This is a genomic window from Achromobacter agilis (assembly GCF_900496965.1).
Classification (GTDB): Bacteria; Pseudomonadota; Gammaproteobacteria; order Burkholderiales; family Burkholderiaceae_B; genus Achromobacter; species Achromobacter agilis.
In genome coordinates this window covers 282,179-390,211 of the sequence record NZ_UFQB01000002.1, presented here as the reverse complement: position 1 = coordinate 390,211, position 108,033 = coordinate 282,179, and the positions used below count along the sequence as shown (strand labels likewise).

The 108,033-nt window shown below is 67.5% G+C and carries 114 protein-coding genes and 1 pseudogene (1 of these 115 running past the window's edge); 50 read left to right on the top strand and 65 right to left on the bottom strand.

Annotation, left to right across the window (positions count from 1 at the left end; translation table 11 throughout):
• Positions 1–134 precede the first annotated feature (134 nt).
• The 3 genes and pseudogenes from AGI3411_RS04050 to AGI3411_RS04040 form a co-directional block, all read right to left on the bottom strand.
• A pseudogene (locus AGI3411_RS04050) lies at positions 135–1,070 on the bottom strand (IS110 family RNA-guided transposase); the annotation flags it as partial.
• Positions 1,071–1,424: 354 nt separating this feature from the next.
• Positions 1,425–1,715: a hypothetical protein gene (locus AGI3411_RS04045; protein WP_129526118.1), complete on the bottom strand. Its 291-nt coding sequence runs from the start codon at positions 1,713–1,715 to the stop codon at positions 1,425–1,427.
• Between the two features lie 39 nt (positions 1,716–1,754).
• Positions 1,755–2,291: a hypothetical protein gene (locus AGI3411_RS04040; RefSeq protein ID WP_129526117.1), complete on the bottom strand. Its 537-nt coding sequence runs from the start codon at positions 2,289–2,291 to the stop codon at positions 1,755–1,757.
• A gap of 193 nt (positions 2,292–2,484) precedes the next feature.
• On the opposite strand from AGI3411_RS04040, the gene AGI3411_RS04035 reads away from it, so the two are divergent.
• Positions 2,485–3,177, top strand: coding sequence for a hypothetical protein (locus AGI3411_RS04035; RefSeq protein WP_208748011.1), 693 nt, complete (start codon positions 2,485–2,487; stop codon positions 3,175–3,177).
• On the opposite strand, the gene AGI3411_RS04030 is transcribed toward AGI3411_RS04035, so the two are convergent.
• A complete protein-coding gene (locus AGI3411_RS04030; protein ID WP_043542298.1) occupies positions 3,134–3,607 on the bottom strand; it encodes an Lrp/AsnC family transcriptional regulator in 474 nt (157 codons plus the stop codon). The genes AGI3411_RS04035 and AGI3411_RS04030 overlap by 44 nt on opposite strands.
• A gap of 108 nt (positions 3,608–3,715) precedes the next feature.
• Here AGI3411_RS04030 and AGI3411_RS04025 point away from each other — a divergent pair, with 108 nt between their 5' ends.
• A complete protein-coding gene (locus tag AGI3411_RS04025; RefSeq protein ID WP_129526116.1) occupies positions 3,716–5,203 on the top strand; it encodes an aminotransferase class V-fold PLP-dependent enzyme in 1,488 nt (495 codons plus the stop codon).
• Between the two features lie 44 nt (positions 5,204–5,247).
• On the opposite strand, the gene AGI3411_RS04020 is transcribed toward AGI3411_RS04025, so the two are convergent.
• Entirely contained in the window at positions 5,248–6,024 is a 777-nt protein-coding gene (locus AGI3411_RS04020; protein ID WP_129526115.1) for an SDR family NAD(P)-dependent oxidoreductase, read from the bottom strand.
• A complete protein-coding gene (locus tag AGI3411_RS04015) occupies positions 6,021–7,331 on the bottom strand; it encodes an MFS transporter (RefSeq protein WP_129526114.1) in 1,311 nt (436 codons plus the stop codon). The genes AGI3411_RS04020 and AGI3411_RS04015 overlap by 4 nt, the downstream gene beginning before the upstream one ends.
• Before the next feature lie 142 nt (positions 7,332–7,473).
• Here AGI3411_RS04015 and AGI3411_RS04010 point away from each other — a divergent pair, with 142 nt between their 5' ends.
• Positions 7,474–8,265: an SDR family NAD(P)-dependent oxidoreductase gene (locus AGI3411_RS04010; RefSeq protein ID WP_129526113.1), complete on the top strand. Its 792-nt coding sequence runs from the start codon at positions 7,474–7,476 to the stop codon at positions 8,263–8,265.
• Positions 8,266–8,268: 3 nt separating this feature from the next.
• Here the strand turns inward: AGI3411_RS04010 and AGI3411_RS04005 are convergent, their stop codons facing one another.
• Positions 8,269–8,754: a MarR family winged helix-turn-helix transcriptional regulator gene (locus tag AGI3411_RS04005; protein ID WP_043542292.1), complete on the bottom strand. Its 486-nt coding sequence runs from the start codon at positions 8,752–8,754 to the stop codon at positions 8,269–8,271.
• 149 nt (positions 8,755–8,903) lie between these two features.
• Here AGI3411_RS04005 and AGI3411_RS04000 point away from each other — a divergent pair, with 149 nt between their 5' ends.
• Positions 8,904–9,779, top strand: coding sequence for a cupin domain-containing protein (locus AGI3411_RS04000; protein WP_129526112.1), 876 nt, complete (start codon positions 8,904–8,906; stop codon positions 9,777–9,779).
• 46 nt (positions 9,780–9,825) lie between these two features.
• Here AGI3411_RS04000 and AGI3411_RS03995 read toward each other — a convergent pair whose 3' ends face one another.
• The 3 genes from AGI3411_RS03995 to AGI3411_RS03985 form a co-directional block, all read right to left on the bottom strand.
• Positions 9,826–10,191 (bottom strand): hypothetical protein, encoded by a 366-nt coding sequence (locus AGI3411_RS03995; protein WP_129526111.1) that lies wholly within the window; start codon positions 10,189–10,191, stop codon positions 9,826–9,828.
• Between the two features lie 145 nt (positions 10,192–10,336).
• Positions 10,337–10,576 (bottom strand): hypothetical protein, encoded by a 240-nt coding sequence (locus AGI3411_RS03990; RefSeq protein ID WP_129526110.1) that lies wholly within the window; start codon positions 10,574–10,576, stop codon positions 10,337–10,339.
• Positions 10,577–10,741: 165 nt separating this feature from the next.
• The gene (locus AGI3411_RS03985; protein ID WP_129526109.1) at positions 10,742–11,371 is read right to left on the bottom strand and encodes a LysE family translocator; all 630 of its coding nucleotides are present in this window, start codon (positions 11,369–11,371) and stop codon (positions 10,742–10,744) included.
• Positions 11,372–11,622: 251 nt separating this feature from the next.
• On the opposite strand from AGI3411_RS03985, the gene fmdA reads away from it, so the two are divergent.
• Together fmdA and AGI3411_RS03975 are read left to right on the top strand one after the other, a co-directional pair.
• Entirely contained in the window at positions 11,623–12,852 is a 1,230-nt protein-coding gene (fmdA, locus tag AGI3411_RS03980) for a formamidase (RefSeq protein ID WP_129526108.1), read from the top strand.
• An 11-nt stretch (positions 12,853–12,863) separates the two neighbouring features.
• Positions 12,864–13,196 (top strand): zinc ribbon domain-containing protein, encoded by a 333-nt coding sequence (locus AGI3411_RS03975; RefSeq protein WP_129526107.1) that lies wholly within the window; start codon positions 12,864–12,866, stop codon positions 13,194–13,196.
• 30 nt (positions 13,197–13,226) lie between these two features.
• Here the strand turns inward: AGI3411_RS03975 and AGI3411_RS03970 are convergent, their stop codons facing one another.
• Positions 13,227–13,730: a MarR family winged helix-turn-helix transcriptional regulator gene (locus AGI3411_RS03970; RefSeq protein WP_165359051.1), complete on the bottom strand. Its 504-nt coding sequence runs from the start codon at positions 13,728–13,730 to the stop codon at positions 13,227–13,229.
• A 138-nt stretch (positions 13,731–13,868) separates the two neighbouring features.
• Here AGI3411_RS03970 and badH point away from each other — a divergent pair, with 138 nt between their 5' ends.
• The 4 genes from badH to aliA are packed head-to-tail and all read left to right on the top strand — an operon-like array spanning position 13,869 to position 18,332.
• Positions 13,869–14,636, top strand: a complete 768-nt coding sequence (badH, locus tag AGI3411_RS03965) for a 2-hydroxycyclohexanecarboxyl-CoA dehydrogenase (RefSeq protein WP_129526105.1) — start codon at positions 13,869–13,871, stop codon at positions 14,634–14,636.
• Positions 14,637–14,671: 35 nt separating this feature from the next.
• A complete protein-coding gene (gene badI, locus AGI3411_RS03960) occupies positions 14,672–15,454 on the top strand; it encodes a 2-ketocyclohexanecarboxyl-CoA hydrolase (protein ID WP_129526104.1) in 783 nt (260 codons plus the stop codon).
• Between the two features lie 54 nt (positions 15,455–15,508).
• Positions 15,509–16,660, top strand: coding sequence for a cyclohexanecarboxyl-CoA dehydrogenase (aliB, locus tag AGI3411_RS03955; RefSeq protein ID WP_129526103.1), 1,152 nt, complete (start codon positions 15,509–15,511; stop codon positions 16,658–16,660).
• A gap of 31 nt (positions 16,661–16,691) precedes the next feature.
• Positions 16,692–18,332, top strand: a complete 1,641-nt coding sequence (gene aliA / locus AGI3411_RS03950; protein WP_129526102.1) for a cyclohexanecarboxylate-CoA ligase — start codon at positions 16,692–16,694, stop codon at positions 18,330–18,332.
• A gap of 16 nt (positions 18,333–18,348) precedes the next feature.
• On the opposite strand, the gene AGI3411_RS03945 is transcribed toward aliA, so the two are convergent.
• Both AGI3411_RS03945 and AGI3411_RS03940 read right to left on the bottom strand, forming a co-directional pair.
• Positions 18,349–19,098 carry an ABC transporter substrate-binding protein gene (locus AGI3411_RS03945; protein WP_129526101.1) on the bottom strand — a complete coding sequence of 250 codons (750 nt, stop codon included), beginning with the start codon at positions 19,096–19,098 and terminating at the stop codon, positions 18,349–18,351.
• A gap of 85 nt (positions 19,099–19,183) precedes the next feature.
• Positions 19,184–19,609 (bottom strand): copper resistance protein NlpE, encoded by a 426-nt coding sequence (locus AGI3411_RS03940; protein ID WP_129526100.1) that lies wholly within the window; start codon positions 19,607–19,609, stop codon positions 19,184–19,186.
• A gap of 167 nt (positions 19,610–19,776) precedes the next feature.
• Between AGI3411_RS03940 and AGI3411_RS03935 the strand changes: the two genes are divergently transcribed.
• The 11 genes from AGI3411_RS03935 (at position 19,777) to AGI3411_RS03880 (ending at position 29,185) form a co-directional block, all read left to right on the top strand.
• Positions 19,777–20,250, top strand: a complete 474-nt coding sequence (locus AGI3411_RS03935; protein WP_129526099.1) for an OsmC family protein — start codon at positions 19,777–19,779, stop codon at positions 20,248–20,250.
• 67 nt (positions 20,251–20,317) lie between these two features.
• Positions 20,318–20,893 carry a GNAT family N-acetyltransferase gene (locus tag AGI3411_RS03930; RefSeq protein WP_129526098.1) on the top strand — a complete coding sequence of 192 codons (576 nt, stop codon included), beginning with the start codon at positions 20,318–20,320 and terminating at the stop codon, positions 20,891–20,893.
• A 173-nt stretch (positions 20,894–21,066) separates the two neighbouring features.
• Positions 21,067–21,351 (top strand): DUF3820 family protein, encoded by a 285-nt coding sequence (locus tag AGI3411_RS03920; protein WP_129526097.1) that lies wholly within the window; start codon positions 21,067–21,069, stop codon positions 21,349–21,351.
• Between the two features lie 244 nt (positions 21,352–21,595).
• Positions 21,596–21,928, top strand: a complete 333-nt coding sequence (locus AGI3411_RS03915) for a hypothetical protein (RefSeq protein ID WP_129526136.1) — start codon at positions 21,596–21,598, stop codon at positions 21,926–21,928.
• A 92-nt stretch (positions 21,929–22,020) separates the two neighbouring features.
• Positions 22,021–22,899: a helix-turn-helix transcriptional regulator gene (locus AGI3411_RS03910; protein WP_244240242.1), complete on the top strand. Its 879-nt coding sequence runs from the start codon at positions 22,021–22,023 to the stop codon at positions 22,897–22,899.
• A 181-nt stretch (positions 22,900–23,080) separates the two neighbouring features.
• Entirely contained in the window at positions 23,081–25,153 is a 2,073-nt protein-coding gene (locus tag AGI3411_RS03905; protein ID WP_208748017.1) for a TonB-dependent siderophore receptor, read from the top strand.
• Positions 25,154–25,202: 49 nt separating this feature from the next.
• The gene (locus tag AGI3411_RS03900) at positions 25,203–25,622 is read left to right on the top strand and encodes a cupin domain-containing protein (protein ID WP_129526096.1); all 420 of its coding nucleotides are present in this window, start codon (positions 25,203–25,205) and stop codon (positions 25,620–25,622) included.
• A gap of 2 nt (positions 25,623–25,624) precedes the next feature.
• Complete coding sequence (locus AGI3411_RS03895; RefSeq protein WP_129526095.1) at positions 25,625–26,818, top strand: RhtX/FptX family siderophore transporter; 1,194 nt, start codon at positions 25,625–25,627, stop codon at positions 26,816–26,818.
• A gap of 83 nt (positions 26,819–26,901) precedes the next feature.
• The gene (locus AGI3411_RS03890; RefSeq protein WP_129526094.1) at positions 26,902–28,155 is read left to right on the top strand and encodes an Hsp70 family protein; all 1,254 of its coding nucleotides are present in this window, start codon (positions 26,902–26,904) and stop codon (positions 28,153–28,155) included.
• 84 nt (positions 28,156–28,239) lie between these two features.
• Positions 28,240–28,827: an NUDIX domain-containing protein gene (locus tag AGI3411_RS03885; protein WP_129526093.1), complete on the top strand. Its 588-nt coding sequence runs from the start codon at positions 28,240–28,242 to the stop codon at positions 28,825–28,827.
• A 22-nt stretch (positions 28,828–28,849) separates the two neighbouring features.
• On the top strand, positions 28,850–29,185 hold the full coding sequence (locus AGI3411_RS03880) for a 2Fe-2S iron-sulfur cluster-binding protein (RefSeq protein ID WP_129526092.1): 336 nt from the start codon (positions 28,850–28,852) through the stop codon (positions 29,183–29,185).
• A 12-nt stretch (positions 29,186–29,197) separates the two neighbouring features.
• Here AGI3411_RS03880 and AGI3411_RS03875 read toward each other — a convergent pair whose 3' ends face one another.
• From AGI3411_RS03875 to AGI3411_RS03845, 7 genes are all read right to left on the bottom strand, one after another.
• Positions 29,198–29,620, bottom strand: coding sequence for a hypothetical protein (locus AGI3411_RS03875; protein ID WP_244240241.1), 423 nt, complete (start codon positions 29,618–29,620; stop codon positions 29,198–29,200).
• Positions 29,598–30,296, bottom strand: coding sequence for a DUF899 domain-containing protein (locus AGI3411_RS03870; RefSeq protein WP_129526091.1), 699 nt, complete (start codon positions 30,294–30,296; stop codon positions 29,598–29,600). The genes AGI3411_RS03875 and AGI3411_RS03870 overlap by 23 nt, the downstream gene beginning before the upstream one ends.
• Positions 30,297–30,346: 50 nt before the next feature.
• Positions 30,347–30,811: an SRPBCC family protein gene (locus AGI3411_RS03865; RefSeq protein WP_129526090.1), complete on the bottom strand. Its 465-nt coding sequence runs from the start codon at positions 30,809–30,811 to the stop codon at positions 30,347–30,349.
• The gene (locus AGI3411_RS03860) at positions 30,697–31,149 is read right to left on the bottom strand and encodes an ArsR/SmtB family transcription factor (protein WP_129526089.1); all 453 of its coding nucleotides are present in this window, start codon (positions 31,147–31,149) and stop codon (positions 30,697–30,699) included. Before AGI3411_RS03860 ends, AGI3411_RS03865 begins: the two co-directional genes overlap by 115 nt.
• Before the next feature lie 76 nt (positions 31,150–31,225).
• On the bottom strand, positions 31,226–32,356 hold the full coding sequence (locus tag AGI3411_RS03855) for a hypothetical protein (protein ID WP_129526088.1): 1,131 nt from the start codon (positions 32,354–32,356) through the stop codon (positions 31,226–31,228).
• A gap of 104 nt (positions 32,357–32,460) precedes the next feature.
• The gene (locus AGI3411_RS03850; protein WP_129526087.1) at positions 32,461–33,189 is read right to left on the bottom strand and encodes a helix-turn-helix domain-containing protein; all 729 of its coding nucleotides are present in this window, start codon (positions 33,187–33,189) and stop codon (positions 32,461–32,463) included.
• Between the two features lie 97 nt (positions 33,190–33,286).
• A complete protein-coding gene (locus AGI3411_RS03845) occupies positions 33,287–33,739 on the bottom strand; it encodes a gamma-glutamylcyclotransferase family protein (RefSeq protein WP_129526086.1) in 453 nt (150 codons plus the stop codon).
• Between the two features lie 137 nt (positions 33,740–33,876).
• On the opposite strand from AGI3411_RS03845, the gene clpB reads away from it, so the two are divergent.
• On the top strand, positions 33,877–36,483 hold the full coding sequence (gene clpB / locus AGI3411_RS03840; protein ID WP_129526132.1) for an ATP-dependent chaperone ClpB: 2,607 nt from the start codon (positions 33,877–33,879) through the stop codon (positions 36,481–36,483).
• 60 nt (positions 36,484–36,543) lie between these two features.
• Here the strand turns inward: clpB and AGI3411_RS03835 are convergent, their stop codons facing one another.
• The 6 genes from AGI3411_RS03835 to AGI3411_RS03810 are packed head-to-tail and all read right to left on the bottom strand — an operon-like array spanning position 36,544 to position 43,394.
• Positions 36,544–37,518 (bottom strand): 2-hydroxyacid dehydrogenase, encoded by a 975-nt coding sequence (locus AGI3411_RS03835; RefSeq protein ID WP_129526085.1) that lies wholly within the window; start codon positions 37,516–37,518, stop codon positions 36,544–36,546.
• Complete coding sequence (locus tag AGI3411_RS03830) at positions 37,515–39,143, bottom strand: ABC transporter ATP-binding protein (RefSeq protein WP_129526084.1); 1,629 nt, start codon at positions 39,141–39,143, stop codon at positions 37,515–37,517. The genes AGI3411_RS03835 and AGI3411_RS03830 overlap by 4 nt, the downstream gene beginning before the upstream one ends.
• A complete protein-coding gene (locus AGI3411_RS03825; protein WP_129526083.1) occupies positions 39,140–39,985 on the bottom strand; it encodes an ABC transporter permease in 846 nt (281 codons plus the stop codon). The genes AGI3411_RS03830 and AGI3411_RS03825 overlap by 4 nt, the downstream gene beginning before the upstream one ends.
• Positions 39,982–40,956, bottom strand: a complete 975-nt coding sequence (locus tag AGI3411_RS03820) for an ABC transporter permease (protein WP_129526082.1) — start codon at positions 40,954–40,956, stop codon at positions 39,982–39,984. The genes AGI3411_RS03825 and AGI3411_RS03820 overlap by 4 nt, the downstream gene beginning before the upstream one ends.
• A gap of 28 nt (positions 40,957–40,984) precedes the next feature.
• Complete coding sequence (locus AGI3411_RS03815; protein WP_129526081.1) at positions 40,985–42,550, bottom strand: ABC transporter substrate-binding protein; 1,566 nt, start codon at positions 42,548–42,550, stop codon at positions 40,985–40,987.
• Between the two features lie 52 nt (positions 42,551–42,602).
• Complete coding sequence (locus AGI3411_RS03810; protein WP_244240240.1) at positions 42,603–43,394, bottom strand: class II aldolase/adducin family protein; 792 nt, start codon at positions 43,392–43,394, stop codon at positions 42,603–42,605.
• 171 nt (positions 43,395–43,565) lie between these two features.
• Between AGI3411_RS03810 and AGI3411_RS03805 the strand changes: the two genes are divergently transcribed.
• Positions 43,566–44,321, top strand: a complete 756-nt coding sequence (locus AGI3411_RS03805; RefSeq protein ID WP_129526080.1) for a GntR family transcriptional regulator — start codon at positions 43,566–43,568, stop codon at positions 44,319–44,321.
• On the opposite strand, the gene AGI3411_RS03800 is transcribed toward AGI3411_RS03805, so the two are convergent.
• The 7 genes from AGI3411_RS03800 to AGI3411_RS03770 form a co-directional block, all read right to left on the bottom strand.
• Complete coding sequence (locus AGI3411_RS03800) at positions 44,318–44,734, bottom strand: Rieske (2Fe-2S) protein (protein WP_129526079.1); 417 nt, start codon at positions 44,732–44,734, stop codon at positions 44,318–44,320. The genes AGI3411_RS03805 and AGI3411_RS03800 overlap by 4 nt on opposite strands.
• Positions 44,709–45,581: an intradiol ring-cleavage dioxygenase gene (locus AGI3411_RS03795; protein ID WP_129526078.1), complete on the bottom strand. Its 873-nt coding sequence runs from the start codon at positions 45,579–45,581 to the stop codon at positions 44,709–44,711. The genes AGI3411_RS03800 and AGI3411_RS03795 overlap by 26 nt, the downstream gene beginning before the upstream one ends.
• 9 nt (positions 45,582–45,590) lie before the next feature.
• Positions 45,591–47,051: an aldehyde dehydrogenase family protein gene (locus AGI3411_RS03790; protein ID WP_129526077.1), complete on the bottom strand. Its 1,461-nt coding sequence runs from the start codon at positions 47,049–47,051 to the stop codon at positions 45,591–45,593.
• A gap of 34 nt (positions 47,052–47,085) precedes the next feature.
• Positions 47,086–48,105 (bottom strand): hydroxyquinol 1,2-dioxygenase, encoded by a 1,020-nt coding sequence (locus AGI3411_RS03785; protein ID WP_129526076.1) that lies wholly within the window; start codon positions 48,103–48,105, stop codon positions 47,086–47,088.
• A gap of 45 nt (positions 48,106–48,150) precedes the next feature.
• Positions 48,151–48,645: a cupin domain-containing protein gene (locus AGI3411_RS03780; protein ID WP_129526075.1), complete on the bottom strand. Its 495-nt coding sequence runs from the start codon at positions 48,643–48,645 to the stop codon at positions 48,151–48,153.
• Positions 48,646–48,714: 69 nt separating this feature from the next.
• Positions 48,715–49,683 carry a tripartite tricarboxylate transporter substrate binding protein gene (locus AGI3411_RS03775; protein ID WP_129526074.1) on the bottom strand — a complete coding sequence of 323 codons (969 nt, stop codon included), beginning with the start codon at positions 49,681–49,683 and terminating at the stop codon, positions 48,715–48,717.
• A 47-nt stretch (positions 49,684–49,730) separates the two neighbouring features.
• Entirely contained in the window at positions 49,731–51,308 is a 1,578-nt protein-coding gene (locus AGI3411_RS03770; RefSeq protein ID WP_129526073.1) for an alkaline phosphatase family protein, read from the bottom strand.
• Between the two features lie 162 nt (positions 51,309–51,470).
• On the opposite strand from AGI3411_RS03770, the gene AGI3411_RS03765 reads away from it, so the two are divergent.
• Entirely contained in the window at positions 51,471–52,268 is a 798-nt protein-coding gene (locus AGI3411_RS03765; RefSeq protein ID WP_165359050.1) for an IclR family transcriptional regulator domain-containing protein, read from the top strand.
• Positions 52,269–52,303: 35 nt separating this feature from the next.
• Here AGI3411_RS03765 and AGI3411_RS03760 read toward each other — a convergent pair whose 3' ends face one another.
• Positions 52,304–52,885, bottom strand: coding sequence for a TetR/AcrR family transcriptional regulator (locus tag AGI3411_RS03760; RefSeq protein ID WP_129526071.1), 582 nt, complete (start codon positions 52,883–52,885; stop codon positions 52,304–52,306).
• Between the two features lie 228 nt (positions 52,886–53,113).
• Here AGI3411_RS03760 and AGI3411_RS03755 point away from each other — a divergent pair, with 228 nt between their 5' ends.
• From AGI3411_RS03755 to AGI3411_RS03745, 3 genes are read left to right on the top strand one after another with little or no spacing between them, the layout of a single operon-like run.
• The gene (locus AGI3411_RS03755) at positions 53,114–54,325 is read left to right on the top strand and encodes a Tm-1-like ATP-binding domain-containing protein (RefSeq protein WP_129526070.1); all 1,212 of its coding nucleotides are present in this window, start codon (positions 53,114–53,116) and stop codon (positions 54,323–54,325) included.
• Between the two features lie 11 nt (positions 54,326–54,336).
• Complete coding sequence (locus AGI3411_RS03750) at positions 54,337–55,167, top strand: phosphoenolpyruvate hydrolase family protein (RefSeq protein WP_129526069.1); 831 nt, start codon at positions 54,337–54,339, stop codon at positions 55,165–55,167.
• A 53-nt stretch (positions 55,168–55,220) separates the two neighbouring features.
• Positions 55,221–55,670, top strand: coding sequence for an SRPBCC family protein (locus AGI3411_RS03745; protein ID WP_129526068.1), 450 nt, complete (start codon positions 55,221–55,223; stop codon positions 55,668–55,670).
• A 263-nt stretch (positions 55,671–55,933) separates the two neighbouring features.
• Here AGI3411_RS03745 and AGI3411_RS03740 read toward each other — a convergent pair whose 3' ends face one another.
• Positions 55,934–56,905, bottom strand: coding sequence for a LysR family transcriptional regulator (locus AGI3411_RS03740; RefSeq protein ID WP_129526067.1), 972 nt, complete (start codon positions 56,903–56,905; stop codon positions 55,934–55,936).
• A gap of 128 nt (positions 56,906–57,033) precedes the next feature.
• Here AGI3411_RS03740 and AGI3411_RS03735 point away from each other — a divergent pair, with 128 nt between their 5' ends.
• Together AGI3411_RS03735 and AGI3411_RS03730 are read left to right on the top strand one after the other, a co-directional pair.
• Entirely contained in the window at positions 57,034–58,503 is a 1,470-nt protein-coding gene (locus AGI3411_RS03735; protein WP_129526066.1) for an N-acyl-D-amino-acid deacylase family protein, read from the top strand.
• A gap of 32 nt (positions 58,504–58,535) precedes the next feature.
• Positions 58,536–59,495, top strand: a complete 960-nt coding sequence (locus AGI3411_RS03730) for a tripartite tricarboxylate transporter substrate binding protein BugE (protein ID WP_165359049.1) — start codon at positions 58,536–58,538, stop codon at positions 59,493–59,495.
• A 41-nt stretch (positions 59,496–59,536) separates the two neighbouring features.
• Here the strand turns inward: AGI3411_RS03730 and AGI3411_RS03725 are convergent, their stop codons facing one another.
• The 5 genes from AGI3411_RS03725 to AGI3411_RS03705 are packed head-to-tail and all read right to left on the bottom strand — an operon-like array spanning position 59,537 to position 63,945.
• Entirely contained in the window at positions 59,537–60,931 is a 1,395-nt protein-coding gene (locus AGI3411_RS03725; protein ID WP_129526065.1) for a sulfite reductase subunit alpha, read from the bottom strand.
• Between the two features lie 4 nt (positions 60,932–60,935).
• Positions 60,936–61,946: an FAD:protein FMN transferase gene (locus tag AGI3411_RS03720; RefSeq protein WP_129526064.1), complete on the bottom strand. Its 1,011-nt coding sequence runs from the start codon at positions 61,944–61,946 to the stop codon at positions 60,936–60,938.
• Positions 61,947–61,960: 14 nt separating this feature from the next.
• Positions 61,961–62,761: a DUF4198 domain-containing protein gene (locus AGI3411_RS03715; protein ID WP_129526063.1), complete on the bottom strand. Its 801-nt coding sequence runs from the start codon at positions 62,759–62,761 to the stop codon at positions 61,961–61,963.
• A gap of 14 nt (positions 62,762–62,775) precedes the next feature.
• Positions 62,776–63,291 (bottom strand): DUF2271 domain-containing protein, encoded by a 516-nt coding sequence (locus AGI3411_RS03710; RefSeq protein ID WP_129526062.1) that lies wholly within the window; start codon positions 63,289–63,291, stop codon positions 62,776–62,778.
• 27 nt (positions 63,292–63,318) lie between these two features.
• Positions 63,319–63,945: a PepSY-associated TM helix domain-containing protein gene (locus AGI3411_RS03705; RefSeq protein WP_129526061.1), complete on the bottom strand. Its 627-nt coding sequence runs from the start codon at positions 63,943–63,945 to the stop codon at positions 63,319–63,321.
• 188 nt (positions 63,946–64,133) lie between these two features.
• On the opposite strand from AGI3411_RS03705, the gene AGI3411_RS03700 reads away from it, so the two are divergent.
• Positions 64,134–64,688 (top strand): HdeD family acid-resistance protein, encoded by a 555-nt coding sequence (locus tag AGI3411_RS03700; RefSeq protein WP_129526060.1) that lies wholly within the window; start codon positions 64,134–64,136, stop codon positions 64,686–64,688.
• Positions 64,689–64,694: 6 nt separating this feature from the next.
• Positions 64,695–65,087 (top strand): fluoride efflux transporter CrcB, encoded by a 393-nt coding sequence (crcB, locus tag AGI3411_RS03695; RefSeq protein ID WP_129526059.1) that lies wholly within the window; start codon positions 64,695–64,697, stop codon positions 65,085–65,087.
• Here crcB and hpnE read toward each other — a convergent pair.
• The 3 genes from hpnE to hpnC are packed head-to-tail and all read right to left on the bottom strand — an operon-like array spanning position 65,084 to position 68,098.
• Positions 65,084–66,406 carry a hydroxysqualene dehydroxylase HpnE gene (hpnE, locus tag AGI3411_RS03690; RefSeq protein WP_129526058.1) on the bottom strand — a complete coding sequence of 441 codons (1,323 nt, stop codon included), beginning with the start codon at positions 66,404–66,406 and terminating at the stop codon, positions 65,084–65,086. The two genes, crcB and hpnE, sit on opposite strands and share 4 nt — an antisense overlap.
• Positions 66,403–67,266: a presqualene diphosphate synthase HpnD gene (gene hpnD / locus AGI3411_RS03685; protein WP_129526057.1), complete on the bottom strand. Its 864-nt coding sequence runs from the start codon at positions 67,264–67,266 to the stop codon at positions 66,403–66,405. The genes hpnE and hpnD overlap by 4 nt, the downstream gene beginning before the upstream one ends.
• A 1-nt stretch (position 67,267) precedes the next feature.
• Positions 67,268–68,098, bottom strand: coding sequence for a squalene synthase HpnC (hpnC, locus tag AGI3411_RS03680; RefSeq protein WP_129526056.1), 831 nt, complete (start codon positions 68,096–68,098; stop codon positions 67,268–67,270).
• 141 nt (positions 68,099–68,239) lie between these two features.
• Between hpnC and alr the strand changes: the two genes are divergently transcribed.
• Together alr and AGI3411_RS03670 are read left to right on the top strand one after the other, a co-directional pair.
• Positions 68,240–69,367, top strand: a complete 1,128-nt coding sequence (gene alr, locus AGI3411_RS03675) for an alanine racemase (RefSeq protein WP_129526055.1) — start codon at positions 68,240–68,242, stop codon at positions 69,365–69,367.
• Positions 69,368–69,498: 131 nt separating this feature from the next.
• Positions 69,499–70,218: an SDR family oxidoreductase gene (locus AGI3411_RS03670; protein WP_043542208.1), complete on the top strand. Its 720-nt coding sequence runs from the start codon at positions 69,499–69,501 to the stop codon at positions 70,216–70,218.
• A 9-nt stretch (positions 70,219–70,227) separates the two neighbouring features.
• On the opposite strand, the gene AGI3411_RS03665 is transcribed toward AGI3411_RS03670, so the two are convergent.
• Positions 70,228–71,085, bottom strand: a complete 858-nt coding sequence (locus AGI3411_RS03665; protein ID WP_129526054.1) for a LysR family transcriptional regulator — start codon at positions 71,083–71,085, stop codon at positions 70,228–70,230.
• Between the two features lie 81 nt (positions 71,086–71,166).
• Between AGI3411_RS03665 and AGI3411_RS03660 the strand changes: the two genes are divergently transcribed.
• Complete coding sequence (locus AGI3411_RS03660) at positions 71,167–71,547, top strand: tautomerase family protein (RefSeq protein ID WP_129526053.1); 381 nt, start codon at positions 71,167–71,169, stop codon at positions 71,545–71,547.
• Between the two features lie 40 nt (positions 71,548–71,587).
• Here the strand turns inward: AGI3411_RS03660 and AGI3411_RS03655 are convergent, their stop codons facing one another.
• Positions 71,588–72,541, bottom strand: a complete 954-nt coding sequence (locus AGI3411_RS03655) for a LysR substrate-binding domain-containing protein (protein WP_129526052.1) — start codon at positions 72,539–72,541, stop codon at positions 71,588–71,590.
• Between the two features lie 112 nt (positions 72,542–72,653).
• On the opposite strand from AGI3411_RS03655, the gene AGI3411_RS03650 reads away from it, so the two are divergent.
• The 3 genes from AGI3411_RS03650 (at position 72,654) to AGI3411_RS03640 (ending at position 75,357) form a co-directional block, all read left to right on the top strand.
• Positions 72,654–73,547, top strand: a complete 894-nt coding sequence (locus tag AGI3411_RS03650) for an MBL fold metallo-hydrolase (protein ID WP_129526051.1) — start codon at positions 72,654–72,656, stop codon at positions 73,545–73,547.
• Between the two features lie 73 nt (positions 73,548–73,620).
• Positions 73,621–74,598: a Bug family tripartite tricarboxylate transporter substrate binding protein gene (locus AGI3411_RS03645; RefSeq protein WP_129526050.1), complete on the top strand. Its 978-nt coding sequence runs from the start codon at positions 73,621–73,623 to the stop codon at positions 74,596–74,598.
• Positions 74,599–74,607: 9 nt separating this feature from the next.
• Positions 74,608–75,357, top strand: a complete 750-nt coding sequence (locus AGI3411_RS03640; RefSeq protein WP_129526049.1) for an alpha/beta fold hydrolase — start codon at positions 74,608–74,610, stop codon at positions 75,355–75,357.
• A gap of 13 nt (positions 75,358–75,370) precedes the next feature.
• Here the strand turns inward: AGI3411_RS03640 and hpaI are convergent, their stop codons facing one another.
• Genes hpaI through AGI3411_RS30605 form a run of 4 tightly spaced genes read right to left on the bottom strand, consistent with a single transcriptional unit; the run spans position 75,371 to position 78,825 of the window.
• The gene (gene hpaI / locus AGI3411_RS03635; protein WP_129526048.1) at positions 75,371–76,171 is read right to left on the bottom strand and encodes a 4-hydroxy-2-oxoheptanedioate aldolase; all 801 of its coding nucleotides are present in this window, start codon (positions 76,169–76,171) and stop codon (positions 75,371–75,373) included.
• A 14-nt stretch (positions 76,172–76,185) separates the two neighbouring features.
• Positions 76,186–76,989, bottom strand: coding sequence for a 2-oxo-hept-4-ene-1,7-dioate hydratase (hpaH, locus tag AGI3411_RS03630; protein WP_129526047.1), 804 nt, complete (start codon positions 76,987–76,989; stop codon positions 76,186–76,188).
• A gap of 23 nt (positions 76,990–77,012) precedes the next feature.
• The gene (locus tag AGI3411_RS03625; RefSeq protein ID WP_129526046.1) at positions 77,013–77,762 is read right to left on the bottom strand and encodes a fumarylacetoacetate hydrolase family protein; all 750 of its coding nucleotides are present in this window, start codon (positions 77,760–77,762) and stop codon (positions 77,013–77,015) included.
• A 16-nt stretch (positions 77,763–77,778) separates the two neighbouring features.
• Complete coding sequence (locus tag AGI3411_RS30605) at positions 77,779–78,825, bottom strand: fumarylacetoacetate hydrolase family protein (protein ID WP_129526045.1); 1,047 nt, start codon at positions 78,823–78,825, stop codon at positions 77,779–77,781.
• A 189-nt stretch (positions 78,826–79,014) separates the two neighbouring features.
• Between AGI3411_RS30605 and hpaE the strand changes: the two genes are divergently transcribed.
• Complete coding sequence (gene hpaE, locus AGI3411_RS03615; protein ID WP_129526044.1) at positions 79,015–80,481, top strand: 5-carboxymethyl-2-hydroxymuconate semialdehyde dehydrogenase; 1,467 nt, start codon at positions 79,015–79,017, stop codon at positions 80,479–80,481.
• Between the two features lie 36 nt (positions 80,482–80,517).
• On the top strand, positions 80,518–81,369 hold the full coding sequence (gene hpaD / locus AGI3411_RS03610) for a 3,4-dihydroxyphenylacetate 2,3-dioxygenase (protein WP_129526043.1): 852 nt from the start codon (positions 80,518–80,520) through the stop codon (positions 81,367–81,369).
• Here hpaD and hpaR read toward each other — a convergent pair whose 3' ends face one another.
• Together hpaR and AGI3411_RS03600 are read right to left on the bottom strand one after the other, a co-directional pair.
• Complete coding sequence (hpaR, locus tag AGI3411_RS03605; RefSeq protein WP_129526042.1) at positions 81,370–81,834, bottom strand: homoprotocatechuate degradation operon regulator HpaR; 465 nt, start codon at positions 81,832–81,834, stop codon at positions 81,370–81,372. It abuts the gene before it with no gap.
• A 106-nt stretch (positions 81,835–81,940) separates the two neighbouring features.
• On the bottom strand, positions 81,941–82,579 hold the full coding sequence (locus tag AGI3411_RS03600) for a hypothetical protein (RefSeq protein WP_129526041.1): 639 nt from the start codon (positions 82,577–82,579) through the stop codon (positions 81,941–81,943).
• A 437-nt stretch (positions 82,580–83,016) separates the two neighbouring features.
• Between AGI3411_RS03600 and radA the strand changes: the two genes are divergently transcribed.
• The 3 genes from radA to AGI3411_RS03585 all read left to right on the top strand — a co-directional run bounded on the left by radA (position 83,017) and on the right by AGI3411_RS03585 (position 85,670).
• Positions 83,017–84,378, top strand: coding sequence for a DNA repair protein RadA (gene radA, locus AGI3411_RS03595; RefSeq protein ID WP_129526040.1), 1,362 nt, complete (start codon positions 83,017–83,019; stop codon positions 84,376–84,378).
• Between the two features lie 101 nt (positions 84,379–84,479).
• Positions 84,480–85,259 (top strand): sulfite exporter TauE/SafE family protein, encoded by a 780-nt coding sequence (locus AGI3411_RS03590; RefSeq protein ID WP_129526039.1) that lies wholly within the window; start codon positions 84,480–84,482, stop codon positions 85,257–85,259.
• Positions 85,260–85,430: 171 nt separating this feature from the next.
• Positions 85,431–85,670, top strand: coding sequence for a hypothetical protein (locus tag AGI3411_RS03585; RefSeq protein WP_043542180.1), 240 nt, complete (start codon positions 85,431–85,433; stop codon positions 85,668–85,670).
• A gap of 92 nt (positions 85,671–85,762) precedes the next feature.
• On the opposite strand, the gene AGI3411_RS03580 is transcribed toward AGI3411_RS03585, so the two are convergent.
• The 3 genes from AGI3411_RS03580 to AGI3411_RS03570 form a co-directional block, all read right to left on the bottom strand.
• Positions 85,763–86,725: a 2-hydroxyacid dehydrogenase gene (locus AGI3411_RS03580; protein WP_129526038.1), complete on the bottom strand. Its 963-nt coding sequence runs from the start codon at positions 86,723–86,725 to the stop codon at positions 85,763–85,765.
• Between the two features lie 102 nt (positions 86,726–86,827).
• Positions 86,828–87,814: a Bug family tripartite tricarboxylate transporter substrate binding protein gene (locus AGI3411_RS03575; protein WP_129526037.1), complete on the bottom strand. Its 987-nt coding sequence runs from the start codon at positions 87,812–87,814 to the stop codon at positions 86,828–86,830.
• Positions 87,815–87,890: 76 nt separating this feature from the next.
• Positions 87,891–88,898, bottom strand: coding sequence for a Bug family tripartite tricarboxylate transporter substrate binding protein (locus AGI3411_RS03570; RefSeq protein WP_129526036.1), 1,008 nt, complete (start codon positions 88,896–88,898; stop codon positions 87,891–87,893).
• Between the two features lie 223 nt (positions 88,899–89,121).
• Between AGI3411_RS03570 and AGI3411_RS03565 the strand changes: the two genes are divergently transcribed.
• The 6 genes from AGI3411_RS03565 (at position 89,122) to garL (ending at position 95,893) form a co-directional block, all read left to right on the top strand.
• Positions 89,122–90,051: a dihydrodipicolinate synthase family protein gene (locus AGI3411_RS03565; RefSeq protein WP_129526035.1), complete on the top strand. Its 930-nt coding sequence runs from the start codon at positions 89,122–89,124 to the stop codon at positions 90,049–90,051.
• A gap of 107 nt (positions 90,052–90,158) precedes the next feature.
• A complete protein-coding gene (locus AGI3411_RS03560; RefSeq protein WP_129526034.1) occupies positions 90,159–90,932 on the top strand; it encodes a FadR/GntR family transcriptional regulator in 774 nt (257 codons plus the stop codon).
• Positions 90,933–91,067: 135 nt separating this feature from the next.
• Positions 91,068–92,096 carry an Ldh family oxidoreductase gene (locus tag AGI3411_RS03555; protein WP_244240248.1) on the top strand — a complete coding sequence of 343 codons (1,029 nt, stop codon included), beginning with the start codon at positions 91,068–91,070 and terminating at the stop codon, positions 92,094–92,096.
• Between the two features lie 62 nt (positions 92,097–92,158).
• Positions 92,159–93,904: an L-arabinonate dehydratase gene (gene araD / locus AGI3411_RS03550; protein WP_129526032.1), complete on the top strand. Its 1,746-nt coding sequence runs from the start codon at positions 92,159–92,161 to the stop codon at positions 93,902–93,904.
• A 181-nt stretch (positions 93,905–94,085) separates the two neighbouring features.
• On the top strand, positions 94,086–95,036 hold the full coding sequence (locus AGI3411_RS03545; RefSeq protein ID WP_129526129.1) for a Bug family tripartite tricarboxylate transporter substrate binding protein: 951 nt from the start codon (positions 94,086–94,088) through the stop codon (positions 95,034–95,036).
• A gap of 89 nt (positions 95,037–95,125) precedes the next feature.
• The gene (gene garL / locus AGI3411_RS03540; protein WP_129526031.1) at positions 95,126–95,893 is read left to right on the top strand and encodes a 2-dehydro-3-deoxyglucarate aldolase; all 768 of its coding nucleotides are present in this window, start codon (positions 95,126–95,128) and stop codon (positions 95,891–95,893) included.
• A 209-nt stretch (positions 95,894–96,102) separates the two neighbouring features.
• On the opposite strand, the gene lysA is transcribed toward garL, so the two are convergent.
• Complete coding sequence (gene lysA / locus AGI3411_RS03535; protein WP_129526030.1) at positions 96,103–97,335, bottom strand: diaminopimelate decarboxylase; 1,233 nt, start codon at positions 97,333–97,335, stop codon at positions 96,103–96,105.
• A 111-nt stretch (positions 97,336–97,446) separates the two neighbouring features.
• Here lysA and AGI3411_RS03530 point away from each other — a divergent pair, with 111 nt between their 5' ends.
• Positions 97,447–98,361: a LysR family transcriptional regulator gene (locus AGI3411_RS03530; RefSeq protein ID WP_129526029.1), complete on the top strand. Its 915-nt coding sequence runs from the start codon at positions 97,447–97,449 to the stop codon at positions 98,359–98,361.
• Between the two features lie 108 nt (positions 98,362–98,469).
• Here AGI3411_RS03530 and rpsT read toward each other — a convergent pair whose 3' ends face one another.
• The 10 genes from rpsT to AGI3411_RS03480 all read right to left on the bottom strand — a co-directional run bounded on the left by rpsT (position 98,470) and on the right by AGI3411_RS03480 (position 107,061).
• Entirely contained in the window at positions 98,470–98,733 is a 264-nt protein-coding gene (rpsT, locus tag AGI3411_RS03525) for a 30S ribosomal protein S20 (protein WP_129526028.1), read from the bottom strand.
• A gap of 279 nt (positions 98,734–99,012) precedes the next feature.
• Positions 99,013–99,978, bottom strand: a complete 966-nt coding sequence (locus AGI3411_RS03520; protein ID WP_129526027.1) for a FecR domain-containing protein — start codon at positions 99,976–99,978, stop codon at positions 99,013–99,015.
• A 193-nt stretch (positions 99,979–100,171) separates the two neighbouring features.
• Complete coding sequence (murJ, locus tag AGI3411_RS03515; RefSeq protein ID WP_129526026.1) at positions 100,172–101,731, bottom strand: murein biosynthesis integral membrane protein MurJ; 1,560 nt, start codon at positions 101,729–101,731, stop codon at positions 100,172–100,174.
• Positions 101,732–102,223: 492 nt separating this feature from the next.
• Positions 102,224–102,982 carry a 3-hydroxyacyl-CoA dehydrogenase gene (locus AGI3411_RS03510; protein ID WP_129526025.1) on the bottom strand — a complete coding sequence of 253 codons (759 nt, stop codon included), beginning with the start codon at positions 102,980–102,982 and terminating at the stop codon, positions 102,224–102,226.
• Between the two features lie 206 nt (positions 102,983–103,188).
• Positions 103,189–103,845: an adenylate kinase gene (gene adk, locus AGI3411_RS03505; protein ID WP_129526024.1), complete on the bottom strand. Its 657-nt coding sequence runs from the start codon at positions 103,843–103,845 to the stop codon at positions 103,189–103,191.
• A gap of 91 nt (positions 103,846–103,936) precedes the next feature.
• Positions 103,937–104,701: a 3-deoxy-manno-octulosonate cytidylyltransferase gene (gene kdsB, locus AGI3411_RS03500; RefSeq protein ID WP_129526023.1), complete on the bottom strand. Its 765-nt coding sequence runs from the start codon at positions 104,699–104,701 to the stop codon at positions 103,937–103,939.
• A gap of 11 nt (positions 104,702–104,712) precedes the next feature.
• A complete protein-coding gene (locus tag AGI3411_RS03495; RefSeq protein ID WP_043542160.1) occupies positions 104,713–104,898 on the bottom strand; it encodes a Trm112 family protein in 186 nt (61 codons plus the stop codon).
• Positions 104,899–104,969: 71 nt separating this feature from the next.
• Positions 104,970–106,028, bottom strand: coding sequence for a tetraacyldisaccharide 4'-kinase (gene lpxK / locus AGI3411_RS03490; protein WP_129526022.1), 1,059 nt, complete (start codon positions 106,026–106,028; stop codon positions 104,970–104,972).
• A complete protein-coding gene (locus AGI3411_RS03485) occupies positions 106,025–106,438 on the bottom strand; it encodes an ExbD/TolR family protein (RefSeq protein WP_129526021.1) in 414 nt (137 codons plus the stop codon). Before AGI3411_RS03485 ends, lpxK begins: the two co-directional genes overlap by 4 nt.
• The gene (locus AGI3411_RS03480) at positions 106,435–107,061 is read right to left on the bottom strand and encodes a MotA/TolQ/ExbB proton channel family protein (protein WP_129526020.1); all 627 of its coding nucleotides are present in this window, start codon (positions 107,059–107,061) and stop codon (positions 106,435–106,437) included. Before AGI3411_RS03480 ends, AGI3411_RS03485 begins: the two co-directional genes overlap by 4 nt.
• A 351-nt stretch (positions 107,062–107,412) precedes the next feature.
• Here AGI3411_RS03480 and xseA point away from each other — a divergent pair, with 351 nt between their 5' ends.
• Positions 107,413–108,033, top strand: partial view of an exodeoxyribonuclease VII large subunit gene (xseA, locus tag AGI3411_RS03475; protein WP_129526019.1) — the beginning only. The gene runs 747 nt beyond the window's last position; 621 of the gene's 1,368 nt are visible here — the first part of the coding sequence; the start codon lies at positions 107,413–107,415; its stop codon lies off the right edge, out of view.

The following is a 108,033-nucleotide window of genomic DNA, read 5'->3' as shown; positions in this document are numbered from 1 at the left end:
GTTCGGCCACCTTGGCCCCTGCCTCGGCCTCCTTCAGCACCCCGATGATCTGTTCTTCCGTAAATCGTTTCTTCATTACCGTTCCTTTGTGAACGGACTCTACATCGATTTCGTACTAACCACGGGGAGCAGGTCACGCCGAAGCATAGATGCACCAGCTTTCTCATGGCCGCGCCCAGCGCGGCCATTCTGCTTTTTCCCGCCTGCAGCAGGCGCGCATAAAGGGCCTGGATATGAGGGTTTCGCCGAGTGCCCACGATGGCGGCCATGTAGAACGTGGCACGCACCCGGGCAGGGCCGGTCTTGGACAGGTGCGGCCGGCTATTGAGGCTGGTGCCTGACTGGCGTTGCACCGGCACCAGGCCCAGATAGGCGGCCAAGGCCTGGGCAGACTCGATGCGTTTGCTATGCATGATCGACAGGATCGCGCTGCTGGCCCGCGGACCGATGACCGGGATGCTGGTCAGTAATTCCCGGTCTTCCTTCAGGTCGGGATGACGATCGATGTGATCGTCAATGGCACGTTCCAGCCGCTTGATCTCTTCGCGTAGGAACATGATGGCCTTGGCGATAGACCCTTCGACCAAGGCTGGCGGATCACTGAACTGCGTCTTCTCCTGACGATTGAGTTCGCGCAACAGGTCCTTGCTCAGTGCCTCGCGCCGCGCCAACAAGGCGCGCAACTGCCGCGCATGCAAGGGCGCGGGGTGCCACAGCGCCGGTTTGAGCGCCTGACCGTAGCGGGCCAGCACGTAGCTATCGATCCCGTCGGTCTTGGAGCGCACGGCCAGCGCACCGGCAAAGTTGCGCACCTGGGCCGGATTGACCACCGACACACTGGCCGAAGCATCATGCAGCGCGGTGGCGGCCTGCTCGTGATACAGCCCCGTCGGCTCAAGCACGACATGCAATTGCTGCGGCTGGGCTCCTTGCTTGGCGCGCCATTGCAGCAACGTCTGGATGCCGGCCACCGAGTTGGGGACGACCTTGGTCTTGCGTTTGTCTCCGTCACTGCCAAGCAGCGCGCAATCCAGTTTCGCTTTGGAGACGTCGATTCCCAGAAAAAACATAGACTTAAGCTCCCTTGCCAATACCAAAGAAGCCGCTGCGCCCACTTTCCTTGTACATACAGGGTCCCAATGCCCTAGGCTACCGTCCAGTGTCCAGCCGGCTCAGAGGTGCGGATTCGAGGCTTAATCTACTAAACAAAGTCCAAGCTTTGGGTGTCAGAACAAGCTGCTCGAATCCGCTGTGGTGATAGCTAATCACCACGCCGACCAAGATACAAGGTGTCAACCTCTGAGGTTTCCCCACGAATTTTCAGGGGAACCTATTTGAAATCAGAGGTTTAAGATGCTGGGCGCAGTCAAGCGAGTCGCCGCAGGATGATCGGGGCGTGCATGGCGCTAGTCCTATACCCTTCGTCAGGCGACCAAATCGGTGGTCTGCTTGTAGCCTTCCGACACCTTGATGCGTTGGCCGTAATCCAGAGCCCAGCGGGTGACCTTTTTTTTGGGGGGCGGAAGCTGTAGCCCAAAGGTGCTGCCCACGCCCTTGGGCGCCTTGTTGACGATGGCCGGCTTGCCGCCGCCTCTGCCGCTTTCCAGCATGATCCGCTTGTCGTCGAAGGACGTGATATGGAAATAGGCGCCATGCGGGATAAAGGCGGCGCGCTCGAATACCGTGCCGACGGCGATTCCTTTCGTCGGGTCCACCTCGCCACCGGCCTCCGTGCCTGAAATAGAAATATCCGCTTATCCGATCTGCTGCTTGGAGCAGGTCTTCAGCGCCAGGGGCGTCAGGCTGATCCCCTTGGCGGTGCCCTTGAACCACTGCTGCAGGATATTCAGCGGAATGGACCTGCCCTGGGCGTCGAAGACCTGGATTTCCCGGCCGGACGCCAGCAGGGCGACCTGCTTCATGGTCGTGACCTTCTGCGGGCCTTCTTCGAAGTTGTCGGCGCGTGAGCCATTGGCCTGGTAGACCCCGTATCCGAAGGTGCAAGCCGTGGCCTGCGCGGCAGGGCGCTTGGCGGCGGTGACGGCGTCCTTGTAGGCCTGCATCTCGATCCTGGACGGGTCGCGCGAATTGCCGACGCAGTACGACACCGCGGAATTGCCGCTGGGATCGCTTTCCAGGGATTCCTTGCCGCAAGCAAAGGCGTCCTGGTATTCGCGCGTGTTCTTGTAGTTTGCTGGGTGGGCCAGCGCGTTCGGGCTGGCGCCCAACAGAACGCTGGTCGTCAGGGCGGCCGCAAACAGGCGGGCGGCGGTATTCAGGCCGATATTCATTGGGTTCTCCTTTGTTTTGTTCGTGCTCCCCTGTAGAACGGCACCGCGCTCGGAAACTAAAACCATCAAGGAATTCCAGAATCAGCCTGATCCTATATCTGCTATTGCCGCGCCTGGATATCTTTCCTTGCAGGCAGGCGGCCGCGGTTCGCGCGTTCCGGCGCCGGTTCATGGCACGGAAAGGAAATAGGGGATGCGCAAGCTGCGCTATTTGCTGAAGAGGGCACTGTTCAAGCTGTCTCCGCGGGCGGCTGAAAGGCTGGGCATGGACTTCAGGCTGCGCGCCGCGAACCGCCAGTTTCTGGAAGAGTCGGTTTTCGGCTATATCAACCGGATGGCAGCAGAGGCCCGCTGCCCGGTCAAGACGTTGTTCGTGGGTATCGACAAGCACAACTGGCACTATCCCCGCTTATTGAATACGGAGTTCCATTCGCTGGATATCGAGGCGCGCAAGGCGGTGTACGGCCAGCCCGGCAGGCATTGGACGGGCAGCGCCATTCGCATGGCCGAGTACTACGGCGGCAATGTGTTCGATGTTGTGGTGGCGAACGGGCTGCTGGGTTTCGGGATCGACGAGGCCGGGGGGTGCAGGCAACTGCTGGAAAATTGCGAAGCGGTGCTGAAGCCAGGAGGCTTGCTGGTGCTGGGCTACAACGACCGGGCCGACCGAGCGCCTTATCCGGTATTGCCCATGGCGCTTGGCTTGTTCGATGCATTCACGCCGCCCATCCCTAGCGTGGCCGGCCCGCTGCACCGCATCGACGATCCATTCCAGCACGCGTTCCTGTTCCTGCTGAAGCGCCGGCCGGCGGCCCATGCCGGCGCCGTGCCACCTGCAAGCGCTAGGCTTCCAGCTGCCGCAGGTCCGGAGGCCGGTTCTCGATAATGGCTTCCATGCTGAAGAAACCGGTCACGGTGGACAGTTCGAAGTCCGTGATCAGTTTCTGGTAGAAGCGGTCGTACCCGGCCATGCCCCGGCAGGCCACCTTGATCAGGTAGTCCCAATCCCCGCCGATGCGATAGAACTCCGTCACCTCGGGCAGCCGCTCGACGTGGCGGCGGAAACCGTCGGCCCAGTCCTTGGCATGGTGGCTGGTGCGGATCATTACGAACACCGTCAGGTCCAGCCCCAGCTCCACCAGATTGACCTCGGCCCGCGTGCCGCGAATGATCCCGCAGGCATTCAGGCGCTGCAGCCTGCGCCAGCAGGCGTTCTGCGAAAGTCCGACGCGATCGGCGAGCTCGCGTTGCGACAGGGAACCGTCTTTCAGCAGGCAGGAGATGATGCTTAGATCAAGTTTGTCTATTTTTTCCATTATTAAGATCAAATGACCCGTTTTTAGCGATTCTAGGCAAAATTTCGGTGATGTTTCAACGAGGTATCCATCGTATGATATTTCGAACTAGACCGGAACTCTTTCCCCATGAACGCCCCCTCCACTCAGCCCAGCCCGGCCGCAGCGCGGCCATTGCAGCAGTTCGAAGCTAGCCTGAAAACGGGCGACGTCGTCGCGGCGCTCGCCGACGGGCTGATCGGCAAGGACGCGCTGGTCGACGGCCCCTACGGCGCCAAGCCGCTGGTCTATGCCGACTACGTCGCTTCGGGCCGGGCGCTCATGCAGGTGGAGCGCTTCGTGCTGGAGCAGGTGCTGCCGTACTACGCGAATTCGCACACCGAGGCCTCTTTCTGCGGCGGCTACATCACGCGGCTGCGCCGCGAAGCGCGCGCGGCGATCGCCCGCTGCTGCGGCGCGTGCGATGAACATGCGGTGATCTTCGCCGGCTCCGGCGCCACGGCGGGCATCAACCGCCTGGTGCACCTGTTCGGCGTGCCCGCCGCGCTGGCGGCCGGCAGGAAGGTCCGGGTCATCATCGGGCCCTACGAGCACCATTCGAACATCCTGCCCTGGCGCGAGTGCGGAGCCGAACTTATCGAAGTGGCGGAAAGCCCGGAAGGCGGTCCCGACCTGGCCCAGCTCGACGCGGCCCTGGCCGGCGCCGGCGACGCGCTCGTCATCTGCGCCCTGTCCGCCGCTTCCAACGTGACGGGTATCGTGGCGGACGTGGCGGGGATCACGCGGCGGGTCAAGCAGGCGGGCGCCAAAATGCTGTGGGACTATGCCGGCGGCGCGCCCTACCTGCCCGTCAGCATGTCGCCCGCCGCCGACGCCCGCATCGACGCGATTGTCTTCTCGCCGCACAAATTCATCGGCGGGCCCGGCGCATCGGGCGTGCTGATCGTGCGCCGCGACGCGGTCCTCGATACCAAGCCCACCTGGCCCGGCGGCGGCACCGTAAAGTTCGTGTCGCCTGCCGGCCACGATTACAGCGGCAGCCTGGAAGCGCGCGAGGAAGCCGGCACGCCCAACGTGGTCGGGGATATCCGCGCCGCGTTGGCGCTGCTGGTGAAAGAGGCGCTGGGGGTAGACTTCATGCGCGAGCGGAATGCGTATTTCGTCCAGCGCGCGCTGGCCAGCTGGAAGGGCGCGCCGCAGCTCGAACTGCTGGGTTTGCTCACGGCTAACCGCTTGCCGATCTTTTCCTTCCGGGTGCGCAACGGCAAGGGCGGTTTCGTGCACCAGCAGCTGGTGACCCGCATGCTGAGCGACCGCTTCGGCATCCAGGCCCGTGGCGGCTGCGCCTGCGCCGGCCCCTACGTCCACCGTCTGCTGGGGATCGGCGAGGCCGAATCCAGCCGCATGCGCCAGGCCATTCTCGATGGCCGTGAAATCGAAAAACCCGGTTTCGTCCGGCTGAACTTCAGTGTGCTGCTGCCGGACGCGAAGGCCGACTTCATCATGGATTCGGTGCTGGCGCTGGCCGCGGACGCCACTGAATTCGAGCACCGCTACGGCTTCGATCCCAGCCGGGCCATCTTCTACCCGCAAAGCGGCGACAAGCAGGCAGCTTGACCAATCCGCAGAGCTGCCGGGCTTGCCTGCGGTCTCCGCAATGCTCAGGTTTCCAGGAATCCCGCTGCCAGGAAGCCGCCATCCACGGCCAGGGTATGGCCGTTGACGTAGGCAGCGCCGTCGCTTGCGAGAAAGGCCACGGCGCTGGCGATTTCCTCGGGTTCGCCATAACGGCGCTGCGGCACGCTACGGTAATACGACTGCCGGGTCTGCGGCGTATGGTGGTCCCGAGTCAGCGGCGTCTCGATGGGGCCGGGCGCCACGCAATTCGCCGTGATGCCCAGGGGCGCGAGCTCCACGGCCATCTGCCGCGTCAGCGCGATCAGCGCCGCCTTGGAGGCGCCATAGGCGCTGCGGCCGGGGCTGGCGCGCACGCCGCTGATCGACGCAATGTTGACGATGCGGCCCCAGCCCGCCCGGGCCATCAATGCCGCGGCGCGCTGCCCGCACAATAACGGCCCCGTCAGGTTCACGGCCAATACCTGGGACCAGAGTTCCAACGGATAATCCATGAACGGCCGGGCGCCCGCCATGCCGGCATTGTTGACCAGTACGTCGCAGCGTCCATGGTTCCGCTCGATATCGTTGAACACCGCGGCGATCGACGCCGGATTTCCTACGTCCATTGCCAGCGCATGCGCGCGGGAGCCCTGTTGTTGCAAGGATGCCGCTAGCGTTTCCGAGCCCGGTGCGTCCCGGTCGGCGATCAGCACGATCATGCCGTCCGCCGCCAGCCGGGAAGCGATCGCCCGGCCGATTCCCTGTGCGCCGCCCGTGACCAGCGCGACGCGGGGCGAAACAGAGGCGGCCGCGCGGTTCATCGGCGGCCTCCTACGCGCTCCACCAACCGGGCGGGGACCAGCAGCGTAAACACGACGCCCGCGAAGGCCGCGCACGCCAGCGTGTACATGCCCATGGCGGTGGCTCCGGTAGCCTCGCTGACTGCCCCCATCATGTACGGCGCGACGAACCCGGAGAGATTGCCGATCGACGTGATCAGCGCAAACCCGGTTGCCGCGGTCGCTCCTTTCAAAAACGCGGTCGGCAGGTTCCAGAACAGCGGAATGGTGGTGACGATTCCTGCCATGGCCACGATCAGCGCGCCAAACGACCACCAGGGATCCGCATGCCAGACCACGCTGAGCGCCAGGCTGACTCCGCCCAGCAGGCCGGCCGCTGCGAGGTGGCCGCGCCGTTCGCCGGTGCGGTCGGAATTCCAGGCCAGCGCCAGCATGGTGACGACGGCCGCCGCGTAGGGCAGCGCGGTCAGGAATCCGATCTGGCGCAGGTCCGAGAATCCCAATGTCTTGATCAGGGTCGGCAGCCAGAAGCTGACCCCATACAGCGCCGCGACAAACAGGAAGTAGATCAGGCACAGCATCCAGACGCGTCCATCCGACAGGCCGCGCGCAAAGCTGCCCGAACGGTGCTGGTCGGTATCGCCGACTTCCGCCTTTAACGCCGCTTTCTCCTGGCTGGTGAGCCAGCGTGCGTCATCGATCCTGTCCGGCACCATCGTCCAGAACAGGAAGCCAAGAAAGACGGCGGGCAGGCCTTCGCACAGGAACATCCATTGCCAGCCCTTGATCGGCAGGAAGTCCGGCGACGCGGTCATCAGCCAGGCGGACAGCGGGCTGCCGATAACGCCAGATATGGGCAGCGCCGTCATGAATGTGGCGATGACCCGGCCTCGCGTGCGCGCAGGAAACCACTGGCTGACATAGAGCATGATGCCGGGCGCGAAGCCGGCTTCCGCCACGCCGAGCAGGAACCGCACGACGTAAAAGGACATGGGCCCGGTCACGAACATGGTGCAGGCCGACAGGATGCCCCAGGTCACCATGATGCGCGTGATCCACATCCTGGCTCCAAGGCGGTGCAGCAGCATGTTGCTCGGCACTTCGAACAGGCAATAGCCGATGAAGAAAATGCCCGCGCCCAGTCCGTACGCCGCGCTGCTCAATCCTATGTCGGGCGCCATCTCCAGCTTTGCGAAGGCTACGTTGACCTTGTCCAGCTGGTTCACGACCAGGCTGACCAGGATGATGGGGATCAAGCGCCAGAATATTTTGGAGTCGGTGGTTCGATCGACGGGGGCCGGTATGGGCGATTGCAGCGTGCTGCTCATGAATGTCTCCATTGACTACGCGATCTTGGCCGCGTAAAGTTATTATCAAACGATAATATATATCGGCATCGGGCGCAGAAGTGGAGTCACGTGTCCTAGGACTATCCCTAGGCTATCGCGCCCAAGGAAAAAGGAGTGCTTTATGGATTACTTCCTCGGCAAGACCGTGGCCGTCACCGGCGCGGGCAGCGGCATTGGCCGGGCCACCGCCGATGCCGCCGCGGCGCGCGGCGCGCGCGTGCTGGCGTTGGATCGGGACCAGGAGGCGCTGGATGCCATGCGAGCGGACTTCGGCGCGCATGGCTGGACGATGACGCCGGTGCCGGTCGACATCGCCCAGGAGTCCTCCATACGCGCAGCCGTCGCGGAGGGACTGGCCGCGGTGGGTAGCGTCGATCTGCTGGTCAACAGCGCCGGCATCGTATCTCGCGGCCTGTTCGACACGACGTCCGCTGAGGAATGGCGCCGGGTGCTGGACGTCAATTTGTCGGGCACGTTCCTGATGCTGCAGCAGATGCTGCCCCTGTTGAAGGCTGGCGAGGGCCGGGCGGTGGTGAACGTGGCCTCGCTGGCAGCCAAGCGGGTGTCGTACACCGGTGGCGTCAGCTACACCGCGGCCAAGGCCGGCGTGCTGGGGCTGACGCGCCATGCCGCATTCGAACTGGCCGCGGAGCGCATCCGCGTTAACGCCGTGTGTCCCGGGCCCGTGCTGACCGCCATGACGGAGCGGCACATTCCGATGGACGAGCGCCGGAAAGTTGCCGCCATGGTGCCTTTGGGCGACTGGATGAGTCCCGCGGACGTGGCGGAGGCAATCCTGTTCCTGGGCAGCCCCGCGGCGCGCATGATCACCGGAACCACGCTGGATGTGGACGGCGGACTATCCTTGGTGACCGGAAGCTCCTACGAAGACTACCGCCGGGCCCGCGGCTAGGTCTCAGGCCTGGCCGCGCTTGCCTTCGAACAGAATCGCGGACAGGCGTTCGACGTCGTCCTCGTCATAGCTGGAACTGGCCATCAGCCGTTCCAGCAGATTGTTCAGCGCCACGATCTCTACGGCGCTGAAATCGCGCAGAGCATGGCGCTGGACTTCGAGGACGATGCGGGTGCCGGCTTCTTGCGCGCGGCGTCCCGGGTTGGTCAGGGTATAGCGAGTGGCGCGGCCATCGTCCGGATCGGGCATGGCCACGACCATGTTCACTTCGCGCAGCTTCTGAAGGCAGCGTCCGGTCTGCACGGGGGTCAGCAGCATGTCGCGGCCGATTTCGGTCGAGATGCTGCCGGGAGCTTCCGCCAGCTTTACCAGCACGCGCCATTCCAACGCGCGTATGCCCAAATGGCGTGCGAACAGTTCTTCCGCCATTCCCAGAATGGATTCGGCGATGCGGCGTACCCGGTAGGCGGCGAGTTCTTTGAAGTGCATGGGGCGTTGCGGGCTCGTGTGCAAGCGGAGATTCTATGCGAGCACCGCGCCGGACGGGGAGGCGAGGGCGCCGGCGCAGCGGAAACGGTTGTGCCTATATATTATCAATTGATAATATATGGGTGTTGAAACAGAACGAGGAGACTGACGTGGACACATTGCCAGAGGCAAAGTCGCCAGCGCGCGGGCAGCGCGAACCAGGCGTGTATGTATTCGATGTTTCGGACCAGCCCTGGCAGGGCGTGGGCAAGAGCGGGCTGGCGCAGAAGATCGTGCGCAGGGACGACCGTACGGGCCATTCGTTCGGATTCATGTCTTTCGACACGTTGACCCGCACGGGCGTGCATCAGCATCTGGGACCGGCGTTCAGCTATTTCCTGGCGGGCGGGTTGACCGATTACCAAGGCACCACCGCGGCGGGCGAACTCGGAATCAATTTCACGGGATCGACGCATGACGCCATTGCCTACCAGGCGACTCTCTCTGTAGGCCGCATGGAAGGGCCCGTGGCTTATGGTCCCGACATCCAGCATTCGCTGCACGCGGGCAATCGCCACGCCGAGTTCGACAACCAGTTTCCGGAACATCTTCCGGATCTGAACATCGCGGTGGCTTCGGTCACCGTGACGGGGACCCGCGTGGCGGGGCTGACGCGGCGGTTGGTATACGACTATGCCCACACGCCTCATACGCGCCGGGTGACCCAGCTGATGCTGCTGCCGGGCACCACGGTGCCGGCGCATCGCCTGACGGCGCTGGTCGACATGTATGTGCTGGGCGGCGACCTCACGCTTGCGGCGAACGATAGGGCTACGCACGCCAGGGCGGGGGATTTCGTCGTCATGGAACCAGGCACGCAGCTCACCTTCTCGTCGCGCTACGGCGCCAGCCTGCTGATCTGGGCGGACGGGCCGTCGATGTGGGAAGAAGGCCCTGCCAGTCCAGAGCTATACGGCTTTACCTCGGCACATGGCGATCCGCTGAGATTCGGCAACCGGGCGCCGACGGAATTGCAGCGGCGTTGATATGGCTGGCAGGAGCCGCGCCGTTGGCAAGGGCGCGGCTCCCCGGTCAATCCTTCATCTGCGGGCCGCAGGTTCTGATCCACGCGGCCTTCAGGTCCGTCAATTCGTCGGATGCGTCGGTCATGGCGCGCACGGTTTTCTCCGGAAACGCCACGCCATCGCGGCGGCAGGCCTCGAACTCGTCCGCCAGCGCGAACCGGGCATCCAGCAGGTCCAGTCGGCCCTGGCACAGCGCGTGGTTCAACTGCAGGTCGTTGGCCATTTCGCGCGTGCGCTGCACGTCTTGCGCGCGTGCAATGTCCGCCCGCGCGGCTTCGATTTCGGCCACGCATTCGCTGCTGGCCGCGTGCGCGGCGGCGCTGGCGGCGGAGAACAACAGGACGGCGAAAAGACGGCGGGCAAAAGCGGGCATGCGTGAAACCTTGGCGTTGCGGACGGAACGGTCTGCATCATAACTGCTGCGCGCCGCGCGCCAGCCTCGCCGGCGCCTCCGCGGGCTCTGGCAGTCCTGATGGCCGGCCGCGGGCGCGCCAGCCGTCTGAGGCCAGGCGTGGTGGTCATTTGCTTGGGGGGCGATGGGCGACGGCGACGGCTATCGTGTCGTCGGGCAGCCGGTATTTGCCGCCTTGGAGCCATGTCACGAGCTCGCCCGTCGGCAATGAGCAGGTGTACTGCGGCTGCGGTGATGCTTTCATCGGCGCGCCTGCCTCGGGTAAGGGAGTTGCCTGCAGGCGCATGTTCCCGTGGCGCTTTGCCTGGCTATCGCCTGGCGTCTGCTTTCGGATGTCATCGTGCATGACGGGCATCCTTCAAAAGTAGACGGCCAGAGGGGGGGGGATGAAATAAATCGATATGGATTCGCAATGGTGTTGCGGCGCCAGGGGAGCTGATGGCGCAAGTCCCATCGCCGGGTTGCGCAGGATTGCGGCAACCGTGCGCGGCGGCAGAATGCTGCCCGGCGGTCAGTCCGTGACGCGCGCCGTCCAGATCAGGCGCAGGCCCAGGCCGCCAATGGCGCCCGCGGCCACGCGGTCGATGCCGGCCTTGGACCGCAGATACAGTTCACGGGGACGGCGGCTGGACAGGCATAAGGCTACCGTCGAGTACCAACCCGCTTCCACGAGGAACACCAGAGGCGGCAGCGCGAAGTAGCACCACAGCGGTGGGTTGTGCGGCAGCAGCGAAGCGAAGATGCTGCCATAGGCGATGGCCGTCTTGGGATTGCTGAGCTGGGTGGCCAGGGCCGTCAGGAAGGCTTTGCGGGTGCCTTGTCCGCCCGGGATGCCGTGCAGGGCCAGCGGCTCTTTGGCGCCGCGCCACATCTTGCACGCGAGATACACGAGGTACAGCCCCCCGGCGATTTTCAGGCCGATATAAAGCCAGCCGACCGTTGCCAGCACCGTGTACAGGCCGACCAGCGCCACGCCGCTGAACAGGACGCCGCCCACCCCCATGCCCAACGCCGCGGCCAGACCGGCCTGACGCGAGGAGCCCACCGCGGTTCGAGCAACGACGACGAAACTCGGGCCAGGGCTCATTGCGCCGACCAGAAGCGCCACGAGAATGGCGGTGATTGCGGTTGAGATTGCCATGATGGATCCGATTTCTGCGCACGCGCAGCAGGTTGTTGGACGATGTGACGTTGCCAGCGGAAGGGCCAGTATAGGGTCGGCCAGGCAGATATCTTCTACTGGTCGGAATCCCAGTTTACGGCTGCCCGAATCTCGCCTACTGTGCTTCACATATCAACGATCCGCCGGCGGGCCGAGTTGCCCGCGGGCAACAGCGGATCGGTGATGGAAATTTCTGTTTTATCAACACGTTACGCTGGAGATGAAAGAGAATGACTGACACGCTCATCAAGGTCGATCTGGCCCAATCCCCCTACGACAACGCGCAGATCCACAACCGCTGGCATCCGGACATTCCCATGGCCGTGTGGGTGAAGCCGGGGGATGACTTCGTCCTGGAAACCTACGACTGGACCGGCGGCGCGATCAAGAACGACGATAGCGCCGACGACGTCCGCGACGTGGATCTGACCACGGTGCACTTCCTGTCCGGCCCGGTGGGCGTGGAAGGGGCCGAACCCGGGGACCTGCTGGTGGTTGACCTCCTGGATATCGGCGCCAAGCCCGAGAGCATGTGGGGCTTCAACGGTTTTTTCAGCCGCAATAATGGCGGGGGCTTCCTGACCGAGCATTTTCCGCATGCGCAGAAGTCCATCTGGGATTTCCATGGCATGTTTACGTCGTCGCGGCATATTCCCGGCGTGAATTTCGCGGGCCTGATCCATCCGGGGCTGATCGGCTGCCTGCCCGACAAAAAGCTGCTGGATACCTGGAACCGGCGCGAGCAGGCGCTGATCGATACCAACCCGAACCGCGTGCCGCCGCTGGCCAATCCGCCCGCGCCCAAGACCGCCCACATGGGCGGCCTGCAAGGCGCGGACCGCGACCGCGCGGCGGCCGAGGGCGCGCGCACGGTGCCGCCGCGGGAACATGGCGGCAACTGCGACATCAAGGATCTTTCGCGCGGCGCCCGCGTCTTTTTCCCGGTCTATGTGAAGGGCGGGGGCCTGTCGGTCGGCGACCTGCATTTCTCGCAGGGCGATGGCGAGATCACGTTCTGCGGCGCCATCGAGATGGCGGGCTGGGTGCACATGCGTGTGTCGCTGATCAAGGGCGGCATGGAGAAATACGCGATCAAGAATCCCATCTTCAAACCCAGCCCGATCGCGCCTGCCTACAAGGACTTCCTGATCTTCGAGGGCATCTCGGTGGACGAGTCGGGCAAGCAGCACTACCTGGACGTGAACGTCGCATACCGCCAGGCTTGCCTGAACGCCATCGAATACCTGAAGAAGTTCGGCTATTCGGGCGCCCAGGCCTATTCCCTGCTGGGCTGCGCGCCGGTGCAGGGGCACATCAGCGGCGTTGTCGATATTCCCAACTCCTGCGCGACGCTGTGGCTGCCGACCGAGATCTTCGACTTCGACATCCAGCCGTCCGCGTCAGGTCCCGTCAAACACATCCAGGGCGGCGTCGATATGCCGTTGTCCCGCGACCGCTAGGAGAGACCGCGATGCCCATGTACGACTATGCCTGCGGCCGCTGCGGCGAATTCGCGGCGCTGGTGCCCCTGGCACGCTGGCGCGATCCGGCCGCCTGCCCGAAATGCGGAGAGCCGTCAGGCCGCATCGTGGGCGGGGCGCCCGCGATCTCGGCGCTGTCTTCCGCCGTGAACCGGGCGCGCGCGGCCAACGAGCGCAGCGCGCACGAGCCGCGCAGCTCGCGCTCGGGCCACGGCATGAATTGCGGGTGCTGTTCCGGCGGCGGCAAGGCCGGCAAGACGCGCACGGCCCCGGACGGGGCGAAATCATTCGCGGGCGCAAGGCCCTGGATGATCAGCCACTGAGCGGTAACGGGCTCGCGGCGCGCCGCGAGCCTATTGTTCTTCGCCGCGCGGCGCGGCGTCGTCCAGGCGCTGCATGTTTTCCAGCAGCTTCAGCAGATAGTGCAATGTGTGGCTGAGGTCTCCCATCGAGAACTCGTCCAGCGCGCTTTCATAGTATTCGTGTATGCGTGGCAGCGCGTCCTGCGTCCAGACCTTGCGGCCGGATTCCGTCATGGTGACCAGGCGCGAGCGGCGGTCGCGTCCGTCGGGCGCGCTGGCGATATGGCCGTCGCGCTCCATCCGGCTGATCAGGCCCGACAGGCTTTGCCGGCTGACCATCAGGTAGCGGGCCAGATCCCCCACGCTGATGCCCGCTTGCGCCTCGGGCCGCGACAGCGCGCCCAGCACCGCCCACTGCTGGGTGGTGAGCCCCAGGTGTTCCACTGCCCGGCTGCCGGTTTTATGCAGCATGTTTGCGCATTGATACAACCTGAAAAACAAGCGGTTGGCCAGCTCCATTCGCGCGATTTCTGTGTTTTTTTTAGGGTTTTCCATAGTGGGTGCTTTGCGTTTCCAGCCTTGATTACCTGTATCGACGGTCGCTAATATAGGTAAACATATTTACGTATTTGGGTGGCGTATCCAGCCAGTCGGGTAAGGATACCAAGCCCCGCAACCTGGGCAGAGGAAATCATGCAAAGACTGAGCGGCAGGACGGCGATCGTGACGGGCGGCGGTGGCGGCATCGGCGGGGCCACCTGTCGGCGCCTGGCGCGGGAGGGCGCGGCCGTGGCCGTGCTGGACCTGGATCCGGAAGCGGCCGGCGCCGTCGCGGCCGACATCGAGTCCGAGGGCGGCCGGGCGCTGGCCCTGCGCTGCGACATCACGCGCCGCGACGAGGTCGACGCTGCCGTCGCCGCGGTCGAGTCGGGGTTGGGCCCGGTCGACGTGCTGGTGAACAACGCGGGCTGGGACATCTTCAAACCCTTCACGAAAACGGAGCCCGTCGAATGGGAGCGGCTCATCGCCATCAACCTGGTGGGCGCGCTGCACATGCATCACGCGGTGCTGCCCGGCATGGCGGCGCGCAAGGCGGGTCGCATCGTCAACGTCGCGTCCGACGCGGCCCGGGCGGGCTCGTCGGGCGAGGCCGTCTACGCGGCCTGCAAGGGCGGGTTGGTGGCGTTCTCCAAGACCATCGCGCGCGAGCATGCGCGGCACGGCATTACGGTGAACGTGGTGTGCCCGGGGCCGACCGACACCGCGCTGTTCGCCGCCTACAAGGAGGGCGCCGGCAACCCCGAGAAGCTGGTCGAGGCCTTTACGCGGGCCATTCCGCTTGGGCGCATCGGCCAGCCGGAAGACCTGCCCGGCGCGATCCTGTTCTTCGCCAGCGACGACGCCGCTTACGTCACCGGGCAGGTGCTGAGCGTCTCCGGCGGCCTCACCATGAACGGCTGAGCGGGCCGTTTCCCTTCTTTCCTGGAACATCTCCCATGAACTACGAAGACATCCTCTACGAAGTCCGCAGCGGCGCGGCCTGGATCACGATCAACCGGCCCGAACGGATGAATGCATTCCGCGGGCGCACCTGCGATGAACTCATTCACGCGCTCAACCGCGCGGGCTACGCGCCGGAGATCGGCGTGATCGTGCTGGCGGGCGCCGGCGATAAGGCCTTCTGCACCGGAGGCGACCAGTCCGCGCACGCCGGACAGTACGACGGGCGCGGCACCATCGGGCTGCCGATGGAAGAACTGCACAGCGCCATCCGCGACGCTCCCAAGCCCGTCATCGCGCGGGTGCAGGGTTACGCGATCGGCGGCGGCAATGTGCTGTGCACCCTCTGCGACTTCACGATCGCGTCCGAGCGGGCCGTGTTCGGCCAGGTGGGGCCGAAGGTGGGCTCGGTGGATCCGGGCTACGGCACCGCCTTTCTGGCGCGGGTGGTGGGCGAGAAGCGGGCGCGCGAAATCTGGTATCTGTGCCGCCGCTATTCCGCCGCCGAAGCGCTGGCCATGGGCCTGGTCAATGCCGTGGTGCCGCCGGACCAGCTGGACGCCGAAGTGCAGAAATGGTGCGACGAAATCATGGAAAAGAGCCCGACCGCCATCGCGATCGCCAAGCGGTCGTTCAACATGGATACGGCGCACCAGGCGGGCATCGCGGGTATGGGCATGTACGCCCTGAAGCTGTACTACGACACGGACGAGTCGCGCGAAGGCGTGAAGGCCTTCCAGGAAAAGCGCAAGCCCGATTTCCGCCGCTACGCCAAGTAGCGCCGCGCCCACGCACGCGCTCGCCGCCATGTCCGGCGGGCCGCAGGAGACGAGATGAATCCCTATATCGACGAGGACCTGGCGGCGCTGTCGGAGCACGCCGGGCGTTTCGCGGCCGGGCGCGTGGCGCCGGGCTTTCTTGAACGCGACGCGACGCGGACGCTGGACCGCGGGCTGATGCTGGAGATGGGCGGCATGGGTTTCATCGCGCCCGAGCTGCCCGAAGCGCACGGCGGACAGGGGCTGGGCAGCCTGGCCGCCGGCGTGATCCACGAGCAGATCGCGCGCGCGGACCTCAGCCTGTCGTACATCAATCTGCTGGCATCCCTGAACGGCCAGATCCTGGCGCAGCACGGCAAGCCGGAAGTGGCGCGGCCGTGGTTGGTTCGCCTGACTCGCGGCGAGGCGCTGCTTGCGATTGCGCTGACCGAGCCGCGCGGCGGATCCGACGCGGCCAACCTGCGGTTGCGGGTGGAGCGCGGCGCGGGCCACTATGTGCTCAATGGCGAAAAGGCGTCCATTTCCGCCGCCGACCAGGCGGACGCCGCGGTGGTGTTTGGCCGCAGCGGCACGGTGGAGTCCGGCGCGCGGGGCGTCACGGCTCTGCTGGTGCCGATGGACCTGCCGGGCATTACCCGCAATCGCTACGACTGCCACGGGCAGCGGGCGATCGGCCGGGGTTCGCTGTTCTTCGAGAACGTGCGCGTGCCGGCCGACCATCTGCTGGGGCAGGAGGGCGAGGGCTTCGTCCAGGTCATGCAGGGCTTCGATTATTCGCGCGCGCTGATCGGCCTGCAGGTGCTGGCCGTTGCGCGGGCCGCGCTGGACGAGACCTGGGCGCACGCGGCGCAGCGCGAGGCTTTCGGCAAGCCCTTGTCGGCGTTCCAGGGCGTGTCGCATCCGCTGGCCGAAGGCGAAACCCAGGTCGAGGCTGCGCGCCTGCTGTGCCTGCAGACCCTGTGGCTGAAAGACCGCCGGCTGCCGCATAGCGCGCAGGCCGCCATGTGCAAGTGGTGGGGGCCGAAGCTGGCCTACGACGTGGTGCACCAATGCCTGTTGACGTTCGGCCACGGCGGCTACGACCGCGGCGTCATGGAGCAGCGCCTGCGCGATGTGCTGGGCTTCCAGATCGGAGATGGCACGGCGCAGATCATGAAGACCATCATTGCGCGCACCCGGGCCGGGCGCGAGGCGGTGCCGGCCTGAAGCCGGCCTGGATACCATCGGAGAGAAAAACATGGAATTCGATGCTGTACTGATTGCGCCGAGACGGCAGCAAAGCGTTGCGCGCGGCTGGTGGCGGGACCGCACCATCAATGACTTCCTGGACCGGGGCGTGGCGTCGCACCCCGACAAGCCGGCGCTGACGGCCGTGCATACCGACAGTGCGGACGTCAGGCGCTTCACGTATCGCGAACTGGCGGGCATGGCCGACCGGGTGGCGGTGGGGCTTGTGAAGCTCGGCGTCGGGGCGGGCGATGTGGTGGCCTGCCAGTTGCCCAACGGCTGGCAATTCGTCGTGACCTACCTGGCGTGCTCGCGCATCGGCGCCGTGATGAACCCGTTGATGCACATCTTCCGGCAGCGCGAGCTGTCTTTCATGCTGCGCCATGGCGAGGCGCGCGTTTTCATCGTGCCGCAGCGGTTCCGCGGTTTCGACTATCCCGCGATGGCCGAAGGCTTGCGCGCCGATCTGCCGAACCTGGAGCGCGTGATCGCGGTGGGCGGCCCCGGTCCCGGCAGTTTCGAAGCGCTGCTGGCTGAACCCCGCTGGGAAGCGGAAGCCGGCGCGCGCGATATCCTCGGCCGCTCACGGCCGGGGCCGGACGACGTTACGCAACTGATCTACACGTCCGGCACCACCGGCGAGCCCAAGGGTGTAATGCACACGGCCAACACCACGTTCTCCAACATCGCCGCGTATGCCGACCGCCTGGGGCTGGGCGCGGACGACGTGGTGCTGATGGGATCGCCGATGGCGCACCAGACCGGCTTCATGTACGGCTTGATGATGCCGCTCTACCTGGGCTGCGAAGCGGTAACGCTGGACGTCTGGAACCCCGCCGCCGCGGCCGGCCTGATCCGCGAGCACGGGGCAACGTTCAGCATGGCGTCCACGCCGTTTCTGACGGACCTGGCGCGCGAGGTCGCGCAGTCGGGGCAGGGCGTGCCCACGCTGCGCACCTTCCTGTGCGCGGGCGCGCCGATTCCGGGCCCGCTGGTGGAGCAGGCTCGGCAGGTGCTGGGGGCGAAGATCATTTCCGCGTGGGGCATGACGGAAAACGGCGCGGTCACGCTGACCCGGCCGCAAGATGACGACGTCCGCGCCTACACCAGCGACGGCTGCCCGCTGCCAGGCGTCGAGATCAAGGTGGTGGACGCGTCCGGCGCGGCGCAGCCCGCCGGCGTGGTGGGCAATTTGTGGCTGCGTTCCTGCTCCAACTTCGGCGGCTATCTGAAGCGGCCCCAGCTGAACGCAACCGACGCCGAGGGCTGGTTCGATACCGGTGACATGGCCCGCATCGACGAACAGGGTTATCTGCGCATCACCGGACGCAGCAAGGACGTGATCATCCGCGGCGGCGAGAACATCCCGGTGGTTGAAATCGAGTCCCTGCTGTATCGGCATCCGGCCATCGGCCAGGCGGCGATCGTGGCCTATCCGGACGAGCGCCTGGGTGAACGGGCGTGCGCCGTGGTCACGCTCAAGCCCGGCTGCGCCCTGGAGCTGCCCGGGCTGGTGGATTTTCTGAAGGGGCATGGCGTGGCGCTGCAGTACATCCCGGAACGGCTGGAGGTGCGCGACAGCCTGCCCAGCACGCCGACCGGCAAGGTACAGAAATTCCGCCTGCGGGAAATGCTGCGGGACGGCGGCTAGGGCCGCCGCCGCGCGTTCAGGCGCCGGGCGCCGGTTCCAGCGGCGCCACGGCCGCGCCCTGGATCTGGTGGCGCGCCAGCGCTTCGGCCACGAAGCCCGATTTCTTCATGGCTTCCACGAACGCGCCAAGGTAGGCGCTGGCCTTGTCGCCGCGGCTCTTGGGCACGCCCATGGCCTGGCGGATCAGCATGAAATGGCCGTCCAGGAGGCGCAGGCCGCCCAGGCGCTGCGCATCCGCCTGCAATTGCTGCTTCACGCCGGCGGCGACTTCCATGTTCTCTTGCAGGAAGGTGTCGACCACGGCGGGCGACGTCGGCGCGCGGAAGATCTCCGCCTGCTTGAGCTCGCGCGTCAGGTAGAGATCGTAGGCGCTGCCCTTGCCGACCACCACGCGCTGCCCCTTGCGGTCCACTTCGTCCATGGCGGTTATCGAGGAGTCCTGCCGGACCAGGTACGCGCCTTCGATAACCACATAGGGCGCGGTAAAGGCGATTTGTTCGCCGCGTAGCGGATCGATGGCAAAGAAGCCCACGTCCGCCTGCTCGGCGGCCACCGCGTTGACGGATTCGCCGGCGGACTTGAACACCACCAGTTCCAGCTCCACCTGCAGGCGCCGCGCAAGTTCCGTGGCCAGGTCCACCGAGACGCCGCCGGGCCGCCCGGTGGCGGGGTCGGTATTGGCAAGGATGGGATTGCCCAGATTGATGGAGGCGCGCAGCGTGCCCGTCGGGGCGAAGGCGGAGAGCAGCTCGTGGTCGGTCTTCATGGTTTCCTTCTTGGCGGGAGGGGCCGCGCCGAAGGCGCGGGCATAGCGGCAAGCATAGCCGGAAGCGCGCGTCTTGCGCGGCCGGCTACTGCGCGCGGCGCAGGATGTAGTGCGGGGCGAGCGGGCCGGTGGGGCGCGTGCCGTCGCGGTACAGCATGGTCACCTGGTTTTCGCCGACGAAATAGCGCTGGCTGTCGCCCGACGCATCCAACCGGATCGTGCTGCCGTCGGATTCCCAGCTGAAGCTTCCCGTCACGACTTCGGGCTGCGGCTCGCGGTCCAGGTACTGGGTCTGTCTTTCGTAGCGGCCGTCCTGCTCCAAGGTCAGCCGGGTGCGGATGCCGGGGCAGTCGGCGCAGGGCAGGGTGCCTTCATAGCTGCCGGGCCAATCCAGGGAGTTGCGGGCGGTGTGGCCGTCGGGGGGGGCGCCGAGGCCGGAGCGGGTCTGGGAAGGGGCGCAACCGGCAAGCAGGGCAAGCGTCAGGGCGCAGGTCAGGGTGGTTTTCATCATGGCGAGCTCCTGTGTGGAAAACGCGTTCACGATACGGACAGTGACGCCCCGGTGCTGAAACGGGTTGTAAGACCGCGGGCTTTCTTCCCTCTGCCTGCATGCGCTACGCTTGTCCTCTTGCTTCGCCGGGGCGCCCGGCGGCACGACCCTCGACCAGGACGATCCCCATGAACGGCGAACACCGCTATCACGTCACCGTGGACTGGACCGGCAACACCGGCACCGGCACTTCCAACTACGCCGCCTATTCCCGCGATCACCTGATCCAGGCCGGGGGCAAGCCCGATGTGCCGGGTTCGTCCGATCCCGCGTTCCGGGGCGACCCCGCGCGCTGGAATCCCGAGGACATGCTGGTGGCGTCGCTGTCCGCCTGCCACAAGCTGTGGTACCTGCATTTCTGCGCCGTCGAAGGCGTAACTGTGGTGGCCTACCGGGACGATGCCGAAGGCGTGATGGTCGAAGACCGCGCGCGGGGCGGAGCGTTCTCCCGGGTCACGCTGCGGCCCGCGGTGACCATTCTTGCCGGCGACGACGCGGCGCTGGCCGCGGAGCTGCACGACCGGGCGCACCATTTCTGTTTCATCGCCAATTCGGTGAACTTCCCGGTGCGCTGCGAACCCCGCATCGTGTACGCGGGCTGAGGCGTGCCGCGGCCGCCTGATAGGCTGCGCGTAATGGCGGCATTGCCGCCTTTCCCATGGAACTGCGATGTTGCCGACCTTTGCCGATTGGCCCCAAGACTATCCCGGCCTGGGCGTGCCGGGCATGCGCCTGCGCGCCATGCGCGGCGAGGACGCTGCCGACTGGTATGCGTATCTGCGGAACGAGCAAGCGACGCGCCACACCAGTTGGCGGCTGGACGGAGAGGAGACCCTGGCCGACCTGATCCGGGCCTACGCGCAGCCCGGCCAGTCGCACAGCATGCGGCTCGCCATCGCCGGTCCGGATGACCGGCTTGTCGGCACCATCGGCCTGAACGAGATCGCGCTGCCGCAACGCCGCGCCGAGATCGCCTACGACATCGCGCCGGCGCATTGGCGCCAGGGCCTGGCCACGAAGGCGTGCGCGGCCTTGACGGGCTGGGCGCTCGAAACGCTGGGCTTCGCGCGCATCCAGGCCACGGTGCTGGATTCGAATGCGGCTTCGGCGGGCGTGCTGGAGCGTTGCGGTTTCCGGCGGGAAGGCCTGCTGCACGCGTACCGGGTGGTGCGCGGCGAGCCGCGCCATTTCTGGATGTACGCGCGCACCTGGCCGCCGGAAACGACAGGAGCGGAGTGCGGCTGAACCGCATCGGCCGCCGCCTGGTTTGGCGGTAGACTGGGCGGCACTTGCCACTCCGGGAATGCCATGGAATCCGCCTTGATCGTGATCGACGTGCAGCGCGCGCTGTTCGAAAACTCTCCGCCGCTAGCGGATGCCGCCGGTATCGTCTTCGGCGCGGCCGCGCGGTGACCGGCATGGATCCTGAACTGCTGTCCCTGCTGGTTACGCGTACCATGCCCTTCGGCAAGTACCAGGGCCGTTTGATCGCCGATTTGCCTGGGCCGTACCTGGCCTGGTTCGCGCGCAAGGGCTTTCCGCCAGGCGAACTGGGGCGGCTGCTGGCGCTGATGCTCGAACTGGACCACAACGGCCTGTCGTCGCTGCTGACGCCGCTGCGCCAGTCCGCCGGCAAGCCTTCGGACAAGTCGCAGGGCAAGCCCGCCGGCAAGTCGGCCGGCAAGTCCGTCGGCAAGCCCTGAGGCAAGCGTTGTAGCGCTTGGGCGCGAAACTCCAGGAAACAACTGTAGAGGCTTATGTAGCGTCGCGCGGCAGCGGGCAGGGATACGATATTGCGTCGCGTGCCGGGCCGGGCCATCGGCCCCTGGCTTCGGCGCGCCGGTTCATCGAAGAGAGGTTGCCATGACGAATACCCCCCACGCTGCGCCCGCGATGCGGATTTACCGCCCCTCGGAAGAGGGCTCTTCATCCTGGGGCGGCCCGACGATGAAGAAACTCCGCGTTTCCGCGTTCCTGCTGGCCGCGCTGTGCGCGGCCGGCGTCGCGCAAGCGCAGAATGCCGCGCCCGCCACGCAGGAATACCAATATCCCAGCGTGCGCTCCAAGGACGGCAGCCTCTCGCCGCCTTCCACATTGCGCATGACGGTCACGCCCGATCCCAACGCCGCGCCGGCGATCATCCGCGATACGCCGGAAAGCCAGGCCGAATACGTGCGTTGCCGCGAAGTGTCGGATCGCGCCGCGGTATCGAACGCGCAGATGCAGGCTGGCGTGGCGCAATGCCTGAAGGAACTGGAGCAGCGCCGTCAGCAGCAGTAGGGAAGCCTGGGCCGCCGGCGGGCGGCCGGCTTTCCGTTTTGGTTAAACGGTAATAATATTCAATCTCATCAACATGGCGGGGAACCGCTGCCGTGACCGCCACCCGCCCCGAACCCGATTGGACCGTATCGGCCGCCACGCCCGCGATGTCGCTGGCCGGCGGCACGCTGCGCTTCGGCCGCGACGAGCGGGTGCACGAGCGCCTGGAACCCGGGCTGAAGCTGGTGCTGGTGCTGGACGGCGAGCTGCGCTATAGCGTGTGCGGCGCCCCGGCCAGGCGCGTGAGCGGGCCCTCGCTGCACCTGAGCCTGTGCCAGGACGCCATGGGTATGGAGCACGAATTCGGCGCGCACAAGGCCTTGCGGTTCGTGTCCTTGCGCACCGGCCTGGAGAACCTGCGGGACGCGCTCTCCATGGAACCGGCGCAATTGGCCGCGTTGCTGCGCGCGTCGGCCGCCGGACAGCCCTATGCCGACGCCAACCTGCGGGTCGCGCCCGCCATGCAGGCGCTGGGCAACCAGATGCTGGCCTGCCCGGTGCAAGGGGCGCTCAAGCGCATGTACCTGTCGGGCAAGGCGCTGGAACTGACGGCGCTGGCATTCGGCGCGCTGCGGCCGGCGGCGCCGGACGAGCCCGCCCACGGCCTGGCGCGCGGCGATGTCGAGCGCCTGCATCACGCGCGCGAACTGGTCGCCGCGAACCTGCAGGATCCGCCCTCGCTGCCGGAACTTGCGCGGCAGGCGGGCATCAACGTCAACAAGCTCACGACGGGTTTTCGCAAGCTGTTCGGCATGAGCGTCTACGCCTACGTGCGCGAATGCCGGATGGAGCAGGCGCACGCGCTGCTGGCCGCAGGCGCGCTTTCGGTGTCGGAGGCAGCCTACGCCTGCGGCTATACCGACTCGCACTTCACCAAGGCCTTCCAGCGCCGCTACGGCGCGCTGCCCAGCAGCATCGCGCCGCGCGCCTGACTCCGGCGCCTCCGCGAAACTTCCGCAATCGCCAGCAAGACTTCCGCAATCGCCAGCGCACGCTTTCCTTCCTCTCTAGAATTACTTGAGAATAATTCTCAGTAACGAATAAAGAGGGATAGCAGTGCGGAAAGAGTCGAAGACGGGGGCGGGCCAGGCCCGCCGCAAGGCGGCGCGGGCGTTGCAATGGCCATTGTGGCTGGCGGTGGCGGCCGCGCCGGTCCAGGCGCAGGAGCAGGCGGCGCAATCGCTGCCGGCGGTGACGGTCAGCGGCGACGGCATCGCGCCGGACACGGCCACGCTGGGCAAGCTGCCGCTGTCGGTGCGCGAGATCCCGCAATCGGTCACGGTGATCGGGCTGGAGCGGATGCAGGAGCAGAACCTGCAAAGCCTGGACGAGGTCATGCAGCACGCTACCGGCATCACGGTGCAGCCCTACCAGTTGCTGACCACGGCGTATTACTCGCGCGGCTTCAAGGTCGACTCCTTCGAGCAGGACGGCGTGCCGGTCCTGATGGGCAACATGGCGGCGTCGCCTCGGGACATGGCGGTGTACGAGCGCGTGGAGATCCTGCGCGGCGCCAATGGCCTGCTGCATGGCGCGGGCAACCCGGCGGCCACCGTGAACTTGGTGCGCAAGCGGCCGCAGCGCGAGTTTGCATTCAACGGCACGGTCAGCGCGGGCAGCTGGGAGCGCTACCGCGTCGAGGCGGACCTGGGCGGGCCGTTGAACGCCAGCGGCAGCGTGCGCGGGCGCATCGTCGGCGCGGTCGAGGACCGCGGCTATTTCTACGATGTGGCGGACCAACAATCGGCGTTGTTCTACGGCATCGGCGAAGTGGACCTCGGGCCGCGCACGGTGCTGTCGGCCGGCCTGCAATACCAGCGCATTCGGTCCACGACCAACATGGCGGGCGTACCGCGCTATTCGGACGGCGGCGACATCGGGCTGCCGCGCTCGACCTATCTGGACGCCGCGTGGGACCGCTTCAACTGGGATACGACGCGAGTGTTCGCCGATCTGGAGCATGGTTTCGGCGAAGGCTGGACGGCCAAGATCAGCGCCAACTACCTGACGGCCGACAGCAACCTGAAGTACGCGGGCGCCTATGGCGCGATCGACCGAGAGACCGGCCTGGGTTCGCGGCTGATGGGCGGCGCGTACAAGTTCGACAACACGCAGGCCAGCGTGGATGCCTACGTGAGCGGGCCGGTGCAGTGGTTCGGCCGGCGCCATGAACTGCTGCTGGGCGGCAATGCGCAGCGCACCACGTCCGAGCAGTACACCGGCATGCTGACCCCGGCGCTGAACGTGCCGGTGAACGTGTTCGACTGGGATCCGCACAGCGTGCCGGAGCCCGGCGTGGGCCCCTACACCTCGCCCGGCGAAACGCGCCTGAAGCAGCAAGGCATCTACGCCATGGGCCGCTTTTCGCTGGCGGATCCGGTGACCCTGGTGCTGGGCGGCCGCATGAGTTGGTGGAACCAGAGCGCCCCGGGCGCGCGCCAGCGGATCGACCCCGAATTCACGCCCTACGGCGGGCTGATCGTCGATCTGGACAAGGATTGGTCGCTCTATGGCAGCTATGCGCAGGTGTTCCAGCCGCAAAGCCAGCTGACCCGCGACGGCAAGCCCCTGGATCCGGTCACCGGCACCAACTACGAAGCCGGCGTGAAGGGCGCCCTGGCGGACGGCGCGTTGAACGTGTCGCTGGCGGTGTTCCATATCCAGCAGAAGAACCGCGCGCAGCAAGACCCCGACTGGCCATGCGTGGGCAACAACTGCTACTACGTTTCGGGCGGGGAAGTCCGCAGCCGCGGTTTCGAGGCCGAGGCCAGCGGCCAGGTCACGCCGTACTGGACGGTGGCCGCGGGCTACACGTTCAACACCAGCAAGTACTTGTCGGATTCCGTCTCCAACGGCCAGCCGTTCGCCAGCTTCACGCCCAAGCACATTTTCCGCCTCTGGACGAACTACGCGCTGCCGGCCATGGAGCGCCGGTTGAGCGTGGGCGGCGGGGTGCAGATGCAGTCGGGTTATTCGACCGTCTCGGGCCCCGTCACGCTGCGCCAGGGCGGCTACACCCTGGTGGACCTGCGCATGGCGTACCGGCTGGACAAGCACCTGACGGCTTCCCTGAACCTGAACAACGTGTTCGACCGCCGCTACTACCAGAGCCTGTCGGGCACGTCCTGGAACAACCGCTATGGCGAACCCCGCAACGTCATGCTGACGCTGCGCGCCCAGTACTGAACCACACCGGCGGGCGCCCGCCCGCCATCACCTCCAGGAAGGCAACACGATGAAGGCAGAGTCCCATCCCGTACCGCCGGTCTTCGACTGGCTCGATCATTTCATGGCGCTTGGCAATGACGGCGCCCTGCGCGAAATCGGCAAGCGCCGCAGCCTGTCGGACGGCGAAGGCTGGCTGGTCGGCATCAAGGCCGTTGCCAGCGACGCCGACGTCCACGGCGATGTGTGGGAACGTCATCCGGGCGGCGAAGAAATGCTGTGCGTCCTGGAAGGCCGCGCGGTGCTGACGCTGGCCGGCGAAGGCGGCGCCGAAACCGACGTGCTGCTGGACCGCCGGCGCTGCGCCGTGGTGCCGCGCGGCGTGTGGCACCGCCTGCATATCGCCTGTCCCGGAAAAATCCTGTTCGTGACGCCGGGCCACGGCAGCGAACACCGCCGCGTGGCGGCGCAACCGCAACTGGAATCCTGACGATGAACCGCAAGGCGAACGGACGCTTGTTCCTGATGGTGGCGGCCCTGTATTTTTCGCAAGGCATCCCGCTGGGCGTGGCGATGGAGGCCCTGCCCACGCTGCTGTGCCGCGATGGCGCGGACCTGCATGCGCTGGCCTGGCTGCCGCTGGTGGGCCTGCCGTGGGTCCTGAAATTCCTGTGGGCGCCGGCGGTGGACAACCGCTGGCATCCGGCCATGGGGCGGCGGCGCAGCTGGATCGTTCCGATGCAGGCGATGGTCCTGGCCTGCCTGTCGGGCGTGGCGCTGCTGGGTATCTCCACCGCCCATGCCGCCTGGGTGGTGGCCTTGATGGCGGTGGCGTCCCTGGCCAGCGCCACGCAGGACATCGCTACCGACGGGCTGGCCGCGGAGCGCTTCGAAGGCCAGGCGCTGGCGCGCGCCAACGCGGCGCAGGTGGGCGGCACGATGATGGGCTTTTTCTTCGGCGGCCCGGGCTGCCTGATCATGACGGGCTATATCGGCCAGACGGGCGCCGCCGCCGCGCTGGCGGCCGCCGTGGCGTTTAGTCTGTTCCTGGCCGCCACGTGGCGCGAGACGGATGCCGCCATGGCGCCCGCCCGGCCGCGGGCCACGCTGTCGGGATTCATCCGCCGCCCCGGGGCGTGGGCGCTGGCGGCGGCCGCGTTCCTGTCGGCCATGACGGCGGTGGCGGGCTACGGGCTGTCCAGGCTGTTCCTGGTGGATGCGGGCTGGCAGGTCGAGGATGTGGGGCGCATCGGCATGGCGGGCGGCGTGATCACCGTGTTGCTGGGCTGCGGCGGGGGCGCCTGGCTGATCGGCAGGCTGGGCGCGCGCGTGGCGTTGGCGCTGGGCTTGGCGGCCTCCGCCGTGGCGGCGCTGGGCTGGATGGCGCAGGCCCTGGACTGGGCGCCGCGGCAGGTGGGCCTGGCCTATGCCTCGCAGGCGCTGGGTTCCTTCGGGGCGGGGGCCGCGTCCGTCGCCCTGATGACGCTGGCCATGCGGTTCGCGCGCCGCGGCGTTCAGGCGGGCACCGATATGACCGCGGTCCAGAGCGCCAGGGACCTGGGCGAAATACTGACCTCGTCCCTGATGACTGGCCTGGCGGCGTACGCTGGCTACGCGGGCGGCTTCGCGGCCGGCCTGGCGGTGGCGGTGGTGACCCTGGCCTTCACGGCGAAGGCCCTGGCGTAGGGCGCGGCGCGGTCCCTGCTGGGACTTGGGGAGCGTAGCGGGTACACTTGTGCGCCGTTTTGCTTTCAGTCCCAGAGCTTTCCATGATTTCCACCGCATGCGGCGTCGACTTCGGCACGTCCAATTCCACAGTAGGCTGGAGCCGTGCCAGCCAACCCGCGCTCCTCGCCCTGGAAGACGGCAAGACCACCTTGCCTTCGGCCATTTTCTTTCACGACGAGGACGCCGAGGTCAGCTATGGCCGGGCGGCCATCTCCGATTACCTGGCGGGCTATGACGGGCGCCTGATGCGCTCGATGAAGAGCCTGCTGGGCAGCTCGCTCATCGACGGTTCGACGGAAGTCCAGGGCCGTTCGATTCCGTTCCGCGTCCTGCTGACGCGGTTCATCGCCGAACTGAAGCAGCGCGCCGAGATGGCGGCGGGCCGGGGCTTTACGCGCGCGGTGCTGGGCCGGCCGGTGTTCTTCGTGGACGACAACCCCGCCGCCGACCAGACGGCGCAGGACACGCTGGGCGAGATCGCCCGCAGCGTCGGCTTCACCGACATCGAGTTCCAGTTCGAGCCGCTGGCCGCGGCGTTCGACTATGAATCGCAGATCGACCGCGAAGAACTGGTGCTGGTCATCGACATCGGCGGGGGCACGTCGGACTTTTCGCTGATCCGCCTGGGGCCCGGACGCGCCGCCAAGGCCGACCGGCGCGACGACATCCTTGCCTATGGCGGCGTGCATATCGGCGGCGTGGATTTCGACAAGCAGCTCAGCCTGGGGCACGTGATGCCCCTGCTCGGGCTTGGCAGCCAGCTGCGCAGCGGCAAGGACGTGCCGTCCACGCAATACGGCAACCTGGCCTGCTGGCACACCATCAATCAGGCCTATACCCGCAAGGCGGCCGAGCACTTCGCCTTCATCCGGGCGGAAGCCGGCGACCGCGAGAAAATCGACCTGCTGCTCAACCTCGTCAAGGAGCGCGCCGGCCACTGGGTGGCGGTGCAGGTGGAAGAGGCCAAGATCGCCCTGTCGGAATCGCCCGCCGCGCGGATCGACCTGTCGCGCATCGCGCCGGACCTGGGCGTGGAGGTGACGCGGCCGTCGTTCGACGCCTGCGTGGGCCGCCTGATCGAGAAGGTCGAATCCACGGTGGGCGCGCTGCTGCGCGATGCCGGCGTGGCGACGGCGGATGTGGATACGGTGTTCTTTACCGGCGGCTCCAGCCGGGTGCCGCGCCTGCGCGAGGCCGTGTCGGCGCTGGTGCCCGAGGCGCGCAGCGTGGAAGGCGACCTGTTCGGCAGCATTGGCGCCGGCCTGGCGCTGGACGCCCGCCGCAAGTTCGGCTGAGTGTCATGGCGGCGATGGTAAGCTGCATGCTCACCGGCGCGGGCCCACGCCGCCCGCGCGTTCCGCCTGGCCCTGGAACCCGTCATGACCCTCAAACCCGATTCCCATCTCGTTGAAAAGCTCGTCGCCAGCGAGGCGCCCTACGACGGCAGCTTCCTGAAGATCCGCCGCGACACGGTGAGCCTGCCCAACGGCAATACGGCCATACGCGAGTACGTCGTGCATCCGGGCGCCGTCGTGGTGATTCCGCTGCTGGAAGACGGCCGCGTCCTGCTCGAACGCCAGTACCGCTATCCCATCGGACGCGTCATGACCGAATTCCCGGCGGGCAAGCTGGATCCGGGCGAAGACCCGCTGGTCTGCGGCAAGCGCGAGCTGCTGGAGGAAACGGGGTATACGGCCGGCCAATGGGCGCACGCCGGCGCCTTGCACCTGGCCATCGCGTACTCCACGGAAATCATCCACATCTTTTTCGCGCGCGATCTGCGCGCCGGGCCCCGTCAGCTGGACCAGGACGAATTCCTGGATGTGGCCAGCGCCCGGCCCGAAGAGCTGGTCGAGGCCTGCCGCAAGGGCGAAGTCACCGACGCCAAGACCCTGACCTGCGTGCTGTGGATGCAGAACGTACTGTCCGGCGCCTGGCAGCTGGACTGGCAAAACAACGCCGGCTGAGGCGCGAGCGGCCCGTTCTCCCATGTCCGAATCGTTTCCGGTCCTTGTTCAGCCTTCCGGCCAGCGTTTCGATGTGCCTGCCGGCATGTCCGTGCTGCTGGCGGCGCAGGCCGCGGGCATCAAGCTGCCCAGCTCGTGCCGCAACGGCACCTGCCGCGCCTGCATGTGCTTGATGCTGGAAGGCTCCGTCGTGTACGGCATCGAATGGCCCGGCCTGTCGCGCGACGAAAAAGAAGAAGGCTGGATCCTGCCTTGCGTGGCCCAGGCCGCTTCCCCGCTGGAAATACAGGCGCCGCTGGCAGCGCCGATCGAGACCGCGCCGCCGGCGCAGCGCCCGCTGACCGGCGCGCGGCGTTAGGGCCTGCTGTTTTCAGGGCGAGCCGGCGGCCAGCAGCGCGGCGGCCATGCCGGCGGCCATTCCCGCCACCATGCCGGCAAACGGCGCCACGCCCAGCGGCAAGGCCAGCGCCATGCCCAGCTGCGCGCCCAGGATCATGCCTGCGCTCATCGACACCGCGCAGGCCAGGCGCGTTCCTAGCGCTGGCGCGCCAGGCCATGGAGCCAGCGCGGCCGCCAGCATGGCGATGCTGCTTGCCGGCATCAGCCAGGCGTGCCGCCAGGCCATGTCCGCCAGGCTGCCGGGGGCCGCGCATTCGCTGGCCAGCAGGGCGGCGGGCTTGCCCAGCGTATCGATCCAGAGACCCGCAGCCATGGCCGCCATGCAGGCCAGCCACAGGCCGGCAGCGCCCGCGCGGGCGCGCGGTGCGCCATCAGCCGCAGGCGTGGCAGGCATGCGGCGCGTTGTCGTAGCGGTCATGATGGCGGACCCAGTCGCCCAGGTTGAAGTTGGGGCCGTTCTCGTTGCGGCCCAGCGGCGCCAGATCCAGATAGTTGTACGCGCCCGCCAGCCGTTCCACGCCGCGCTCGAAGGCCGAATAAGTGCGGAAGATTTCGCCGTCCGGATCGCGGAAGAAGGCGCTGGCGCCGGGGCGCTCCTCGACCTCGCCGTCCGGCTTGGGCACCGAGGCCCGCAGGTCGAAGTTGAAGTCGTCGCCATGCGACGAATACCAATCGAAGCGCCAGCCCATGCGCCGCTTGAAGGCGTCCAGCTTTGCGTAGGGCGCGCGCGATACGGCCGCCACCGTCACGTCGTGCTGGCGCAGGTGCATGAGGGCGCCCTCCATGTGGTCGGCCAGGAACGAGCAGCCCACGCAGCCTTCTTCCCAGTCCGGGTCGAACATGAAGTGATAGACGATGAGCTGGCGCCGGCCCTGGAACAAATCCGCCAGGGTGACGGGGCCATCCGGCCCCTTGAAGCGGTACGGCTTTTCCACCTTGACCCAGGGCAGGGCCTGGCGCTCGCGCGCGAGCGCGTCCTGGGCATGGGTCAATTCTTTTTCGCGGCGCAGGAGCGCCTCGCGCGCAGCGTCCCACTGCGCTTGGGATACGACAGGATGTTCGGTTTGCATCTGCGGCTCCTTGGGGTGGGCCTGGCGGCCCGGTAAGGGGCGGATGGGCGTCAGGCCGCGTCCGCCAGATGTCGCGCCAGCCGATCCATCGCGCCCGACCAGCCATGGTCGTGGCTGTCGCGGGTGGCCTGGTCGACGAACGGGGTCTGCAGGAAGGCCAGCTCGGTGCCGCCGCCCGTGGGGGTGAATTCCAGGGTGATCAGCGAAACCTCGCCGGGCGCGTCGCGCCAGGCCCAGGTGAAGACCAGCCGCCGTTGCGGCTCGACTTCGCGGTAATGGCCGCTGGCGTGATGTTCTTTGCCGTCCTCGGTGGAGAAACCCACCAGGTAGGCGCCGCCCACGCGCACGTCGGTCTCGGCCACCAGGACCTGCCGGGTTTCGGCGGGCCCGAACCAGCGCATCAGCGCTTGCGGGTCCGTCCAGGCGCGCCAGACGCGTTCGACGGGGGCGTCGAAGCGCCGCGTGAGCCGGAGCTCGATGGGGGCTGCGGTTTGCGGGGTGTCTCGGTTTTCCATGGGTGGATCTCCTCCTCGTGGTACAGGTACCGCGCCAGCGAATCCAGTTGCCCGCTCCAGAACTTCTCGTAGCGGGCCAGCCAGTCGGATGCCGCCCGCATCGGTTCCGGCGACAGGGTGCAATTCACCACGCGGCCGTCCTTGGCGCGCGCGATCAGGCCGGCGTCTTCCAGTACCCGCAGGTGTTTCATGAAGGCGGGCAGGGACATGGCGTGGGGCCGGGCCAGTTCGCTGACCGACGCCGCGCCTTGTTCCAGGTCGGTCAGCACCCGGCGGCGCGTGCCGTCGGCCAGCGCCGCGAAGATGCCGTCGAGCGTGTCGTCGTTAAAGTTAACCATAAGGTTAAGTATTGAGCCGGCATGGCGGGCCTGTCAAGCGAAAAATCAGCTGTGTGCCGTGCGGCGGAGAGCGGCCTTACCTGGCGCGCGGCTTGATGGCCTCGCAGGGCGCGGCGCCGTCGGCCGCCTGGGCGTCGTCGCCCAGCAGCGCGCGCACGCCGCAGACCGAGCCGAACATGCCCTTGTTGTCGTGCCCGACGCCCGCCACTTCGTAGGCGTGCCGGTGCAGCGGCACGGGCTTGGCGCCGCGGCTGGCCAGCAGGTATTCGTATTGGGCGTAGCCCACGCCGCGGGCGAGCCGGGTGGCGCCCTGGGCTTCCGCGCCGCAGGTCTTGTCCAGCAGGCGGTGCTCGGGGTTGTTGTCCGCGCCGCCCAGCAGATAGGTGACGTCGCGGGCCGCGTAGCGCACGAAGAGCCGGGATTCGTCCGTCTCGCGCGAGTAGGGCGGCAGTTTGTCGGGGCCATACTTGTACTGGTTGTACGTCGGGCAGATGCCGCGTTCGTAGGGCGCGTAGCCCTTGCCGTCGGCGCGCGGGCGTTCGTTGGTCAGGTACAGGTAGGACGACGGGTTGGCGACGACGTAGCGCAGCCCCAGCCCGTCGCGCCGCAGCGGGCCGTCGACATTGTTCAGCACCGCGTAGCGCTGCACCAGCTGCGCGCCGGCCGAATGCCCCGCCACCACGATGCCGGCCAGGGCGGGCAGGCGCTTGCGGTCGTCCAGGCTGCGCAGCAGGTCGTCCAGTACCTGGAACGCGCTGACCGGGGCGGGCCGCCCGGCGGCCTGTACGCTGTCTTCGCCGTCTTCCCAGCTGGCCTTGCGCCAGGCCGCCATGCCGCCGAAACCCGAGTCGATCGCGCCCGAATAGCGGGGCGCCAGGATCAGCGTGTCGCGCGCCCTCGCCGGATTGCGCGCAAGCAGTTCGTCGATGGTTTCGTAATAGCGGTCGGCGTCGCGCTTGACGCCGTGGATCACGACGATGACCTGCCGGATGCCGCGCAGGTCGTCGCGGTCGAGCTTGCGGTTGGCGTAGACCGGCATCTTGTACCGGTGTCCCGCCTTGCCCAACTCTACGGCCTGCCAGTGCAATGGCGCCGCGCGCTTGGGCGCGGGCACGGTTTCGTCGTAGTCGTAGGGATCGGGCAGGGGAGTCTGGGCGCGCGCCGCGAGGGGCGCCAGCCAGGCTGCCAGGGCGAGCATCGCAGCCATGCCGCGCGCCGCGCCGGCATGGCCGGGCCGCGCCGGGCGCATGGGGGAAACGGGCGCGCGGCGCATGGGGGAAACGGGCGCGCGGCGCATGGCGCGGCGGGCGTTCAGCAGCTCTCTTGGCCCAGCAGCTGCTTGAGCGCGGGCAGATCCAGGATGCGTACTTCGCGCTGGTTGATCTTGATCAGGCCGTCGCGCGCGAAACGCGAGAACAGCCGGCTGACCGTTTCCAGGGTCAGGCCGAGGTAGTTGCCGATTTCTTCGCGGCTCATGCGCAGCACGAACTCCGTGGACGAATAGCCCAGCGATGCATAGCGTTGCGACAGGTTGAGCAGGAACGCGGCCAGGCGCTGCTCGGAACGCATGGAACCCAGCGACGCCAGCATCTGGTGCGAGCGGTTGATCTCGCGGCTCATCAGGCGGCGGAACTGCTGCTGCAGGGACGGCAGGTGCGTCGCCACGCGATCGATATCGGACAGGCGGATGACGCAGACCTCGGAATCTTCCAGCGCGACGGCGGTCGAGACGTGCTTGCCGTCGAGCATGCCGTCCATGCCGACGATTTCGCCGGGCAGGTGAAAACCGGTGACCTGGATTTGGCCGGTGGCGTCTTCGAGCTGCGTCTTGAGGCTGCCGAAACGCACGCTGTAGACCGCGTCGAGCGGATGGTTCAGCGAATAGAGCGGCTTGCCTTTTTCAAGGCGCACGCGCTCCTTGACCAGTTCGTCCAGCTTTTCTACTTCAGCGGCTGCCATGCCGACAGGCACGCACACGTGGCCCAGCATGCATGTGGAACAGTGGGCGGCATCAGGGGCAACGGGGACCCGTTTTTGCATACGATGACCTTTATAGTGCCCATTGCTCGGACCGGGCCGGAATGGGTGTAAAGCGTGAAGACAATATTCATTGTAGTCTGTTGTTACTACGGGCGTCTTACCGGCCGTCCGGGGCCGGCCGCGCAAGCCGGTAACAGACCCAATCGTCGGCCGCGATGTCCACCGCCGCGCCGCGCAAGGCCGGGTCTATCGGATAGTACTGGCAAGCCAGGTACCCGGCCGGCGCCGGGGCGGCGGCATCCGCGGCGGATTCCAGGCGGGCGGCGATCTCCCGCCGGACGAAGCAGCCTGGTTTTCCGGGGTCATATTCTTCAATCTCGTCCATGAGGGCGATCAGCGCCGGTTCCACCTGGAAAACGTCGCCCCGCACGCGCCGGCCGTCATCGACGGGGATCAGGCCCGGCCAGTCGCCGAAGTCCACCAGGCGGCCCGGCACGCTGGCGGCGCCGACGTAGCGGGCCACGGGGAGCCCCCGCCGGGCGGCGGCCTGCGCCAGGTCGTTGATTTCGCCCGCGCGTAGCGTGCCGTAGACAAAAACGTATATGCTCATAAATCAGATTGTTGCTGCACGTCGATAAAACCATGGCATGGGCAGGGTGTTGAAATTTTCCCATCCGGCCACATATTCAGCTTATCGAGCCCGCCGGCACGTATCGGTCAGGCTCCCCAACAAGCCAAATGACCATTATGCGATTCGACAAACTGACAACCAAGTTCCAGCAAGCCCTGGCCGACGCTCAGAGTCTGGCCGCCCGCAACGACCACCCCTATATCGAGCCCGTCCATGTGCTCTCCGCCTTGCTGTCGGATTCCGACAGCGGCGCGGGCAGCCTGCTCGCGCGCGCCGGGGTCGCGGTCAACCGGCTGCAGCCGGCCATCGAAAGCGCCCTGAAGTCCCTGCCGCAGGTGCAAGGCGAAGATAACGTCCAGGTCGGCCGCGACCTGCAGGGCGTGCTCACGCGCACCGACAAGGAAGCCGCGCGTCGCGGCGACACCTATATCGCCAGCGAACTGTTCCTGCTGGCGCTGGCCGACGACAAGGGCGAGGCGGGCCGCATCCTGCGCGAGGCGGGCCTGCAGAAAAAGGCCCTGGAGGCCGCGATCGACGCCGTCCGCGGCGGCGAGAACGTGTCCGGCGCGGAAGGCGAATCCAACCGCGAAGCGCTCTCCAAGTACACGATGGACCTGACCGAGCGCGCCCGCCAGGGCAAGCTCGATCCGGTCATCGGCCGCGATGACGAAATCCGCCGCACCATCCAGATCCTGCAACGCCGCACCAAGAACAACCCTGTGCTGATCGGCGAACCCGGCGTGGGCAAGACCGCCATCGTCGAGGGCCTGGCGCAGCGCATCGTCAACGACGAGGTCCCCGAAACCCTGCGCGGCAAGCGCGTGCTGTCGCTGGACCTGGCCGCGCTGCTGGCCGGCGCCAAGTTCCGCGGCGAGTTCGAAGAACGCCTGAAGGCCGTGTTGAAGGAACTCTCCCAGGACGACGGCAGCAACATCGTCTTCATCGACGAGCTGCACACCATGGTGGGCGCGGGCAAGGCCGAAGGCGCGATGGACGCGGGCAACATGCTCAAGCCGGCGCTGGCGCGCGGCGAGCTGCATTGCATCGGCGCGACCACGCTGGACGAATACCGCAAATACATCGAGAAGGATGCGGCGCTGGAGCGGCGCTTCCAGAAGGTGCTGGTCGATGAACCCGACGTGGAATCCACCATCGCCATCCTGCGCGGTCTGCAGGAACGCTACGAGATCCACCACGGCGTCGAGATCACCGACCCGGCCATCGTGGCCGCGGCCGAGCTGTCGCACCGCTACATCACCGACCGCTTCCTGCCCGACAAGGCCATCGACCTGATCGACGAAGCCGGTGCGCGCATCCGCATGGAAATCGATTCCAAGCCCGAAGTGATGGACAAGCTGGACCGCCGCATCATCCAGCTCAAGATCGAGCGCGAGGCCGTCAAGAAGGAAACGGACGACGCTTCGAAGCGCCGCCTGGGCGTGATCGAGGACGAGCTGGAAAAGCTGCAGCGCGAGTACAACGACTTCGAGGAAATCTGGAAAGCGGAAAAAGCTGCCGTCCAGGGCACGCAAGCCATCAAGGAAGAGATCGACAGCGTGCGCGCCGAAATGGCGGAGCTGCAGCGCAAGGGCCAGTTCGACAAGCTGGCGGAGCTGCAGTACGGCAAGCTGCCCGACCTGGAGGCGCGCCTGAAGGCAGCCGAAGTGGGCGCCGCTGAAGCGGCCGACGAGGCCGAGGGCGGTGACGGGCGTCCGCGCCTGCTGCGCACCCGCGTCGGCGCCGAGGAAATCGCCGAAGTCGTGTCGCGCGCCACCGGCATTCCGGTATCCAAGATGATGCAGGGCGAACGCGACAAACTGCTCCACATGGAGGAATACCTTCACAAGCGGGTAGTGGGCCAGGACGAAGCCGTGCGCCTCGTGTCCGACGCGATCCGGCGCTCGCGCGCCGGGTTGGCGGATCCGTCACGCCCCTACGGCTCGTTCCTGTTCCTGGGGCCCACCGGCGTGGGCAAGACCGAACTGACGCGTGCGCTGGCGGAATTCCTGTTCGACTCCGAAGAGCACATGATCCGCATCGACATGAGCGAATTCATGGAGAAGCATTCCGTGGCGCGGCTGATCGGCGCGCCGCCGGGATACGTGGGCTACGAAGAGGGCGGTTACCTGACCGAGGCCGTGCGGCGCAAACCGTACAGCGTGGTGTTGCTGGACGAAGTGGAAAAGGCGCACCCGGACGTGTTCAACGTGCTGCTGCAAGTGCTGGACGACGGCCGCCTGACCGACGGCCAGGGCCGCACGGTGGACTTCCGCAACACGGTCATCGTAATGACGTCCAACCTGGGTTCGCATCATATCCAGACCCTGGCCGGTAAACCGTACGAAGTGATCAAGGAAGTGGTGTGGGACGAGCTGAAGCAGACGCTGCGTCCCGAGTTCCTGAACCGCATCGACGAGGTCGTCGTGTTCCATGGCCTGGAAGCGCAGCACATTGAGTCGATCGCCCGCATCCAGTTGCGCCGCCTCGGCGAGCGCCTGGAACGGCAGGAGATGCGCCTGGAAGTGAGCGAGCCCGCGCTGGCGGAGCTGGCCCGTTCCGGCTTCGATCCGGTGTTCGGCGCGCGCCCCTTGAAGCGCGCGATCCAGCAGCAGATCGAGAACCCGGTGGCGCGGCTGATCCTGGAAGGCCGCTTCGGCCCGCGCGACGTGGTGCCGGTGGACTGGCAGGACGGACAGTTCGTCTTCACGCGAACCTTGCAGTGATGAAAAGGCCCGGCATGCCGGGCTTTTTTTTCGTTGGCTGACCGATGGCCGTCCGCGGCCTCAATACCCCCGCGCCGCGTCGGCGCAGGTTTCGGGCCGCTTGCCCGATTGCACGGCCAGCAGATTCTCCAGCGTTTGGCGGGCAATGGCCTCCGCCGGGGTGCGCGTGGCGATGTGGGGAGTTACCAGAATGCCGGGATGGTTCCAGAACGCATGGCCTTGCGGCAAGGGTTCTTCGGGCGTGGCGTCCAGCGTGGCGTAGCCCAGTTGTCCCGACGCCAGCGCCGCCAGCAGGTCCTGTGCGACCAGGTGTTCGCCGCGGCCCGCGTTGACGACGTGGGCGCCTCGCGGCATTTGGGCAAAGGTGTCCGCATTCAGGAAGCCGCGGGTATCGTCCGTCAGCGGCAGCAGGCATACCAGCGTGTCGGCCGCGGCCAGCAGTGGCGGCAGCCCTGCGGCCCCGTGATAGCCGGTGATGCCTTCCGGCAGATCCGTCTTGGGGCTGCGGCTCCATCCCGAGACCCGGTAGCCCAGGGCCGCCAATGCGCGCGCAGCGGCCAATCCCAGGCGTCCCAGCCCCGCGATGCCCACCCGGTGTTCCGAAGGCGGCACGATGGGGCTTTCGCGCCAGATGCCTTGGACGCTGTTGCGCGTGTAGTCGGGGAAATGGCGGTGGCGGTTAATGACCGCCCAGGCTACATAGGTACTCATGCCCGCGGTCATGCCCGCCTCGGCCACACGGCAGACCGGCACATGCCGCGGGAGCGCGGGATCCGCGTAGATGTGGTCCACGCCCGCGCCGATGGACTGGATCAGGCGCAGGTTGGGCAGGGTCCTCAGCACGCCATGCGGCGGTTGCCAGCACACGGCGGCGTCGATGTCTTCCGGCTTGCCCAGGGCATCGCCGGTGCGCCATTCGATGTCGGGGCGCAGCGCCTGGAAGGCGGGCATCAGATAGCGCATGTCCAGCACGCGGCTGAGCAGCGCAATGCAGGGCGGACGGCCGGCTTCCGGGGGCAGGATCGGGACGCTCATGCCGCCACCGCCCGTCTGCCGCGTCCGGAGACGATCGCGGCGAAATCCGGCACCGCCCGCACCAGTTCGCGCGTATAGGGCTGGGCGGGTTCCTGGATCACCTGCGCCGCCGGCCCGCATTCGATGATCTGGCCCTGCTGCATGACCGCGATGCGGTCGCACATCTGCGCCGCGACGCGCAGGTCATGGGTCACGAACAGCATGCTCAGCTTGAATTGCTCGCGCACGCTGGCGAACAGCGCCAGCACCTGCGCCTGCACCGAGACGTCGAGGGCCGATACGGGTTCGTCGGCCACGATGAGTTCGGGGTCGGATGCCAGGGCGCGCGCGATGCCGATGCGCTGGCGCTGGCCGCCGGAGAATTCATGCGGATAGCGCACGGCGGCGTCCGGATGGAGCCCGACCAGCTGCAGCAATTGCGCGGCTCGCGCGCGCGCATGGCCGGGCGCCATGCCCTGGGCCAGCGGGCCCGCCATGATCGAGCGGCCGACGGTGTGGCGCGGATTGAGCGAGGCCTGGGGATCCTGAAACACCATCTGAATGCGGCCGGGGGCTGGGCGCGAGCCGTCCGCCTTGCCGTTGAAGACGATCTGGCCGCCGTCCTGGGACAGCAGGCCCGCCACGCAACGCCCCAGCGTGGACTTGCCGGAGCCCGATTCGCCCACCAGGCCCAGCACTTCGCCGCGCTTCAGGCTGAAGCTGATGTCGCGCATCGCTGCCACTTCCCGCCCGCGCCGGAACAGCCCGCCGCCAGAGACATAGGTCTTGCGCAGGTTGCGGACCTCCAGCAGGACGGGATGGACGGCGGCGTTCCGGCCGGCGGGCGGCATGCCATGGGGAATGGCGGCGATAAGCCTGCGCGTGTATTCGTGACGCGGATCGCCCAGCACGTCGGAGGCCGTGCCGGCCTCCACGACGGCGCCCAGCTGCATGACGGCGACGCGGTCGGCGATCTGCGAGACCACGCCGAAATCGTGCGTGATGAACAGCACCGCGGTGCCGCGCTTGGTTTGCAGGTCCCGGATCAGGTCCAGGATCTGCGCTTGGGTGGTGACGTCCAGCGCGGTGGTGGGTTCGTCGGCGATCAGCAGGGCGGGTTCCAGCATCAGCGCGCAGGCGATCATGACGCGCTGGCGCTGTCCGCCGGACAGGCGTCCGGGATAGCTGGCCGCGATGCCTTCGGGATCGGGCAGGCGCACGTCGCGCAGGGCCGAAACGATGCGTGCGCGCTTCTCGGCGGGCGTGAGCTTCAGATGCGCGTCCAGCGCCTCTTCCAGCTGATCTCCGATGCGCATGACCGGATTGAGCGCGGACATGGGGTCCTGGAAGATCATGCCGATGCGGTTGCCGCGCAGTGTCCGCCATTGCGGTTCCTGCAGCGCCAGCAGGTCCTGGCCCTGGAAGGCGATGCTGCCCGCGACCGGCGCCACCAGGGGCTGCGGCAGCAGGCCCATCACCGCGTTGGCGATCATGGACTTGCCCGATCCGCTCTCGCCCACGATGCATAGCGTTTCGCCGGGCGCGATCGACAGGCTGACCTCCTTGACCGCAAGCGGGCGGTCGGCGCCGGCGGGCAGCCGGATGCTCAGGCCGCGGATGTCCAGCAGGCTCGGGGTAGGGCTCATGCGCGGCTCCTCGCGTCCAGACGGGTATTGAGGCCGTCGCTCAGGCCCTCGCCCACGAGGTTCAGGGCCAGCACGGTCAGCAGGATGGCCACGCCGGGGAACAGGCTGATCCACCAGGCCTGCCGCAAGGCGGTGCGGGCCGCGCCTATCATGTAGCCCCAGCTCATGACGTTGGGGTCGCCCAGGCCCATGAAGCTCAGGCTGGATTCCAGCAGGATGGCGGTGGCCACCATTAGCGAGCCCATGACCACGATGGGCGCCGCGGCATTGGGCAGGATCTGGGTGACGATGATGCGCAGGTTGGATTCACCGGCCAGGTGCGCGGCGTGGACGAAGTCGCGGTGGCGCAGCGTCAGGAATTCGCCGCGCACCAGCCGCGCCACGGGAGGCCAGGAGACCAGCGCGATGGCGGTGACGATGGACCCGACCGAGGGCTGGAATATCGCCACCAGCACAATGGCTAGCGCAAAGCTGGGTATGGCCTGGAACAGTTCGGTGAAGCGCATCAGGCCGGTGTCGATCCAGCCGCCGTAGTAGCCGGCGAGCGCGCCGACCGACACGCCGATCAGCAGGCCGGCCAGCGTGGAGATCAGGCCGATCAGCAGCGACACGCGCGCGCCGTAGGCCAGGCCGGAACCGATATCGCGGCCCATGGTGTCGGTGCCGAACGGCAGGCTGGCCATGTCGAGCGGGGGCAGGAAGGGGCGCTGCACCATGGCCCAGGGATCGTGCGCGGCGATCAGCGGCGCGGCCAGGGCCAGCAGCAGCACCGCCGCCATGACGGCCAGGCCGGCCAGGGCGCCCTTGTTGCGGCGGAAGCGCCGCCAGAATCCGTTGTTCATTGCAGTTCTATCCTTGGGTCGGCCAACGTATAGAGCAGGTCGGTGACGATGTTGAACGCCACGGCGAGTGCGGCAGTGATCAGGAAGGTGCCCAGCAGCAGGTTGTAGTCGCGCTGCACCAGCGCATCGAACATCAGGCGGCCGATGCCGGGCCAGGCGAAGACGGTTTCGATCAGCACCGTGCCGCCGACCATCGAACCGGCCTGGATGCCGGCCAGGGTGATGACGGGCAGCAGCGCATTGCGCAGGATGTGGTGCCGCTGGATGCGGCGCGGCGACAGGCCCTTGGCGCGCGCGGTCTTGACGTAGTCCATCTGCGCCACCTCCAGCATGGACGTGCGGGTCATGCGCGCATAGACCGCCATGTAGAAGAGCGCCAGCGTGGCGGCGGGCAGGGCCAGGTGGCGCGCGATGTCGGCCGCGCGCGCCAGCCCCGCATGGCCCGCGCCCACGGTCTCGAAGCCGAATCCCGGCAGCCAGTCCAGCTTGACGGAAAACAGCAGCACCGCCATCAGCGCCAGCCAGAACAGCGGGGTGGCGTAGAACAGCATGGACAGCGTGCTGACCAGGCTGTCCACCCAGGTTCCGGCGCGGGCGCTGGTCCACGCGCCCAGCGCTACCCCCATGGAGAGCGAAATGACGAACGCCGTCATCGTCAACAGCAGCGTGGCTGGCAGGCGTTCGGCGATGAGGCTGATCACCGGCCGCTGCTGGCGGTAGGAATCGCCCAGGTCCAGCCGGACTGCATGCCCGAGGTAGTTAGCCAGTTGTTGCGGCAAGGGCTTGTCCAGCCCGAAGCGCTCGCGCAGCTGCGCCATGAAGACCTCGTCGGTCGCACCGGCTTCGCCCGCCATGACGGCGGCGGGATCGCCGGGCGCGGCCCGGATCAACAGGAAATTGATGACCGCGATCAGGGCCAGCACCAGCAGGCCCTGCACGACGCGGCGCATCAGGTAGGCAAGTTTCTTCATGGCGTTCCCCCTGACTGGATTGCCGCGATCAGGCCAGCGTGGCGCGCGCCAGACTGTCGTTCAAACCTATGCCTGAATTGATCAGGTTCTTGATGTTGTTGCGGTACAGGGTGGGGAACTGCAGCTCCAGCAGCCAGGCCACGGGCACGTCGTCTACCAGCAGGCGCTGCACTTCCTCGTACAGGCGGCGGCGCGCTTCCGGATCCGCCTCGCGCGAGCCGCGTTCGAACAGATCGTCGACCTTGGGATTGCTGTAACCCTCGACGTTGTTCCAGGGCGAACCCTTGGCGATGGTGGACGTGAGGTAGTTGCGGCTGACGCCGAGCGCGGCGTCGCCGTACTGGTAGAGGTAGCAGAAGGCGATGTCGTAGTCCCAGTTGGCGGTCTTTTCGCTCCAGCCTGCGACGTCGGTGGCGGTCATCTCCAGCTTGATGCCGGCCTCGGCCAGATTCTGCCGCGCGATTTCGGCAAAGCGCTGCCAGGTTTCGCCATAGGGCAGCGGCAGCAGGCGCAGGGTCTGGCCCTTGTAGCCGGCTTCCTTGAGCAGTTGCCTGGCGCGGGACAGGTCGCGCGGATACTTGGTCACCTCATCGGTGTGATAACGCACCGTACTGTTGAACGGACCCGTGGCGACCTTGCCGAAGCCGTACCAGGCCACGTTGCGCATGGCTTCGCGGTCCAGCGCGTACATGATGGCGCGGCGCACCCGCACGTCGGCCAGCACGGGGTTGCGGTTGTTCAGCCACATGAAGGAGTGGGGGCCGAAGAACTCCCAGCCCTTGGTGGTGACCTCCACGTTGGGCAGCGCCTTTAGGCGCTCGATGTCGAAGTATTCGACGGTGCCGCCGGGCAGTACGTCCAGCTTGCCGGACTCGAAGGCCGCAGAGCGCGAGGCCGCGTCGGGGATCACGTGGAAGTACAGGGTTTCCACGTTGGGCACGGCGGGTTCGTGGTACTGCTCGTTGCGCACCAGCTGGATGAACGAGCCGCGGCGCCATTCCTTGAACTTGTAGGGGCCGGTGCCGATGGGCGTGTTGTTCGCCGGATTGTTCTGGAAGTCGGTGCCTTCGTAGAGGTGGCGCGGCACCATGGGCATGGTGCCCACCTCGAACAGTCCCAGGAACGGGGCGAAAGGGCGCGGCAGACGGAATTCCACCGTGTGGCCATCCAGCGCTTTGATGCTGTCCACGAAGGCCAGGCCGGCGCGCAGGCGCGCGTGGGTCTTGCGCAGGAATTGGTCGACGCTGAACACCACGTCGTGCGCGTCGAAGGGTTTGCCGTCATGCCACAGCACGCCTTCCTTCAGCTTGAAGGTGTACACGGTGGCCGCGTCGTTCACGGTCCAGGAGGCCGCCAGGCCCGGCATGGGCTCCAATTTTTCGTCGTAGCGCAGCAGGCCTTCATAGATGTTGCCCCCGATCATCTGGGTCGGGCCGTTCTGGATGATGCCCAGCATGAGCCCGGGCGGCTCCGGCTGCACGGCGATGTTCAGCACGCCATTGCGGGCGGCCGCGGCCCATGCGGGCAGGGCGGCGCTGCCGCTCCACCATCCAGCCGTGGCAGCACTGGCGATCAGAAAGTCGCGACGATTCATGTGGTTCTCCTGGTGTCGGGCCGGGGCGGCAAGAAAGGGCAACGCGGGCGGCTCAGGCGCGCGGTGCCGCGGGAGCGCTGGATAGCGGGGGCACCAGCTTGAGCAGCGCGCGCCATTCGCGTTCGCTGGGGTCTGCGGAACCGGGCAGGCGGTTGGTGTCGCCGCTGGCGTATTGGCGCGCGGTTCTCTCGCTGACTTGCGGACTGACCGGATAGGTCGCCTGGCCCGTCGACTGGATCGCGAGCTGGACCCGGCAGGCGCGGTCCAGGTTGAGCATGAGAATGAACGCTTCGGCGACGGTGGCGCCGATGGTCAGCAGGCCATGGTTGCGCAGGATCATGGCCTTGTGCTGGCCCAGGTCGGCGACCAGCCGTTCGCGTTCGTCCAGGTCCAGGGCGATGCCTTCGTAGTCGTGGTACGCGACGCGGTTGTAGAACTGCAGCGCCCACTGGTTCACCGGCTGCAAGCCGCAGGCCAGCGACGAGACCGCCACGCCGGCGACGGTATGGGTGTGCAGCACGCAGCCCACTTCGGGGCGCCCCATGTGCACCGCGCTGTGGATGGTGAAGCCCGCCGGATTCACGTCGTAGGCGGTGGGCGCCACTGCCGTGCCGTCCATGCCGACCTTCACCAGCGAATCCGCCGTGATGTCGCGGAACAGGTGGCCGTAGGGGTTGATCAGGAAGGCGCCTTCCTCGCCAGGCACCCGCGCCGAAATATGGGTGTAGATGCTGTCGTCCATGCCGAAATGGGCGGTCAGCCGATAGCAGGCGGCGAGGTCCTGGCGGGTCTGCCACTCCGCCGCACTCATGGATTCCGGCGCGGAGTCGAGGGAATTAACCATTCAATGCGTTCCTTGGTCGAGTTCGGCCGCGATGGCGGACCGGATGCGAGGCATTATGCGTCGATAGTCAACTGTCGACAGTTAGCAGTAACACTGATATGCTCCAAAATAGCGGGGTGCTATATAGCTGACGCCTGTCCGCTTTTCCTCACCTCAGATTGAGAACACGCCATGCCCGAGACCCCGGCCGCCGCCAGTCCTTTCGAATCCGTCAACGTTCCCGACCTGGTCGGCGTGGTCGAAGACCGGCTGACCCAGGCCATCGTGCAAGGGCGCCTGCCGCCAGGCAGCCGAGTGGTCGAAGCCGAGATCGCGCGGCAGATGGCGATCAGCCGCGCGCCGGTGCGCGAGGCGTCGCGGCGCCTGGAGCGGCAGGGCATCCTGGTATCCAAGCCGCGCCGCGGCTTTTTCGTGCGCGAGATGTCGGTGCGCGAGATCGACGACCTGTTCCAGGTCCGCCTGAGCCTGGAACTGACCGCCGTGGCCGCTGCCTGCGAACACGCGGATGCGGCCGGCATGGCGCGCCTGAGCGGACTGCTGGCGCTGATGATTGCCGAAGCGGCCGATGCGCCGCAGCACCGGCGCATCGAGCTGGACCTGAGTTTCCATACGCTGATCTGCGAGCTGTCGGGCAACGCGTACCTGCTGCGCCTGTTCTCCAGCACCCAGACCGAGATGCGCATGATCATTTCGCTGATCGACAACGTGTACCAGGACCCGGAAATGGTGGCGGCCACGCATCAGCCCATCCTGGACGCCTTGGCGCGGCGCGACGCGCAGGCCGCGCAGGCCTGCATGAAGGTTCATCTGGACGATGCGTGGCAGCACGTCCGCAATCTTTTCGTCTCGCAGCATGGCGCGGCGGACGGCAAGCCTGGAAGCGCGGTGAAGCCTCGCGGGGCGTCCAAGCCGGCAGGCGCTCGCTAGGGGCCGTGGTTCTTCATTGCGCAAGAAGCGGGCGTGCGCGGCAACACCCACGTGCCGCGTGGATCCGAGTCCGCCGCGTAGACGCGGCCGCCGGCCACGCGCAGGGGCTGGGGATCCAATGCCGCGCCCTGGCAGGGGCCTTCGATGCACCGTCCGTCCTCGAAGCGGAACAGGGCCGAGTGATGGGCGCACATCAGCACCTGCCCCTCATAGGTCAGGACCGCGCCGTGGGCGGTGTCCAGCTTGACGGAGAAGTGCGGGCAGCGGTTTAGGTAGCCCCAGACCGCCTCGCCCCGCCGCAGCAGGATCACCGGCCGCGCGGCGACGGACATCGTCAGGGATCCGCCATCGGGGATGTCCTCGACGCGGCAGAGCGCTGCGCCGGGGTCAGGCTCGGGGCAGCACGAAGTCATACAGGCCCTCGTGAAAGTCAGAATCGAATCCGAAGCGCTTGGCCAGGGGAGAGTCCGCGCCTTGCCGGCTGTATTGCAGGACCAGCGACGGCTTCACGCCGAACACCGCGTCCGATGCGAGATATGGATCTTCGGCGTTGAACAGATGGGTGACCAGCCTTTGGTGCCCCGGCGCGTCGATCATGAAATGCAGGTGCGCGGGGCGGAAGATGTGCCTGCCGGTGGCCGCCATCATGCGGCCGACCGGCCCGTCGCCGGGGATCGGATAGGACACTGGCAGGATGGTGCGGATCGCGAAAGCGCCGTCTGCGCCACTACGGTAGCGGCCGCGCAGATTACCGTGGGGCTGGGCGGAGTCCTGGCCCGAATACATGCCGTTGGCCGCCGTTTGCCAGACGTCGAGGACGGCGCCCGCCAGCGGCCGGCCTTCGGTATCCCGGACGTACCCGTGCACCAGCGCCGGCTCGCCCGGCGTGAGCGCCATGTTTTCGCCCGTCTCGCGCTCCGGCATTCCGGCCATGTAGAAGGGACCGAACACCGTGCTTTCGGTGGCCTGTCCCGGTTTGCGGTGATTGATGGCATCCACCAGCATCGAAACGCCCAGCGTGTCGGACAGCAGGATGAACTCCTGCCGCACGGCGCCGTCGCAGATCTGGCCCGTTTCGGTCAGGAACCGGATCGCCGCCATCCATTCGGCCTCGGTGGGCTCGACGTCTGCAACGAAGGCGTGCAGATGCCGCACCAGCGACTGCATCAACTGCCGCAGTCGTGGATCAGGCGTCGGGGCAAAGGCCGCGGCGACCGTGTCGGTCAAGGCGGTTTCGGCGTTTTGAATGGCGGTATTCATGGCGGTTCCTCAGCGCTTGAAATGCGGCGGCATGGCGGCGTCCACATTGACCCACACGGACCTGGCTTCAGTGTAGTCATGCATGGCTTCGAAGCCCATTTCGCGTCCGTAGCCCGACTGGCCCACGCCGCCGAAGGGGCTGCCGGGATTGACCCGCTTGTAGCAGTTGATCCAGCACATGCCCGCATGGATGGCGCCTGCCAGTTTGTGGGCGCGCGCCAGGTCGCGCGTCCACAGGCCGCTGCCCAGCCCGTAGTCGGTCGCGTTGGCGATGGCCAGCGCTTCGTCGTCGCTGCCAAAGCGCAGCACGGTGACAAAGGGGCCGAACACTTCCTCTTGCGCGACCCGGTCCCGGGGCCCGGCTTCCACGATGGTGGGGGCGACGTAGTAGCCGGCGGACAGCTCGCCGCCGGGCGCGTTGCCGCCAGCCAGCACGCGCGCGCCCTGTTCGGCGGCGATGCTCACGTAGGACAACACCTTGTCGCGGTGCTGGGCCGAGGTCAGCGGACCCATTTCCGTATCGGGGGAACGGGGATCGCCCAGGCGGATGGAGTTCGCCAGCGCCGTGAAGCGCTCGAGGAACGCATCGGCGATCCTGTCGTGCAGCATCAGCCGGGAGCCCGCGATGCAGGCCTGTCCCTGGTTGTGGAAGATGGCCCAGGCGGCGCCGTTGACGGCGGCGTCGAGATTGGCGTCGTCGAACACGATGTTGGCGCCCTTGCCGCCCAGTTCCAGCTGCACGCGTTTGAGATTTCCCTTGGACGCCTCGACGATGCGGCGGCCGGTGGCAGTCGAGCCTGTGAAGGCGATCTTGCCCACGTCCGGATGCTCGGCAAGCCGCTGGCCCGCGGTGTGGCCGTAGCCCGGAACCATATTCACGACGCCGTCGGGAAAGCCTGCCTCGGCCATCAGCTCGGCGACGCGCAGGGTCGACAGCGGGGTTAGCTCCGACGGCTTGAGCACCACCGTGTTGCCGGCGGCCAGCGCGGGCCCCAGTTTCCAGCTGGTGAACATCAGGGGAAAATTCCACGGCACGATCTGGCCCACGACGCCGATGGGCGCGCGCTGCACGTAGTTCAGGAAGCCGGCCTCGACGGGGATGACGCTGCCCTGCAGCTTGTCGGCCATGCCGCCGAAATAGCGGAAGCAGCCGGCGGTGCGCGGCACGTCCAGGCCGCGCGTGTCGCGGATCGGGTGCCCGGTGTCCAGCGTTTCAAGTTGCGCCAGCTCCTCGGCGTTGGCTTCGATGAGGTCGGCCAGCTTGAGCAGAAGGCGTCCGCGTTCGGCGGCCCCCATCCGCGACCAGGCGGGAAACGCGCGTTGGGCGGCCTGCACCGCGCGGTCCACGTCTTGCGCCTCGGCGGCGGCGATGGCGGTGATGAGGGAACCGTCGTGCGGATTCAGCACGTCTATCGTGCCGCGGGCGGCCGCGTCCACGAAGCGGCCGTCGATGAAGAGTTTGTTCTGCATGGTTGAGGACTCGCTGCGAGTAGGATTGGGGACTTCAGAACTCGACCGGGTAGGGCGGGAGTTCGCCGCTTTCATAGCGCTGGGGCAGGTCGGGGGTCGCGTTCTCCCAGACCAGCAACATCGAGCGCTTGGTCGAATATCCCTGGTGGCGGATGTCGGCGGGCATGGCGCAGATGTCCCCCGCGCGCATCGTGACGCGGGCCCGCGGCGCGCCGGTGTCCTTGTCGCCGATGTCCCAGACGATCTCGTCGGACAGCTGCAGGAACCACTCCACGCGGTCATTGCCGTGAAAGACCGGCAGGACGAACTCTTCTGTGGTGGGGCAGAACAGGCTGGCGCCGCAGACGGAAGTGACGGAGGGGTTCCAGGTGACGTCCGAACGCGACAGATACTTGAACAGATTGAAGGCGTGAAGCGATCCTTCGAAGCCCGGCTCGGCATGAACCTGCGGCTCGTCCTGGGTCACGTCCGAGAACGCCCGGTTGACCGGCAGGTCATCGCGCAGCGGGGAGTCTTCGGGCAGGCCCGGCATGCGCCGCGTGGCGATGCGTGTGCGCTCGATGGCGGCGATGTTGTCGCCGTGCTTGCGACCGAACGCGGTGCCGGTTTCCTCGGGGGCGGCGAAGGGATCGAAGCCTTCGTTGGTCCAGTCGAGCAGCATCGCCTTGAAGGTGGCCATGATGAGCGGGGTGTCGAATGTCTCCGTGTAGTCCACGCCTGCGGCCTTCATTACGCCGTTGAACGAACCGGCGTAGACGTCCACCTTGCCGTAGTGGTTGCGCGTGCCGAACACGTGATCGAAGTTGACCCAGCCGTAGAAGAAGCCCCACGCCACGTCGCGCATCAGGGCGCGCAGAAAGGCGTCGGCCGCAATGGCGTGGGTGCGCGTCTGGCCCTTGGAAGGCCAGTGCACCTTGACGAAGTATTCGTCGCGGATGAAGGTGAACGCGCCGAGATCGAAGCGCTTGTAGCCGGTGGCGGCGTCGGCAGCGCCGGCGGTGACTTTGCCGGCGGCGAACGAGGGAGTGGGCGCGGGGGTGTCCAGCATGGCCATGTCGTTACTCCTGAAGGAAAAGGGGGGGGCGTGGGTGCGCGCGGTCTATTGCAGGCAGATGTCTGCCCATTTCTCGACGGACAGTTCACCGGCGCGGGTCTGAATCAGCAGCACGCCCGGATAGGGCGCCGTGAAGCGGTAGGCGCAGCCGGCCGGCAGCAGGCATTGATGCCCGCGGCCCAGCAGCACACGGCCCATGGGCTTGCCCGCGGGCGCCGGCCCCGCCGGCACGGCGCCGTCGGCGGCCGCGGGCGGCTGGTCCAGGGCCAGGAATTCGACTTCGGCCTGGCCGTCCATCAGGATGACGAACTCGTCATGGCTGCAGGCATACCATGGGGAAACGCCCTCGGCCCGCAGGGTTTCGATGACGTACTCCAGGTTCTTGCCGACCACCACTTTCTCGTATGGCGCAGCGCTGGCGGCCACCTCGAAGATGTTGGAAAAGACGTAGTGGCGGGGCGAGCCCTGCGTGATCTCGATAGATCCCTTGCGGTAGTGCGTCAGCGAGCCGAAGACGGTATTGGGTGCTGCGGTATTCATGATGCCTCCTGTGTCGGTAAGGCCGTCCGCGGCGGATACGGCGCGGACGGAGGGAGCGGGGCGGGCGTATCAGTCCACCTTGAGGTTGATCTTGCGGATGACGCCCGTCCATTTGGCGGCGTCCTCGCGCAGGCGGCGCGCGGTCGCGTCGGGCGGTTCGGGCAGGGGATCCAGGTCGTTGGCCTGCAGCTTCCGCTTAACCTCCGGCAGCGCCAGCGCGCGCGCCACTTCTTCATTCATGCGGGCCACGATGCCGGCTGGCGTGCCTTTGGGGGCGAACAGCATTTCGCGAAAGGTGGCGTCGTAGCCAGCCACGCCCGCTTGCTGCATGGTCGGCACATTCGGCGCCTGGACCGAACGCTCGGCGCCGGATACCGCCAGCCCGTAGAGCTTGCCTGCCGCTACATAGGGCGCGACCACGGGGGACGCCAGATAGCCGCAGGGGACCTGTCCCGCCAGCACATCCTGGGTGGCGGGCGACGGCCCCTTGTAGGGGACATGCAGGATGCTCAGGCCGGCGCCGGACAGATAAAGCTCCATCGCCAGGTGGCCGGGCACGCCCTGGCCGCCGGAGGCGTAGCTGAGCGCGCCGGGCGTCTTCCTGGCCTGCGCGTCCAGCTGCGCCAGCGTGCGCAGGCCCGACGAGGCCGAGCACACCAGCATCTGGTTGAAGTTCGCCAGCGCGACCACGGGCGTCAGGTCGTCCGCCTTGAAATTGAGCTTGCGGTAGATGGCGGGGTTGATGGTGACGATGGTGTCGGGCGCCTCCAGGAAGGTGTAGCCGTCGGCGGGCGACCGGGCCACCGCTTCCGCGCCGATATTGCCGCCCGCGCCAGGGCGGTTCTCGATGATGAGCGGTTGCTTGAGCGACTGCCCCACCGCGTCGGCCACGATGCGCGCCGCCGTGTCGCCCGGCGATCCCGCGGGAAAAGCGACCACGATGCGGATGGCGCGCGTGGGCCAGTCCTCTTTCGGCTGGGCGTGCGACGCCATGCTGGCGGCCATGCAGGCTGCCAGCGCAAGTAAATGCGGTTTCATGCTGTCTCCTGATTATTTTCCAGACGCCCTGGTCCGGGCGTGCTGCGCTACCACCTGCCGATATGGATGCCGGCCGATTCCTCCTTGCGTGTCCATTCCGTCATGGCGGCGTGGCTGACGGTGGGATGGATCTTGCGGTTGCGCAGCCAGTCGAACAGCATGGTCTGGTAGCGTTCCCGGATAGGGGCATGCGCGGGGTCCGCGCCCAGGTCGTCGAACTCCTCCGGGTCGGCGCGCAAGTTGAATAGTTGCGGACGCAGGCCTTCGAAATGGACGTACTTCCATTCGTGGTCGCGCACCATGATGGTGTGGCAGCCATCGGCGGGACGGCCCAGCGGCTCGCGCACGAAGTCGCGGAACGCATAGTTGTTTTCCGAGAACACGGCGGGGCGCCAGCCGGCGGGCTGGGCGCCGCGCAGCAGCGGCAGCAGGGAGCGTCCTTCCAGGATGTGGTCGGGGATGTCCGCGCCCATGGCGTCCAGGATGGTGGGGACCAGGTCTATTGCTTCCACCAGCCGCGATTCCACGGCGCCGCGCCGCGCGCCGGCGCCGGGCAGGCGGATGATCAGCGGCACCTTGGTCACGCAATCGTGGAACAGCTCCTTTTCGCCCAGATAGTGATCGCCCAGGTAGTCGCCGTGGTCGCTGCAGAAGATCACCATCGTGTCCTGGTCGCGGCCGCTGCGCCGCAGGTAGTCGAACAGCACGCCCAACTGGTCGTCCACCTGCTTGATCAGGCCCATATAGGTGGGGACGACCGTCTCGCGCACGTGGTCGCAGGAGAAGTTCCTGCTTACCTCCGCCTGGCGGAAACCTTGCAGCACGGGGTGCGCGTTCTCCAGTTCGCGGGGCACCCGCTTCGCGGCCAGCACGTCGTCGATCGAGTACATCGCGTGATAGGGCGCGGGAGCGACATAGGGCCAGTGCGGCTTGATGTAGGAAAGATGCAGCACCCAGGGCTGCTCGCCGCTTTGCTCGATGAACTCGATGGCGCGCCGGGTCATGTAGGGCGTTTCGGCGTCGGCCTCATCGACGCGGGCGGGCAGGCCGGCATAGCGCATGTTCCAGCCGGAGAGAATCTCACCGCTCGCGCCCAGCGCCGAGTTGGCGTGGTCGTGCCAGGGATTGGCGCCGCCGTAGCCTTGCTTGCGCAGGTATTGCGTGTAGCGGTGCGACTCGTCGCTGAAGCCCGGAGGCCAGATCCCGTCGTCGCGGTCGTAGGGCTCGAACCCGCCTTCCGCCGCCAGGACGCCGGCCGCGCTGGCGGGGTCGATCCCCAGGCGCTGCATGCCGGTCCGGTCCGCCTCGATATGCGTTTTGCCCGCGACCGCCACGCGCACGCCCAGCGGGCGCAGGTAGTCGCCCAGCGTCATTTCGCCGACGGACATGGGCACGAAGTTCCATACCGCGCCGTGGCTGGTGACGTAGCGGCCGGTGTAGTAGGACATGCGCGAGGGGCCGCAGACCGGGCCTTGCACGAAGGCGTTGTCGAAACGCACGCCTTCGGCGGCCAGGCGATCGATGTTGGGCGTGCGCAGGCGCGGATGCCCATAGCAGGACAGATAGTCCCAACGCAGTTGGTCGCACATGATCCAGAGCACATTGCGCGCAGCCTGTCCGCTCATCCCCGCCTCTCGTCCTGTTCCGGCAGCCACAACGGCTTTCGATAGGTGCCACGATATTTCGGGGGGACTGGGCGGCTCAAGCATGATTTGCTAGAGTTTCACTGAGTGAAATATTCAGGCTTGGGTGAAAAAGGGCGTGGAATGAGCCGGTGGAATCCGAAAGTGAAGACGATCGATGCGCTGGAGCGCGGCCTGATCGTGCTGGACGAGGTGCGCGCCACGCAGGGCGCGAGCCTGCAGGAATTGCATGTGCGCACCGGATACGCCAAAGCCACGCTGCTGCGCATCCTGGCCACGCTGCAATTGCGCGGCCTGATCTGGCGGCGGATCGCCGACGATTACTTCTGCCCGGCCAGCACGCTCAATGAGCCTAGCCGGCGGGCACGGGTGCTGGATCTGCTGGGCCAGTGCGCGGCGCCCGAACTGGACCGGCTGCAGGCAGAGGTGCTTTGGCCGTCGGACCTCACCGTGCGGCGCGGCAGCGCGATGATCGTGCGCGAAACCAACCGCAGCCAGTCCTACTTCACGATCCGCAGGGACAACATCGGCTTCCAGATCAATATGCTGCGGTCCGCGGTGGGGCGCGCCTACCTGGCGTTCTGCGCCGAGAAAGAGCGCGATTCAATCCTGGCGGCGCTGCGCCGCAGCCGCCGCGAGGGGGACGCGCTGGCGCACGATTGCGCGGCGGTGGCCGATTTGCTGGAGCAGACCCGCCGCCAGGGCTACGGCCTGCGCGAGCAGCGTTTCGGCGGCGACTACGACAAGACGCGCAAGGACCAGAACGATAGGCTGGAGGCCATCGCCGTTCCTATCGTGGCCGCGCCCGGGCGGCTCTACGGATGCGTGAACATCGTGTGGATCCAGGGCGTGCGGTCGGCCGACCAGATGGTGGAGCAATTTCTGGAACCGCTGTGCCGCACGGCCCGGGCGATTTCCGCCCGTATGCGCCGGCGCGCCTGATGGCAATGGCCTGATGCCGGCGCGGGCCGCCGCCGCTAGCGCTTGCCGGCCTTCGCCTCGGCCAATGCCTGCGCGATGATGGCCTTGGCCGTCCAGCGCGCCACATCCGTGAGTTCGGGCAGCTCCAGCTTCCAGATGTCTTTCAGCACCAGGAACACTTCGGTGCCGTAGACCAACGACAAGGCCTGAGCCACGCGGTCCTGTTGGGCGGGCGTGAGTTCGGCGGCGAGCGGCGCGATGGCGCGCTTGAGGATGTCGACCCGATGGCCGCGCACCAACCTGGGCTCGGCGCCAGCCTTGCCGGCGTTGGCCTCGGCGTGCTGCTGCAGGGACACCATGATGGCCGCGCGCAGCGGCGCTTCGTGCGATTCAAGCCGGGGATAGGCAAAGCGCAGCAATTCGTCGACACGCGCGGCGGCGCCGGGCGCGTCCGAATCCCACGCCAGGATCGGCCCCAGGCTTTCGTCCACCACCGCCGCGATCAGCGCGCTTTGGCTGGGGAAGTAGCGATAGGCCGTGGCACGCGAGACCCGGGCGTGCTCGGCCAGCTCGGCGACGGAGGGCGTGATGCCCTGCGCCATCAATTGCTGCGCGGCGTCCAGCAGGGTCTTGCGCATGCGCGCCCGCGGCCCATGCGGGGGTTCGCCGCTGGCGGCGGCCTGGGGGCTGGCGGGGGCGATGAGCCGCGCCGCGCTGGCGCTTGCCGGCGCGCTTTCGCCAGGGGATCGGGTTTGACGTGAGACGGGTGTCTCAGTATGATTCTTTCGTCTCATTTCTTGATTCTACAGGCCTTGCGGCCTCACATATCGAGGCGCGCACCGAGTGTAGCCGCCCGCGGAGGAGTCATGACGCATTCGAACCGGCGGGTCTACGTTGCCGCCACTTACGACACGAAGGGCCACGAGGCCGACTACGTGGTGGGCCTGCTCGAGCGGGAAGGGCTGGATGCCGTATCGGTGGACGTGTCCACGTCGGGCGCCGCCAGCGCGGCCCAGGTGCAGGCGCAGGAGGTGGCCGCGTGCCATCCCGATGGCGCCGGGGCCGTTTTCACCGGCGACCGCGGCACGGCCATCGCGGCGATGGCGCAGGCCTTCGAACGCTATGCCGCCGGCAACGCCGGCATCGGCGCCCTGCTGGGCCTGGGCGGTTCGGGCGGCACTGCCCTGATCACCCCGGCCATGCGCGCGCTGCCCATCGGCACGCCCAAGCTGATGGTGTCGACGATGGCCTCGGGCAATGTCGCGCCCTATGTGGGGCCGTCCGACATCGCCATGATGTATTCCGTGACCGACGTCGCGGGCCTGAACCGCATTTCGCGCCGGGTGCTGGCCAATGCCGCCGGCATGATCGGCGGGGCCTTCCGGCAGGCGGCCAGCGCCGCGGCGGACGATGGCCGGCCCGCCGTGGGGATCACCATGTTCGGAGTCACCACGCCCTGCGTGCAGCAGGTGACCCCGCTGCTGGAGTCCCGCTACGACTGCCTGGTGTTCCACGCCACGGGCACCGGCGGGCAGTCGATGGAAAAGCTGCTGGACAGTCATTTGCTGGCCGGCGTGCTGGACCTGACCACCACCGAAGTCTGCGACCTGCTTTTCGGCGGCGTGCTGGCCTGCACGGAGGACCGCTTCGGCGCCGTGGCCCGCACGGGCGCGCCCTACGTGGGCTCCTGCGGCGCGCTGGACATGGTGAATTTCGGCGCCATGGATACCGTGCCGGAACGCTACCGGGGCCGCAAGTTCTATCCCCATAACCCGCAGGTGACGCTGATGCGGACCACCGTGGAAGAGAACGTCCGGCAGGGCGAGTGGATCGCCGCCCGGCTGAACCGCTGCCAGGGCCCGGTGCGTTTCCTGATTCCCGAGGGCGGCGTGTCCGCGCTGGATGCGCCGGACCAGTCGTTCTGGGATCCGGAGGCCGATGCCGCCCTGTTCGCCGCATTGGAGGCGAATGTGCAGCAGACGGCCGACCGCCGCCTGGTGCGCGTGCCTTGCCACATCAACGATCCGCTGTTCGCCAGGACGGCGGTCGAACACTATCTTGAAATCGCTACACACTGAGGATTGCCGCCATGCCGCATTTTGACCGCAACGAGCTACTGGACAAGTTCCGCGCCATGGTGCGCGCGCGCACTCCGATCGTGGGCGGCGGCGCGGGCACGGGCCTGTCGGCCAAGTGCGAGGAAGCGGGCGGCATCGACCTCATCGTGATCTACAACTCGGGCCGCTACCGCATGGCGGGGCGGGGTTCGCTGGCCGGCCTGCTGGCCTACGGAAACGCCAACGAGATCGTGGTCGACATGGGCCGCGAAGTGCTGCCGGTGGTGAAGAAGACCCCCGTGCTGGCCGGCGTGAACGGCACGGATCCGTTCTGCGATTTCGACGTGTTCCTGGACGACCTGAAGCGCCAGGGCTTCGCCGGCGTGCAGAACTTTCCGACCGTGGGCCTCATCGACGGCAACTTCCGCGCCAACCTGGAAGAGACCGGCATGGGCTATGCGCTGGAAGTGGACATGATCCGCCTGGCGCACAAGAAGGGCATGCTGACCACGCCCTACGTGTTCAACGAGGATGATGCCGTGGCCATGGCCCGCGCCGGCGCGGACATCATCGTGGCCCACATGGGCCTGACCACCGGCGGCTCCATCGGCGCCGAGACGGCGTTAACGCTGGACGATTGCGTGGCCGCCATCGACCGCATCGCCGCGGCGGCGCTGGCCGTGCGCCCGGACGTCATCGTCCTGTGCCATGGCGGCCCCATCGCCACACCCGAGGATGCCGCGCACGTGCTGCGCGCCTGCAAGCATTGCCATGGCTTCTACGGCGCCAGCTCGATGGAGCGCCTGCCCACCGAGCAGGCCCTGACCGCTGCCACCCGCGAATTCAAGAACCTGACTTTCTGAATCCGTTTCCCGCAGTTTTCCTTTTCCAGGGCCGCGCGCCCGCAGGAGTCCGCATGCCGCATACCGTACATGTCAGCGCCATCGTCCACGCGCCGCTTCAGGAGGTTTGGGCCCGGTTCCGGGATTTCGACGGATTGGCCGGCTGGCACCCTGGCATCGCGCAGAGCCGGCTGGAAGAGGGCGGCCGCCATGACGCCGTGGGTTCGGTGCGGTACCTGACGCTCAAGCCCTCGGGCTTCGTCCGCGAGCGGCTGCTGATGCTGGACGATCCCGGCACGGCGCTGCGCTACTCCATCATCGAGACCGATCTGCCCATGCGCGACTACGTCGCCGGCGTGTCGCTGCATCCCATCACCGAAAGCGGCCACACGCTGGTGGAATGGTGGGCGGATTTCCGCGTCGAGGGCGCGGAATTGCGCGATGTGGCGGACGCCGTGGGCAAGGGCGTGTTCGCCGCCGGCCTTGCCGCGCTGAACGAAACGCTGCGAATGCCTGGCGCCTGACACGTCGCGATGCGCAGTGCGGGGATGCAGGGCCGTGTCTGACATCGTTACGAGATGGCTTCGCAGGGTTGCCGGGTGTCAGACACCCGGGAAGCGCCGAGGTAAAGCGGAGCGCGTCTCGTAGGGGTGTCAGACGCTTCTCCGTGTGACGCTTCACGCGCAGTGTCTGACACCCCTACGAGACGGCCCCGCAGGCTTGCGGCCATCTTCACGGGTGTCTGACACCAACCCTGGACGCAGACACCGCCCGAGCCCAACCTCCCCTAGCACTTCTGCCGCCCCACGTTGCCCGCAACCCGCTTGCAGCCCGCCGGCAGCGCCGCCGTGAGCAGATAATCGCGGATGGCGGCGATCAGCGCTTCGGCGGCGGGACTCAAGGGGTATTCCTTGTGCCGGATGATGCATACCGTGCGCACGACAGTCGGGCGCGCCAGCAGCGCATAGGCCAGCCCGGGCTCCAGCACCCGCTGGGCCGCCAGCGCCGGCAGCAGCGCCACGCCCAGCCCCGCCTTTACCAGCGCCGCCTGCGAGGTGGTGCTGGAGGCTTCGTAGAAGGGGGCGGCCGCCTCGACCGGCAGATCGGCGCGGGCGCGCAGCAGCGCCATGATGCCGGTCTCGTCCACTACGCCCACCAGCTTGCGCTGCGCCAGGTCCGACCAGCGCATCGTGCCGTCGCGGCCCGGGCTCAAGCCGGGATCGTCCTCGCGGTACAGCACGCCGAACCGGTCTTCCAGCAAGGCGTCGAAACGCAGCCCGGGCGCGTCCGCCCAGCGGCTGGTCAGGCCGAAATCCACTTCGCGCGCGGAGACTTTGCGCTGGATGCGGCCGGAGTTGTCGTCGCTGAGATACAGGCGCACGCCGGGATACTGGGCGGAGAAGGCTGCCGCCGCGGGCGCGATGATCTGCGTGATGGCCGACGGCGCTGCCGCCACGCCCACGCGCCCGCGCTCCATCGCGCCGAAGCGCACCACGTCTTCGATCACGCCGTCGAAATCCGCCAGCAGGCGCATGACGCGGGGCAGGAATTCCTCGCCCGCTGCCGTCAGCAGCACGCGCCGGCTGGTGCGCGCGAACAGCTGCGTGGCCAGCGCTTCCTCGAGTTGCCGGACGAGGCTGGTTACTGACGATTGCGTCTGGAACAGGCGCTTGGCGGCATGCGTGAAGCTGGATTCCTGCGCTACCGCGACGAAGGCGGTCAGGTGTTTCAGGGTGACGTGCTTGGGCAGGCGATTCATTTCAAATCACGATAGATGGATCAATAAAAACAATTTTCCCAGATCGATCGGGCCGACGATACTACGCTCTTTCGGCATCCACCGGTCCCGGGGCATCCCCGCATGGGCCCGATCAAGGCGGGAGAACCATGCGGCAGCAAACTCTGGACCTCATTATTGAAGGCGGCTGGGTCATCGATGGGCTGGGCGGCCCCCGGCGCCGCGCCGACGTGGGCGTGGCGGGCGAACGCATCGCCGCGATCGGCGACCTGGCGGACGTTGCGGCGGCGCGCCGCGTGGACGCCCGCGGCAAGATCGTGGCGCCCGGCTTTATCGACGTGCATGGCCATGACGACCTGATGTTCGTGGAGCGGCCGGGGCTGGAATGGAAGACCAGCCAGGGCATCACTTCGGTCGTCGTGGGCAATTGCGGCGTCAGCGGCGCACCCGCGCCCTTGCCCGGCAATACCGCGGCGGCGCTGGCCCTGCTGGGCGAAACACCCTTGTTCACCGACATGCGCGCCTATTTCGACGCGCTGCGCGCGCAGCAGCCGATGATCAACGTGGCGGCGCTGGTGGGGCACGCCAACCTGCGCCTAGCCGCCATGCGCGACCCCGCGGCGCAGCCGACGGAGCAGGAGCAGGATGCCATGCAGCGCATGCTGGACGATGCCTTGGCCGCCGGCGCGGTGGGGTTCAGCACCGGCCTGGCATACCAGCCCGGCGGCGCCGCGCAGGCGGCGGAACTGGAAGGCCTGGCGCGGGTGGCGGCGGCGCGCGGCGCGATGCACACCAGCCATATCCGCAACGAGGGCGATGAAGTCGAAGCCGCGGTCGATGAGGTGCTTGCCGTCGGACGCAACACCGGCTGCGCCACCGTCCTGTCGCACCACAAATGCATGTTGCCGCGCAACTGGGGCAAGAGCCACGCCACCCTGGCCAACATCGACCGCGCGCGCGGCGAAGGCGTGGACGTGGCGCTGGATATCTATCCGTACCCGGGCAGCTCCACCATCCTGATCCCGGAGCGCGCCGAGATCATCGACGATATCCGCATTACCTGGTCCACCCCGCATCCCGAATGCGGCGGCGAATACCTGAGCGACATTGCGGCGCGCTGGGGCTGCGACAAAACGACGGCGGCGCGCCGGCTGTGCCCCGCGGGCGCCATCTACTTCGCCATGGACGAAACCGAGGTCCAGCGCATTTTCCGGCACGAGCGCTGCATGGTCGGCTCCGACGGGCTGCCCAACGACGCGCATCCCCACCCGCGCCTGTGGGGCAGCTTCACGCGCGTGCTGGGACGCTATGTGCGCGAGGCCCAGTTGCTGACGCTGGAGGCGGCGGTCGCCAAGATGACCGCCTTGCCGGCGCGCGTGTTCGGCCTGGCGGGACGCGGCCAGCTCACCGACGGTGCGTGGGCGGACATCGTGGTGTTCGACGCCGACACCATCGAGGACCGCGCCACCTGGGAAGCGCCGACCCTGGCGTCCGCGGGCGTCGAGCACGTGCTGGTCAACGGAAGCCAGGTATTCCCGGCGGCGGCGGGCATGCCGCGGCCCGGCAGGATCCTGCGGCGCGAGGCCATGGCGGCCGATGCCGCGGGCTCTGTTCAATAAAACACATCCCATTCCTACAGGAGACAAACACCATGATGCGCAAGACCTGCATCGCCCTGGCGCTGGCCGCGGTGCTGCCCACCGCCCAGGCGGCCTTTCCCGACCATCCCATCACCCTCATCGTGCCGTTCCCCGCGGGCGGCCCGACGGACATCGTCGGGCGGCTGGCCGCGGCGAAGGCCGGAGAGATCCTGGGCCAGCAGATCGTGGTCGAGAACCGCACGGGCGCGTCAGGCACGATCGGCATGACGGCCACGGCCCGCGCCAAGCCCGATGGCTACACCGTGGGCCTGGCGACGGTCAGTACCCACGGCACGGCGCCGCACCTGTTCCCCAACCTGGCCTACGATCCCGTCAAGGATTTCACGCCGGTCAGCAACCTGGTCACCAGCCCCAACATCCTGAGCGTAAACCCGCAGTTCCCGGCCAAGACGCTGGCGGAGTTCGTGACGCACGTGCGCGCCAATCCCAACAAGGACGGCTATGCCAACGCGGGCGCGGGCGGCGTGAACGATCTGGGCATGATCTGGTTCCTGCAGCTCATCGGCGGCAAGATGAACAGCATTTCGTACCGGGGCTCGGCGCCCGCGCTGACAGACACCGTAGGCGGCGTGGTGCCGGTGATTTTCGACAACTTCCCGTCCTCGCTGCCCTATCTGAAGAGCAATCACCTGCGGGCCCTGGCGATCACGGGCGCGCAGCGCAATCCGCGCCTGCCGGACGTGCCGACCTTCGCCGAGCAAGGCTACAAGGATTACGACGTGACGGCATGGTACGGCGTGGTGGGGCCGGCGGGCATGCCCGACGACGTGCGCGATAAACTGGCGCAGGCTTTCGCGCAGGCGGTGCGCGACCCGGCGACCGCGGCCAAGATGGAAGAGACCGGCGCCTTTCCGCTGGGCAACACGCCCGCGGAATTCACCGAGCAGATCCGCACCGAGCGCGACCGCTGGAAGACGGTGATCGACAAGGCGCAGATCAAGCTGCAGTGATCTTGCGGCGGCGGGCGCGGCCTTGCGGGGGCGCCGCCGGTTCAGTACACGTCGCGCCGGTAGCGGCCGTCGCGCTGCATGGCCTGCAGGCGCGCGTCGCCCAGGATGTCCTGCAGGGCGACGTCCACGCCGCCGGCCATGCCCTGCAGGCTGCCGCAGACGTAGATCGCGGCGCCGTCGCCGGCCCAGGCGCGCACCGCGTCCGCCTGCTCGCGTAAATGATGCTGCACGTAGCGGCGCTCGGCCTGGTCGCGCGAGAAAACCGCGTCCACGCGTTCCAGCGTGCCGTCGCGTTGCCAGGCGGCGATTTCGTCCCCGCAGAACCAATCGTGAGCCGCGTTGCGTTCGCCGAAGACCAGCCAGTTGCGCCGGTGGCCGGCGGCGCGGCGCGCCTTGATCAGGGCGCGCAGGCCGGCCAGGCCCGTGCCGTTGCCCACCAGGATCAGGGGGCGGCCGTCGGCGGGCGCGTGAAAATTGCGGTTGACGCGCACGCGCAGGTCTATCGGGTCGCCGGGCCGGGCGATGTGGGTCAGCCAGCCGCTGCCCAATCCCAGCGCGCCGTCCGCGCCGCGCATCTGGCGCACGAGCAATTGGATCGCGCCGTCCTCGGGCAGCGAGGCGATGGAGTATTCGCGGTGAGCGTGCAGCGGGCCGCCGGCTTCCCGGCGCGGGCCGACCTCGGCGATGTCGCCGGCCTGCCAGGTGCTGTCCACATCCGCGGGCGGTGTCAGCGTCAGCAGGTAGCAGGGGCCGCCCTGGCTGTCCGGATTGAGCCGCTTGCGGGATGCCAGGCGCCACGGCTGATATGCGGGCGCTTGCCAATCGGGCAGGTCGCTGCGTCCGGCCAGCAGCCCAAGGTGATGTTGCCAGTGGCGCAGCGCGGCCGGGTCGCCGTTGTCGACCTCGACCAGATCGAAAAGGGGTACCGCGCCTTGCGCGTGGAGCCATTCGTCGAGGCGGTGGCCGAAGCCGCAGAAGTTCGCGTATTCGCTGTCGCCCAGCGCCAGCACCGCGTACTGCGCGCCGGCCAGCGCGGGCGCGCAGCGCGCGGCTTCGCCCGGCCCGGCCGGCAGCATCTGGTCGGAGAAGGCCGCCGCGGCGTCGGGCGGATCGCCTTCGCCATAGGTGCTGGCGACGAACAGCATGCGGCGATAAGCGGCCAGGCGGGCCACGTCCAGCTGGTCCAGCGCGGCGACGCGCACCGTCAGTCCGCCCGCGCGCAGCGAGTCGGCCGTCTGCTCGGCCAGCGATTCGGCATAGCCGGTCTGGGTCGCGTAGGCGACCAGCAGGGTATCTACGGGCACGGGGGCGTCCAGGGCCTGCAGCGCCCGCGCCTGTTGCGTTTCCTGGCGCCGGGCGCGGCGCCAGGCCCAGAGGCACAGGAGCAGCCATAGCCCCGCCACGCACGCCGCCGCGATCAATCGGGTCGGAGTCATGTCTTCAGCGGGCGAGGGCCTGGAACGCCGGGGTGGCGGCGACGCGGTAGGCCTGGGCTTTGCGCAGGATGAACAGGGCCGCCAGGTCGTGGCGGCGGGCGTAGGCCAGCCCGTCCTCCTCGCCCAGCACCGTCAGGGCCGTAGCCAGCGCGTCGGCCTGCATACAGCCGGGATGCAGCACGGTGACCGAGGCCAGGTGGTTGCGCACTGGCTGGCCGCTGCGGGGATCGATGGTGTGGGCGTAGCGTTCGTCGCCCGTGCCCGCGTGGCGCCGGTAGTCGCCCGAGGTGGCGATGCTGCATTCGTCCAGCGGCAGCGCCAGCGCGTGGCCGTCGCTGGCATCGGGCACTTCGACGGCGACGCGCCAGGACTGGCCGTCGGGCCGCTTGCCGCGCGCGCGCAATTCGCCGCCGACTTCCACCAGGTATTGCGTGATGCCCAGGGCGTCGAGCGCCATCGCGGCGCGGTCCACGCCGTAGCCCTTGGCGATGGAGGACAGGTCCAGGTAGGTGCCGCCTTCCTGCAGCGCCGCCTGCCTGCCGGCGTCCAGACGCACGCGGCGCCAGCCGCAGCGCTGGCGCGCGGCGTCGATGGCGGCGGGAGAGGGCGGCTCGAAGGCGCGCTGGTGCGGGCCGAAACCCCAGGCGTTCACCAGCGGCCCGACGGTCGGGTCGTAGGCCCCGCCGGTATCCTCGGCCAGCGCCAGCGCGTGGTCCAGCACGTGGAAGAATCCGGCGGGCAGGGCTTGCCAGCCGGGGCCGGCCTGGTTGTAGCGCGTGATGTCGGAATCCGCTTCCCAGGTACTCATCTGGGCCACCACCTCGTCCAGCGCGGCCTGGATGGCCTGCCGCGCGGCGGCCTCGGTGCGCCCGGCCGGCAGGGCCACGCGCGCCGACCAGGTGGTGCCCATGGTCGCTCCGGCCAGCGCCGCGGGCCGGGCCGGCATGGCGCCATAGGCGACGCGCGGCGCGGCGACCGTCGCGCCGCGCGGGGCGTAGGAAGGAGGATTCGCCATGCGGCCGCGCCGGCTTAGGGCTGCAGCACTTCGACGGTGCCCGCGTAGGACAGGCGGCGCTTCGTGGCTTGCGGCACGCTGACCTTGGCGTCTTCCATGCCGGCTTCGATCCAGTACAGGCCGGGTTGCGGCCACTTCACCGTGAACTTGCCGTCCTTGTCGGTCTTCAGCGGGATCTCGTCGACCTTGTCGCGATAGCGGCTGCCGCCGGGCACGACGTTGACTTCCAGTTCCGCCGCGGGCTTGCCGTCCAGCAGCATCTGGAACGTGGCGGGTTCGTCCGTGAACAGGTCGTTCGGATGCGTGACGGGGGCCAGCTCCAGGCCGCGGCCGATCGGCTTGACGGCGGTCGGCTTGCCGGCGGTCACGAAGGTTTCGACGCGGCCCAGGCTCTGGGAGATTTCCAGGCCGTCGGCCTTGGCCGGCACGGCCTGCGCCAGGCCTTCCACCTTGCCGAAGTAGCGCTTGTTCTTGCCGTCTTCCTTCCAGCGCGCGAACACGCCGTCGTTGACGACGGCCACGCGGTACGTGCCGCTTTGCTTGAGCTGCAGGTCGAAGGTGCTGCGCAGCTTGCCGCGGTTGAGGTTTTCGGCTTCGGCGGGATTGCCGTCGGGGGCCGTGACGGCCAGGCCGTCCAGGCGCAGCGGGGCGTGGTTGAAATAGAACTTGTCGTTGCCGACGGCGGCGTCTACCGTGACCCAGCTGTCGGTGCCCGACAGCACCGTGGAGGACGGCACGATCCAGACGTCATGCGCGTGGGCGGCGAAAGGCAGGCAGAGCGCCAGGGCGGCGGCCAGTTTGGCGGCGGATTTCATCGTTGCGTTCCTAGTCAGGGTTTCAGGTCGAGCGCGATGGCGCCCAGTTCGTGTTCGCCGCGGGCCGTCAACTGCTCGGCCTTCTGCGGCGGCCATTGGAAGGGGATGCGCAGCAGTTCGCGGCCGCCGACTTCGCGCGCCGCCTCGACTACCACCGCGTACTGGCCGGGCTTGAGCTGCGACAGGGGCTTGCTGGCCGCGTCGAAGCTCAGCGCGTGCTTGCCCGCGGGCTTCGTCGCGCCGCTGACGCCGTCCACCGGAAACTGCTGGTTGCGGCCACTGCGACGCCACCACTGGCGCATGTCCTTGAGCCATTCGGTGCCTTCGTTGTTCTTCTTGGCCACGTCGTACCAGACCGCCAGATCGGTGGCGACGCTCTGGTCGGGGTTTTCGATCCAGATCGCCACGTAGGGCCGGTGGTATTCCGCGACGTCAAGGCGCGGGACCTCGATGGACAGGCCGATGTCGGCCGCGTGGGCCGTTCGGGCGATCAGGCCGGCCAGCAGGGCCGACAACAACAGCTTGCGCATGGAGGTCTCCAGGGCGGATCGATAGAATCAATGAATGAAGAGCAGGGCCAGCACCACCGGGATCACGACCCCGAGCCCGACCATGGGCCAGGTCGCGCTGCGGTTGCCGGCGTGCATTTTCAGCAGCACCAGCCCGGTCAGCGAAAAGACCAGACAGGCGGCGGCGAAAATGTCCAGGAACCAGCTCCAGGCCAGGCCGGTGTTGCGGCCTTTGTGCAGATCGTTCAGGTACGAGATCCAGCCGCGGTCGGTGCGCTCGTATTCGACGTCGCCGCTGGACAGGTCGATGGACAGCCAGGCGTCGCCGCCGGCGCGCGGCAGCGACAGGTAGATTTCGTCAGGGGACCATTCCGCGGGCCGGCCGGCCGAAGCGGCGCCCAGCGTGTCGTCCAGCCATTGGGCGACGGGAGCAGGCAGGGGGGCCTTTTTCTGCGCGGGCGGCGGGGACAATTGCGCCAGCACGGCGGCGGGCAGCCGGGCCTCGCGGTTGCTCACCACCGGCTTGGCCTCGATGTGCGAGGCGTTGTTCAGGGTCAGCCCCGTGACCGCGAACAGCAACATTCCCAGCAGACACAGCGCTGAACTGATCCAGTGCCATTGATGCAGCGTCTTGAGCCAATAGGCCCGGCGGCGAGGGGTGGGTTGACTGTCCATGGGGTATCGGGTGAAAGCCCGCGGATTCTAACATTTAATGAGAATGACTCTTATAAATGCCGCGATTGAGGCTGGATGATGATTTCAATCGATTTCGCCGGCGCCGCCGGGGCGGGGACGGCGCGGCGTGGCGCCTGCGGGCCGGCAGCGATAAGATAGGCCACCCGTTACAAACACCGGAGGTCGTCATGCTCGAACAGCAAGTCGCGGATCGGATCGGTCGTCATTGGGGGTGGGTGGCATTGCGCGGCGTCGTCGCCATCCTGTTCGGCCTCATGGCCATGCTCATGCCAGCCATCACGCTGTCTGCCCTGGTACTGGTATGGGGCGCATTCGCACTGGCGGATGGCGTGCTGGCGCTGGTCGCCGGCGTGCGCATCCGGGACAACGGCAAGCCGCTGTGGGCGCTCATCGTCGTGGGCCTGCTGGGCGTCGCGGCGGGGATCGTCACGTTTCTTTGGCCGGGCCTGACGGCGCTGATCCTGCTCTACATCATCGCTATCTGGGCGCTGGTGTCCGGGGTATTCCAGATCATCGCCGCCGTCCGCTTCCGCAAGGAAATCCGCAACGAATGGCTGCTCGGCCTGTCGGGGCTGGTGTCCGTGCTGTTCGGCGGCATGCTGATCATGCAACCCGGCGCGGGCGCCCTGGCGCTGGTCTGGGTCATTGGCATCTATGCCGTGTTTTTCGGCATACTTCTCCTGGTTTTTTCTTTCCGCCTCAGGCAGCACAAGGCGCCCTGATTCCCGATGTCCGCATACCAAACCCTGATTCCCCTTAACTTCCTGGCCGTGGGCGTGGGCGCCATGTTCGGCGCCTGGGCCCGCTGGCTGGTCGGCCTGTGGCTGAACGTCGAGTCTTGGCCGTGGGGCACCTTCGCGGTGAATCTCGCGGGGGGCTACCTGGTGGGGCTGGTGCTGGCCCTGGTGGCCGGGCATCCGGAGTGGCCGGCCTGGGTGCGGCTGGGCGCGGTCACCGGTTTCATGGGGGGGCTGACCACGTTTTCGACGTTTTCGGCGGAAACGGTGGCCATGCTGGAGCGCGGCGCTTACGGCACCGCGCTGAGCTACGCCGGCTTCAGCCTGGCGGGTTCGCTTGCGCTGACGGCGGCAGGCTTGGCCACCGCCAGCCTGCTGCGCTAGCCGGCCAGCGGAGCCAGCACGCGCGCGGCCTGCAGGCCGCTGCGCACGGCGCCTTCCAGCACACCGGGGTAGCCGGTGTCGGTCCAGTCGCCGGCAAGCGCCAGCGTGGGCCAGGGCGTGGAATTCAGCGGGCGGGTCAGGCCCGGCACCGCCGCGAAGGTCGCGCGTTTCTCGATGAATAGCTCCGCCGCCGACACTTCCGGCATGGAGGGCAGGCGCGCGGGATGGCGGGCGGCCTGTTCCGCCACCTGGTCGATCAGCGCCTCGATGACCTGCTGGCGGTTGCGGTCGGCGATGCCGGTGGCGGCGCTGGCCACCACGGCCAGTTCGCCCGCCTTGGTGTCGCCGGCCAACTGCGCGCGGTCGAACAGCCACTGGCCGATGTGGCCCCGGGCGGATTCCTCGCGCAGCATCATCATGGGTTCGGGCAGGCGCCAGGGCTCCGCCAGCCGCAGGTTGAGCGTGGCGATGGGCAGATAGTCGAAAGCCTTCAGCGCCTCCAGCAGGCCGGTGGCGCCGGCTTCCCGCAGCGGCGCGTCCAGCAACCGGGCCGCGAAAGTGGGGGGCACCGCCAGCACGGCCGCGTCGAAGCGTTCCTGGTTGATATCGATGCCCTCGGGGGACGGGCGTATCTGGCGCACCGTGCTGCCATAGCGCATCGTCACCTGGCGGGCGGCGGCGTCGGGCCACAGCGCGGACAGGTCGGTGCAGGGCAGCAGCATGTCGCTGTCTTCGCGGCTGCCAGCCAGGCTGTCGCGCAGCACGCGCGCGAACAGCGCGGCGCTGGCCGTGGCCATGGGCGTATTCAGCGCGGCCAGGCAGAGCGGCTCCCAGAGCTGGCGGATCAGCGCCTCCGACTGCCCGTGGTAATGCAGCAGATGCAGCACGGTCCAGTCGCGCGGCGGGGTCCAGGACATGGCTTTCAGCCCGCGCATCAGGCGCAGGGTGGCACAGCGGTCGACCCACGACAGGCCGCGCGCGCGCAGGATGGCGATGGCCATGTGCAGCGGCGCGGGCAGGCGCGGGGCGGACAGGTGGAAGCGGCCGTCCAGGCTGGCCAGCCGCAGGGGGCGGCGCATCAGCAGGGCGTCCGGGTTGCGGCCCACCCGGCGCATCAGCGCCAGCGTGTGCTTGTAGGCGCCCGAAAGCAGGTGCTGGCCGTTGTCCAGCGGCGCGTCGAATTCGGTATGGAAGACGCGCCGAGCGCGCCCGCCGGGCGTATGGCCGGCTTCGAACACCGTGACCTTGGCGCCCGCTTCGCGCAGGGCGACACTGGCCGCCAGACCGGCCCAGCCCGCGCCGATGACCGCGGCCTTCACCGTGCCAGCCGGCGGACGAGTCCGCGTCCGCCGCCCACCCAGGTCTTCCAGGCCAGCCACAGCTTGCGCAGGGGCGTGAGCGAGATCCGCTGGTGCAGCACCTGCCAGTTGTCGCGCTCGATCTCGTCGAGCAGCGCGTGATAGATGGCGGCCATCATCAGCCCGGGCCGCTGCGAACGGCGGTCGGCTTCCGGCAGGTTGCTCATCGCCTCGCGGTACAGGCCGCGCGCGCGGTCGGCCTGGAACTTCATCAGCGCGCTGAAGCGTTCGGAGTATTGGCCGTTCAGGATGTCCGAGGCCTTGACCTCGAATTGCTGCATGTCGTTGACCGGCAGGTAGATGCGGCCGCGGCGGGCGTCGTCGCCCACGTCGCGGATGATGTTCGTCATCTGGAACGCCAGGCCGAGCTTTTCCGCGTAGACCAGGGTCTTGGGGTCGGAGTAGCCGAAGACGCCGGCGGACAGTTCGCCCACCACGCCGGCGGCGTGCCAGCAGTACTTCCGCAGGCCGGGCCAGTCCAGGTAGCGGGTCTGGTCCAGGTCCATTTCCATGCCGTCGACCACGGCCAGCAAGCGCTCGCGCGTGATCGAACAGCTTTCCAGGTGCGGCTGCAGGGCGCGCGTTACGGGATGGTCCGGCGTGCCGTCGAACATCTGGTTGATCTGGGTGCGCCACCAGGCCAGCTTGACGCGGGCCAGGGACGGGTCGGTGCACTCGTCCACCACGTCGTCGACTTCGCGGCAATAGGCATACAGCGCCGTGATGGCGCGCCGGCGCTCGGGCGGCAGGAACAGGAAGGCGTAGTAGAAGCTCGAACCGCTTTTGGCGGCCTTTTCCTGGCAATATTCGTCAGGGGTCATATCAGGTAATTGCGCGCCACAACATGATGGCCCAGTCTTTGGCGCCCAATTCGGGGCGATTCATGAATACATCGTAGCCGCTCGCCTGGATACGCTCCAGCACGCGCAGCCCGCCTTGCACCACCAGGCGCAGCTCCAGGCCCATGCGGCCCGGCAGGCGGCGCGCCAGCGGAGCGCCGAAGTGTAGCAGCGCCCGGGCCCGCTCCACCTCGAACGCCATCAGATCGCGCCACGCGGGCGTCAGCCGGCAGGCGGCCAGGTCGTCGTCGGATACGCCGTGGCGGCGCAGGTCTTCCTGCGGCAGGTAGACGCGATGCTTGCGCCAGTCCACCCGCACGTCCTGCCAGAAGTTCACCAACTGCAGGCCGGTGCAGATCGAGTCGGCCTCGCTCACGTTCTGCGGATTGGTGGCTTCGAACAGGTGCAGCATCAGCCGGCCCACCGGATTGGCCGAACGGGTGCAGTAATCGGCCAGGGCGGCGTAGTCTTCGTAGCGTTTGACGCTGATGTCCTGCTCGAAGGCGGACAGCAGGTCGTAGAAGGGTGTGATGGGCAACTGGTGGCGGGCGATCGTGGCCGCCAGCGGCTTGAAGATGCCGGCCAGTTCGGGCGGGCCGGGTTCCGGCGTCGAGCCGGGTTCGGCGCCGATGCGATGCAGTTCGGCGCGGAACACGGCCAGTTGGTTCAGCCGTTCCTCGTCCGAGGCGCTGCCTTCATCGGCGATGTCGTCCGCGGCGCGGGCGAACCGGTAGATATCGGTCACGGCGCCGCGCAGCCTGCGCGGCAGCAGCAGCGAGGCGACGGGGAAGTTCTCGTAGTGATCGATGGACATAAAGCGGGTGTGCGATTGCGGCCCGAGGGGGCCCTGACCGACCCATTTTAAGGTGAATGGGCGCTGGCCGTTTTCCCAGGCGCGGCGCAGTGCCGCAAGGGCGAGGATCAGTTAGACTTAAGCGCCACAGGATTGCACACCATGCCGCGCCCAATTTCAGCCACCGTCTCCGTTTCAGCCCTTGCGCACAATCTTGCCGCCGTGCGCCGTCATCTCGACCAGACCGCCGCTGCCGCGTCGGGGCTGCCGCCCTCGATCTGGGCGGTCATCAAGGCCAACGCCTACGGGCATGGCATCGAACAGGCGGTGGCCGGCTTCTCGAAGGCGCAAGGCCTGGCGATGCTGGACCTGGACGAGGCCGTGCGCTGCCGCGAAGCGGGATGGGGCGGGCCGATCCTGCTGCTGGAAGGGTTTTTCAACCCGTCCGACCTCGATATCGTCGACCGCTATCACCTCAGTACCACGGTGCACAACCGCGAGCAGCTGGACATGCTGGCGCGCGCGCGCCTGTCGCGCCGGGTCGACATCATGCTTAAGCTCAATACCGGCATGAACCGCCTGGGCTTCAGTCCGGCGGCCTATGCCGCGGCGCACGAACGCGCCATGCTGCTGCAGCAACAGGGCACGCTGGGCTCGGTCGGCAAGATGACCCACTTCGCTTGCGCCGACGGTCCTCAGGGCGTGAACGAACAACTCGGCCTTTTCAATTCGGTGACGCATAAGCTGCCGGGCGCGATCAGCGTCTGCAATTCGGCGGCCACGCTGCGTTTCGCCGAGATCGCCGTCGGCTCCGAAACGCAGACGCACTGGGTGCGCCCCGGCATCTGCCTCTACGGGGCCTCGCCGTTCGCCGACGCCGAAGCCGTGTCCTTCGGCCTGAAGCCGGCCATGTCGCTGCGTTCGGAAATCATCGCCGTGCAGGAGCTCAAGGCGGGCGATTCGGTCGGCTATGGCGCCATTTTCCGCGCCGAGCGCTCCATGCGCATCGGTATCGTGGCTTGCGGCTACGCCGACGGCTATCCCCGCCATGCCGCCACCGGCACGCCGGTGGTTGTGGCCGGCATCCGCACCCAGCTGGTGGGCCGCGTGTCCATGGACATGCTGATCGTCGACCTGGAGCCCATCCCCGCGGCCGGGGTCGGCACGCCCGTCTCGCTCTGGGGCGAAGACGGCCCCTCCGTGGACGAAGTGGCCCAGGCCGCCGGCACCATCGGTTACGAGCTGCTGTGCGCCCTGGCGCCGCGCGTTCCCGTCACGCGGGACGCCTGAGCCGGCCGTCCGGCGTGCAAGAATTGCTACGCAATTTACAAGACAGGTGGCGCCGGATGGTGTCTACTTGGAAGACCGGGCGCTCAAGCGCCCGTTTTTGACCAAGAAAACGGACTGCGAGGTTTCAATCCATGAAGGACAAATGCGTGCTCATCACGGGCGCCACCAAAGGCATAGGCTGGGCCCTCACGCAGCGGTTGTCCGACATGGGCTGCCATGTGGTGGGCATCGCGCGCAACACCACCGACGTGGATTTTCCCGGCTATCTCTATGCCTGTGACCTGGCGGACGCCGGCCGCACCGAAGAGGTGCTGCGTGAAATCCGCGAGAAATTCCCTGTCGACGCCGTGGTTAACAATGTGGGCATCGTTTCGCCGCAGCCGCTGGGCGAAATCGACCTGGCCACCTTGTACAACGTACTGGATCTGAACGTGCGCGTGGCGGTGCAGGTCACCCAGGCCTTCATCGAATCCATGAAGGTGCGCCGCGCGGGCCGCATCGTCAATGTGGTCAGCCGCGCCATCCATGGCGGCATGGAGCGCACCGCCTATTCGGCCGCCAAGAGCGCGCTGGTGGGCTGTACCCGCAGCTGGGCGCTGGAACTTGCCGAATACGGCGTCACCGCCAATGCAGTCGCGCCGGGCCCGATCGAAACGGAAATGTTCCGCGCCACGCGCCCCGCGGGCAGCGAAGGCGAGAAGCGCGCCCTGGCTTCCGTGCCCATGAAGCGCCTAGGCACTCCCGCCGAGGTGGCGGCCGCGATCGCCTTCCTGCTGTCGGACGACGCCGGCTTCATCACCGGCCAGGTGCTGGGCGTGGACGGCGGCGGCAGCCTGGCCGGGCGTTCGTAACCCGCGGCGTCAGCCGCGCACCGCGCTCCGGAAGGCCGCTGACAGGGCGGCGAGCGCATCGCGCGCGCGCTCGTCCTTGACTCGGGTGTGCAGCAAGACCGGCAATTGCGGTATGGCGGGCAGCCCCAGTTTGGGCCCCGCATCCACCGCGCCGAACGGCAGCATGCGCGGAGACAACGCGGCAACGCCAAGCCCCGCCATCACGGCGGCCGTGACGGCCATCACGCCGCCGCCCACGAAAACCTCAGTCCAGCGTATGCCGGCCGCATCGAGCAACTGGCCGGCCAGCGCGCGCACGCCGCAAGGCTGCGCCATCGTGGCCAGCGGCAGCGGCTCTCCGGTCCGATGCTGCCAGCCCGGCGCCGCGTACCAGCCGAATTTCTCTTGGGTGATGATCTTCCCGTCATCGCGGCCCGCATGCAGGCGGACGATCACCGTGTCGAGTTCCCGCCGGTCGAAGCTCTGAAGCAGGTCGCCCGACGAGGCAATCCGGATTTCGATCAACAGCTGGGGATCCTGTGCATTCATGCGCGCGATCAGCGCGGGGAGCTCGGGCCCCGCGACATGATCGCTGATGCCGATGGCAAGGCGCTGCCGGGCTTTCGCCATGGCGAACAGGGCGCGATCGTGCACGGCCAGGAGTTCGCGCGCATGTTCCAGAAAACCGGCGCCCCGCGCTGAAAGCTCCACGTAGCGGGGCGTGCGCTCGACCAGGCGGAAACCGAGCCGGTCTTCGAGCCGCTTCAGTTTCAAACTGACCGCCGCCTGGGTGGTTCCCATGGCTTCGGCGGCATGCGTGAAGCTGCCGAGCTCGGCAATGCGGACGAAGGCCTTGACGGCATCGAGGTCGAGCGTGCGTTCAGTCATATCAAATATTTATTACTGATATATAGACAGATAGCGTATCAGAATAGATAAGATGAAGCGGCACACTATGGAGAACCCACGATGCCGCTTGTTCATATCTCATTGCGCACCGGAAAGCCGGAAGCCTATCGCCAGGCAATCTTCGACGGCGTCTACCAGGCGCTGCGCGAAACCTTCAACGTTCCCGACGACGATCAGTTCATGGCCATGACCGAGCATGACGCCGCGAACTTCCGCTATGGCGCGACCTATCTGGATGTCGCGCGCAGCGACGACCTCGTGTTCATCCAGATCACGGCAAGCAACACCCGCAGCATGGAGCAGAAGAAGGCGCTGTTCCAGCGGATCGCGCAACGGCTGGGCGCAAGCCCCGGCATGCGCTCGGAGGATGTGTTCGTGAACCTGGTGGAGGTGGCGAAAGAGAACTGGTCCCTCGGCCGCGGCCTCGCGCAGTACGCGTGAAGCCGTCAGGCGGCGCGGCGCTGGCCGCGCCGCCGGGCCATCATGCGCCCAGCGCGCCGGCCTCCAGGCGCAACGCGTCCAGGAAGCGCTGCAGCGCCGGCGCGGCGTCGACCTGCGCCCGCTGGACCACGCCGACCGGCGGCAAGGTCCAGTCCGGGCGGAACCTCAGAACGGCCAGCACGCCCATGGCGGCATAGTGCTGCGCCACCGCGCGCGGCATCGCCGACAGCAGATCGCTGCTGCGCAGCAGCACCTCGTTGGCTAGCAGCGATACCGATTCGGCCATGGGGGCGCGCAGCGTCAGGCCCTGTTCGGCGAAGTAGGCGTCGATGCGCTGGCGCAGCGGCGCCTGCGGCGGCGGCAGGATCCAGTCCTGCCGCGCGAGCGCGGCGGCAGTGATGCGCGAGGATTGCGCCAGCGGATGGCCGATGCGCGCCACCACGCATATCGGCTCTTCGTACAGCACTTCGGTGCGGAACACGGGTTGCGTCGCGTCCAGCATCAGGCGCCCCAGCACGCAATCGAATTCGCCGCGCGCCAGGCCCGCCAGGAGCATGTCGTGCGCGCCTTCCTGCAGCATGACAGTGACGCCCGCATGATCGGCGCGTAAGCGCTGCAGGGCCCGCGGCACCAGGACGGGCAGCGCCACCTGCTGCACGCCGACGCGGATCCGCCCGCTGGCGCCCGCGGCCAGGGCGGCGATCTCGTTGCGGGCGCCGGACAGGTCGGACCAGAGCACGTCCGCCTTGCGCGCCAGCGCGTGCCCGAAGCCGGTGGGCGTGATGCCCCGGCGCGTGCGTTGGAACAGCGGCACGCCGAACATGTCTTCCAGTTCGAGCAGCTGCTTGCTGGCGGCGGGCTGCGTCATGCCGAGCTCGGCGGCGGCCTTGTGCACGCTGCCCTGCGCATACAGCGCCCGCAGCAGGTCGAGATGGCGCATGCGCAGGCGGCCGCCGATGTGGCGAAGTTCGGGAATCCGCGGCGTCGATGGCATGATTCTTCCAATTCCAATTGGTTATCACAGCATTCTAATAATTGATTAGATTGTATGCACCCCGTACCTATACTGGATCGCAGTTCAACCGTGCTGCGAAAAAGGGGAAACCATGAAGATCACGATGCTGGGCACCGGCGCCGCGCTGCCCGATCCCGACCGGGGCCAGTCCGCCATCCTGCTGACGCTGGATGACGATACGCACTATCTGTTCGATTGCGGCGAGGGCGCCACGCGCCAGATGGTGCGCGCCAATGTCGACCCCGCGAAGGTCGGCTTTGTGTTCCTGACGCATCTGCACCACGACCATATCTGCGACTACCCCTATTTCGTGATCTCCAGCTGGATGCTGAACAAGCAGGGCGCGCCGCTGGTGTTGGGGCCGAAAGGCACGCGCCACTTTGTCGACCACCTGTTCGAGAACGGCGCGTACCAGACCGACTTCCGGGCGCGCAGCGCCTATCCGGTGCGCCAGGCCAATATCGAGGCCGCGCGGCCCGAGGTGCGTGAAGTCAGCCCGGGCGTTGTCTTCGAGGACGGCAAGGTCCGCATTTCGGTGGATTGGGTCGAGCACATCCCGCGCGAGGTCTGTGAATGCTTCGGCGTGCGCGTGGAGGCGGAAGGCAAGGTCATCGCGTTCAGCGGCGACACCGCGCCGTGCGAGGCCATGGTGCGCCTGGCGCAGGATGCGGACCTGCTGATCCACGAATGCACGTTTCCCGAGTCGTTCATCGCCCATCGCGCCAAGACCGGCGTGGGCACGTATGCGCACACCAGCCCGACCGATCTCGGCAAGATCGCGCGCGAGGCCAATGTGAAGAGCCTGGTGGCCACGCACTTCGGGCATTTCGATTCCACCAGCCCCGTGCTCAAGCGCGCCGCGGCCAAGCACCTGCCGGTGGACCTGATGGGCCCGCACCTGATGGACGAGATCGTGGCCGACATCCGCAAGCACTACTGCGGCCCGCTGCGGCTGGCCCACGACCTGATGCGCATCGACCTCTAGCCCACGCAGGGAACAAGGGCCGGCCTTCGGGCCGGCATGCGGCGGGCGCAGCCCGCCGGCCAGGGAGAACACCATGACGTACCGGACTTGCGCCGTATCCGTTTTGCTTGCCTTGGGCGCGGCGGCCTTGCCGCCGGCCGCCCGGGCGCAGTATCCCGATCATCCCATCCGCATCGTGCTGCCGTACGCGCCGGGCGCGGCGGGCGACGTCGCCATGCGGCAGATCCAGCCGCTGCTGGAGAAACGCCTGGGCCAGCCCGTGGTGGTGGATTACAAGACCGGCGCCGGCGGCAATATCGGCGCGCAGGAAGTGGCGCGCGCGAAGCCGGACGGCTACACGCTGGTGCTGGGCGCGACCAACAATTTCGTCATCAACCAGTTCCTGTACCGGAAGCTGGGCTTCGATCCCCTGGCGGACCTGGAGCCCGTGGGCAAGCTGGCGGACGTGCCGGCCTTCGTCTACGTCGGTTCGCTGGTCCCGGCCGCGGACTACGCGCAGTTCGAGCAGTATGCGCGCGCGCAAAAGGGCAAGTTGAACTACGGTTCGCCGGGCATGGGCACCACGCCCCATCTGTCGGCCTACCGCTTGTCCAAGATGATGGGCGCGGGCATGACCCACATCGCCTACCGCGGTTCGACGCCGGGCGTGCAGGCCCTGCTGGCGAACGAGATCCAGATGTACATCGGGGGCTACAGCATCGCGGCCGCCTACATGCCGCAGGGCAAGGTTCGGGCGCTGGCGGTGGCGGCTCCCCAGCGCTTCGCCGGGCTGCCCGGCGTGCCCACCGCCGCCGAGGCCGGCATGCCGGACGTGGTGCAGGGCAATTGGTGGGGGTTTGCCGCGCCCAAGGGCACGCCGGCCGACCGCATTGCGCGCTTCGCCGGCGCCTTGCACGAGGTGCTGGAACTGCCCGAGGTGCGCCAGGCCTATCTTGCCAACGGCTTTGTGCCCGGACGGGACTCTCCGGCGTCGTTCGCCGAGGAATGGCGCAACGAAGCCCGTCAGTGGCAGGCCGTGGTGCGCGAGTCCGGCGTGGTCCTGGACAATTGAGGAGGCGCCATGGAATTCGAACGCCGGGGCTCGGGCCGCCCGCTGTTCCTGCTGCATGGCTTTTGCTCGTCGTCCGCGATCTGGCGGGAATTGATGGTGGAGCTGGCCGGCACGCGCGACGTGATCGCGCCGGACTGGCCCGGCTTCGGGCGCGCCGCGGCGGCGCAGCCGCTACAGGGGTTGTCCGCTTACGCGCGGGCGCTACTCGCGTTGGCCGATGAACTGGGCATTGCGAGTTTCGACGTGCTGGGGCATTCGTTCAGCGGCTTCGTCGCGCAGCAGCTGCTCTGCGACGCGCCGGCGCGGATCGGGCGCGCGGTGCTGTACGGATCGGGGTTGCGGGTCGACCCCGCCGCGCGCTTCGAGCCTATCGGGCAGACCCACGCGCGCCTGCGCGAAGACGGTCCGCGGGCCACGGCCCGGCGCGTGCTGGCGACCTGGTTCAGGGAAGGAGAACGGCATCCGGCTTTCGCCGCGTGCCTGGAGGATGGCGCGTCCATGAGCGCGGCAGGCGCGGCGTCGATGATCGAGGCCGCGCAGGGCGTGGATTTCAGCCGGCGCCTGCGCCTGGCCCAAGCGCCGGCACTGGTGATCCTGGGCGAGCACGAACGCAGCCATCCGCTGGCTTCGGCGCTGGCCCTGCGGGCAGCGCTGGCCCAGGGCAGCCTGTGCGTCCTGCCGGACAGCGGACACGCCGCGCACCTGGAATGCCCGTCGCTGTTCAATGCGGCCCTGCGGGCATTTCTTGGCGCGGCCTAGCGCCGCGCGGCGCTCAGTAGGGGCCCTTGGAGGCCGCGGGCGCGGCGACGGTCTTGAACTGGCTCGCCAGCTGTTCGGCCGCGCGCGCCAGCAGGATGGCGTCGACGCCTACGGCGACGAAGGTGGCGCCCAGCGACAGATAGTGCCGGGCCTGCTCGATGCCGCTGTGCAGGATGCCGGCCGCCTTGCCGGAGCGCACGATGCGTTTGATGACGTCATCGATCGCCTTGGTGACTTCCGGGTGGTCCGGCTGGCCCAGGTATCCCATGCTGGCCGACAGGTCGGCCGGCCCGATGAAGGCGCCGTCCACGCCGTCCACCGCCAGGATCTCTTCCAGCGCCTCGACGCTGCGCGGGGTTTCGATCTGCACCAGCACGCACATCTCATCGTTGGCGCGCTGCAGGTAATCGGGGATGCGGTTCCAGCGCGACGAGCGGGCCAGCGCGCTGCCCACGCCGCGGATGCCCTGCGGCGGATAGCGCACCGCGGCGACGGCGGCCTCGGCTTCCTCGGCGGACTGCACCATGGGGACCAGTATCGTCTGCGCGCCCGCGTCCAGGATCTGCTTGATCAGGACGGCATCGTTCCAGGCGGGGCGCACCACCGGGGCCGTGGGGTAGGCGGCCATCGATTGCAGCTGCGCCAGCGTGGTCTGCAGGGTATTGGGCGAGTGCTCGCCGTCGATTACCAGCCAGTCGAAGCCGGCGCCCGCGACGATCTCGATGGAATAGGCGCTGCACAGGCCGGCCCACAGGCCGATCTGGGGCTTTCCGTCTTGCAGGGCGCGCTTGAAAGTGTTGGTCAAAATGTCCATGGACGGCGTATCGCTCAAATGAAGTGGCAGTTGACGGAGCCGAGCACGCCGTAGTCGACGTTGAAGGTATCGCCAGGGCGGGCGGCCACCGGCCGGGTGAAGGAACCCGACAGGACGATCTCGCCCGCCTCCAGCGCCGTATCGTGCGCGGCCAGCTTGTTAGCCAGCCATACTACGCCATTGGCGGGATGGTTCAAGACGCCGGCGGCCACGCCCGTTTCCTCGATGACGGCGTTGCGCGACAGGATCGCGCCGATCCAGCGCAGGTCCAGTTCGCCGATCTTCACGGGCCGTCCGCCCATCACCACGCCCGCGTTGGCCGCGTTGTCGGCGATGGTGTCGAACACCTTGCGGGGGCGCTTGGAGTCGGGGTCGATGCCGTGCGAGCGCGCGTCGATGATTTCCAGCGCCGGGATCACGTAGTCGACCGCGTCGTACACCTGGAACAGCGTGACGTCGGGGCCTTGCAGGCGCTTGCCCAGCACAAAGGCCAGCTCGACCTCCAGCCGCGGCAGGATGAAGCGGCTGGCGGGTATGTCGGCGCCGTCGTCGAAGAACATGTCGTCCAGCAGCATGCCGAAATCGGGTTCTTCGATCTGCGAGGCCTGCTGCATGGCGCGCGAGGTCAGCCCGATCTTGTGCCCGCGCTTGACGCGTCCTTCGGCCAGCTTGATGTCCATCCAGGCGCGCTGGATGGCGTAGGCGTCGGCGATATTCATATCGGGGTGCTCGAGCGAGACCTGGCGGATCTGGCGGCGGGTGCGTTCGGCGTCATGCAGGCGCGCGGCGATGGCGCGCACGGTATGGGTGTCCAGCATGTGGGTTCCTGGTAGGGGCGAATTCAAGTCGGGAAGGGGACCAGCGTATTGACCAGCCGGCCGATGCCTTCGATTTCGGTCACGACTTCGTCGCCGGGCTGGACGTTGACGATGCCGTCGGGCGTGCCTGTCAGGATCAGGTCGCCGGGCGACAGCGTCATGAAGCTGCTGAAGTACTCGATCAGCGCGGGCACGTCGAACACCATGTCGCGGGTGTTGCCGCACTGCGTCTGGACGCCGTTGACGGTGGTGCGCAGGTTGAGGTTCATGGGGTCCGGCACGTCGTCCCGGTCCACCAGCCACGGACCGAGGGGCGTGCAGGTGTCGCGGCTTTTCACGCGCAGGTTGGGGCGGTACCAGTTCTCGAGGTAATCGCGCAGCGCATAGTCGTTGGCCACCGTGTAGCCGGCCACGTGGCCGTAGGCCTGGCTGCGGCTGACCTTGCGCGCCGTCTTGCCGATCACCACCGCCAGCTCGCATTCATAGTGCATGAAGGCGACGTCGGCGGGGCGCAAGGTTTGCGCGCGGTGGCCGATGAACGTGTTGGCGGCTTTCAGGAAGCCTAGCGGCTCTTCGGGCGCCTGGAACGCCAGTTCCCGCGCGTGGTCGGCGTAGTTGATGGCCAGCGTGAAAGTCGTGCGCGGCTCGATCGGCGGCAGCCACGTTACGGCGTCTTCGGGCAGCTCGCGGCCATCGGCCAGCCGGACGAGGCCGGGGCCGGCTTCGGTCGCGGCATGGATGGCGCCGTCCAGGGAAATGCGGGCATGTTTCATGGCGGGGTTCCTTCGGTCACAGGCCGGCGCGGCCGGCCGCCAGCGGGTTGCCCAGCGTGCCCACCTGCGCGATGCGGATGTCGTAGCGCTGGCCGGCGCGCGCGCGCGGCGCGCCTGGAGGGGCGCCGACCAGCAGAATGTCGCCCGCCTCCAGGCTCATGAACTGCGTGACGTCGGCGATCAGGCGGGCCACCGGCCGGATCAGTCCGGCCGTGCTGGTGCGCTGCGCCACGTCGCCGTCGATCCGGACTTCGATATCCAGCGCGTCGGGATTGGCGACCGCGGCGGCGGGCGCGAATTCCTTGCCGATGGGGCAGAAGCCGTCGCGGCATTGCTGTTTGAGCGCGGGGCGGAAGTAGCTGGCATGCGGGACGGACAGATCAGCGACGACGCGGTAGCCCGCCACGTAGTCCAGCGCCTCGGCTTCGCTGACGCGGGTGGCGCGGCGGGAGAACACCACGCCCAGGCAGGCGCCCACTTCCACTTCCTCCACGTCGGCCGGCAAGATGATGGCGGCGCCATCCTGCGCATAGGTGTTGGCGGGCTTGACGTAGAGCACGGGCGACTTGGGAGCGCCCTTGTAGGGAGCGGCATCCACGGCGTCGCCCAGCGCGGCCAGCGCCGCGTGCGTGTTCAACGCCACGCCCACCACCGTTCTCGGCATGGGTATCGCGGCGGCGGCGCGCGCCGCGAGGTATTCGCGGTAGTTGTTGAGCTTGTAGTTGAGCACCGGGTCGGCCTCTTCGATCTGCATCGAAATGCCCAAGGGGCGCGAGGCCATCAGCGGCGCCAGCGCCGCGGTCAGCGCCTGGAATACGCGCGTGCCCAGGGCGGCCTTCTGTTCGTCGTTGCGGCCGTGGCCGATGCGCAGCACCACGTGGACGAAGGCGTTGTCCGGATGCCCGTCGACGATCAGGCAGTCGTCCACGCGCATGGCGCGGGTGCGCGCGCCCGCCAGCGGGAACAGGCTGCCGTCGCCGACGGCGGCGTTCTGCACCGTCTGCATCAGCGCCGGCGTATCCAGGGCCAGATTGCCCGAATACTCAATCCAGATATGGGGCATGGCCTGCTCCGTAAAAATAGTTAGCATGTTAATTATAATAATGAAAAAGAACCGGAGCGACAATGCGCGAAGGGGGCGCCCGTTCGGGGTTTCCCGCCGTTGACAGGGCGTTCCGGCCGGCATAATGTTAACGTGTTAATTATTTTTGCGCTGGCCATTCCGGCGCAGTCCAAGGCCAAGGAGTTGCGCGTGAGCATCAAGCACTGGATCAACGGCAGGCAGGTCGACAGCCCGGACCGCTTCACTACCTTCAACCCGGCCACGGGCGAGGCTATCGAAGAAGTGGCCGCCGGCGGCCAGGCCGAAATCGATGCGGCCGTCGCGGCCGCGGCCGACGCCTTCCCCAAGTGGGCTGGCACGCCCGCGAAGGAACGCGCCCGCCTGATGCGCAGGCTGGGCGAGCTGATCGACCAGAACGTGCCGATGCTGGCCGAGCTGGAAACGCGTGATACCGGCCTGCCGATTTCGCAGACGCGCAAGCAGCTGATTCCGCGCGCCTCCGAGAACTTCAATTTCTTCGCCGAGGTGTGCACGCGCATGAATGGCCACACCTATCCGGTGGACGACCAGATGCTCAACTACACGCTGTACCAGCCCGTGGGCGTGTGCGCGCTGGTGTCGCCGTGGAATGTGCCCTTCATGACGGCCACCTGGAAGACCGCTCCGTGCCTGGCGCTGGGCAACACGGCCGTGCTGAAAATGTCCGAGCTGTCGCCGCTGACGGCCGACCAGCTGGGCATGCTGGCCCTGGAGGCGGGCATTCCGGCGGGCGTGCTGAATGTGGTGCAGGGCTATGGCGCCACGGCGGGCGATGCGCTGGTGCGCCATCCCGGCGTGCGCGCGATATCGTTCACCGGCGGCACGGCCACCGGCAAGAAGATCCTGGCCAGCGCGGGCGGCGTCAAGAAGTACTCGATGGAACTGGGCGGAAAATCGCCGGTGCTGATCTTCGACGACGCGGACGTCGAACGGGCGCTGGACGCGGCGCTGTTCACCATTTTTTCGCTCAACGGCGAACGCTGTACGGCCGGTTCGCGGATATTCGTGCAGCGGAACCTTTACGACGACTTCGTGCGCCGGTTCGCGGAGCGCGCGGGCCGCCTGGCCGTGGGCGATCCCACGGATGAAAAGACCCACGTGGGCGCAATGATCTCGCGCCCGCACTGGGAGAAGGTCACGGGCTACATCCGCCTGGCCGAGCAGGAAGGCGCGCGCATTCTCGCGGGCGGCGCCGGCCGGCCCGGCGGCCTGCCCGCGAGCCTGGCGGGCGGAAACTTTGTGAGCCCGACGGTGCTGGCCGATGTCGACAACCGGATGCGGTGCGCGCAGGAAGAGATCTTCGGCCCGGTCGCCTGCCTGCTGCCTTTCGAAGACGAGGCCGATGGCCTGGCGCTGGCCAACGACGTGAAGTATGGTCTGGCCTCGTACGTATGGACCCGCGACATCGGCCGCGCGCACCGGCTGGCCCGCGGCATCGAGGCCGGCATGGTGTTCATCAACAGCCAGAACGTGCGCGACCTGCGGCAGCCTTTCGGCGGCACCAAGGAATCGGGCACGGGACGCGAAGGCGGGGAATACAGCTACGAGGTCTTTGCCGAGATCAAGAACGTGTGCGTGTCGATGGGCAGCCACCACATCCCGAAATGGGGCATTTGAGCCCGCCGGCATTCACAAGAACGAGGAGACAAGATCATGGGCAAGCTCGCGCTGGCGGCCAAGGTAACGCATGTGCCGTCCATGTACCTGTCGGAGCTTCCCGGCAAGCACCAGGGCTGCCGGGAGGCCGCGATCCAGGGGCACCGCATCATCGGCCAACGGTGCCGCGACCTGGACGTGGACACGATCGTCGTGCTGGACGTGCATTGGCTGGTCAATGCGGGCTACCACGTCAATTGCAATGCCGGCTTCCAGGGCCGCTACACCAGCAATGAACTGCCGCACTTCATCAAGGACATGGATTACGCCTATCGGGGCAACCCGCAGCTGGGGCGCCGCATCGCGGAGTGCGCGAACGCGGCCGGCGTGGGCACGCGGTCGCACGAAATCGACAGCCTGGAACTGGAGTACGGCACGCTGGTGCCGATGCGCTACATGAACGGCGACGGCCGCTTCAACGTCGTGTCGGTCGCGGCGTGGTGTGCCTGGCACGCGCTGGATGACAGCCGGCGTTTCGGGGCCGCGCTGCGCCAGGCCATCGAGGCCAGCGACAGCCGCGTGGCGGTGCTGGCCAGCGGTTCGCTGTCGCACCGTTTCAATGATAACGGCGGCGCCGAGGCTGCGATGCACCAGACCAGCCGCGAGTTTTTCCGGCAGGTGGACCTGCGCGTGGTGGAGCTGTGGCGCCAGGGAGACTGGAAGACGTTCTGCGCCATGCTGCCTGACTACGCCGAACTGTGCGTGGGCGAAGGCGGCATGCACGATACCGCCATGCTGCTGGGCCTGCTGGGCTGGGATGGGTACGACAAGCCGGTGGAGATCGTCACCGACTACTTCGCCAGTTCCGGAACGGGGCAGATCAACGCGATCTTCCCGGTTCCGGCCTGATCACGCGTCGTCGGGTTCGCGCGGCGCGTCGGCGTCGCGCTTGATCAGATCGACCATGGTGTCCACGTCCCGGTACAGGCGATCCAGCAATTCCTTGCCGATCTTGGCCTCGATTTCCAGGTACTTCGCGTCTACCTGCGGGCGCATGCGGTCGATGAGCTTGTAGCTCTTGGGCGTAAGCGAGATTTCCTGGCGCCGCTGGTCGGCGCTGGAACGCGCGCGCTTGATCAGGCCCTGCTCCTGCATGCCGGCCAGCATGCGGGTCAGGCTGGGACTGAGGATCTGGCAACTGCGCGCGATCTGGTTGGGTTCCATGGAACCCACTTCGCTCAAAGTGCGCAATACCCGCCATTGCTGTTCGGTGACGCCGGCCGCGTGCAGGATGGGGCGGAAATGCGCCATCAGCGTTTCGCGCGCGTAAAGCAGCAGATGGGGAAGATTGCGGTGGTGGAAACTCGGGCTCATGCGGGTATGTTAGCAAGAAGCCGTGAGGGTCCTGGCCGGGCCGCCGCGCGCGCGGCCGTCGGGCCCGCAAAGGGTGCGGGCCCGATGCTGGGGACGGATGGCGCCTTCAGGCAGGGTTCTGGTCGGCCAGTTCCTGGAGATCGTCGGGGAGCGCCAGATCGGGCGCGCCTTGCTGCAATTCGCGCAGCGCGTTCACGGCGTCGTCCTGCTGCTCGGCCTGCATCAGGGAACGGATATGGGCCACGCGGGCCTCGATGTCCTGTTCGCCGAACGGCGCGGCTTCGGCGGCAACGGCTTCGCCTTGCGGCGCCTCGGCGGCCTGCTGGGCGCCGTTCGCCGGCGCTTCCTGTGCCGGGACGGCCTGGGACGGGGGCGCATCGCCCTGGGGCGCAGTCTCGCGCTGCATGACGGGCACGGCCTGCGCGGACGGCGCTTCGGCCTGGACGGGCGAGGTGGGGTCGGAGCGGTCCTGGCCCGCCCCTGATTCGCGGGGGGCGATCAGTTGCGTGGCCGGGCCTGCGACGTCTTGCTGCGCTTCTCGCATGTCGGTCCAGGCGAACAGGCCAGCAACCATCGCGGCGCAGGCGGCGGCGCCCCAGCCGGGGTGCCAGCTGTGTCCGGGATGCCATCTGCGGCGCACCGCCGCGTCGAGTTCGGGGCTGGATCCCGGGCCGGGCCGACGGTACAGGGCGCGCAGATCCCGTTCATCGTCTTCGTCGAAAGGGGGGCGGTAAGTAATGCTCATGCGCGTACTCCTCGCGCATGCGCCTGGTGGCAGGGCGCATCCGCGTTCGACCTCCGCGTGCGCCGCGCCGGTTCATCCGGCGGTCTCGTCGCTGCTCGGGTCCTGTTCCGGTTTAAGCGGCTTCCTGGAAAGCCGCAGGTGAATGCGCCGCGATTCCCGCTGCTGCGCCCGGATGGGCGTACGGCTTCGGGTATGCCGCCCTGGTCCGGGCGGTTCGACAATGCGCTGCACCCGCCGATTATGCGCGATTTGAAGAAATCCGGCAGGAAATTTCTTGAATTTGCATCATGTAACTTCGATGTGCCCCTATTTCTGAAAGCGGAACGACAGCTTCGCGCTCCGAACCCGCACCCAACCGGCGCGCGAAGGCGGACGACCGCGCGCAATGGCCACGCTCCGGCAGGCGGCCGCAGGTGGATGCCGGTACACTTTCGCGCATGGCCAAATCCCGAACCGTATATGTCTGCGCCGATTGCGGCGGCACTACCCCGAAGTGGCAGGGCAAATGCCCGCACTGCAATGCCTGGAACACCCTGGAAGAGACGCTGGAGTCCTCGACGCCGGCCGCTTCCGCCCACCGCTATGCGCCGCTGGCCTCGAGCAGCCCGGTGCGCAGCCTGTCCGAAATCGAAGCCCGCGAAACGCCGCGCCAGCCTACCGGGCTGGACGAGTTCGATCGCGTGCTGGGTGGCGGCCTCGTGGCCGGCGCCGTCGTGCTGATCGGCGGCGATCCCGGGATCGGCAAATCCACGCTGCTGCTGCAGGCGCTGGCATCCCTGTCCACGACCACCAATGTGCTGTATGTCACCGGCGAAGAATCCGCCGAGCAGGTGGCGCTGCGCGCGCGGCGTCTGGGCCTGCAGACCGGCAACGTCAATCTGCTGGCCGAAATCCGGCTGGAGGCCATCCAGGCGGCCGTGTCCGAGCAGAAGCCCACCGTAGCGGTCATCGACTCGATCCAGACGCTCTACAGCGGCGAACTGAGCGCCGCGCCGGGCTCGGTGTCGCAGGTGCGCGAATGCGCGGCGCAGCTCACGCGCCTGGCCAAGCAGACAGGCATCGCCATCGTCATGATCGGCCACGTCACCAAGGACGGAGCGCTGGCGGGGCCGCGCGTGCTGGAGCACATCGTGGATACCGTGCTGTATTTCGAGGGCGATACGCATTCGTCGTTCCGCCTGGTGCGCGCCTTCAAGAACCGCTTCGGCGCGGTCAACGAACTGGGCGTCTTCGCCATGACCGACCGCGGGCTGCGCGGCGTGGCCAACCCGTCCGCCCTGTTCCTGTCGCAGCATGAGCAGCAGGTGGCCGGATCCTGCGTGATGGCCACGCAGGAGGGCACGCGCCCGCTGCTGGTGGAAATCCAGGCGCTGGTCGACTCCTCGCACGCGCCCAATCCGCGCCGGCTGACGGTGGGCCTGGAAGGCAACCGGTTGGCGATGCTGCTGGCCGTGCTGCACCGGCATGCGGGCGTGTCCACGTTCGACCAGGACGTCTTCGTCAACGCGGTGGGCGGTGTGCGCATCACGGAGCCCGCGGCCGATCTGCCGGTGCTCCTGGCCATCATGTCTTCGTTGCGCGACAAGCCGCTGCCGCGCGGCCTGATCGCCTTCGGCGAAGTGGGCCTGGCGGGCGAGATCCGGCCCGCGCCGCGCGGCCAGGAACGGTTGCGCGAAGCGGCCAAGCTGGGGTTTTCGATCGCCCTGATCCCCAAGGCCAACGCGCCGCGCCAACCGGTTGAAGGCCTGGAAATCTGGGCCGTGGACCGGCTGGACGCGGCGCTGGACAAATTGCGTTGACGCCGCGCCGCGCGGCATGGGCCGGCGGCGAGGGTTCCAACGTCCGATTATCCGTATTCTGATTGCCCGCCCATGACTGGCCGGGCCTGCTGGAGCAAGACTTGAGTCTGTTAGTTATCGCCGCCTGCCTCGCAGCCGGCGGCCTGATCGGTTTCATGGGCGGCGTGCTGGGCATCGGCGGCGGCCTGATCGCGATTCCCGCGCTGGTGCTGTTGATGGGCATGTCGCAGCAGCTGGCGCAGGGCACGGCGCTCATCATGGTCCTGCCCACCATCATGATGGCGGTGCGCAAGTACAACCAGCAGGTGCGCATCGACAAGCGCGTGGCGCTGGCGGGGGCGGCGGGCGCCGTTGTGTTCACCTGGGTGGGCGCGCAGCTGGCATTGGGCATCGACTCCAGCATCCTGCGCCGCAGCTTCGCGGTGTTCCTGTTCTTCATCGCGCTCTTCTATGTGTGGCAGACGTGGCGCGCGTCGCGCCCGGCGGCCGAGCGCAAGCCGGCGGCCAAGGGCGAGGCGCCGGTCTTCACGCCGCGCCGCGCCAGCGTGCTGGGCATTCTGTGCGGCACGCTGGGCGGCTTCTTCGGCGTGGGCGGCGCCGTGCTGGCCGTGCCCATCATCACCACGGTGTTCCGCCTGCCCCAGACCGCCGCGCAGGCGCTGGCGCTGAGCATGGTGATTCCCGGTTCCATGATTGCCCTGATCACCTATACCTGGGCGGGGCAGGCCGATTGGCTGGTGGGCGCGCCGCTGGCGATCGGCAGCCTGTTCTTCGTGCCGGTGGGCGTCAAGCTGGCGTACCGGCTTCCTGAACGCAAGCTGAGAGCCTGCTTCGCGCTCATGCTCTTCGCGACCGTTGCGCTGCTGGCGTTCGAGAGCTGATCCTTGCAAAGTCATGTCGAACCCATTTCGAACCGTTAGCGGCAGAAAATTTGTGGTTCCGTGCTGAACCTTCCTGAGGGTCCCGGCTCCAACTCGATACGGGTCAAGCGGCGATGTTGCCGCCCCGTGTTGGAAAAGGCCTCGGCCTTTATACATTCAGGAGGTCATGAAATGACGACTCACTCCCGTATTGCTGCGTTCCTGTCCACTTCGGCCCTGTGCCTCGGTCTTGCGGCGGCGCCAAGCGCGTTCGCGGCCGGCGCCGATGCCTCGGCCAAGACAGGTGAAAGCAAGACCCAAGCGCAGCACAAGCATCACAAGTCCGACAAAACCTCCGCCAAGCACGAGGCGGGAAAGTCGGGAGGAGCGGCGAAGATGGATAAGTCCGGCGCCGCGACGCCGGCCAAATAATCGCGGCGGGCCGCAAGGCCCTGGTTCCTTTGCGCAAATGAAAAGCCTCTCGGTATGGGCGCCGAGAGGCTTTTCTTATTTGGGCGCCGCGCTTACTCCGCCGGTGTGATGACGCGGCCGGTCTCGAAGTACGCCTGCAGGTTGTCCAGCATCAGGTTTTCCATGCTCAGGCGGGTCTCCAGCGTTGCGCTGCCGATATGCGGCAGGACCACGGCATTGTCGCTGGTGGCCAGGGCTTCGGGCACCTTGGGCTCGTGTTCGAACACATCCAGCGCGGCGCAGCCCAGCTTGCCGGCCTGCAGCGCGTCGACCAGCGCGGCTTCGTCGATGACGGGGCCGCGTGCGATGTTGACGATGATACCGGTGGGGCCAAGCGCCTCAAGCACTTCGCGGTTCACCAGATGGCGCGTGCCGGCGCCGCCGACCGTTGCCACAATGAGGAAGTCGGCCCACTTGGCCAGGCCGGTGAGCGAGGCCTCGTAGCCGTACTGCACGTCGTCGCGCTGGCGGCGGTTGTGGTAGCGGATGTCCATGTCGAAGCCCGCGCCGCGGCGCGCGATGGCTTCGCCGATGCGGCCCAGGCCCACGATGCCCAGCTTCTTGCCGCTGACGCGCAGGCCCAGCGGGATGCTGCCATGCACCTGGCCCTTGCCCCAGAGGCCGGCGCGCACGAAGCGTTCGCCCTGGCCCATGCGGCGGGCGCCGGCGATCAGCAGGCCCCAGGCCAGATCCGCCACGCAGTCCGTCAGCACGTCGGGAGTATTGCTGACCTGCACGCCGCGCTGTTTGGCGGCCTTGATGTCGATGGTTTCATAGCCGACGCCCCAACTGCAGATGGCTTTCAGGTCGGGCAGGGCATTGATGAGTTCGGCATCGGCGCCGTAGTTGGCGGAGGTGACGACCGCGGTAATGCCCTTGCCGTGTTCGGCCAGCGCGGCCTTGCGGTCCGGGTACTTCCACAGCTCGACGACGTCGTAGCGATCTGCGAGGCTCTTGTTGGCGGAGGGGGACCCGGCCAGCGAGCCGACCTGGATGATGCGATGCTTGGTAGTCATGTTGTCGTACAGGTGGGTGGCAAAATACCGATGCTACTTGATCCGGCCGCGGATAAGGCCGGGAATGCCCGCGAAAGGCATCCCGGCGCGCGAATTCCCGGATTACTCGAGCTGGATGTTGGCTTGCTTGATGACGTCCTTCCAGCGCTTGACCTCGGCCTGCTGGAACGCGGCGAATTGCTGCGGGGTGTTCGCCACGACTTCGAAGCCCAGCCCTTGCAGGGTTTTCTCCGTCTTGGGCTCGCGCAGCGCGGTCTGCAGCGCCTTGGACAACTGCTGGACGACGGGCGCCGGGGTGCCCTTGGGCACCGCGAAGCCTTGCCAGGAATACACCACCATGTCCTTGATGCCAGCTTCCGTCAGGGTCGGCACGTCGGGCAGGTCGGCGGCGCGCGCATCGCCGGTGATCGCCAGCGCCTTGAGCTTGCCCGCCTTGATGTGGGTCTGGACCGCGCCCAGATTCTGGAACGATACGTTGACCTGCCCGCCGATCAGATCGGCGATCGCCGCGCCGCCGCCGCGGTACGGCACGTCCACGCCGGTGCTCTGCGTGCGCTGGCGGAACAGCACCGCGGACAGGTGATCCGACGAACCCGTGCCGGACGAGGCATACGAGACCTTGCCCGGATTCTTCTTCGCGTAGTCCACCAGTTCGGCGACGGTGGCGGCGGGGAAGTTGGGCGCGGCGACGAGCACGTTGGGGTTGCGCACCGCCTGCGTCAGGTACTCGAAGTCCTTGCTGGGGTTGTAGGACAAGGTCTTGTAGAGGGCCTCGTTGATGGCGAACGTGCCGATCGAACCCACCATCATGGTGTAGCCGTCGGGCGTGGCGCGGGCCAGCGCCTGCGCGCCGATCGCGCTGTTCGCGCCGGGTTTGTTCTCGACCACGAAGGTCTGCCCGAGGAGTTTCGTGAGCGCGGGCGTGACCGACCGCGCGGTGATGTCGGATGAACCGCCCGGCACGAAGGGAACGATCATCGTGACAGGCTTGTCGGGATAGCCGGCCGCATGCGCGGCCGGCCCGCCAAGCAGGGCGGCGCCCGCCGCCGCAACGGCCGCCGCGACAACGGCGCTCAGTCGTTTGTTCATGGTGTCTCCAGGTTCGCGCGATGATGTGATGAGCCCGCCGCTCACGCGTTGCGGACAGGCCCGGATCTGCGCCGGGTCAATCGACCTTGGCGCCGGATTTCTTCACGACCTCAGCCCATTTGGCGCTTTCCTGCGCCATGAACTGCTTGAACTGGTCCGGCGTATTGCCGGAGGGCGTCGCGCCCTGGGCCTGCAACTGCGCGCGCACGGCCGGCAGTTGCAGCGCGGCCGCCACGTCGCGCTGGACCTTGTCGACTACCGCAGGCGGCGTGCCGGCGGGCGCCAGCAGGCCGAACCAGCTGGAGGCGTCGTAGCCCTTCACGCCGGCCTCCGCCATCGTGGGCACGTCGGGCAGGGCGGGCGAGCGCTGGGCGCTGGTGACGGCCAGCGGGCGCAGCTTGCCGCTCTTGAGAAAGCCCATGGAGGAAGGCAGGTTGTCGAAGATCAGGTCGGCGGAACCCGCCATCACGTCGGTCAGCGCGGGGCTGCTGCCCTTGTAGGGCACGTGCGTCATGCGTGTACCCGTCATGTTCTGGAACAGCTCGCCGGAGAGATGCGTGGACGTGCCGTTGCCGGTGGACGCCATGTTGACGCTGCCGGGGTTGGCCTTCAGGTACTTGATCAGGTCTGCGACGTTGCGGATGCCATGCTTGTCGGCGAACTTGGGATTCAGTTCGAGGATGTTGGGCACGGGAATGACGAGCGTTACCGGCACGAAGTCCTTGACCGGATCGTAGGGCAGCTTGGCGTAGACGGACTGGTTGATCGCATGTGTGCTGACGGTGCCCATCAGCAGGGTGTAGCCGTCCGGCGTGGCGCGGGCGGCCTCGGCCGTGCCGACATTGCCGCCCGCGCCCGCCTTGTTGTCGACCACGACGGGCTTGTTCCACGCCTTGCCGAGTTCCGTAGCGACGACGCGCGCCGCGATGTCGGTCGTGCCGCCCGCGGGGAACGGCACGATGATCCGGACTTCGCGTTCCGGGTATTCGGCCAGGGCCGGGGCGGCCGGCAGAGCGGCGGCGGCCAGGATGGCGGCGAACAGGGCGGCCGTAACGGACCGGCCTCGGGCAGGGGCTGCATGCATGGAATTCGTCTCCTCGGTGTGCGCGTGGCCGCGCATCGTTGATGGGGTATTCCGCCCCTGGCATCGCCCGAGGCTTTCAATCCGCAGGACGCCCCGCGGCGCCTTGCGTTTTTGCTGCCGGTCTACTTGTAAAACAAATATATGTATTGAGCTTATGCTTGTCAACCAAGTATACTTTTTTCACCTTAGTCATCCGACCCCTCGGTCAGCCAGGAGCCCGCCCATGAAAACTTCCCCGGTCACCGCGCAGGATCTGCAGCGCTCGGTCATCGCCGTGCCGCCGCTGGCGCGCCACGACGATCTGTCCCTGAACGTGGAGGCCAACCGGGCCCTGCTGGGCCATCTGGAAGCCGGCGGCGTGCGCAACGTGATGTATGGCGGCAACGCCAATTTCTATAACGTGGGCGTAAGCGAGTACGCGCGCATCGTGGACATGCTGGCCGAGCTGGCGGGCGCAGACACCTGGATCCTGCCCTCGGTGGGGCCCGACTACGGCAAGATGATGGACCAGGCGGCGATTTTGCGTTCGCGCGCGTTTCCCACGGCCATGCTGCTGCCCATGTCGTTCCCCTATACCGACCCGGGCCTGGCCGACGGCGTGCGCCGGTTCACCGATGCCCTGGGCAAGCCCGCGGTCGTCTATCTCAAGTCGGCCGACTATCTGGCGCCGGCCACCGCGGCGCGCCTGATCGAAGAGGGCCGCATCGTGACGTTCAAGTACGCAGTCGTGCGCGACGATCCGTCGCGCGACGCCTACCTGTCGTCCCTGTTGCAGGCGGTGGATGCGCGTTGGATCGTCAGCGGCATCGGTGAGCGTCCCGCCATCGTCCACTATCGCGACTTCGGCCTGAAGAGCTTCACGTCCGGATCGGTCTGCGTGGCGCCGCGAGGCTCGATGCGCCTGCTGCACCTGCTGCGCGACGGCCGCTACGAGGAAGCCGCGGCGGTGCGCGAAAACTACCTGCCCCTGGAAGACTGCCGCGACGGCATCAGTCCCATCCGGGTGCTGCACGACGCGGTGACGCTGTCGGGCGTGGCGGACATGGGGCCGATGCTGCCGCTGCTGACGGGCCTGTCCAGCGCCGAGCGCGAGCGCGTGGCGCCGGTGGCGCGCGCCCTGGCCGCCTGGGACCGGGAAACCGCGGCGGCTTGAGCGATGCGCCGCATGGCGGGCGCGGGCGTGCGCATCGATCCGCGCATTGACGGTACGATGAGCGCTGTTCAGCCCCTGTGAACAGGCCCTAGCATCGAGGAGGTCCCGTGGCCCGACCCAAAGCATCATCCCCGTCCGCGCCCCAGGCGTCCGCCGAGCCGGACACCCACGGCGCGCTGGTGCTCGAGCGCGGGCACCGGGTGCGGCTGGCGGACCAGCTCTATGGGCAGATCTTCGAGCAGATCGTGTCCGGCGGCCTGAACGTCGGCGACAAACTGCCTTCCGAAAACGAAATTTCCGAACGGTTCGGCGTGTCGCGCCCCGTGGTGCGCGAAGCGCTGCTGCGCTTGCGCGCGGACGGCCTCATCACCGCGCACCAGGGGCTGGGCACTTTCGTCAGCCACCAGCCCGCGCCGCGCCTGAAGACCTTCAACGACGTGCAGAACGTCAGTGCGTATCTGCGGGCCCAGGAAGTGCGGGTGGCGCTGGAGGGCGACGCCGCGCGCCTGGCGGCGCTGCGCCGCACGGACGAGCAGCTGCGCAAGATCGAAGACGCGCACGCGGCTTTCGCCGACAGCCTGGCGCGCGGCCAGGTGTCCGCCGAGGCCGACCTGGCGTTCCACGCCAGCATCGCCGAAGCCAGCGGCAATGACTTCTACCTGGGCGTGCTGGAAAGCATCCACGAATCCATCAGCGGTTTCATGAGGCTGACCCTGAACCTCACCCGCACCGGCTCGCGCCAGCGCGCGCAGCGGGTGGTGGACGAGCACGCGGCCATCCTCGATGCCATCCGCGAGCAGGACAGCGAGCGCGCCCGCGTCGCCATGCAATTCCATCTGGGCCAGGCGCGCCATCGGCTGGTGGACCGGGACCGCGACTGATTCCGCCTTCAGGCCCGCCGCGACCCGCCAACGACAACAGGAGACTAGAGAGTGCGAGGCAACGGAGCGACAGCAACGGACGTGCCGGTGGAGCAGATCCGGGAACAGATCGTGCAGGTGTTGCAGGCCTGGGGCATGGCGCAGGATCTGGCGCGCACCACGGCGGACCTGATGGCGGGAACCGACTTGCTGGGCATCGATTCCCACGGCATCTCGATGCTGCCGGCCTACGAAGAAAAGTGGCGGGCGGGATCCCTGCGGCTGGACGCGCGGGCGCGGATCGTGCGCGACGGCGGCGCCAGCGCCTTGATCGACGGCATGGGCGGGCTGGGCTATCCCGTTGCCGCGCAGGCCATGCACCTCGCCGTCGATAAGGCGCTGGAACATGGCGTGGGCGCGGTGTCGGTCTGCAATTCCCATCACTTCGGCGCGGCCGGGATCTATGCGCGCATCGCCGTGGAACGCGGCGTGGTCGGGCTGGTGACCAGCAGCGCCAACGGCGTGATCATGGTGCCCACGCGCGGCGCCATGCCCATGCTGGGCACCAACCCCATCGCCTTCGGCGCGCCGGCCGCGTACAACGAACCCTTCCTGCTAGACATGGCGACCACCACCGTCGCGGCAAACAAGATCAAGGTGTACGACTTCCTGGACAAGCCGCTGCCGCCGGGCTGGGCGGTGGACGGAGAGGGCGCCGCGGTGACCGGCGCGGCCGCCGCCATGGAATTCATCTTCAAGCACCCCGAGGGCGGGCTGACGCCGCTGGGCGGCACGGCCGCCATGAGCAGCCACAAGGGCTACGGGCTCGCGATGATGGCGCAGATCCTGGGCGGTACGCTGAGCGGCAGCGCGTTCGCCGCCCGGCGCGCGCCGACGCGCCGTCCGGGCGAGCCGGACGACGTGGGGCATTTCTTCCTGGCGCTCAATCCCGACGCCTTCCGCGCGGCGGGGTCGTTCGAGTCCGACATGGACGACCTGATCGACGCCATGCACGACACGCCGCCCGCCAGGCCCGAAGAGCCGGTGCTGGTGGCGGGCGAACCCGAAGCCGCCGAGCGCGAGCGCCGGCTGCGGCGGGGGATTCCCATTCCGGCCGCGCTGGCAGAGCGCCTGCGCGGCATTTGCGAACGCGCGGGCACGCCCTATCTGCTGGGCGGCGCCTAGGGCCTGTTCACCCTAATCCATTTTTCCAATAACCCCTCGCCCAAGCGCAGAGGAAACGAGACATGAGCAATTCAGACAAGCGCAAGAAACCCGAGGAGCTGCGGAGCCACCGCTGGTACGGCGTGCGCGACCTGCGGTCTTTCGGACACCGTTCGCGCACCGCGCAGATGGGCTATCACCGCTCGGACTACGCGGGCAAGCCCGTCATCGCGATCATCAATACGTGGAGCGACATCAACCCCTGCCACAGCCACTTCAAGCAGCGCGTGGAAGAGGTCAAGCGCGGCATCTGGCAGGCGGGCGGCTTCCCGGTGGAAATGCCGGCTATGAGCCTGTCCGAACCCTTCCAGAAGCCCACGACCATGCTCTACCGCAATCTGCTGGCGATGGAAACGGAAGAGCTGCTGCGCTCCTATCCGGCGGACGGCTGTGTGCTGATGGGCGGCTGCGACAAGACCACGCCCGCGCTCATCATGGGCGCGGTGTCCATGGACCTGCCGACGATCTTCGTGCCGGCCGGCCCCATGCTGCGCGGCAACTGGAACGGCAATACGCTAGGCTCGGGCTCGGACACCTGGAAGTACTGGGCGGAACTGCGCGCCGGCAACATCACCGAGGAAGACTGGCAGGGCGTGGAAGACGGCATCGCGCGTTCGCCGGGGCACTGCATGACCATGGGCACCGCGTCCACCATGACGGGCGCGGTCGAGGCGCTGGGCCTGTGCCTGTCGGGCGCTTCGTCCATCCCCGCGCCGGATTCGCGGCATGCGCAAATGGCCAGCCTGACGGGCAAGCGCATTGTCGAGATGGTGTGGGAAGACCTGAAGCCGTCCGACCTGCTGACCGCGGCGTCCTACGACAACGCGGTGCGCACGGTGCTGGCGCTTTCCGGATCGACCAATTCCGTGGTGCACCTGATCGCCATGGCCCGCCGCAGCGGCTTCAATCTGGACCTGGACCGGTTCGACCACCTGGCGCGCACGACGCCGGTGCTGGCCAACCTGAGGCCGGCGGGCAAGTACCTGATGGAGGATTTCTACTACGCGGGCGGGCTGCGCGCGATGCTGGTGCAGCTGGGCGATCTGCTGGACGCCACGCAGCGCACCGTGGACGGCCGCACGCTGGGCGAGAACATCGCCGGCGCGCGCATCTTCAACGAAGACGTGATCCGGCCGCGCTCGCAGGCGCTGATAGAGCGCGACGGGCTGGCGGTGCTGCGCGGCAACCTGGCGCCGGACGGTGCGGTGATCAAGCCGCCCGCCATGGAGGAGCGCCTGCAGGTGCACACGGGCCGCGCGGTGGTCTTCAAGGACTACAACGACATGGCGGCGCGCATCGACGATCCGGACCTGGACGTGGATGCCGACAGCGTCATCGTGCTGCAGAACGCCGGGCCGCAAGGCGCACCGGGCATGCCGGAATGGGGGCAATTGCCGATCCCGCAGAAGCTGCTGAAGCAGGGTGTGCGCGATATGGTGCGGATCTCGGATGCGCGGATGAGCGGCACGAGCTACGGCGCCTGTGTGCTGCATGTGGCGCCCGAAGCCTATGTCGGCGGCCCGCTGGCGCTGGTGCAGGACGGCGACCGCATCGAGCTGGACGTGCCGGCGCGGCGGCTGGAGCTGCTGGTGCCCGAGGCCGAACTGGCTGCCCGCCGCGCGGCCTGGCAGGCGCCGCCGCCGCGCTTCGAGCGCGGCTACGGCGTGCTCTACCTGAAGCACATCGGCCAGGCCGACACCGGCTGCGATTTCGATTTTCTTCAGACCGAAACGCGCGCTCCGGCCGCGGGCGAGCCTGAGATTCATTGATGTAAGTGTCTGACACCCGGGAAACGGCGAAGCAAATCGAAGAGGCGCTCGTACGGGTGTCAGACACAAGCATCGAAGCTGGTGGTTGACACCAACCATACTCAAAAAAGCCACAGAGGAGACGACAACCATGCACCACCCCAAAACCCATGCGCGCAGACGCTTCTTCACCCTGGCCGCCATGGCGGCAGGCGCGCTGACCTTCCTGTCCGGCGCCGCAATCGCGCAGTCCGACGCCTGGCCGGCCAGGCAATTGAAGCTGGTGGTGCCTTTCCCGGCGGGCGGCAGCACCGACTCGGTGGGCCGCCTGCTGGCGGCCGAGCTGTCCAAGGAATTGGGGCAGACCGTGGTCGTCGAAAACAAGGGCGGCGCCAACGGCAACATCGGCTCCGATATGGTGGCCAAGGCGGCGCCGGACGGCTATACGCTGCTGCTGTCCGGCGTGGGGTCCAACGCGATCAGCTACGCGGTCTACCAGAACATGCCCTACCGCAACAGCGATTTCGCGCATATATCCCTCCTGGCGACCGGGCCCAACGTGCTGGTGGCCAACAACGACTTTCCGGGCAAGACCTTCGCCGATTTCATCAAGCTCGCGCGCGAGAATCCGGGCAAGTACACGCACGCCAGTTCCGGCAGCGGCTCGTCGGGCCACCTTGCCATGGAGATGCTGAAGCAGGACGCCAAGATCGACCTGGTGCACGTGCCGTACAAGGGCGGCGCGGCGGCCATCACCGATATCATCGGCGGCCGCGTGTCGGTGCTGTTCCTGAACCAGGATGCGCTGCTGCCGCAAGTCACTTCCGGCAAGCTGCGCGCGCTGGCCGTGGCGAGCGCCAAGCGCAACCCCGCCTATCCCGATACGCCCACCGTGGCCGAATCGGGCTTCCCGGGCTTCTCGGCTGAATCGTGGTTCGGCCTGTCCGCGCCCGCCAAGACGCCGCCCGCCGTGATCCAGAAACTGAACCAGGCGACGGTGAAGGCATTGTCCTCGCCCGAGATACGGCAGAAACTCGAGAGCGTGGGCTTCGTGGTGGTCGCGGACGATCCGAAGTCGTTCTCGGCCTTCGTCGACGCCGAGATCGCCAAGTGGGGCAAGGCGGCCAAGGCGTCCGGCGCGAAACTAGATTGATCCCGTGGGCATCTTCCCGGGCGTCGCCGGCCCGGGAATGCGCCCGCACCGATTGGCATGATTCCTATTTTTCTGACATGAAGGCAGCAATGAATTCACCTTTACCCAACCGCTTCCGGCAACGCATCCTGGCCCGTGAACGGCTCATCGGTTTCTGGATGTGCATGTCCAGCCACATCACCGCCGAGCTCGTGGGGCTGGCGGATTTCGACTGGCTGCTCCTGGATGGCGAGCATTCGCCCAATGAGGTGCCGATGTTCCTGCAGCAGCTCCAGGCCCTGCAGGGCAGCGCCAGCGCCGCGGTAGGCCGGCCGTCCTGGAACGATCCCGTAGAGATTAAGCGGCTGCTCGATATCGGCTTCTACAACCTGCTGATTCCGTTCATCGAATCCGAGGACGACGCGCGCCGGGCCGTGGCGGCCACGCGCTATCCGCCGCAGGGCATGCGCGGCGTGGCGGGCGCGCAGCGCAGCAACCGCTACGGCACCGTGCCGGATTATCTGCAGACCATCAACGACAACATCTGCGTGCTGCTGCAGATCGAAAGCCGCCCCGGCATCGAGGCCGTGGACGAGATCGCATCGGTGGAGGGCGTGGACGGGGTGTTCATCGGCCCGTCCGACCTGGCCGCGGCGCTGGGCCATATCGGCAATCCTGGCCATCCCGAAGTCCAGGAAGCCATCCGCCACCTGTACCAGCGCGTCTCCGCCCAGGGCAAGGCCGTGGGGATCCTGGCGCCGGTGCACGCCGACGCCCGGCGCTACCTGGACATGGGCATGCACTTCGTGGCCGTGGGCACCGACCTGGGAGTGTTCAAGCAAGCCGTGTTCGCGGCACGGGAAGCGTTCCCCACGTGATGCAGTCAGTGTCTCCGTGTCGGGTACCCGTCGTGTTTCAAACTCAGCCAGTGCCTGACACTAGTCGTTCAAATTCAGCCGGTGTCAGACACCCGTGAAGAGGATCTCGTGTTCGGGAGGTTCGCTCGTAAGGGTGTCAGACACACGGAAGGGGTACGCCGGTGTCAGACACACGGAAGGGGTACGCGGGTGTCAGACACACGGAAGGGTTACGCTTCCAGCGCCAGCAGTTCCGCGACCGTCTGGCGGCGGCGGATGAGGTGGGCCTTGCCGCCGTCAAGCAGCACTTCCGGCGCCAGCGGCCGGCTGTTGTAGTTCGAGGACATTGACGACCCGTACGCGCCTGCGCTGTGGAAGACGAGGAAATCGCCGATCCGCGGCCGCGGCAATAGCTGGTCGGACACGACGCCGCCGGCGTCCTGGGTGAACACATCGCCGGATTCGCACAGGGGGCCGGCTACCGCGATGCGCGTTTCGGGCGAGCCCTGCGGTTGGCCGCCATCAGGGGCGTGCACCGAAATGCGGTGATAGCTGCCATACATGGCCGGGCGCATCAGGTCGTTGAATCCCGCGTCGACCAGCGCGAAGTCGCGCTCGGGGCGGCGGTTGATCGAATGCACCTCGGCCACCAGGGCGCCGGCCTCGGCGACCAGGAAGCGGCCAGGCTCGATTTCCAGGCGGACGTCGTGGCCCAGCCGCTGTTCGATGCGCTTGCGCGCCGCATCCCATTGCTCGAAGTAATGATCGCAGTCGATGCGCGGCTCGCCGTCGCGGTACGGGATAGACAGGCCGCCGCCCGCGGAGATGGCCTCGATGTCGTGGTCCAGCGATGCCACCACGTCGACCATGGCGTTGCACACGCTGGACAGATGGCCGTAGTCGACGCCCGAGCCGATATGCATGTGGATGCCGACCAGCTTCAGGCCGTGGCGGCGCACGATGGACATGGCTTCGGCGAGGTCGCCGATCCAGATGCCGTGCTTGCTTTGCGGGCCGCCGGTGTTGGTCTTGTTGCTGTGGCCGTGGCCGAATCCGGGGTTGATGCGCAGCCATACGCGATGGCCGGGCGAGGCCTGGCCGACGCGGGCCAGCATGTCCAGCGAGCCCGCGTTCACGGTGATGCCGTGCTTGAGCACGGCGGCCAGCGTGGCGTGGTCGATCAAGTCCGCGGTGAAGACGATGCCTTCCGGCTCGCCCTGCGGCTGGAAGCCGGCCGCCAGGCTGCGTTCGATCTCGCCCAGCGACACGGCATCCACGACCGCGCCTTCGGCTCGCATCAGGCGCAGGATGTGCAGGTTCGAGCAGGCTTTCTGCGCGTAGCGGATGGTGTCGAAGCGGCGCAATTGCGCGATGCGTTCACGGATGACGGCGGCGTCGTAGACCCAGAGCGGCGTGCCGTGTTCGGCGGCGAGTTGGGTGAGTTGGCGCGGATCGAATGCCATGGCTGGCGAAACCTCAGGGGAGTGAAACCAGGCGGCATGATGCCCGTCTTCGATCATCCAGTAAAATGCTTAAAGTTCCACAATCGATTCATTTTTGATATGAGGTGATCGATGCTGACGCATCGGCATATCGAAGTCTTCCGGGCGGTGATGATCGCCGGCAGCGTCACCAAGGCGGCCGAGCTGCTGGGCTCGTCCCAGCCCACGGTAAGCCGTGAACTGGCGCGGATGGAGCAGGGCATCGGCTTTGCGCTGTTCGAGCGCGTGGGGGGGCGCTTGCGGCCCACCATGCCGGGCCTGGCGCTATTCGACGAGGTCCGCCAGTCCTATGCCGGCCTCGAGCGGGTGGCGTCCGCCGCGGCGCGCCTGCGGGCGTTCAAGGGCGGCCAGCTGTCGGTCATCGCCTTGCCCGCTTTTTCCCATGCGATCCTGCCCGACGCGTTCCGCCTGTTCCACGAGCGGCATGCCGGCGTGAGCCTGGCCGTCGAGACGCAGGAGTCGCCCTTCCTGGAGGAATGGCTGACGGCCCAGCGCTACGACCTGGGCCTGACCGAGCACGATGCGGCGCCGGCAGGCACGCGGGTGGAGCTGTTGCTGCAGGTGGACGAGGTATGCGCGCTGCCCGACGGCCACGCCTTGCTGGCGCGCCCGTTGATCGAGCTGTCGGACTTCGAGGGAGAGGCGTTCGTCAGCCTGTCTTCCAGCGACCCTTACCGGATCCAGATCGACGAGGCCTTTGCCGAGGCGGGCGTGTTGCGGCGGTCTATCGTCGAGACGCCTACCGCGGTATCCGTGTGCACCTTCGTGCGCCAGGGGCTGGGCCTGGCCATCGTGAACCCGCTGACCGCGCTGGATTTCGCCGGGCGGGGGTTGCACATCCGCCCCTTGGCGCGTTCGTTTCCGTTCCGGGTCAGCGTGGTGTTTCCGGAGCATCGGCCGGGCAACCCGCTGGTCGGCGCGTTCATGGCGTCGCTGCGCGAAGCCGCCGCGGCTGTCGAGCGGCGCCTGGCGTCCAGCCGGGATTGAACCGGCGAGGGCGCCTGAGGGGCCGGGCAACAAAAAAGGATGCCCGTGGGCATCCTTTTCTATTTGCCGTATTCGTGACGCCCCGAAAAACCGGGGCGGCAGAATGGCTTAGGCCAGCGCCTTGATGGCGGCAGCCAGGCGGCTCTTGTGGCGAGCGGCCTTGTTCTTGTGGATGATGTTCTTGTCGGCCACGCGATCGATCACGCTCGAGGCCTTCTGGAACACTTCGCCTGCCGTAGCCTTGTCGCCAGCGGCAATGGATTGGCGAACGCGCTTGATGGCGGTGCGCAGCATCGAGCGCAGGCTGGAATTGTGCTTGTTGCGCTCAACGGATTGGCGAGCGCGCTTGCGGGCTTGGGCGGTATTGGCCATGTTGCTATATAAGTTGAATTCGGCAAAGTCGAACATTGTAGCAAGTCCCTACGGGATTGCAAGCTTTTAATGTCAAGTCTACCGATGGAGCGCCCGTCAACCGGGCGGGGGGCGCTAGGAGAAAAGTTCCTGGGCTGGAGAACCCTTGCGGACGATCCTCGAAAAGCCTGGAGGGAAATCCGGCCTGGAGAAGAACCCGCGGCGCCTACTGGATAAAAACACCGTGATGAGTATACAACGAAGCGGGTCCGGCGGCACGGCCCGTACGCGGGGGCGTTGTCAGGTGGCGACGTTGATCGAGACGAACCAGGGCGTGAAGCGGCGCACGTGGATCGGCATCATGTTCCGGAGTGTGTCCAGGGCGGCGTCGGTATCGTCGAGCGGGAAATGGCCGGAGACGGGAAGGCCGCCGGCCGCCATGGAGACGCGCAGGGTGCCGCTGCGGTAGGGCCGCAGGGCGGCGATGACCTCGGCCAGCGGGCGGCCCCGGGCTTCGACCCAGCCGGCTTCCCAGGCCGCCTCGGCCATGAGCTCGGCGCGGGGTGTATCCATGCGGGAGGCGTCGAAGCGGGCGCCGGTGCCGGCACGGACAGTGCCGTGGGCGCCGGACATGGTTTCGACCTCGACTTCGTGTTCATGCACCACCACGACCGTGCGCTGGGCCTGCTGCCGCACCATGTAGCGCGTGCCCAGCGCCCGGACCGTGCCTTCGGCCGTCTGGACGAGGAAGGGGCGGCGCGCGTCGGGGGCGACGGAAACGGTGACGGCGCCATCCAGCAGGCGGACCTGCCGGTAGGCGGGCGTGAAGTCGAGATTGACGCGGCTGCGGGCATCCAGCAGCAACTGGCTACCGTCGGACAGGACGTAGCGGCGGCGTTCGCCCGTGGCGGTGGCAGCGTCCGCCGCAACGTTGCTCAAGGGGTAGAACGCATTGCCCACGTAGGCTGCGCAGGCACCGGTACCGGCGAGCGCCAGCGCGCCGGCCAGGAAACGGCGGCGAGGAGGCGCGATGGCCTGGGGCGGAGCAGGCTGCGGCTGGGCGGCGGCGCCGGCGGTGGCGTACCCGGCGGGGTATGCGTCGCCAAGCCGGCCGAACGTCGACCCTTCCAATGAGCCCGTCAATTGTTGCCAGGCATTTTCATGGGCAGGATCTGCCGCGCGCCAGGCCAGGAAGTCGTTGTAGTCCTGCGCCGTTGCCTTGCCGGAGCGCAACAGCAGCAGCCAATTGATGACTTGGTCCGCCATGGGTTGTCCTTGGGCGTACTTCACTTCATGTCCCCGCATATGTTCCCGGGGGGGATCCTTTCGATGGTAACTTGTAAATAATAAAGGTTTTTTACCAAAGATTACCGGGTTATTGTCAATTCTTGACGGATCTAGTGCAAAAAAGCGAGAACTAGACCAGATTTTCGAGGGAATCCAGCCAGAATTGCCAAATTCAACGCGCGGGGCGTCGCCCAAAATCCCGAGGACGGAAACCAAAGAGTAACAACATGCCGAAGTAGACCGCCCCGCTGGCGGCCAGCACGCCGGCCAGCCAGGCCACGCGCAGCCCGGCATGGGCCTGCAGCGCGATCCAGTCGATGCGCCCGTCCGTGTACCAGAGCAGCGCGGCCAGCGCGGCCAGCGCGGGCAGCAGGCGCAAGGCGAATACCGCCCAGCCCGGGCCGGGCTGGTAGACGCCGCGGCGAAGCAGCCCAATAAGCAGGGCCAGCGCATTCAGGCAGGCGCCCAGGCCGATGGCCAGCGCCAGGCCGGCATGCGCCATCAAGGGCACCAACACCACATTCAGCAGCTGCGTCACGATCAGCACGCCGATGGCGATCTTCACGGGCGTGCGGATGTCCTGCTTGGCGTAGAAGCCGGGAGCCAGGATCTTCACCGCCAGCAGCCCGATCAGCCCCGCCGAGTAGGAAATGACCGCCAGGCGGGTCTGGGCGACGTCCTGGGCGCCGAAGGCGCCGTAGTGGAAAAGGGTGGCGACCAGGCCGTCGGACAGCAGCGCCATGCCGACCGCGGCGGGCAGGCCCAGTAGCAGCACCAGGCGCAGGCCCCAGTCCAGCAGCGCGCTGTAGCCGCCGTGGTCGTCGCGCGCATGGGCCGCCGACAGGCTGGGCAGCAGCACGGTGCCCAGCGCGACGCCCAGCAGGGCGGTGGGGAATTCCATCAGGCGGTCGGCGAAGGACAGCCAGGTCACGCTGCCCGGCGTGAGCCAGGTGGCGATGTTGGTGTTGATCAGCAGGGACAGCTGTGCCACGGAGACGCCCAGGGTGGCGGGCGCCATTTGCTTGAGGATACGCTGCACCGTCGGATCGCTGCGGGCCTCGCGGAACCGCAGCGAGAGGCGCGGGGTCAGGCCGAGGCGCGCCAGGGCGGCCCACTGCACCGCCAGTTGTGCCACGCCGCCGATCATCACGCCGATGGCCAGCGCGTAGATGGGCACATCCATGCGCGGCGCCAGCCAGAGGCAGGCCCCGATCATGGAAAGGTTGAGCAGCACTGGCGTGAAGGCGGGCACGGCGAAGCGGCGCCAGGTATTGAGCACGCCGGAGGCGAAGGCCACCAGGGACATGCAGAAGATGTAGGGGAACATCATCCGCGTCATCCAGACCGCCGCGCCGAATTCGGTGTCGCGGTCCGCGCCGCGCAGGCCGCTGGCCATCGCGGACACCACCCAGGGCGCCGCCACGATGCCGATCAGCGTGATCAGCATCAGCGCCGCGGTCAGCAGCAGGGCGACGCGGTCGAGCAGCGTACGGACTTCTTCGGGGGAACGGTTGTTGCGCGCCGCGCCCAGGATAGGCACGAATGCCTGTGCGAAAGCGCCCTCGGCGAACAGCCGGCGCAGCAGGTTGGGAATGCGGAAAGCGACCCAGAACGCGTCGGTGATGGGGCCGGCGCCGAAGGCACGGGCCACCAGGATGTCGCGGACCAGGCCGGAAATGCGGGACAGCAGCGTGAAACTGCTGACCGTGGCCGCCGAACGGAACAGGCTCATGGGAAGGCTATGTAATGAAAATGGGGCCGACTGGCCCCGCAATGCAGGATATTCGCCCGAAAGGCGCCGCGCCCGCAAGAATGTCCGATACCCAAATGTTGTCTGGACGGCGGCAGCAACAGTCGCCGCCCCATAGGAGGCAGCAGGCGCGCGTAGAGCGCGCGTTGGGGGAGGCGACTGTTTTGCGGTTCATCGCAAAAATAGCCGCGCCGCCGCCGGGCCACCCCAAGGCGGCGCAGCCCCTCGGGCGCAGCAAGCGAGCGGTGCGTGAAGGTCAACTGTTTTGACACTCGCCGCAAGAATAGCCGCGCCGCCGCCGGGCTGCCCCAAGGCGGCGCTGCCCCTCGGGCGCAGCAAGCGAGCGGTGCGTGAAGGTCAACTGTTTTGACACTCGCCGCAAAAATAGCCGCGCCGCCGCCGGGCCGCCCCAAGGCGGCGCAGCCCCCTCGGGGGGCAGCAAGCACACGAAGTGTGCGCGGCGTGGGGGCCCAATCACTTCGGCGGCATGCGGATGGCGCCGTCCAGGCGGATGGTTTCGCCGTTCAGCATATCGTTCGTGATGATGCTGTGGACCAGTTTGGCGTAGTCTTCCGGGCGGCCGAGGCGGGCGGGGAAGGGGATGCTCGCGGCCAGGGAATCCTGCACTTCCTGCGGCATGCCGAAGATCATGGGCGTGCCGAAGATGCCCGGGGCGATGGTCATGCAGCGGATGCCGGTCTTGGCCAGGTCGCGCGCGATCGGCAGGGTCATGCCGGCCACGCCCGCCTTGGAAGCGGCATAGGCCGCCTGGCCGATCTGGCCGTCGAAGGCGGCGACGGAAGCCGTGTTGATCATCACGCCGCGCTCGCCGGTGGATTCCGGCGTGTTGGCGCTCATGGCTTCGGCGGCCAGGCGCATCATGTTGAAGCTGCCGATCAGGTTGATCGACACGACCTTCTGGAAGAGGTCCAGCGGGTGCGCGCCGTTCTTGCCGACGATCTTGGCGGCGGGAGCCACGCCGGCGCAGTTCACCAGGCCGAAGAGGGCGCCCAGTTCCTTGGCCGCGGCGACGGCGTTCTTGCCGTCGGCTTCCTGCGTGACGTCGCAATGCACGTAGCGCTGGCCCAGTTCCTTGGCCAAGGCTTCGCCCGGCTCGTCCTGGACGTCGGCGATGACGACCTTGGCGCCATTCTGCACCAGCATGCGCACGGTGCCAGCGCCCAGTCCGGACGCGCCACCCGTAACAATGAATACCTTGTTCGCGATTTCCATGTCTCTACCACCAGATCAATTCAAGGGATGAAAGCGGCGCGGCAGGCGCCGAATGTCACAAGGGGACTGTCCACACTGAAAGGAGCTTTGCGTGATCGCCCGGATGGGCTCCTTTCAGTGTGGACAGTCCCCGGGGCCCTTGGGCCGGGACCGGAACGCGTCGCGTCCGGCCGGCGCCATGGGCCTTGAAGCCATCGAAGCGCCGATCAGCTCTTGACGGCTTCGAACAGGCGCGACTTGATTTCTTCGACGGCGCCGACGCCCGAAATCTTGCGGTACTTCGGTGCGCCGGCGGCATCCTGCTGCGCCCAGACCGAGTAGTAGTCGACCAGGGGACGGGTCTGCTCGCGGTACACGGACAGGCGGTTGCGCACGGTTTCCTCGCGGTCGTCGTCGCGCTGGATCAGTTCTTCGCCGGTGACGTCGTCGCGGCCTTCCACCTTGGGCGGATTGAAGCGCACGTGGTAGCTGCGGCCGCTGGGCTGGTGCACGCGGCGTCCGCTCATGCGTTCGATGATGTCTTCTTCGGGGACTTCGATTTCCACCACGTAGTCCAGCTTGACGCCGGCGCTCTTGAGCGCGTCGGCTTGCGGGATGGTGCGGGGGAAGCCGTCGAACAGGTAGCCATTGGCACAGTCGCCCTGCTTCAAGCGGTCTTGCACGAGGCCGATGATGATCTCGTCGGAGACCAGGCCGCCGGCGTCCATGACCTTCTTGGCTTCAATACCCAACGGCGTGCCCGCCTTCACCGCCGCGCGAAGCATGTCGCCGGTGGAGATCTGGGGAATGCCGAAGTGCTGGGTGAGAAACGCGGCCTGGGTGCCTTTGCCGGCGCCGGGGGGTCCGAGCAAGATAAGACGCATGAGTGCTCCTGAAGGGGTTTATTTTTTGTGATCCGGGGAATTATGCCGCAATGCAGCAGCCGATGCGGCGCCACGCTATAGGAAATAACCCTTATGTCTGTCTGGCGTAGACCTGCCGGACGCGTTCGAGATCCGCCGGGGTATCTACGCCTGCGGCGGGAGGGTGGGACGCCCGATGGACGACGATGACGTGCCCGTGTTCCATGGCGCGCAGCTGTTCCAGCGACTCGAAACGCTCCAGCGCGCCCTGGGGCAGCGTGGGGTAGCGGCGCAGGAACGAGACGCGGTAGGCGTACAGGCCGATGTGGTGCCAGGCGGGCAGGCCTTCGGCCAGCACGCGTTCGCCGGAGGCCAGGGCATCGCGGGCCCACGGGATGGGGGCGCGCGAAAAGTACAGGGCGCGGTCGTCCGCGGCGCAGACCAGCTTTACGACGCTGGGGTTGAACAGCGCTTCGGCGTCGGCCAGGGGGCAGGCGCAGGTGGCGATGTCCGCTTCCGGGCAGGCCTGGAGCTTGGCGGCGACGGCGTCGATGAGTTCGGGTTCGATCAGCGGCTCGTCGCCCTGGACGTTCACCACAATGGCGTCGTCGGGCAGGCCGAGCTGGTCCACGGCCTCGGCCAGCCGGTCGGTGCCGGTGGGGTGGTCGCCGCGGGTCATCAGCGCCTGCAGACCATGGGCCTGTGCGGCGTGCTGGACGCGGGTGTCGTCAGTGGCGACGTAGACCCGCGCGGCGCCGGACAGCGCGGCGCGCTCGGCCGTGCGCACTACCATGGGCTTGCCGGCGATGTCGGCCAGCGGCTTGTCGGGCAACCGGGTCGAGGCGGTGCGCGCCGGAATCAGGGCGATGAAGCTCATGCGGCGGCGGTTCAGTGGGAGGCGGGGGCGGCGTCGTCGAGCGCGCGGGCTTCCGATTCCAGCATGACGGGGATGCCGTCGCGCACGGGGAAGGCCAGGCGGTCGGCGCGGCAAACCAGTTCGGCTTGCTGCCGGTCGTGTTCGAGGCGGCCCTTGCAAAGGGGGCAGACGAGGATGTCGAGAAGGCGGGATTCCATGTCTGGAATTCTAAAACAGTTTGCCTCTGGCCGGACCGGCCCCGGGGCTGGCCTTCGGCACGCGGGCCTTCCTAGGCGGCGGGCTTCCTGTTCCCCGGGGGCTGCGGCAGCGCCTGCGCCAGCCAATCGAACAGTTCCGGGTCGGAAAAACCGGCCCGCACGGGCACTTCCCAGAGGCGCGCGTCGCCCAGGGCGCCGCATTTGATGGCGTCCTTGGACGTGATCAGTATGGCGTCGGCCGCGAGCGTCCGGAAGGGCGATTCGGCGTAGTCGTGATGGTCCGGCAGCGCCAGCGTGGTTTCCGGCGCGATGCCGGCGGCGCGCAGCGTGGCGAAGAAACGTTCGGGATTGCCGATGCCGGCCGCCGCCGCGATGCGGGGCTGCCCCGCGAAAGACGCCAGGGGGCGCGTGCCCCCGCTCTCGATCTGCCGCGCCTCGCCCGGCTCCAGCCACATGCGCACCTGGCGCGGGCGGCCGCTGGCGCCCGCGGCCGGCGGGGGGGCGCCGGGTACGCTGGTATTCGTTACCACGGCATCCACTTCGCGCAGCCGGCTGGCCGGCTCGCGCAAGGGGCCGGCCGGCAGCAGGCGGCCGTTACCGACGCCGCGCTCGTCCTGCACCACGATTTCGATGTCGCGGGCCAGCGCCAGATGCTGCAGGCCGTCGTCCGACACGATGACATCGACGTCGGGGTGCGCTTGCAGCAGGGCCTGGGCGGCCAGGGCGCGCTTGGGATGGACCGACACCGGGGCGCCGGTGGCGCGCGCGATCAAGGCGGGCTCATCGCCGTAGCGGCTGGCTTCCAGTGCGCCGGTCCCGACACGGGCATGCGGGCCGACCTTGACGCCATAGCCGCGGCTGACGACCCCAGGGGTGTAGCCGCGGGCGCGCAGGCCTTCCACGGCGGCGATGACCATGGGGGTCTTGCCGGTGCCGCCGACGTAGACGTTGCCGATCACTACCACGGGAACGGGGGCGCGATAGGCGGGGCGGGCGCCATCCCGGTAGCGCTCGCGCTTGCGCGCCACCGCCCAGGCGGTGAGCCCGGACAGCGGGAGCAACAGGGTGGACAGCCAGCCGCCGTGCTGCCATTGGCGCGCCAGCAGCGTCGAAGCGCGCTTTGCGGTCACCGGGCGGTCTGCGCGGCGAAATTGACGCGGCCGATGCCGGCCAGCCGGGCGGCTTCCATGACGTTGATCACGGACTGGTGAGTGGCCTGGGCGTCGGCGTTGATGACGACGAGCGGCTCTGTCTTGCCGGCCGCGGCCTGGCGCAAGGCGTCGGCGATTTCGGGCGGCGAGGAGACGTCGATGAGCGTGCCGTTGAGCGCATACCGCCCATCCTGGCTGATGGCCACTTCCAGGGCGGGCGGGGTGTCCTGCTCCATCGAGGCCTGGGGCAGGGTCACCTTCAGCTGGGTGAAGCGCGCGAACGAGGTGGTCGCGGCAAGGAAGATCAGGATGACCAGCAGGACGTCGATGAGCGGGATCAGATTGATGTCCAGTTCATCGCGGTCGCCCCGGGAGCCGCGGAAATTCATGAACGGCCCTCGCGGGAGGCGGCGGCGTGCGGCGACACGGCGCGGGCCAGTCGCGACGCGGCCTGCTCCATCGCGCTGAGGTAGCCGTCCACGCGGCCGCGCAGATAGCGGTGCGCGATCATGGCGGGAATGGCGATGAGGATGCCGAAGCCGGTGTTGTACAGCGCGATCGAGATGCCGCGCGCCAGTTGGGCGGGGTCGCCGCCGCCGGGCGTGTAGGAACCGAAGATTTCGATCATGCCGACCACCGTGCCGAACAGGCCCATCAGGGGCGCGATGACGGCGATGGTGCCGATGGCGGAAATGTAGCGGCTAAGGTCGTGGGCGACGGCGCGGCCGGCGTCTTCGACCACGTTGCGCAGTTCTTCGCGCGGCAGGTGGCGGTGGCGCATTACCTCGGCCAGCACGCGGCCCAGCGGCGAATTGCGTTCGAGCCGGTTGATCGCTTCGGGGGTGTCCTGGCGGTTGCGCAGCATTTCCGCAACCTGTTCGTTCAGGCCACGCGGCATGACCAGCCCGCGGCGCAGGGAGAGGAAGCGCTCGAAGATCAGCGCCAAGCCCAGGACCGATGTCGCCAGCAGGGGCCAGATAGGCCAGCCGGCCTCGCGCAAGATGGAAAGCAAAGCGTTCAACTCCCGGGGAGCGCCGCGCGCGGGACAGTGCGCGCCAGCATCTGATCAAGCCGAAACTGTAACGGGGCGGCCGTAGCGTGGCAAGTCGGAACGACCCCGAAGCTATCCACAGATCTTGTGGATAATTCTGTGTAAAACTTCGCCGGAAGGCTTGTGGGCACAGGGCTGGCACTTGATTGCTTCAATTTCGAGCAGCCTGTTTTTCATAAAAAACGCATATAAATCAACGTTTTGCTTTGAATTTGCTGGCTATCGGGCCGATTGCGGCAAACAAGCGGGGACGCGGTATCATTGCGGCCCGCTACGCGTGCCCTGTGGACAGGTTATGCATCGGAAAGCCTCATGACAATTGAATTTGCAGTCACAAACAACGCATTTGCGCGGGATATCCTGACAGTTGCCCAGCTGAACCAAGCCGTGGGGCAGTTGTTGGAGCGCAGCATCCCGGCGCTATGGGTGCGAGGGGAGATTTCCAACTTCACGGCCGCGGCTTCCGGGCATTGGTACTTCACGCTCAAGGACAGCCGGGCTTCCGTGCGCGCGGTCATGTTCAGGAGCCGCGCCAGCGCGGTGGGGTTCATGCCCAGGGCGGGAGACCAGGTCGAGATCCGCGCCCGGGTGTCTCTGTACGAGCCTCGCGGCGACTACCAGCTGCAGGCCGACGCCATGCGCCGCGCCGGGGTCGGCAATCTGTATGAAGCGTTCCTGCGGCTGAAGGAGCAGCTGGCCTCCGAGGGCCTCTTCGACCCGGCCCGCAAGCGCGAGCCCGTGAGGCTGCCGCGGGCGATCGGCGTTATCACCTCCCTGCATGCGGCGGCGCTGCGGGACGTGCTGTCGGCTTTGGCCCGGCGCGCCCCGCAGGTGCCCGTGATCATCTACCCGGCGCCGGTCCAGGGGGCGGACGCGGCCGGACGGCTGGCGGCGCAGTTGCGGCTGGCCAACGAACGCGCCGAAGTGGATACC

What these genes read in the sequence shown, in the direction of transcription:
- AGI3411_RS04040 (WP_129526117.1), bottom strand. Translation starts at nt 2,291, where the DNA reads ATGAATATCGGCCTGAATACCGCCGCCCGCCTGTTTGCGGCCGCCCTG.
- AGI3411_RS04035 (WP_208748011.1), top strand. Translation starts at nt 2,485, where the DNA reads ATGCGCAAGCTGCGCTATTTGCTGAAGAGGGCACTGTTCAAGCTGTCT.
- AGI3411_RS04030 (WP_043542298.1), bottom strand. Translation starts at nt 3,607, where the DNA reads ATGGAAAAAATAGACAAACTTGATCTAAGCATCATCTCCTGCCTGCTG.
- AGI3411_RS04025 (WP_129526116.1), top strand. Translation starts at nt 3,716, where the DNA reads ATGAACGCCCCCTCCACTCAGCCCAGCCCGGCCGCAGCGCGGCCATTG.
- AGI3411_RS04020 (WP_129526115.1), bottom strand. Translation starts at nt 6,024, where the DNA reads ATGAACCGCGCGGCCGCCTCTGTTTCGCCCCGCGTCGCGCTGGTCACG.
- AGI3411_RS04015 (WP_129526114.1), bottom strand. Translation starts at nt 7,331, where the DNA reads ATGAGCAGCACGCTGCAATCGCCCATACCGGCCCCCGTCGATCGAACC.
- AGI3411_RS04010 (WP_129526113.1), top strand. Translation starts at nt 7,474, where the DNA reads ATGGATTACTTCCTCGGCAAGACCGTGGCCGTCACCGGCGCGGGCAGC.
- AGI3411_RS04005 (WP_043542292.1), bottom strand. Translation starts at nt 8,754, where the DNA reads ATGCACTTCAAAGAACTCGCCGCCTACCGGGTACGCCGCATCGCCGAA.
- AGI3411_RS03995 (WP_129526111.1), bottom strand. Translation starts at nt 10,191, where the DNA reads ATGCCCGCTTTTGCCCGCCGTCTTTTCGCCGTCCTGTTGTTCTCCGCC.
- AGI3411_RS03990 (WP_129526110.1), bottom strand. Translation starts at nt 10,576, where the DNA reads ATGCACGATGACATCCGAAAGCAGACGCCAGGCGATAGCCAGGCAAAG.
- AGI3411_RS03985 (WP_129526109.1), bottom strand. Translation starts at nt 11,371, where the DNA reads ATGGCAATCTCAACCGCAATCACCGCCATTCTCGTGGCGCTTCTGGTC.
- fmdA (WP_129526108.1), top strand. Translation starts at nt 11,623, where the DNA reads ATGACTGACACGCTCATCAAGGTCGATCTGGCCCAATCCCCCTACGAC.
- AGI3411_RS03975 (WP_129526107.1), top strand. Translation starts at nt 12,864, where the DNA reads ATGCCCATGTACGACTATGCCTGCGGCCGCTGCGGCGAATTCGCGGCG.
- AGI3411_RS03970 (WP_165359051.1), bottom strand. Translation starts at nt 13,730, where the DNA reads ATGGAAAACCCTAAAAAAAACACAGAAATCGCGCGAATGGAGCTGGCC.
- badH (WP_129526105.1), top strand. Translation starts at nt 13,869, where the DNA reads ATGCAAAGACTGAGCGGCAGGACGGCGATCGTGACGGGCGGCGGTGGC.
- badI (WP_129526104.1), top strand. Translation starts at nt 14,672, where the DNA reads ATGAACTACGAAGACATCCTCTACGAAGTCCGCAGCGGCGCGGCCTGG.
- aliB (WP_129526103.1), top strand. Translation starts at nt 15,509, where the DNA reads ATGAATCCCTATATCGACGAGGACCTGGCGGCGCTGTCGGAGCACGCC.
- aliA (WP_129526102.1), top strand. Translation starts at nt 16,692, where the DNA reads ATGGAATTCGATGCTGTACTGATTGCGCCGAGACGGCAGCAAAGCGTT.
- AGI3411_RS03945 (WP_129526101.1), bottom strand. Translation starts at nt 19,098, where the DNA reads ATGAAGACCGACCACGAGCTGCTCTCCGCCTTCGCCCCGACGGGCACG.
- AGI3411_RS03940 (WP_129526100.1), bottom strand. Translation starts at nt 19,609, where the DNA reads ATGATGAAAACCACCCTGACCTGCGCCCTGACGCTTGCCCTGCTTGCC.
- AGI3411_RS03935 (WP_129526099.1), top strand. Translation starts at nt 19,777, where the DNA reads ATGAACGGCGAACACCGCTATCACGTCACCGTGGACTGGACCGGCAAC.
- AGI3411_RS03930 (WP_129526098.1), top strand. Translation starts at nt 20,318, where the DNA reads ATGTTGCCGACCTTTGCCGATTGGCCCCAAGACTATCCCGGCCTGGGC.
- AGI3411_RS03920 (WP_129526097.1), top strand. Translation starts at nt 21,067, where the DNA reads ATGGATCCTGAACTGCTGTCCCTGCTGGTTACGCGTACCATGCCCTTC.
- AGI3411_RS03915 (WP_129526136.1), top strand. Translation starts at nt 21,596, where the DNA reads ATGAAGAAACTCCGCGTTTCCGCGTTCCTGCTGGCCGCGCTGTGCGCG.
- AGI3411_RS03900 (WP_129526096.1), top strand. Translation starts at nt 25,203, where the DNA reads ATGAAGGCAGAGTCCCATCCCGTACCGCCGGTCTTCGACTGGCTCGAT.
- AGI3411_RS03895 (WP_129526095.1), top strand. Translation starts at nt 25,625, where the DNA reads ATGAACCGCAAGGCGAACGGACGCTTGTTCCTGATGGTGGCGGCCCTG.
- AGI3411_RS03890 (WP_129526094.1), top strand. Translation starts at nt 26,902, where the DNA reads ATGATTTCCACCGCATGCGGCGTCGACTTCGGCACGTCCAATTCCACA.
- AGI3411_RS03885 (WP_129526093.1), top strand. Translation starts at nt 28,240, where the DNA reads ATGACCCTCAAACCCGATTCCCATCTCGTTGAAAAGCTCGTCGCCAGC.
- AGI3411_RS03880 (WP_129526092.1), top strand. Translation starts at nt 28,850, where the DNA reads ATGTCCGAATCGTTTCCGGTCCTTGTTCAGCCTTCCGGCCAGCGTTTC.
- AGI3411_RS03875 (WP_244240241.1), bottom strand. Translation starts at nt 29,620, where the DNA reads ATGCCTGCCACGCCTGCGGCTGATGGCGCACCGCGCGCCCGCGCGGGC.
- AGI3411_RS03870 (WP_129526091.1), bottom strand. Translation starts at nt 30,296, where the DNA reads ATGCAAACCGAACATCCTGTCGTATCCCAAGCGCAGTGGGACGCTGCG.
- AGI3411_RS03865 (WP_129526090.1), bottom strand. Translation starts at nt 30,811, where the DNA reads ATGGAAAACCGAGACACCCCGCAAACCGCAGCCCCCATCGAGCTCCGG.
- AGI3411_RS03860 (WP_129526089.1), bottom strand. Translation starts at nt 31,149, where the DNA reads ATGGTTAACTTTAACGACGACACGCTCGACGGCATCTTCGCGGCGCTG.
- AGI3411_RS03855 (WP_129526088.1), bottom strand. Translation starts at nt 32,356, where the DNA reads ATGGCTGCGATGCTCGCCCTGGCAGCCTGGCTGGCGCCCCTCGCGGCG.
- AGI3411_RS03850 (WP_129526087.1), bottom strand. Translation starts at nt 33,189, where the DNA reads ATGCAAAAACGGGTCCCCGTTGCCCCTGATGCCGCCCACTGTTCCACA.
- AGI3411_RS03845 (WP_129526086.1), bottom strand. Translation starts at nt 33,739, where the DNA reads ATGAGCATATACGTTTTTGTCTACGGCACGCTACGCGCGGGCGAAATC.
- clpB (WP_129526132.1), top strand. Translation starts at nt 33,877, where the DNA reads ATGCGATTCGACAAACTGACAACCAAGTTCCAGCAAGCCCTGGCCGAC.
- AGI3411_RS03835 (WP_129526085.1), bottom strand. Translation starts at nt 37,518, where the DNA reads ATGAGCGTCCCGATCCTGCCCCCGGAAGCCGGCCGTCCGCCCTGCATT.
- AGI3411_RS03830 (WP_129526084.1), bottom strand. Translation starts at nt 39,143, where the DNA reads ATGAGCCCTACCCCGAGCCTGCTGGACATCCGCGGCCTGAGCATCCGG.
- AGI3411_RS03825 (WP_129526083.1), bottom strand. Translation starts at nt 39,985, where the DNA reads ATGAACAACGGATTCTGGCGGCGCTTCCGCCGCAACAAGGGCGCCCTG.
- AGI3411_RS03820 (WP_129526082.1), bottom strand. Translation starts at nt 40,956, where the DNA reads ATGAAGAAACTTGCCTACCTGATGCGCCGCGTCGTGCAGGGCCTGCTG.
- AGI3411_RS03815 (WP_129526081.1), bottom strand. Translation starts at nt 42,550, where the DNA reads ATGAATCGTCGCGACTTTCTGATCGCCAGTGCTGCCACGGCTGGATGG.
- AGI3411_RS03810 (WP_244240240.1), bottom strand. Translation starts at nt 43,394, where the DNA reads ATGGTTAATTCCCTCGACTCCGCGCCGGAATCCATGAGTGCGGCGGAG.
- AGI3411_RS03805 (WP_129526080.1), top strand. Translation starts at nt 43,566, where the DNA reads ATGCCCGAGACCCCGGCCGCCGCCAGTCCTTTCGAATCCGTCAACGTT.
- AGI3411_RS03800 (WP_129526079.1), bottom strand. Translation starts at nt 44,734, where the DNA reads ATGACTTCGTGCTGCCCCGAGCCTGACCCCGGCGCAGCGCTCTGCCGC.
- AGI3411_RS03795 (WP_129526078.1), bottom strand. Translation starts at nt 45,581, where the DNA reads ATGAATACCGCCATTCAAAACGCCGAAACCGCCTTGACCGACACGGTC.
- AGI3411_RS03790 (WP_129526077.1), bottom strand. Translation starts at nt 47,051, where the DNA reads ATGCAGAACAAACTCTTCATCGACGGCCGCTTCGTGGACGCGGCCGCC.
- AGI3411_RS03785 (WP_129526076.1), bottom strand. Translation starts at nt 48,105, where the DNA reads ATGGCCATGCTGGACACCCCCGCGCCCACTCCCTCGTTCGCCGCCGGC.
- AGI3411_RS03780 (WP_129526075.1), bottom strand. Translation starts at nt 48,645, where the DNA reads ATGAATACCGCAGCACCCAATACCGTCTTCGGCTCGCTGACGCACTAC.
- AGI3411_RS03775 (WP_129526074.1), bottom strand. Translation starts at nt 49,683, where the DNA reads ATGAAACCGCATTTACTTGCGCTGGCAGCCTGCATGGCCGCCAGCATG.
- AGI3411_RS03770 (WP_129526073.1), bottom strand. Translation starts at nt 51,308, where the DNA reads ATGAGCGGACAGGCTGCGCGCAATGTGCTCTGGATCATGTGCGACCAA.
- AGI3411_RS03760 (WP_129526071.1), bottom strand. Translation starts at nt 52,885, where the DNA reads ATGCGCAAGACCCTGCTGGACGCCGCGCAGCAATTGATGGCGCAGGGC.
- AGI3411_RS03755 (WP_129526070.1), top strand. Translation starts at nt 53,114, where the DNA reads ATGACGCATTCGAACCGGCGGGTCTACGTTGCCGCCACTTACGACACG.
- AGI3411_RS03750 (WP_129526069.1), top strand. Translation starts at nt 54,337, where the DNA reads ATGCCGCATTTTGACCGCAACGAGCTACTGGACAAGTTCCGCGCCATG.
- AGI3411_RS03745 (WP_129526068.1), top strand. Translation starts at nt 55,221, where the DNA reads ATGCCGCATACCGTACATGTCAGCGCCATCGTCCACGCGCCGCTTCAG.
- AGI3411_RS03740 (WP_129526067.1), bottom strand. Translation starts at nt 56,905, where the DNA reads ATGAATCGCCTGCCCAAGCACGTCACCCTGAAACACCTGACCGCCTTC.
- AGI3411_RS03735 (WP_129526066.1), top strand. Translation starts at nt 57,034, where the DNA reads ATGCGGCAGCAAACTCTGGACCTCATTATTGAAGGCGGCTGGGTCATC.
- AGI3411_RS03730 (WP_165359049.1), top strand. Translation starts at nt 58,536, where the DNA reads ATGATGCGCAAGACCTGCATCGCCCTGGCGCTGGCCGCGGTGCTGCCC.
- AGI3411_RS03725 (WP_129526065.1), bottom strand. Translation starts at nt 60,931, where the DNA reads ATGACTCCGACCCGATTGATCGCGGCGGCGTGCGTGGCGGGGCTATGG.
- AGI3411_RS03720 (WP_129526064.1), bottom strand. Translation starts at nt 61,946, where the DNA reads ATGGCGAATCCTCCTTCCTACGCCCCGCGCGGCGCGACGGTCGCCGCG.
- AGI3411_RS03715 (WP_129526063.1), bottom strand. Translation starts at nt 62,761, where the DNA reads ATGAAATCCGCCGCCAAACTGGCCGCCGCCCTGGCGCTCTGCCTGCCT.
- AGI3411_RS03710 (WP_129526062.1), bottom strand. Translation starts at nt 63,291, where the DNA reads ATGCGCAAGCTGTTGTTGTCGGCCCTGCTGGCCGGCCTGATCGCCCGA.
- AGI3411_RS03705 (WP_129526061.1), bottom strand. Translation starts at nt 63,945, where the DNA reads ATGGACAGTCAACCCACCCCTCGCCGCCGGGCCTATTGGCTCAAGACG.
- AGI3411_RS03700 (WP_129526060.1), top strand. Translation starts at nt 64,134, where the DNA reads ATGCTCGAACAGCAAGTCGCGGATCGGATCGGTCGTCATTGGGGGTGG.
- crcB (WP_129526059.1), top strand. Translation starts at nt 64,695, where the DNA reads ATGTCCGCATACCAAACCCTGATTCCCCTTAACTTCCTGGCCGTGGGC.
- hpnD (WP_129526057.1), bottom strand. Translation starts at nt 67,266, where the DNA reads ATGACCCCTGACGAATATTGCCAGGAAAAGGCCGCCAAAAGCGGTTCG.
- hpnC (WP_129526056.1), bottom strand. Translation starts at nt 68,098, where the DNA reads ATGTCCATCGATCACTACGAGAACTTCCCCGTCGCCTCGCTGCTGCTG.
- alr (WP_129526055.1), top strand. Translation starts at nt 68,240, where the DNA reads ATGCCGCGCCCAATTTCAGCCACCGTCTCCGTTTCAGCCCTTGCGCAC.
- AGI3411_RS03670 (WP_043542208.1), top strand. Translation starts at nt 69,499, where the DNA reads ATGAAGGACAAATGCGTGCTCATCACGGGCGCCACCAAAGGCATAGGC.
- AGI3411_RS03665 (WP_129526054.1), bottom strand. Translation starts at nt 71,085, where the DNA reads ATGACTGAACGCACGCTCGACCTCGATGCCGTCAAGGCCTTCGTCCGC.
- AGI3411_RS03660 (WP_129526053.1), top strand. Translation starts at nt 71,167, where the DNA reads ATGCCGCTTGTTCATATCTCATTGCGCACCGGAAAGCCGGAAGCCTAT.
- AGI3411_RS03655 (WP_129526052.1), bottom strand. Translation starts at nt 72,541, where the DNA reads ATGCCATCGACGCCGCGGATTCCCGAACTTCGCCACATCGGCGGCCGC.
- AGI3411_RS03650 (WP_129526051.1), top strand. Translation starts at nt 72,654, where the DNA reads ATGAAGATCACGATGCTGGGCACCGGCGCCGCGCTGCCCGATCCCGAC.
- AGI3411_RS03645 (WP_129526050.1), top strand. Translation starts at nt 73,621, where the DNA reads ATGACGTACCGGACTTGCGCCGTATCCGTTTTGCTTGCCTTGGGCGCG.
- AGI3411_RS03640 (WP_129526049.1), top strand. Translation starts at nt 74,608, where the DNA reads ATGGAATTCGAACGCCGGGGCTCGGGCCGCCCGCTGTTCCTGCTGCAT.
- hpaI (WP_129526048.1), bottom strand. Translation starts at nt 76,171, where the DNA reads ATGGACATTTTGACCAACACTTTCAAGCGCGCCCTGCAAGACGGAAAG.
- hpaH (WP_129526047.1), bottom strand. Translation starts at nt 76,989, where the DNA reads ATGCTGGACACCCATACCGTGCGCGCCATCGCCGCGCGCCTGCATGAC.
- AGI3411_RS03625 (WP_129526046.1), bottom strand. Translation starts at nt 77,762, where the DNA reads ATGAAACATGCCCGCATTTCCCTGGACGGCGCCATCCATGCCGCGACC.
- AGI3411_RS30605 (WP_129526045.1), bottom strand. Translation starts at nt 78,825, where the DNA reads ATGCCCCATATCTGGATTGAGTATTCGGGCAATCTGGCCCTGGATACG.
- hpaD (WP_129526043.1), top strand. Translation starts at nt 80,518, where the DNA reads ATGGGCAAGCTCGCGCTGGCGGCCAAGGTAACGCATGTGCCGTCCATG.
- hpaR (WP_129526042.1), bottom strand. Translation starts at nt 81,834, where the DNA reads ATGAGCCCGAGTTTCCACCACCGCAATCTTCCCCATCTGCTGCTTTAC.
- AGI3411_RS03600 (WP_129526041.1), bottom strand. Translation starts at nt 82,579, where the DNA reads ATGAGCATTACTTACCGCCCCCCTTTCGACGAAGACGATGAACGGGAT.
- radA (WP_129526040.1), top strand. Translation starts at nt 83,017, where the DNA reads ATGGCCAAATCCCGAACCGTATATGTCTGCGCCGATTGCGGCGGCACT.
- AGI3411_RS03585 (WP_043542180.1), top strand. Translation starts at nt 85,431, where the DNA reads ATGACGACTCACTCCCGTATTGCTGCGTTCCTGTCCACTTCGGCCCTG.
- AGI3411_RS03580 (WP_129526038.1), bottom strand. Translation starts at nt 86,725, where the DNA reads ATGACTACCAAGCATCGCATCATCCAGGTCGGCTCGCTGGCCGGGTCC.
- AGI3411_RS03575 (WP_129526037.1), bottom strand. Translation starts at nt 87,814, where the DNA reads ATGAACAAACGACTGAGCGCCGTTGTCGCGGCGGCCGTTGCGGCGGCG.
- AGI3411_RS03570 (WP_129526036.1), bottom strand. Translation starts at nt 88,898, where the DNA reads ATGCATGCAGCCCCTGCCCGAGGCCGGTCCGTTACGGCCGCCCTGTTC.
- AGI3411_RS03565 (WP_129526035.1), top strand. Translation starts at nt 89,122, where the DNA reads ATGAAAACTTCCCCGGTCACCGCGCAGGATCTGCAGCGCTCGGTCATC.
- AGI3411_RS03555 (WP_244240248.1), top strand. Translation starts at nt 91,068, where the DNA reads ATGGCGCAGGATCTGGCGCGCACCACGGCGGACCTGATGGCGGGAACC.
- araD (WP_129526032.1), top strand. Translation starts at nt 92,159, where the DNA reads ATGAGCAATTCAGACAAGCGCAAGAAACCCGAGGAGCTGCGGAGCCAC.
- AGI3411_RS03545 (WP_129526129.1), top strand. Translation starts at nt 94,086, where the DNA reads ATGGCGGCAGGCGCGCTGACCTTCCTGTCCGGCGCCGCAATCGCGCAG.
- garL (WP_129526031.1), top strand. Translation starts at nt 95,126, where the DNA reads ATGAATTCACCTTTACCCAACCGCTTCCGGCAACGCATCCTGGCCCGT.
- lysA (WP_129526030.1), bottom strand. Translation starts at nt 97,335, where the DNA reads ATGGCATTCGATCCGCGCCAACTCACCCAACTCGCCGCCGAACACGGC.
- AGI3411_RS03530 (WP_129526029.1), top strand. Translation starts at nt 97,447, where the DNA reads ATGCTGACGCATCGGCATATCGAAGTCTTCCGGGCGGTGATGATCGCC.
- rpsT (WP_129526028.1), bottom strand. Translation starts at nt 98,733, where the DNA reads ATGGCCAATACCGCCCAAGCCCGCAAGCGCGCTCGCCAATCCGTTGAG.
- AGI3411_RS03520 (WP_129526027.1), bottom strand. Translation starts at nt 99,978, where the DNA reads ATGGCGGACCAAGTCATCAATTGGCTGCTGCTGTTGCGCTCCGGCAAG.
- murJ (WP_129526026.1), bottom strand. Translation starts at nt 101,731, where the DNA reads ATGAGCCTGTTCCGTTCGGCGGCCACGGTCAGCAGTTTCACGCTGCTG.
- AGI3411_RS03510 (WP_129526025.1), bottom strand. Translation starts at nt 102,982, where the DNA reads ATGGAAATCGCGAACAAGGTATTCATTGTTACGGGTGGCGCGTCCGGA.
- adk (WP_129526024.1), bottom strand. Translation starts at nt 103,845, where the DNA reads ATGCGTCTTATCTTGCTCGGACCCCCCGGCGCCGGCAAAGGCACCCAG.
- kdsB (WP_129526023.1), bottom strand. Translation starts at nt 104,701, where the DNA reads ATGAGCTTCATCGCCCTGATTCCGGCGCGCACCGCCTCGACCCGGTTG.
- AGI3411_RS03495 (WP_043542160.1), bottom strand. Translation starts at nt 104,898, where the DNA reads ATGGAATCCCGCCTTCTCGACATCCTCGTCTGCCCCCTTTGCAAGGGC.
- AGI3411_RS03485 (WP_129526021.1), bottom strand. Translation starts at nt 106,438, where the DNA reads ATGAATTTCCGCGGCTCCCGGGGCGACCGCGATGAACTGGACATCAAT.